Origin of the sequence: Nonomuraea sp. NPDC052116, assembly GCF_040680035.1 — a bacterium.
Lineage (GTDB): Bacteria > Actinomycetota > Actinomycetes > Streptosporangiales > Streptosporangiaceae > Nonomuraea > Nonomuraea angiospora_A.
Genome location: NZ_JBFAWA010000017.1, coordinates 166,713 through 257,603 on the forward strand (window position 1 = coordinate 166,713; position 90,891 = coordinate 257,603).

79 protein-coding genes and 1 tRNA gene (1 of these 80 cut by a window edge) are annotated in these 90,891 nt (G+C 70.4%); 45 read left to right on the forward strand and 35 right to left on the reverse strand.

What is annotated here, in order from left to right; genetic code table 11:
• The 10 genes from dnaA to AB0L65_RS30710 form a co-directional block, all read left to right on the forward strand.
• Positions 1–1,362 carry the 3' portion of a chromosomal replication initiator protein DnaA gene (gene dnaA / locus AB0L65_RS30665; RefSeq protein ID WP_364252001.1) on the forward strand. 216 nt of this gene lie to the left of the window's left edge, so only the last 1,362 of its 1,578 coding nucleotides appear in the window; the start codon falls outside the window, past its left edge; the stop codon is at positions 1,360–1,362.
• A gap of 524 nt (positions 1,363–1,886) precedes the next feature.
• The gene (gene dnaN / locus AB0L65_RS30670) at positions 1,887–3,026 is read left to right on the forward strand and encodes a DNA polymerase III subunit beta (protein ID WP_355192871.1); all 1,140 of its coding nucleotides are present in this window, start codon (positions 1,887–1,889) and stop codon (positions 3,024–3,026) included.
• A gap of 46 nt (positions 3,027–3,072) precedes the next feature.
• Positions 3,073–4,020 carry a phosphogluconate dehydrogenase (NAD(+)-dependent, decarboxylating) gene (gnd, locus tag AB0L65_RS30675; protein ID WP_364252004.1) on the forward strand — a complete coding sequence of 316 codons (948 nt, stop codon included), beginning with the start codon at positions 3,073–3,075 and terminating at the stop codon, positions 4,018–4,020.
• A 35-nt stretch (positions 4,021–4,055) separates the two neighbouring features.
• The gene (recF, locus tag AB0L65_RS30680) at positions 4,056–5,300 is read left to right on the forward strand and encodes a DNA replication/repair protein RecF (protein WP_364252007.1); all 1,245 of its coding nucleotides are present in this window, start codon (positions 4,056–4,058) and stop codon (positions 5,298–5,300) included.
• A complete protein-coding gene (locus tag AB0L65_RS30685) occupies positions 5,290–5,790 on the forward strand; it encodes a DciA family protein (RefSeq protein WP_350724236.1) in 501 nt (166 codons plus the stop codon). Before recF ends, AB0L65_RS30685 begins: the two co-directional genes overlap by 11 nt.
• Positions 5,791–6,143: 353 nt before the next feature.
• The gene (gyrB, locus tag AB0L65_RS30690) at positions 6,144–8,087 is read left to right on the forward strand and encodes a DNA topoisomerase (ATP-hydrolyzing) subunit B (RefSeq protein WP_364252011.1); all 1,944 of its coding nucleotides are present in this window, start codon (positions 6,144–6,146) and stop codon (positions 8,085–8,087) included.
• A 21-nt stretch (positions 8,088–8,108) separates the two neighbouring features.
• Positions 8,109–10,607 (forward strand): DNA gyrase subunit A, encoded by a 2,499-nt coding sequence (gyrA, locus tag AB0L65_RS30695; protein ID WP_364252014.1) that lies wholly within the window; start codon positions 8,109–8,111, stop codon positions 10,605–10,607.
• Between the two features lie 3 nt (positions 10,608–10,610).
• A complete protein-coding gene (locus AB0L65_RS30700; RefSeq protein WP_364252017.1) occupies positions 10,611–11,372 on the forward strand; it encodes a DUF3566 domain-containing protein in 762 nt (253 codons plus the stop codon).
• Positions 11,373–11,499: 127 nt separating this feature from the next.
• Positions 11,500–11,573, forward strand: a tRNA-Ile gene (locus AB0L65_RS30705).
• 281 nt (positions 11,574–11,854) lie between these two features.
• Positions 11,855–14,926, forward strand: a complete 3,072-nt coding sequence (locus AB0L65_RS30710) for a hypothetical protein (RefSeq protein ID WP_364252020.1) — start codon at positions 11,855–11,857, stop codon at positions 14,924–14,926.
• Between the two features lie 370 nt (positions 14,927–15,296).
• Here AB0L65_RS30710 and AB0L65_RS30715 read toward each other — a convergent pair whose 3' ends face one another.
• Complete coding sequence (locus AB0L65_RS30715; protein WP_364252023.1) at positions 15,297–16,592, reverse strand: NB-ARC domain-containing protein; 1,296 nt, start codon at positions 16,590–16,592, stop codon at positions 15,297–15,299.
• A 183-nt stretch (positions 16,593–16,775) separates the two neighbouring features.
• On the opposite strand from AB0L65_RS30715, the gene AB0L65_RS30720 reads away from it, so the two are divergent.
• From AB0L65_RS30720 to AB0L65_RS30730, 3 genes are read left to right on the forward strand one after another with little or no spacing between them, the layout of a single operon-like run.
• Entirely contained in the window at positions 16,776–20,300 is a 3,525-nt protein-coding gene (locus AB0L65_RS30720) for a WD40 repeat domain-containing protein (RefSeq protein ID WP_364252026.1), read from the forward strand.
• Between the two features lie 29 nt (positions 20,301–20,329).
• A complete protein-coding gene (locus AB0L65_RS30725; RefSeq protein WP_364252029.1) occupies positions 20,330–20,983 on the forward strand; it encodes a hypothetical protein in 654 nt (217 codons plus the stop codon).
• A complete protein-coding gene (locus AB0L65_RS30730) occupies positions 20,980–23,445 on the forward strand; it encodes an NACHT domain-containing protein (RefSeq protein ID WP_364252032.1) in 2,466 nt (821 codons plus the stop codon). Before AB0L65_RS30725 ends, AB0L65_RS30730 begins: the two co-directional genes overlap by 4 nt.
• Before the next feature lie 76 nt (positions 23,446–23,521).
• Here the strand turns inward: AB0L65_RS30730 and AB0L65_RS30735 are convergent, their stop codons facing one another.
• Together AB0L65_RS30735 and dnaE are read right to left on the reverse strand one after the other, a co-directional pair.
• A complete protein-coding gene (locus tag AB0L65_RS30735; protein ID WP_364252035.1) occupies positions 23,522–23,863 on the reverse strand; it encodes a DUF6300 family protein in 342 nt (113 codons plus the stop codon).
• On the reverse strand, positions 23,860–27,414 hold the full coding sequence (dnaE, locus tag AB0L65_RS30740; RefSeq protein ID WP_364252038.1) for a DNA polymerase III subunit alpha: 3,555 nt from the start codon (positions 27,412–27,414) through the stop codon (positions 23,860–23,862). Before dnaE ends, AB0L65_RS30735 begins: the two co-directional genes overlap by 4 nt.
• Positions 27,415–27,809: 395 nt before the next feature.
• On the opposite strand from dnaE, the gene AB0L65_RS30745 reads away from it, so the two are divergent.
• Both AB0L65_RS30745 and AB0L65_RS30750 read left to right on the forward strand, forming a co-directional pair.
• A complete protein-coding gene (locus AB0L65_RS30745; RefSeq protein ID WP_364252041.1) occupies positions 27,810–28,688 on the forward strand; it encodes a potassium channel family protein in 879 nt (292 codons plus the stop codon).
• A 368-nt stretch (positions 28,689–29,056) separates the two neighbouring features.
• A complete protein-coding gene (locus AB0L65_RS30750) occupies positions 29,057–29,767 on the forward strand; it encodes a hypothetical protein (protein WP_364252044.1) in 711 nt (236 codons plus the stop codon).
• 100 nt (positions 29,768–29,867) lie between these two features.
• Here AB0L65_RS30750 and AB0L65_RS30755 read toward each other — a convergent pair whose 3' ends face one another.
• From AB0L65_RS30755 to AB0L65_RS30770, 4 genes are all read right to left on the reverse strand, one after another.
• Entirely contained in the window at positions 29,868–31,112 is a 1,245-nt protein-coding gene (locus tag AB0L65_RS30755) for a hypothetical protein (protein WP_364252047.1), read from the reverse strand.
• A gap of 13 nt (positions 31,113–31,125) precedes the next feature.
• Positions 31,126–31,281 (reverse strand): hypothetical protein, encoded by a 156-nt coding sequence (locus AB0L65_RS30760; protein WP_364252050.1) that lies wholly within the window; start codon positions 31,279–31,281, stop codon positions 31,126–31,128.
• A gap of 155 nt (positions 31,282–31,436) precedes the next feature.
• Positions 31,437–32,036: a Na+/H+ antiporter NhaA gene (locus AB0L65_RS30765; protein WP_364252053.1), complete on the reverse strand. Its 600-nt coding sequence runs from the start codon at positions 32,034–32,036 to the stop codon at positions 31,437–31,439.
• A 93-nt stretch (positions 32,037–32,129) separates the two neighbouring features.
• Entirely contained in the window at positions 32,130–33,227 is a 1,098-nt protein-coding gene (locus tag AB0L65_RS30770) for a LacI family DNA-binding transcriptional regulator (protein ID WP_364252056.1), read from the reverse strand.
• On the opposite strand from AB0L65_RS30770, the gene AB0L65_RS30775 reads away from it, so the two are divergent.
• The gene (locus AB0L65_RS30775) at positions 33,196–34,425 is read left to right on the forward strand and encodes an MFS transporter (protein ID WP_364252059.1); all 1,230 of its coding nucleotides are present in this window, start codon (positions 33,196–33,198) and stop codon (positions 34,423–34,425) included. The two genes, AB0L65_RS30770 and AB0L65_RS30775, sit on opposite strands and share 32 nt — an antisense overlap.
• Entirely contained in the window at positions 34,422–35,024 is a 603-nt protein-coding gene (locus tag AB0L65_RS30780) for a TetR/AcrR family transcriptional regulator (RefSeq protein WP_364252062.1), read from the forward strand. Before AB0L65_RS30775 ends, AB0L65_RS30780 begins: the two co-directional genes overlap by 4 nt.
• Before the next feature lie 21 nt (positions 35,025–35,045).
• On the opposite strand, the gene AB0L65_RS30785 is transcribed toward AB0L65_RS30780, so the two are convergent.
• The 4 genes from AB0L65_RS30785 to AB0L65_RS30800 all read right to left on the reverse strand — a co-directional run bounded on the left by AB0L65_RS30785 (position 35,046) and on the right by AB0L65_RS30800 (position 38,735).
• A complete protein-coding gene (locus AB0L65_RS30785; RefSeq protein ID WP_364252065.1) occupies positions 35,046–35,981 on the reverse strand; it encodes a methyltransferase in 936 nt (311 codons plus the stop codon).
• Positions 35,982–36,067: 86 nt separating this feature from the next.
• A complete protein-coding gene (locus AB0L65_RS30790) occupies positions 36,068–36,847 on the reverse strand; it encodes an ABC transporter permease (RefSeq protein ID WP_364252068.1) in 780 nt (259 codons plus the stop codon).
• Positions 36,844–37,554, reverse strand: coding sequence for an ABC transporter permease subunit (locus tag AB0L65_RS30795; protein WP_364252071.1), 711 nt, complete (start codon positions 37,552–37,554; stop codon positions 36,844–36,846). The genes AB0L65_RS30790 and AB0L65_RS30795 overlap by 4 nt, the downstream gene beginning before the upstream one ends.
• A gap of 62 nt (positions 37,555–37,616) precedes the next feature.
• The gene (locus AB0L65_RS30800; RefSeq protein WP_364252073.1) at positions 37,617–38,735 is read right to left on the reverse strand and encodes an ABC transporter substrate-binding protein; all 1,119 of its coding nucleotides are present in this window, start codon (positions 38,733–38,735) and stop codon (positions 37,617–37,619) included.
• A 275-nt stretch (positions 38,736–39,010) separates the two neighbouring features.
• On the opposite strand from AB0L65_RS30800, the gene AB0L65_RS30805 reads away from it, so the two are divergent.
• The 6 genes from AB0L65_RS30805 to AB0L65_RS30830 all read left to right on the forward strand — a co-directional run bounded on the left by AB0L65_RS30805 (position 39,011) and on the right by AB0L65_RS30830 (position 45,126).
• A complete protein-coding gene (locus tag AB0L65_RS30805) occupies positions 39,011–41,761 on the forward strand; it encodes a nitrate- and nitrite sensing domain-containing protein (RefSeq protein WP_364252076.1) in 2,751 nt (916 codons plus the stop codon).
• Complete coding sequence (locus AB0L65_RS30810) at positions 41,758–42,183, forward strand: roadblock/LC7 domain-containing protein (RefSeq protein ID WP_364252079.1); 426 nt, start codon at positions 41,758–41,760, stop codon at positions 42,181–42,183. The genes AB0L65_RS30805 and AB0L65_RS30810 overlap by 4 nt, the downstream gene beginning before the upstream one ends.
• An 84-nt stretch (positions 42,184–42,267) precedes the next feature.
• A complete protein-coding gene (locus AB0L65_RS30815; protein ID WP_364252082.1) occupies positions 42,268–43,287 on the forward strand; it encodes a helix-turn-helix domain-containing protein in 1,020 nt (339 codons plus the stop codon).
• Positions 43,288–43,503: 216 nt separating this feature from the next.
• On the forward strand, positions 43,504–44,049 hold the full coding sequence (locus AB0L65_RS30820; protein WP_350724287.1) for a sigma-70 family RNA polymerase sigma factor: 546 nt from the start codon (positions 43,504–43,506) through the stop codon (positions 44,047–44,049).
• Positions 44,042–44,308 carry a hypothetical protein gene (locus tag AB0L65_RS30825; protein WP_350724289.1) on the forward strand — a complete coding sequence of 89 codons (267 nt, stop codon included), beginning with the start codon at positions 44,042–44,044 and terminating at the stop codon, positions 44,306–44,308. The genes AB0L65_RS30820 and AB0L65_RS30825 overlap by 8 nt, the downstream gene beginning before the upstream one ends.
• Before the next feature lie 65 nt (positions 44,309–44,373).
• Entirely contained in the window at positions 44,374–45,126 is a 753-nt protein-coding gene (locus AB0L65_RS30830) for a hypothetical protein (RefSeq protein ID WP_364252085.1), read from the forward strand.
• A gap of 62 nt (positions 45,127–45,188) precedes the next feature.
• On the opposite strand, the gene AB0L65_RS30835 is transcribed toward AB0L65_RS30830, so the two are convergent.
• Positions 45,189–46,349, reverse strand: coding sequence for a pyridoxal phosphate-dependent aminotransferase (locus tag AB0L65_RS30835; protein ID WP_364252088.1), 1,161 nt, complete (start codon positions 46,347–46,349; stop codon positions 45,189–45,191).
• 46 nt (positions 46,350–46,395) lie between these two features.
• Between AB0L65_RS30835 and AB0L65_RS30840 the strand changes: the two genes are divergently transcribed.
• A complete protein-coding gene (locus AB0L65_RS30840) occupies positions 46,396–46,941 on the forward strand; it encodes an XRE family transcriptional regulator (protein WP_364252091.1) in 546 nt (181 codons plus the stop codon).
• 57 nt (positions 46,942–46,998) lie between these two features.
• Here AB0L65_RS30840 and AB0L65_RS30845 read toward each other — a convergent pair whose 3' ends face one another.
• The 3 genes from AB0L65_RS30845 to AB0L65_RS30855 form a co-directional block, all read right to left on the reverse strand.
• Positions 46,999–50,550: a WD40 repeat domain-containing serine/threonine protein kinase gene (locus AB0L65_RS30845; RefSeq protein WP_364252094.1), complete on the reverse strand. Its 3,552-nt coding sequence runs from the start codon at positions 50,548–50,550 to the stop codon at positions 46,999–47,001.
• A 73-nt stretch (positions 50,551–50,623) separates the two neighbouring features.
• On the reverse strand, positions 50,624–51,118 hold the full coding sequence (locus AB0L65_RS30850; protein ID WP_364252097.1) for a hypothetical protein: 495 nt from the start codon (positions 51,116–51,118) through the stop codon (positions 50,624–50,626).
• Between the two features lie 61 nt (positions 51,119–51,179).
• A complete protein-coding gene (locus AB0L65_RS30855; protein ID WP_364252100.1) occupies positions 51,180–51,680 on the reverse strand; it encodes an Rrf2 family transcriptional regulator in 501 nt (166 codons plus the stop codon).
• A gap of 82 nt (positions 51,681–51,762) precedes the next feature.
• On the opposite strand from AB0L65_RS30855, the gene AB0L65_RS30860 reads away from it, so the two are divergent.
• Positions 51,763–52,506, forward strand: a complete 744-nt coding sequence (locus AB0L65_RS30860) for an NAD(P)H-binding protein (RefSeq protein WP_364252103.1) — start codon at positions 51,763–51,765, stop codon at positions 52,504–52,506.
• A gap of 6 nt (positions 52,507–52,512) precedes the next feature.
• On the opposite strand, the gene AB0L65_RS30865 is transcribed toward AB0L65_RS30860, so the two are convergent.
• Entirely contained in the window at positions 52,513–52,887 is a 375-nt protein-coding gene (locus tag AB0L65_RS30865; RefSeq protein ID WP_364252106.1) for a nuclear transport factor 2 family protein, read from the reverse strand.
• 99 nt (positions 52,888–52,986) lie between these two features.
• Between AB0L65_RS30865 and AB0L65_RS30870 the strand changes: the two genes are divergently transcribed.
• Complete coding sequence (locus AB0L65_RS30870; RefSeq protein WP_364252109.1) at positions 52,987–53,967, forward strand: YafY family protein; 981 nt, start codon at positions 52,987–52,989, stop codon at positions 53,965–53,967.
• Here AB0L65_RS30870 and AB0L65_RS30875 read toward each other — a convergent pair.
• Genes AB0L65_RS30875 through AB0L65_RS30885 form a run of 3 tightly spaced genes read right to left on the reverse strand, consistent with a single transcriptional unit; the run spans position 53,952 to position 56,526 of the window.
• A complete protein-coding gene (locus AB0L65_RS30875) occupies positions 53,952–54,704 on the reverse strand; it encodes an FAD:protein FMN transferase (protein WP_364252112.1) in 753 nt (250 codons plus the stop codon). The two genes, AB0L65_RS30870 and AB0L65_RS30875, sit on opposite strands and share 16 nt — an antisense overlap.
• A complete protein-coding gene (locus AB0L65_RS30880; RefSeq protein WP_364252115.1) occupies positions 54,701–55,159 on the reverse strand; it encodes an FMN-binding protein in 459 nt (152 codons plus the stop codon). The genes AB0L65_RS30875 and AB0L65_RS30880 overlap by 4 nt, the downstream gene beginning before the upstream one ends.
• Positions 55,160–55,173: 14 nt before the next feature.
• On the reverse strand, positions 55,174–56,526 hold the full coding sequence (locus AB0L65_RS30885; RefSeq protein WP_364252118.1) for a ferredoxin reductase family protein: 1,353 nt from the start codon (positions 56,524–56,526) through the stop codon (positions 55,174–55,176).
• 124 nt (positions 56,527–56,650) lie between these two features.
• Here AB0L65_RS30885 and AB0L65_RS30890 point away from each other — a divergent pair, with 124 nt between their 5' ends.
• On the forward strand, positions 56,651–57,376 hold the full coding sequence (locus AB0L65_RS30890) for a response regulator transcription factor (RefSeq protein WP_364252121.1): 726 nt from the start codon (positions 56,651–56,653) through the stop codon (positions 57,374–57,376).
• Positions 57,373–58,797 (forward strand): HAMP domain-containing sensor histidine kinase, encoded by a 1,425-nt coding sequence (locus AB0L65_RS30895; RefSeq protein WP_364252124.1) that lies wholly within the window; start codon positions 57,373–57,375, stop codon positions 58,795–58,797. Before AB0L65_RS30890 ends, AB0L65_RS30895 begins: the two co-directional genes overlap by 4 nt.
• Before the next feature lie 115 nt (positions 58,798–58,912).
• On the opposite strand, the gene AB0L65_RS30900 is transcribed toward AB0L65_RS30895, so the two are convergent.
• The 4 genes from AB0L65_RS30900 to AB0L65_RS30915 are packed head-to-tail and all read right to left on the reverse strand — an operon-like array spanning position 58,913 to position 61,036.
• Positions 58,913–59,431 carry a MerR family transcriptional regulator gene (locus AB0L65_RS30900; RefSeq protein WP_364252127.1) on the reverse strand — a complete coding sequence of 173 codons (519 nt, stop codon included), beginning with the start codon at positions 59,429–59,431 and terminating at the stop codon, positions 58,913–58,915.
• 10 nt (positions 59,432–59,441) lie between these two features.
• On the reverse strand, positions 59,442–60,302 hold the full coding sequence (locus tag AB0L65_RS30905; RefSeq protein ID WP_364252130.1) for an SDR family NAD(P)-dependent oxidoreductase: 861 nt from the start codon (positions 60,300–60,302) through the stop codon (positions 59,442–59,444).
• Positions 60,303–60,345: 43 nt separating this feature from the next.
• Positions 60,346–60,633 carry a hypothetical protein gene (locus tag AB0L65_RS30910; protein WP_364252133.1) on the reverse strand — a complete coding sequence of 96 codons (288 nt, stop codon included), beginning with the start codon at positions 60,631–60,633 and terminating at the stop codon, positions 60,346–60,348.
• Positions 60,634–60,658: 25 nt separating this feature from the next.
• Positions 60,659–61,036 carry a MerR family transcriptional regulator gene (locus AB0L65_RS30915; RefSeq protein ID WP_350742754.1) on the reverse strand — a complete coding sequence of 126 codons (378 nt, stop codon included), beginning with the start codon at positions 61,034–61,036 and terminating at the stop codon, positions 60,659–60,661.
• 50 nt (positions 61,037–61,086) lie between these two features.
• Between AB0L65_RS30915 and AB0L65_RS30920 the strand changes: the two genes are divergently transcribed.
• The 7 genes from AB0L65_RS30920 (at position 61,087) to AB0L65_RS30950 (ending at position 67,139) form a co-directional block, all read left to right on the forward strand.
• Positions 61,087–61,971: an NAD(P)-binding domain-containing protein gene (locus AB0L65_RS30920; protein ID WP_364252136.1), complete on the forward strand. Its 885-nt coding sequence runs from the start codon at positions 61,087–61,089 to the stop codon at positions 61,969–61,971.
• Positions 61,968–62,399, forward strand: coding sequence for a PPOX class F420-dependent oxidoreductase (locus AB0L65_RS30925; protein ID WP_364252139.1), 432 nt, complete (start codon positions 61,968–61,970; stop codon positions 62,397–62,399). The genes AB0L65_RS30920 and AB0L65_RS30925 overlap by 4 nt, the downstream gene beginning before the upstream one ends.
• 105 nt (positions 62,400–62,504) lie before the next feature.
• A complete protein-coding gene (locus tag AB0L65_RS30930) occupies positions 62,505–63,926 on the forward strand; it encodes an MFS transporter (protein ID WP_364252142.1) in 1,422 nt (473 codons plus the stop codon).
• A gap of 4 nt (positions 63,927–63,930) precedes the next feature.
• The gene (locus AB0L65_RS30935) at positions 63,931–64,407 is read left to right on the forward strand and encodes a GNAT family N-acetyltransferase (RefSeq protein WP_364252145.1); all 477 of its coding nucleotides are present in this window, start codon (positions 63,931–63,933) and stop codon (positions 64,405–64,407) included.
• Between the two features lie 65 nt (positions 64,408–64,472).
• Entirely contained in the window at positions 64,473–65,855 is a 1,383-nt protein-coding gene (locus AB0L65_RS30940) for an SUKH-4 family immunity protein (protein WP_364252148.1), read from the forward strand.
• A 42-nt stretch (positions 65,856–65,897) separates the two neighbouring features.
• Entirely contained in the window at positions 65,898–66,623 is a 726-nt protein-coding gene (locus tag AB0L65_RS30945) for a hypothetical protein (RefSeq protein WP_364252151.1), read from the forward strand.
• A 3-nt stretch (positions 66,624–66,626) separates the two neighbouring features.
• Positions 66,627–67,139 carry an ATP-binding protein gene (locus tag AB0L65_RS30950; protein WP_364252154.1) on the forward strand — a complete coding sequence of 171 codons (513 nt, stop codon included), beginning with the start codon at positions 66,627–66,629 and terminating at the stop codon, positions 67,137–67,139.
• A 167-nt stretch (positions 67,140–67,306) separates the two neighbouring features.
• Here the strand turns inward: AB0L65_RS30950 and AB0L65_RS30955 are convergent, their stop codons facing one another.
• The 6 genes from AB0L65_RS30955 to AB0L65_RS30980 form a co-directional block, all read right to left on the reverse strand.
• Complete coding sequence (locus tag AB0L65_RS30955; protein WP_364252157.1) at positions 67,307–68,521, reverse strand: MFS transporter; 1,215 nt, start codon at positions 68,519–68,521, stop codon at positions 67,307–67,309.
• Positions 68,522–68,531: 10 nt separating this feature from the next.
• Positions 68,532–69,923, reverse strand: a complete 1,392-nt coding sequence (locus tag AB0L65_RS30960; RefSeq protein ID WP_364252160.1) for an AlkA N-terminal domain-containing protein — start codon at positions 69,921–69,923, stop codon at positions 68,532–68,534.
• A 60-nt stretch (positions 69,924–69,983) separates the two neighbouring features.
• A complete protein-coding gene (locus AB0L65_RS30965; RefSeq protein WP_364252163.1) occupies positions 69,984–71,558 on the reverse strand; it encodes a polyketide antibiotic transporter in 1,575 nt (524 codons plus the stop codon).
• Positions 71,555–72,445: an ABC transporter ATP-binding protein gene (locus AB0L65_RS30970; protein ID WP_364252166.1), complete on the reverse strand. Its 891-nt coding sequence runs from the start codon at positions 72,443–72,445 to the stop codon at positions 71,555–71,557. Before AB0L65_RS30970 ends, AB0L65_RS30965 begins: the two co-directional genes overlap by 4 nt.
• 74 nt (positions 72,446–72,519) lie before the next feature.
• A complete protein-coding gene (locus AB0L65_RS30975; protein WP_364252169.1) occupies positions 72,520–72,975 on the reverse strand; it encodes a transcriptional regulator in 456 nt (151 codons plus the stop codon).
• 79 nt (positions 72,976–73,054) lie between these two features.
• A complete protein-coding gene (locus AB0L65_RS30980; protein WP_364252172.1) occupies positions 73,055–73,678 on the reverse strand; it encodes an FMN-binding negative transcriptional regulator in 624 nt (207 codons plus the stop codon).
• A gap of 56 nt (positions 73,679–73,734) precedes the next feature.
• On the opposite strand from AB0L65_RS30980, the gene AB0L65_RS30985 reads away from it, so the two are divergent.
• Positions 73,735–75,042: an aminotransferase class I/II-fold pyridoxal phosphate-dependent enzyme gene (locus tag AB0L65_RS30985; protein WP_364252175.1), complete on the forward strand. Its 1,308-nt coding sequence runs from the start codon at positions 73,735–73,737 to the stop codon at positions 75,040–75,042.
• A gap of 88 nt (positions 75,043–75,130) precedes the next feature.
• Here AB0L65_RS30985 and AB0L65_RS30990 read toward each other — a convergent pair whose 3' ends face one another.
• The gene (locus AB0L65_RS30990) at positions 75,131–75,523 is read right to left on the reverse strand and encodes a hypothetical protein (RefSeq protein WP_364252178.1); all 393 of its coding nucleotides are present in this window, start codon (positions 75,521–75,523) and stop codon (positions 75,131–75,133) included.
• A 316-nt stretch (positions 75,524–75,839) separates the two neighbouring features.
• Between AB0L65_RS30990 and AB0L65_RS30995 the strand changes: the two genes are divergently transcribed.
• The 9 genes from AB0L65_RS30995 (at position 75,840) to AB0L65_RS31035 (ending at position 86,564) form a co-directional block, all read left to right on the forward strand.
• Entirely contained in the window at positions 75,840–76,748 is a 909-nt protein-coding gene (locus AB0L65_RS30995; RefSeq protein WP_364252181.1) for a M23 family metallopeptidase, read from the forward strand.
• Between the two features lie 240 nt (positions 76,749–76,988).
• Positions 76,989–79,676, forward strand: a complete 2,688-nt coding sequence (gene lanL / locus AB0L65_RS31000; RefSeq protein WP_364252184.1) for a class IV lanthionine synthetase LanL — start codon at positions 76,989–76,991, stop codon at positions 79,674–79,676.
• Entirely contained in the window at positions 79,673–81,454 is a 1,782-nt protein-coding gene (locus AB0L65_RS31005) for a prolyl oligopeptidase family serine peptidase (RefSeq protein WP_364252187.1), read from the forward strand. The genes lanL and AB0L65_RS31005 overlap by 4 nt, the downstream gene beginning before the upstream one ends.
• A gap of 90 nt (positions 81,455–81,544) precedes the next feature.
• On the forward strand, positions 81,545–81,664 hold the full coding sequence (locus AB0L65_RS31010) for an ALQxL family class IV lanthipeptide (RefSeq protein ID WP_350742721.1): 120 nt from the start codon (positions 81,545–81,547) through the stop codon (positions 81,662–81,664).
• Between the two features lie 33 nt (positions 81,665–81,697).
• The gene (locus AB0L65_RS31015) at positions 81,698–81,817 is read left to right on the forward strand and encodes an ALQxL family class IV lanthipeptide (protein ID WP_350742719.1); all 120 of its coding nucleotides are present in this window, start codon (positions 81,698–81,700) and stop codon (positions 81,815–81,817) included.
• Entirely contained in the window at positions 81,817–81,951 is a 135-nt protein-coding gene (locus AB0L65_RS31020; RefSeq protein ID WP_363978582.1) for an ALQxL family class IV lanthipeptide, read from the forward strand. Before AB0L65_RS31015 ends, AB0L65_RS31020 begins: the two co-directional genes overlap by 1 nt.
• A gap of 64 nt (positions 81,952–82,015) precedes the next feature.
• A complete protein-coding gene (locus AB0L65_RS31025) occupies positions 82,016–83,776 on the forward strand; it encodes an ABC transporter ATP-binding protein (RefSeq protein WP_364252190.1) in 1,761 nt (586 codons plus the stop codon).
• A complete protein-coding gene (locus AB0L65_RS31030) occupies positions 83,758–85,521 on the forward strand; it encodes an ABC transporter ATP-binding protein (protein WP_364252193.1) in 1,764 nt (587 codons plus the stop codon). The genes AB0L65_RS31025 and AB0L65_RS31030 overlap by 19 nt, the downstream gene beginning before the upstream one ends.
• Positions 85,518–86,564 carry a radical SAM protein gene (locus AB0L65_RS31035; protein WP_364252196.1) on the forward strand — a complete coding sequence of 349 codons (1,047 nt, stop codon included), beginning with the start codon at positions 85,518–85,520 and terminating at the stop codon, positions 86,562–86,564. Before AB0L65_RS31030 ends, AB0L65_RS31035 begins: the two co-directional genes overlap by 4 nt.
• Positions 86,565–86,570: 6 nt before the next feature.
• On the opposite strand, the gene AB0L65_RS31040 is transcribed toward AB0L65_RS31035, so the two are convergent.
• From AB0L65_RS31040 to AB0L65_RS31060, 5 genes are all read right to left on the reverse strand, one after another.
• A complete protein-coding gene (locus AB0L65_RS31040; protein ID WP_364252200.1) occupies positions 86,571–87,170 on the reverse strand; it encodes an ATP/GTP-binding protein in 600 nt (199 codons plus the stop codon).
• Positions 87,151–87,552, reverse strand: a complete 402-nt coding sequence (locus AB0L65_RS31045; protein ID WP_355212771.1) for a DUF742 domain-containing protein — start codon at positions 87,550–87,552, stop codon at positions 87,151–87,153. Before AB0L65_RS31045 ends, AB0L65_RS31040 begins: the two co-directional genes overlap by 20 nt.
• Complete coding sequence (locus AB0L65_RS31050; RefSeq protein ID WP_350742758.1) at positions 87,549–87,980, reverse strand: roadblock/LC7 domain-containing protein; 432 nt, start codon at positions 87,978–87,980, stop codon at positions 87,549–87,551. The genes AB0L65_RS31045 and AB0L65_RS31050 overlap by 4 nt, the downstream gene beginning before the upstream one ends.
• Positions 87,980–90,373, reverse strand: a complete 2,394-nt coding sequence (locus AB0L65_RS31055) for a nitrate- and nitrite sensing domain-containing protein (RefSeq protein WP_364252204.1) — start codon at positions 90,371–90,373, stop codon at positions 87,980–87,982. Before AB0L65_RS31055 ends, AB0L65_RS31050 begins: the two co-directional genes overlap by 1 nt.
• Before the next feature lie 143 nt (positions 90,374–90,516).
• On the reverse strand, positions 90,517–90,891 hold a 375-nt coding region (locus tag AB0L65_RS31060; RefSeq protein WP_364252207.1), incomplete at its 5' end, for an arabinofuranosidase catalytic domain-containing protein.

The window sequence follows — 90,891 nt, forward strand, 5'->3', positions numbered from 1 at the left end:
GGCCGGACCATGCGACTGGCCGTGATGATCGACACCACGGCGCCGGAGCCGCCGACGATCGACTCTCATCAACAGCCTGTGACTCACAGTTATCCCCAGAATGTGGAGAGCCAGCCGCTCTACGCACAGCCCGCGCCATCGCAGCACCAGCAGGCTTTGGAGCCTCCACAGTTCTATTCTCCACAGCCTGAGCCGCCCCAGATATCCACCGAATATCCACAGCCGGGCTTCTCTTTTGAACAGGCGAAGCCGTACACACCGCCTGTGGAAAAGGAGCCTGAGCCGGCGCCGAACCGGTGGGAAGCGAAGAGCAACAAGCCCAGCGAACCGGCCAGACTTAATCAGAAGTACACATTCGAGACATTCGTCATTGGGGCCAGCAACCGGTTCGCCCACGCGGCGGCCGTGGCGGTCGCCGAATCCCCCGCGAAGGCGTACAACCCGCTCTTCATCTACGGCGACTCGGGGCTGGGGAAGACGCACCTGCTGCACGCGATCGGGCACTATGCACAGAGCCTGTACGACGGCGCGCGGGTCAGATACGTGAGCTCCGAGGAGTTCACCAACGACTTCATCAACAGCATCCGCGACCACAAGGCCGACGGCTTCCGCGGCCGCTATCGCGCGATCGACATCCTGCTTGTGGACGACATCCAGTTCCTGGAGGGCAAGGAGCAGACCCAGGAGGAGTTCTTCCACACCTTCAACACCCTCCACAACGCCAACAAGCAGATCGTCATCTCCAGCGACCGCGCGCCGAAGCAGCTGACCACGCTGGAGGACCGGCTGCGCAACCGGTTCGAGTGGGGCCTGATCACGGACGTCCAGCCGCCGGAGCTGGAGACCCGGATCGCGATCCTCAGGAAGAAGGCCATCCAGGAGGGCCTGGCCGCGCCGCCCGAGGTGCTGGAGTACATCGCCAGCCGCATCTCCACCAACATCCGCGAACTCGAGGGCGCCCTGATCAGGGTCACCGCGTTCGCCAGCCTCAACAGGCAGGGTGTGGACCTGCAGCTCGCCGAGGTGGTGCTCAAGGATCTGATCACCTCGGAGTCCGACACCGAGATCACCATCGCGGCGATCATGACCGAGACCGCCAACTACTTCGGCATCAGCATCGACGACCTGTGCGGCACCTCACGCAGCCGGGCGCTCGTCAACGCCCGACAGATCGCCATGTATCTGGCCCGCGAGCTGACCGAGCTGTCGCTGCCCAAAATCGGCCAGCAGTTCGGCCGCGACCACACCACGGTCATGCACGCCGAGCGGAAGATCCGCTCGCTCATCGCCGAGCGCCGGTCGATGTACAACCAGGTCAACGAGCTGACTTTGCGTATCAAGCGGACATCCCGCGGGGCCTGAACATCATGCACAGCCTGTGGAAAACACTGTGGATCTGCGGAAACGCCGAAACCCACCGGCTCTTCGCCACACAATGCCCGGAAAAATCCCCCACAGGGCCTGGGGACAAGGTTGGGGACACCCTGGGGAGAACCTGGGGACTACTCGTGGATAACGTGTGGACGGCCTGTGAACAGGCGATCTGGGACTCCAGCCGCGTCCCTTTTACCCCGTGGACAACTTGTGGAAACCTCGTGGATAACCCGTGGATGAAGGCACCAAGATCTGGGGACAGCCTGTGTGCACAGACTCGTCATCCCCAGGCGCGCGAGTTCTCCCCAGGCGTCACCCACACCCCCGGTGGATGAAAACAGGGCTGCTGACCAGCCAGAACGATGGTTGTCCACAGTTTCCACAGCCCCTAGTGTGATGACCTCTTATCTCTCTAACAAAGAAACTCAAGACCCATAGAGGGGTTCTCCCGGAGCTCAGGTGCGGGAGAGTGAACACTTGAATCAACGACGAACCCAGGAGGCCGATCCATCGTGATGTTCCGAATCGAGCGAGACGTTCTCGCTGAGGCGGTGGCATGGACGGCACGCAGCCTCCCGGCGCGCCCGTCGGTGCCCGTGCTCGCAGGCATGCGTCTGGAGGTCACCGAGGGCCAGCAGCTGAAGCTGTCCGGCTTCGACTACGAGGTCTCCGCCGAGGTGACGCTCGAACTCCAGACCGGTGAGGCCGGCGTCGTGCTGGTCTCGGGCAAGCTGCTCGCCGAGATCACCCGCGCACTTCCTGCACAGCCTGTGGACTTCGTGGTGGACGGCGCCAAGGCGGTCGTCACCTGCGGCAGCGCTCGATTCACACTGCTGACCATGCCTGTGGAGGACTATCCGTCCCTCCCGGCCATGCCGCCGGCCGCCGGCCGGGTGGGCAGCGACGTGTTCGCCTCCGCCGTCGGCCAGGTCGCCGTCGCCGCCGGCCGGGACGACACCCTGCCGATGCTCACCGGCGTGCGGATGGAGATCGAGGGCGACACCGTGACCCTCGCCGCGACCGACCGCTACCGGCTCGCCGTACGCGAGCTGAAGTGGCAGCCGGGCCAGCCCGACTTCGCCGCCATCGCCATGATCCCCGGCAAGACCCTCGCCGACACGGCCAAGGCGCTCGGCACGACCGGCGCGGAGGTGGAGATCGCGCTCAGCTCCGCCGGCGGCACCGGCGAAGGCATGATCGGCTTCTCCAGCGCCGGACGGCGGACCACCACGCGGCTGCTCGACCCCGAGTTCCCCAAGTACCGGTCGCTGCTGCCCACGGAGTTCTCCGCCCGCGCGGACTTGTCCACAGGGCCGTTCGTGGAGGCGGTCAAGCGCGTTGCCCTGGTCGCCGAGCGCAACACCCCGGTGCGGCTGGCGTTCAAGAGCGGCGAGGTCGTGCTCGAGGCGGGCAGCGGCGACGAGGCGCAGGCCGTCGAGGCCCTGCCTGTGGATTACGAGGGCGAGGAGATGAACATCGCCTTCAACCACCAGTTCCTGCTCGAGGGACTGGGGGCCATCGACTCGGATGTTGCGCGACTTCAGATGACCACGTCGACGAAGCCCGCTATCCTCACCGGTGGCAAGCCTGTGGATGACGGAGCCGCTACGGACTACCGTTACCTGATCATGCCCATCCGCCTGTCAGGCTGATCCTGTCATCGGGGATGATGGAAGTCTGACAAGGGGGTAGGACAACATGCAGATCGGCATGGTCGGACTGGGCAAAATGGGCGGCAACATGGCCGAACGCCTGCGCCGCGGAGGTCACGACGTCGTCGGCTACGACCGCGATCCCGCGATCAGCGACGTGGGCAGCCTCAAGGAGCTGGTCGAGCGCCTGCAGAAGCCGCGGGCGATCTGGGTCATGGTGCCCGCAGGCAAGCCCACCCAGGCGACGGTCGACGATCTCGGCGAGCTGCTCGACCCCGGTGACATCGTCGTCGACGGCGGAAACTCCCACTATGTGGACGACCAGAAACACGCCGCCGAGCTGGCCGAGAAGGGCATCGGCTTCGTCGACTGCGGCGTGAGCGGCGGCGTCTGGGGCCTCAAGAACGGCTACGCGCTCATGTGCGGCGGCGACCAGGCCAACGTCGACCGGCTCATGCCGATCTTCGAGACGCTCAAGCCCGAGGGCGAGGACGGCTTCGTGCACGCGGGCGAGGTCGGCGCCGGGCACTTCGCGAAGATGGTCCACAACGGCATCGAGTACGGCATGATGCAGGCGTTCGCGGAGGGCTGGGAGCTGCTCGAGGCCTCCGACGTCGTCAAGGACGTCAAGGGCTCGTTCAAGAGCTGGCGCACCGGCACCGTGATCCGCTCCTGGCTGCTCGACCTGATGGTCCGGGCGCTGGACGACGACGAGCACCTCGAGCAGCTCCGAGGTTATGCACAGGACTCCGGGGAGGGCCGGTGGACGGTGCAGGCGGCTGTGGACCACGCGGTTCCGCTGCCGGTCATCACCGCCTCGCTGTACGCCAGGTTCGCCTCGCGGCAGGACGACTCGCCCGCGATGAAGGTGGTCGCGGCGCTGCGCAACCAGTTCGGCGGCCATGCGACCACCTCCGCGGAGGGCAGCACCGAAAAGGGGGCCGACTCCCCCGGCGCCGACGTGATCCCGCCGCGCGAGACCGAGCGTCGGTGACCACAGGCATCCCCGAGGCGCACTAACCTCGTGGGGTGCATGTCGCCCACCTCTCGCTGACCGACTTCAGGTCGTACGCGTCCGTGGAGCTCGGCCTGGAGCCGGGCGTCACGGCGTTCGTGGGGCCCAACGGCCAGGGCAAGACCAACCTGGTCGAGGCCCTCGGCTACGTCGCGACGCACTCGAGTCACCGGGTGTCGAGCGACGCGCCGCTGGTGCGCAAGGGCGCCACGCGGGCGATCGTGCGCTGCGCCGTCCACAGGGACGACCGCCGGGCGCTGGTCGAGCTGGAGCTCAACCCGGGGCGGGCCAACCGCGCCAGGCTCAACCGCTCCCCCGTGTCCAGGGCCCGCGACGTCGTCGGCCTGCTGCGTACGGTGCTGTTCGCCCCCGAGGACCTCTCGCTGTCCAAGGGCGACCCGGCCGAGCGGCGCCGATTCCTCGACGACCTCCTGGTGGCCAGGACGCCCAGGTTCGCCGGCGTCCGGGCCGACTACGACCGGGTGCTCAAGCAGCGCGGCGCGCTCCTGCGTACGGCCGCGCAGGCCCGCAGGGGCAGCAGGAGCGCCAGACGGGCCGAGAGCGACAGCGGGTTCACCGCGGCCGGCGCGGGCGACGTGCTGAGCACCCTGGAGGTGTGGGACGCCCACCTCGCCAGGCACGGCGCGGAGCTCCTCCGGGCCCGGCTGGAGCTCGTCGAGGCGCTGCGCCCGCTGGTGGCCGGCGCCTACTCCGCGCTCGCTCCCGGGAGCGACCCCGCGACGCTGGCCTACCGCAGCACGTTGTCCACAGGTGGGGATACGGATGAGGGTGTCTCGGAGGACGAAGCCGCCGGTGAGCGGGGATCTTTCGATACACAGACGTTATCCACAGACTTGGGGAAAACCCTTGAAGAACGGCTGCGGGAGCGGCTATTGGAGGTCCGCTCAGCGGAGCTCGAGCGCGGCGTCACGCTCGTCGGACCTCACCGCGACGACCTGATCCTCGGCCTGGGTGACCTGCCCGCCCGGGGCTACGCCAGCCATGGCGAGTCCTGGTCGTTCGCGCTGGCGCTGCGGCTGGCGGCGTACGACCTGCTGCGGGCCGACGGCGGCGATCCCGTGCTGATCCTCGACGACGTGTTCGCCGAGCTCGACAGCCAGCGCAGGCGGCGGCTGGCCGAGATCGTCGCGCCGGCCGAGCAGGTGCTCATCACCGCCGCCGTGCCGGACGACGTGCCCGCGGAGCTGGTGGGAGGCCGGTTCGACGTCGCAGAAGGGAGCGTGACCCGTGTCCGCTGACGACAACCCCGCGGCCAGGGGAGCCGCGATGGCCAGGGAGAAGCTCGCCCAGGCCAAGGCCGACGCGGCCAAGCGCGGCCAGCTCCCCCGGCGCGAACCCAGGCGCAAGGCGGCGGGGCCACGTAGGGAGGGCGGCGATCCACAGCTTTTCGGACGTGCCATTGCCGACCTCCTGGCCGACCGCGGCTGGGAGCGTTCGGCGGCGGTCGGCGGGGTGTTCGGGCGCTGGATCGACATCGTGGGTCCTGACCTGGCCGCCCACACCAAGCCCGAGTCTTTCGAGGACGGCGAGGTGCTGATCGCGGCCGACTCCACGGCCTGGGCGACGCAGGTGCGGCTGCTCGCGCGCACCCTCGTCCGCCGGCTCAACGAGGAGCTCGGCGACGGCACCGTCACAAAGGTCAAGGTCAGAGGCCCGCAGAACGGCCCCCGGCCGTCCGGAGGGCTGCGGGTGACCGGAAGCCGGGGCCCTGGCGACACCTACGGATAGCCTCGATCAGCGGTTTTCCGCAGCAGGCACTTTTGCTGCTCCGGTTGGGCCCCAGGGGCGATCAGAAAGCCACAGACGCGATAAGCCCCCTTTCCGAAGGGGGGATGCTTACCAGGGGGCAAAACGAGCTAGGAGCCATCACAGGCGCGTTCCTTGCCACCTTCGGCCGCCGGACCCGGTAGACTGAAGACGGATTCCGGACACGTCCGCTTGCGTGTCACCCCGGCGGTAAGCCGACTTCCCTTGGGTGACCGCGCATCGGGGCACTCACGACGGTGACGGGCACGGTAGGGGCAGCTTTCGCAGGTCGATGGCCTCCCCCGCCGCGTGTCCGCGGCAGGAGGATTTCGCAGTTGTCCTACGACGCTAGCTCTATCACCGTACTCGAGGGGCTTGAGGCGGTTCGCAAGCGCCCGGGTATGTATATCGGCTCCACCGGTGAGCGCGGCCTGCACCACCTCGTCTACGAGATTGTGGACAACGCGGTGGACGAGGCCCTAGCCGGTTACTGCTCCCGGATCGACATCACGCTCTTGGCCGACAACGGCGTACGCGTGGTCGACAACGGCCGTGGCATCCCCACTGGCATCATGCCGAAGGAGAACCGTTCGGCGGTCGAGGTCGTGCTGACCACGCTCCACGCGGGCGGCAAGTTCGACAGCCAGTCCTACGCGGTCTCCGGCGGCCTCCACGGCGTCGGCTCGGCCGTCGTCAACGCGCTGTCCACCGCCATGGACGTCGAGATCAAGCAGAACGGCCACTTCTGGCGCCAGCGCTACGAGATGTCCAAGCCCCTCGCGCCGCTGGCCAAGGGCGAGGGCACCGACGAGACCGGCACCACGATCACGTTCTGGCCCGACCCCGAGATCTTCGAGACCACCGCCTGGAACTATGAGACGTTCTCGCGCCGCTTCCAGGAGACGGCCTTCCTCAACAAGGGCCTGACGATCACGCTCACCGACGAGCGCCCCGATCACATCAACGGCGAGGTCCACACCGTCACCTACTGCTACGAGGGCGGTCTGACCGACTTCGTCCAGCACCTCAACACCAAGAAGGAGGCGGCGCACGCGTCGATCATCTCCTTCGAGGAGGAGGGCGACGGCATCGCGGTCGAGATCGCCATGCAGTGGAACAACTCCTACTCCGAGTCGGTCTACACCTTCGCCAACATGATCAACACCGCGGAGGGCGGCACCCACGAGGAGGGCTTCCGCGCGGCGCTGACGACGATCGTCAACCGCTACGCCCGCGAGCAGAAGTTCCTCAAGGAGGGCAAGGACGACAACCTCTCCGGCGAGGACGTCCGCGAGGGCCTGACCGCGATCATCTCGGTCAAGCTGGCCGAGCCGCAGTTCGAGGGCCAGACCAAGGCCAAGCTGGGCAACACCGAGGCCAAGTCGTTCGTGCAGAAGGCCTGCAACGACCACCTGCGCGACTGGTTCGAGCGCAACCCCGGCGAGGCCAAGGACATCATCAACAAGTCGCTGCAGGCCTCGCGCGCCCGCATGGCCGCCCGCCAGGCCCGCGACCTGACCAGGCGCAAGTCGCTGCTCGAATCGGGCAGCGGCCTGCCGGGCAAGCTGGCCGACTGCCAGTGGAACGACCCGGAGAAGTGCGAGCTGTTCATCGTCGAGGGCGACTCGGCCGGCGGCTCGGCCAAGGGCGGCCGCGACTCGCGCTTCCAGGCGATCCTGCCCATCCGCGGCAAGATCCTCAACGTCGAGAAGGCGCGGATCGACAAGGTCCTCAAGAACAACGAGGTCCAGGCGCTGATCACCGCTCTGGGCACCGGTGTGCACGACGAGTTCGACATCGCCAAGCTGCGCTACCACAAGGTCATCCTCATGGCCGACGCCGACGTCGACGGCCAGCACATCAACACGCTGCTGCTGACGCTGCTGTTCCGGTTCATGAGGCCGCTGATCGAGGCCGGCCACGTCTACCTGTCGTGCCCGCCGCTCTACAAGATCAAGTGGGACCGCAAGGGCGAGGACGCCTCCTACGCGTACTCCGACACCGAGCGCGACGCGGTCATCGCCGAAGGGATCGCCAACGGCAAGGCCGACCCGCGGCCGCGGGACAACGTACAGCGCTTCAAGGGTCTCGGCGAGATGAACGCGGGCCAGCTCTGGGAGACCACGATGAACCCGGAGACCCGGCTGCTGCGCCTGGTCACGCTCGACGACGCGGCGCAGGCCGACGACCTGTTCAGCGTGCTCATGGGCGAGGACGTGGAAGCCCGGCGCGACTTCATCATCCGTAACGCGCGCGACGTCCGCTTCCTCGACGTTTAGTTAGAAAAGGGATCATCACCTGTGACGGACGTGAACACCACTCCCCCGGCTGAGCGCATCGAGCCTGTGGACATCCAGTCCGAGATGCAGCGCAGTTACATGGACTACGCGATGTCGGTCATCGTGTCCAGGGCGCTGCCGGACGTCCGCGACGGTCTCAAGCCGGTGCACCGGCGAGTGCTCTACGCGATGTACGACGGTGGCTACCGTCCCGACCGCGGCTACTTCAAGTGCGCCCGCGTCGTCGGTGACGTGATGGGCACCTACCACCCCCACGGCGACACCTCGATCTACGACGCGCTGGTACGACTGGCGCAGCCGTGGTCGCTGCGTTACCCGCTGGTCGACGGGCAGGGCAACTTCGGCTCGCCGGGCAACGACCCGGCGGCGGCGATGCGTTACACCGAGTGCAAGCTCGCGCCCGTCGCCATGGAGATGCTGCGCGACATCGACAAGGACACCGTCGACTTCCGCCCCAACTACGACGGCAAGTCGCAGGAGCCCGACGTCCTGCCGGCGCGCTTCCCGCAGCTGCTGGTCAACGGCTCGGGCGGCATCGCCGTCGGCATGGCCACCAACATCCCGCCGCACAACCTGCGCGAGGTCGCCTCGGCGGTCAAGTGGGCCCTGGAGAACCCCGAGGCCGGCGACGAGGAGCTGCTCGAAGCCTCGATCAGGCTGGTCAAGGGGCCCGACTTCCCCACCAAGGCGCTGATCGTCGGGCGGCGGGGCATCGAGGACGCCTACCGCACCGGGCGCGGCTCGATCACCATGCGGGCCGTGGTCGAGGTCGAGGAGGACAAGGGGCGGCAGGCGCTCGTCGTCACTGAGCTGCCGTACCAGGTCAACCCCGACAACCTCGCCCTCAAGATCGCCGAGCTGGTGCGCGAGGGCAAGCTGACCGGCATCGCCGACGTACGCGACGAGAGCTCCTCGCGGGTGGGGCAGCGCCTGGTGATCGTGCTCAAGCGCGACGCGGTCGCCAAGGTCGTGCTCAACAACCTGTACAAGCACACCCAGCTCCAGGACACCTTCGGCGCCAACATGCTGGCCCTGGTCGACGGGGTGCCGCGCACGCTGCGGCTCGACCAGTTCATCCGGCACTACGTCGCGCACCAGATCGAGGTCATCGTCCGCCGGACGCGCTACCTCCTGCGCAAGGCCGAGGAGCGCGCCCACATCCTGCGCGGCCTCCTGAAGGCCCTTGAGCGGCTCGACGACGTCATCGCCCTCATCCGGGCCTCGGAGTCCGCCTCGCACGCCCAGCAGGGCCTCATGGCGCTGCTGGAGATCGATGAGGTGCAGGCTCAGGCCATCCTCGACATGCAGCTGCGCAAGCTGGCCGCCCTGGAGCGGCAGGCCATCCAGGACGAGTACGACTCCCTGATGACGCAGATCGCCGAGTACAACGCGATCCTGGCCAGCGAGGCCCGCCAGCGGGAGATCATCAACGAGGAGCTCGCCGAGATCGTCGGCCGCTACGGCGACGAGCGGCAGACCGAGATCATCGCCTACGACGGCGACATGTCGATCGAGGACCTCATCGCCGAGGACGAGATCGTCGTCACGATCACCCGGGGCGGCTACGCCAAGCGCACGCGTACGGACCTCTACCGGGCGCAGAAGCGCGGCGGCAAGGGCGTGCGCGGCGCCCAGCTGCGCCAGGACGACATCGTCGACCACTTCTTCGTCACCACGACGCATCACTGGTTGCTGTTCTTCACGAACAAGGGCCGGGTGTACCGGGTCAAGGCGTACGAGCTGCCCGACGCCGGACGTGACGCGCGTGGCATGCATCTCGCGAACCTTTTGGCGATGCAGCCCGACGAAACAGTTATGGAGGTTCTCGACCTACGCGACTACGACGTCGCCCCCTACCTCGTGCTCGCCACCCGCAGCGGGCTGGTCAAGAAGACCCGCCTGTCCGAGTACGACTCCCCCAGGTCCGGTGGCCTCATCGCGATCAACCTACGGGATGACGACGAGGTCATCGGAGCCCGCCTGGTCTCCGAGCAGGATGACCTGCTGCTGGTCTCCAAGGGAGCCCAGTCGATCAGGTTCACCGCTTCCGACGAGGCGCTGCGGCCCATGGGCCGCGCGACCAGCGGTGTGATCGGCATGAGGTTCCTCGACGGTGACGAACTTCTCGCCATGAATCGACTCGCCGACGGTCAAGATGTGCTTATCGCCACGGAGGGTGGGTACGCAAAACGGACGCCAGTGGAGCAGTATCCAGTTCAAGGACGTGGCGGTAGGGGCGTGCTTACTGCGAAAATCGTGTCTTCCCGTGGCAAGCTGGTCGGTGCCGTCATGGTCAACCCAGAGGACGAGGTCTTCGCGATCACGTTCGCCGGCGGGGTGATCCGGACGAGTGCCGGTGAGATCAAGCAGTCCGGCCGCCAGACCATGGGAGTGCGATTGATGAATCTCGCCGAAGGAGACAGCGTGGTGGCCCTCGCCCGGAACGCGGAGTCGATGGAGACTTCGGTGGAAACTGAGGAAGACGGGGGAGGAGAGTAGTTCATGAGCGCCCAGGGTGGCTCCGCCAGGACAAAGGCGGCTTCGGGTAACGGACAACAGCCGAAGAAGCCCAACGAAACCGAGATCTTCGGCGCGATCGACGACGGCAAGGACACGTCGCCCGCGCAGGGCAAGCCAGGTCCGCCCAAGGAGGAGTCGCGGTCAACGGCCCCCGCGCCGTCACCCATGCCCACGCCGTCCGCTCCTGGCCCTGGCCCCGGTGGTCCTGGTCCTGGCCCCGGTCCGGGTTCCGGTCCTGGTTCCGGCCCGCAGCCTCCGGAGGGCAACGACACGGTCCGCGTCCGTCCGTCGCTCGCCACCGAGGCCCCGCCCGCTCTCGAGCTGCCCAACAAGAAGAAGTCGTCGAACTCCTCGGGGTCCCGGCTCCCCCGCAAGGCCCACCTGGTCCTGCGCCGTGTCGAGCCGTGGTCCGCCATGAAGTTCAGCTTCGTGGTGTCCCTGGTCTGCTTCGTGGTGCTGTTCGTGGCGGTGGCCGTCCTGTACGGCGTGCTGTCGGCCCTGGGCGTGTTCGACTCGCTGGTCGACCTGGTCAACCAGCTCGGCCAGGGGGAGCAGGGGCAGAGCTCCATCCCCATCAACATCGCCTCCTGGTTCGAGCCGGTGCGCATTCTCGGCTACACGGCACTGATCGGCGCCGTGAACGTCGTACTGATCACCGCGCTGTCCACGTTGGGGGCGGTCATCTACAACATCGCCTCTGACCTGGTCGGAGGCGTCGAGGTGACCTTCAGCGAGGCCGAGTAGTCGTGGCGCTCGCGCCGGACCCGTGGGCGGGGACGGCGCGAGCAGCACGCCGGAGGCGGTAAGCTTTTCCTCATCCGAACAACCAGTTCGCCTCCGTCCTGCGGATGCGATAACGTTCGGTGTGCGCGGGGCTATAGCTCAGACGGTTAGAGCGCTTCCCTGATAAGGAAGAGGTCCCAGGTTCAAGTCCTGGTAGCCCCACCCAGCTCAAAGGCCAGATCCCGAGATTGCGGATCTGGCCTTTTGGTCGTTTGCCACCAAGATCGTCAGGTGTCAGTCCACATCGACAGCAGGCAGACCTTCGAACGGTGCCGGCCGAGATCGAGTTGGACGTCGAGATGCAGCTTGCCCCGTACTATGCACCCGGACTTGACCAGCCCGTGTGTCGCGTACGGCTTCACGCACGTAGTCGAGTACGCCTTGAGGTGATCGTGTAGAGCTGATCGTGCCCAGGCGGCGGTGTACCCGCACAGAATGGGCCCATGGCGAAACTCTCCTACGCCGACGCGGCCAAGCTGGTCGGGGGCGAGAGCCCGGTGCTGGAGGCGCTGAACAAGGCCACCGGCGGGCTCCTGCTCACCGCAACGGCGGGCGGAAGCGAGCTCGCGGTCAGCTTGTTCGACGCAAAGGGCGAACTGGCCAGGCTGAGCACCGACCTGGTCACCGGCCTGGCCGACAGATTGCGCGGCTTGCGCAGGTACGAAAGGACCGACCGGCTGGCCGCCGCGCAGAGGGTGCTCGTCCTGACCGCCTACTTCGACGCGGTACGGCAGACCGAACTGCCCTTCGACTCCGCCCAGCTGCGTCTGAGCAGGCCGGTCGAAATGACCGTTGCCACAGGCAATGCGTGGAAAGGCGGCCGTCTCGGCACGCTGGCAGGGATCTTGCTGGATACCGACATCCCCAGCCACTCCCCACGCGATCGCCAGGACACGATGGCCCGTTCGCTGGATCTGTACTACCGCTCGCTCGGCGATGACCTGATCGCCTACCTTGCCGAGCAGCCAATGTGGGCGGCCGCGCCGGAGGCCGCCCGCAAGCGCTTCGCCCAAGTGCTGCGCGAGGAGGTGCCGCACGCGGCGCTGCGCCGGTACAACGAGCTGTTCACTCGCCTGGCCACGGAATTCCCCGAGGTGGCCTACTGGGCCGCGCGGCTTGACCACGAGGCGACCAGGAGCGAGGTGCGCGAGCTCGGTATGGGGCTGGCGGACCTGGGCCGCATGCTCGAGGGCATCGCCACGGGCCGGGCGCCCGACGAGCGCAGGCAGGCGCTGACCCGCCGCTACCGCAGGCAGTTGGAGCGGCCGATCGTGGCCACCGGCGACGTACCGGAAGGGCTCGTCATCCCGTCATTGGAGGCCGGCTACGTCAACCCGCGCTACCGGGTGGCTCCGGTGATCCGCGCCGACCGGCTCGATGAGGAGCCCTGGTGGCATGACCACGAGGTCAGGGACGACCTGCAGGATTACCTCATCGGCCACCTGACGTCCCTGCACGCGGTGGAGGGGCCGCTGATCGTGCTGGGGCAGCCGGGTTCGGGCAAGTCTCTGCTCACCAAGATCCTTTCCGCACGGTTACCGGCCACGGATTTCATGGCCGTGCGCGTCGTGCTGCGGGAGGCGCCGGCCGACACCGACCTGCAGAGTCAGATCGAGCACGCGATCCGCGACGCGACGGGCGAGCAGTTGTCGTGGCCCTCCCTGGTGCGCGCGGCCGGCGACGCGCTCCCCGTCATCATCTTCGACGGATTCGACGAGTTGCTCCAGGCGACGAACATCGGCCAGAGCGACTATCTGGAGCAGGTCGTACGCTTCCAGGAACGGGAGGCCGACCAGGGCAGACCGGTCGCGGTCATCGTCACGAGCCGCACGGCGGTGGCCGACCGGGCGCGGATCCCGCCCGGCGGAGCTGTGGCCGTACGCCTGGAACCCTTCGACGAGCAGCAGGTGAGCTGCTGGCTGGAGGTATGGAACGCCGCCAATGCCGCCTTTTACGACCGCCGCGGCTTGTCGCCGTTGCCGACGGCAGCGGTGCTGCGCCAGCCGGATCTGGCTTCGCAGCCGTTGCTCCTGCTCATGCTCGCGCTCTACGACGCGGGTGACGACGTGCTGCGGATGGAGGGCTCTGAGCTGGGTTCGGCGGAGCTGTACGAGCGCATCCTGGTGCGGTTCGCCGAACGCGAGATCGGCAAGTCCGCGCCAGGCCTGCGAGGGGACGCGCTGCGCTCTGCCGTGGAGCAGGAACTGCTACGCCTGTCGGTGGCAGCGTTCGCGATGTTCAACCGGGGCCGTCAGTGGGCGACCGAGGAAGAGCTGTCCCGTGACCTCACCGCCCTGCTCGGCATCCCTCCTGCGGCTCCGGCCACAAGTTTCGCGGTCCCTTCGACGCAGGGCCAGACGGTCGTCGGCCGGTTCTTCTTCGTCCACCAGGCTCAGGCCATCCGCGCCGGCTCGACACTGACCACCAGCGAGTTCCTGCACGCCACGTTCGGCGAGTTCCTGGTGGCCCGCCTGATCGCCAGAGAATTGGCTGCTCTGTCCGCGGTCAACGAGGTGACTGCGGCACGCGGCCGGGCGTCCGCGGACGACGCGTTCCTGCGCTCGCTCTTGTCCTTCGCCCCGCTGACCAGCCGCGGCCAGGTCATGGACTTCCTCGCGGCGCTCACCCACCACGACGATGGGCTGCGCCGCCTGCTGCTCAGGTTCTTCACCGCCTGCCTCGAACCCGGCAGGGAGCAGGCAAGCGGCGGCTACGAGCCCGCGCCCCTGTCCGGCCCCGCCCGATACGCCGCATACTCCGCGAACCTGCTCCTTCTGGTGACGCTGGCCACGCCGAGCGTCACCGGGGGCGAGCTCTTCCCCGCCGAACGCCATCCGGTGACGGCATGGCGCAGGTGCGCGATGTTGTGGCGTTCGCAGTTCACGGGAGAGCAGTGGCGGGAGCTGGTCACACGGGTGCGAGTGGAGCGGATCTGGCATGAGGACGACCGGGACGTCGTCGTCGGTCTCGGCGCCTGGGACCCGCCGGCGCTGGACATCTACTGGACGCACCACATGGAGCCGGGCCATCCGGCGCGCGGATGGCCCGGCTTGCGGATCATGAACACAAGGGACCTGCGCCGGGAGAGCTACTTCGTCTGCGATTCCGGGCAGGACGTCGTCTGGCACGCCATCGAGCCCTTCCAGACAGCGCCTACCACGGGCGAGAGCAAAGTCCCGCCTTGGGAGGGAGTCACTCAGTTCGGAGCCGTGGATGGCGGGCACGCCATGTCTCCCATCCACGCCATGATGAGACTCTGGCTGGTGTCGGGCCAGGCGGTCACGTCCGAGCAGCTGCTGGAGGCCTATGAGACGTGCCTGTTCGCCATCAACGCAAGACGTTCTGGCGAAACCGATCTCCTGAGTGAGTATCTGGCGGCCGTGCTGCGGCAGCTTGCCGCCGACCGAGATCGTCTCCCCGCCGTGCGGCGGGCTCGGCTGCACGATCTCATCAGCCCCGAGCTGCGGTCGCACCCGGCCGTGGACCACTGGACCCGCGAGGCCTTCGGTACGTAGCGCACGCCGACCGGCGGTCGCTTGCAGGCGGAGCGGCCAGCGACCGAGGCGGATCATGACCGTGTCGTTCGCGCTGAGCCTGACCACCTACGAGGTCGTGCGACGCTGGGGACCCACCGGATTCGCCCTCGGCCTTGGCCGCCGAAGGACGTCCGCGGTCGTCGGGTCCGCTCAGCAGGCGGCACGGCCGCCCGAGCTAGCGCATGTTCGGGGTTCGGATCAGTGTGGATGACGCGGGGCTTGGCGACGGTGAGCAGCAGCAGGTCGAGTTGTTCGAGCGAGTCGGGCATGCGGGGGCGATCTTGGGCTCGCCGCGCTCGTTCCCCGCTTCCGGCTCGGCGCGGCCCGCGTACTGGCCGGGTGCTGCCGGCTACGTCAGTAAGGCGGTGTGGCAGCGGACCCGGAGGGGCGCACTTACCCCGTCCGGCGGCCACAGCGCGGAGGCGTGCGCGTGGATCAGGTCGTGGAGCCGGTACAGGCCCGGGGCCGGCTCCTGCAGGAGGTGGGCGTTCAGGAGGTGGTCCAGGAGCCGGATCGCCTGGGTGGTGGTCGTGTTCAGCAGGGCAGCGGCGGTGTCGAGGTCGAAGGCCGGGTGGAGGGCCGAGCCCAGGAGCCGGTAGGCCTCTTGCTGGTCGGCGGGCAGGCGTTCGTAGGAGCGGTCGAAGGCGGCGGTGACGCTTTGGTGGCCGGCTGTCAGTTCGGTGAGGCCGTCGGCGGCCAGGCGGTCGAGCAGGTGGTGGGCGTTCCAGGCGGGGCGGGCCTGGAGGCAGGCGGCGGCGATGCGGATGGCCAGGGGGAGGAGGCCGCAGCGGCGTACGATCTCGGCCAGGACGTCCCGAGGCGTGTCCCCGTCGCATCCGGCTGTGCGGGTGAACAGCGTGATCGCCTCTGCCAGAGGCAGGGTGTCCAGGGACAGGATGCGGGCGTTGCCCGGGCAGGTCAGGCGGTGGCGGCTGGTGACGATCACCTGGCAGCCGGGGGTGGCGGGCAGGAGCGGGAGTAGCTGGCGCTCGTCGGCGGCGTCGTCCAGGACGATCAGGAGCCTGCGGCCGGTCAGGACGCTGCGGTACAGCGCGGCGCAGTCATCCAGGTGCCAAGGGATGTGTTCCGCCGGGACACCCATGGTGCGGAGTATGCGGGCGAGGGCGGCGCCCGGTTCAACCGGTGCCGTCGCCTGGGCGTGGCCGTGCAGGTCCACGAAGAGCTGCCCGTCGGGGAAGCGAGGGGCGAGGCGGTGGGCGGCGTGTACGGCCAGCACCGTCTTGCCCGTCCCGGCCATGCCGTTGACGAAGACGACGCCCTCGTCCGGCTCGGGCATGGTGGTGATGTGGTCCTCCACGATCGCGAGTTCGCGTTCCCGGACGCCCGGCGCGGCGACGTCGGCGGGCAGCTGCCGGGGGATGGTCCACGGCCTCGGGTCAGCCGGGGCCGTGGTGGGGCGGTCGGTGGGGTGGCCACGGGCGACCGCGTTCAGGGTCGCCCGTTCCGCACCGTCCAGCTCCAGCGCCTTTGCCAGCTGCAGAACCGAGGTGGTCCGCGGCTGCAACAGCCCGTCGTTCTCCAGCCGACGCACCGTCCTGACATTCAGGCCCGCCCGTTCGGCGAGTTGCTCCTGCGTCAGCAGCGCCCGCCGGCGCCACATGCGCAGCAGCGCCCCCAATGACATCCCGGCACCCCCGTCTTCTTCATCGGTCCCGCCCCCGCGAACAGCCACGACCATCGAAACCGCGTCCCGGCTGTTCAGGCCACTGGTCGGACGGCATTGGACGGAATCGGACGGAGCGGATGAATCCGGCTATCCGCGCAAACGTGATTGAGGGCGTGCGGGCGATTGGCGAGAATTAGCGCCATGGGCGAGCGAGGCGGGGGCGGCCGATCCCACGATGTGTGCCCTTACCAAGGTCTGGTGCCGTTCGAGGGCGCGAAGGCCGAGCTGTTCTTCGGGCGTACGCGGGCGACCCGCAGCCTCCTGGATCGCCTGGGGAGGCGGCTGGCGCGGCACGGATCCATCCTGCTGGTCTCGGGCGCCTCGGGGGTGGGCAAGTCGTCGCTGCTGCGGGCGGGGCTGATGCCGGCGCTGGCGGAGGGGATGCTGCCGCTGGCCGGGTCGCAGGACTGGCCGCGCCTGTTGGTGACGCCGAGCGCGAAGCCGTTCGGCGCGCTCGCCGGGGTGTGGGTGGGGGAGTTCGGCGGGCTGGTCGAGACCGTGGCGGAGCGATTACGGGAGGATCCGGGGGAGGTCGTCGCGGGAGCCGGGCGGTTCGTGCTGGTGGTCGACCAGTTCGAGGAGCTGTTCACCCTGGTGGGCGACGAGCGGGAGCGACAGGCGTTCGTACGGGCCCTGCACGCCCTGGCCGAGAGCGCGGACGGCGGCGGGGTGATCGTCGGGGTACGCGCCGACTACTGGGACCGGTGCGCCGCCTACCCGCAGTTCGCCGAGGCGATCCAGGACGGTCAGGTCATCGTCGAGCCGATGACGGAGCCGGACCTGCGGCTGGCCATCACCGGCCCGGCGGCCGCGGCGGGCCTGGAGCTCGAACAGGGGCTGGTGGAGATCATCCTGGCGGAGCTGCGCGCCGGCGACCGGTACGAGGCCGGCGCCCTGCCCCTGCTCTCCCAGGCCCTGCGCAACACCTGGGAGCGGCGCGAGAAGGACACCCTGACAGTCCGGGGATACGAGGACTCCGGCCGGGTACGCGACTCCGTACGACGTACGGCCGACGAGGCCCTCGACGGGCTGCGGCCGGACGATCGCAAGGCTGCGCTCAGGTTCTTCCGGCGGATGACGACGATCACCGCGGGCGGCCGGGTGGCGCGGCGCCGGGCGACGCTGGCCGAGCTGCACGCCGCCGCGTCGGCGCGTTCGGCGGAGGACCTGGAGCGGACGGCGGCGCTGCTGTCCGCGTTCGCCGACCGGCGCCTGCTCACCCTGCACGAGGACAGCGTCGAGATCGCCCACGACGCGCTCCTGACGGCCTGGCCCACCCTGCGGCAGTGGCTCGAACCGGACCTCGCCGCGCAGACGGTGTACGACGGGCTCCTGGAGGCCGCCGCCCAGTGGGCGGAGAACCACCGCGACCCGGCTTTTCTCTACCGGGGGCCCCGGCTGCTGGCGGTCCAGGACAGCCGGCCCCGCTGGGAGCGCGACCCCGACAGCTTCCCCCCGCCCGGCGCCACCGTGGAGAGCTTCGTCACGGCCTCCACGCGGGAGGCGCGGCGGGTGACCCGGCGCCGCCGGCTCGTCATGTCGGGTCTGGCAGCGCTGTCGGTCCTCGCCCTCGCCGCGGCCGGCACCGCCGTCAACGCGGCTGCCGACGCGAACTGGCAACGCGGTCTGGCCAGCTCCCGCCAGTTGGCGGCGCAGAGCGAGGTCACCGGCGACACCGCTCTGGCCTCGATGCTCGCCGTGGCGGCGTGGCGGATCGCGCACACCAACGAGGCCAGGAACCGGGTGCTGACCGCGGCGACCCGTACCGGCAGGGGGACGCTCACCGGGCACCAGCGGGGCGTCACCGCGGTGGCGTTCAGTCCCGACGGCGCGACCATCGCGACGGGGGGCGACGACGGGACGGCGCGGTTGTGGGACACGGCGACGCGGCGGCAGCTCGGCGCCGCGATCACCCGGGCGAAGTACGACTGTTCGAGCGTGCGGCTGGCTGTCAGTCCCGACGGCCGGACGCTGGCCACGGCGTGCCTCGACAGCGTCCGGTTCTACGACGTGGTCACCCGTCGCGAGCTGGGCGCCGAGGTGAAGGCCGAGGGGGTCGTGGCGGCGCTCGCGTTCAACCCGGATGGGAGAACGCTGGCGACCGGCGACCGCAGAGGCGTGGTCCAGCAGTGGGACGTGGCCACGCGCCTCCCGCACGGGGCTCCCATGGGCCGTCCGGACGAGGGGCACGCCATCCACGGGGTGACGTACAGCAGGGACGGGAAGATCCTGGTCACCGCCGGGGAGGACAAGACCGCGCGGCTCTGGGACACCGCCACGTCCCGCCAGCTCGGCGCCCCCTTCACGGGGCACACCCAGGCCGTCGGGGACGTGGCGCTCAGCCCGGACGGGTCGACCCTGGCAACCGTGAGCTGGGACCGGACCGGCCGGGTGTGGGACGTGGCCACGCGCAAGCCGAAGGGGATGCTCAAGGACCGCACGGCCGGTTACTACTCGGTCGCCTTCAGCCCGGACGGCACGCGGATCGCGACCGGCGGGGACAGCGGCCGCACCGTGGTGTGGGACACGGCCAGCCGGCAGCAGCTGTTCGCGCTCTGGGACAACTACGCCAGTGTCGACGACATTGCGTTCAGCCCGGACGGGAGCGTGCTGGCCGCCGCCAGCAATGACGGCGTGGTCCGGCTGGCCGACCCGCAGGTCCTCCAGCAGAAGGGGACCCGCGTGCCGGCGCTGGGGGCCGTCGCGCTGAGCCCGGACGGGCGGATTCTGGCCACCGGCGTCCCCGACGAGAAGAGCCCCGACCTCCAGCTGTGGGACGCGGCCACCCAGCGTCCTCTCGGCCCGCCGCTGCATCCCGAGGGCGCCCGCCGTGTGGCGGCGTACCGGGTGCAGTTCACTCCCGACGGGCGGACACTCCTGTCGGAGGGCTCGGACGGGATACGGCTCTGGGACGTCGCGAGCCGCCGCGAGGTCGCGCACGAGAAGTCGCTCGCGTGGGCCAGGATCAGCTCCGACGGCAGGTTCGTCGCCGCACAGCGGGACAAGTCCATCGTGTTCTGGGACATCGCGAGTCGCAGGGAGACCGGAGCGCGCATCACCATACGCGACGGCACCGACGTCATCACGGCGATGACGATCAGCCCCGACGCCACGATCGTGGCGACCGCGGGCTTCGACAACCGGATCCGGTTCTTCGACGTCGCCACCGGCCGGGAGCTGCCCGGCCCGACGTTCACGGCTCACGGCGGATTCGTCAACGACCTGGCCTTCAGCCCCGACGGGCAGCGGCTGGCCGTCACGGCCTACGACAACAGCGTGCGCCTGTGGGACGTGCCGCACCGCCGTGCGGTCGGCATCGGCCTGATCGCCGAGGAGGGCATGACAACCTCGCTCGCCTTCAGCCCCGACGGGAATGTCCTCGCCACCGGCCTCACCAACGGTGAGGTGCAACTCTGGGACCTGCTGACCTACCGGCGGCTCGGCCCCGCGATGAAAGGCCACACCAAGGGCGTGACCGACCTCGTCTACAGCAACGACGGGACGACGGTCGCCACGGCCTCGGGAGACAGGACCGCGCGGCTGTGGAACGTCCGCACACCCCCCGACCTGGTGGCCGCGGCGTGTGCCAACGCGGGCCGCTCCCTCACCCGAGAGGAGTGGGAGAATCTCGTGCCCCAGGAGGAGTACCGCCAGACGTGCACGTGACCCTGGACCCGACCACGGAGAGAACAAGGATGTTCCTGCGAGGCTTACGGCGGCGGACAGGCAGGCCCGTCCCGGAACTGGTCGCGTTGTTCCGTTCGATCGTCGAGGGCGGCCGCGACTTCCACCCGATCGCGTCCGACTTCCTGGAGCACTTCATGGACGGCGCGGGCGCGTCGAGGACGATGTCACTGCGGTGGTTGCGCTCGTTCAAGGTGATCAAGAAGGCCGAGCGCAAGAACCAGCGCCGGTTCGAACGGCAGCTCGCCCGCACGGCGCGGCAGCTGCGGGAGGGGGAGTCGAGCTGGTTGCACGACTACTGGGACGTGCGGATCAACGCCTTCATCGGTACGGAGCTGTTCTACGTCAGCAGGATGAGCCTGCTGCGCTCGCAGGGGTCGTTCGTGCTGACCAGGGACGGACCGGAGGTACGCGTGTCCGGCACGGTTCGCCACCGCTGGTTCGACCCCTACGACTGGGACCGCGGCCGCTGGGTGTACATCCCCCGGCACGGGTTCGTGCCCATCGCGGTCGGCCGTGACCTGGTGGAGGCCGACGAGGCCCGCAACTTCCTGATGGAGTCGCGCCATGTGCAGACGCTGGAGGGCCGGTGCCTGGAGGGCCGGTGGCCGCGGCGCGGCAGGGACGAGTTCGGCTGGGCGCTGGTGCGGGCGGGAGGGGAATGATCGAGGAGCGTCCCCGTCCGCCCGATCCCGCCGAGGCGGGCAGCACGGCCGACTTCGTACGGTCGCTGGCCCGGCTCAAGCAGTGGGCGGGCGAGCCGTCCCTGAGCAAGCTGCGTTCGCTCGGCGGCCAGACGACGGCCACGGACGGCGCCACGGTCGACGCGTTGCCGAAGAGCACGGTCTCGCACGTCCTGCGGCAGGAGGACCGGCTGCCGCGGTGGGATTTCGTCCGGGCCTTCGTCACCGCCTGCTTCCACTACTGCGACTACCCGGCCGAGCTGATCCCCGGCGAGCTCGAACGCTGGCGGGCGGCCAGGACGGCCCTGGCGAAACCGTCCGCCCCCGTCCCCGAGCCGCCGGCGACGCCGGCCGTCTCCACGCCCGATCCCGCCGTCGAGCTGCTGACCCGCCGCGTGGTCCGCGAGGAGGACCGGGCGCGCAAGGGGCTGCTCGGCGGCTACAACCTCGCGGCGCTCTCCTTCAGCCTGTACGGCGACACCGGCGAGACCGAGTGCGACCTGCACACGATCGGCCGGTTCTTCGGCGACCTGGGCCTGCGGCGCCTGCTGGTCGTGGGCGAGTCGGGGGCCGGCAAGACGGTGCTGGCGATCGAGCTGGTGCTGCAACTGCTGGAGCCCGTGCTCGCCGCCGGCGGCCGGCTCGACCAGGGGCAACTGGTGCCGGTACGGCTGAGCGCGGCCCGCTGGACCCTCGGCAGGCCGTTCGAGGACTGGCTGGCCGAGCAACTGGCGCAGGACTTCGGGCTCGCGGCCAGGGACGCGCAACGGCTGGTACGCGATCGCCGGGTGCTGCCGGTGGTGGACGGGCTGGACGAGCTGGACCCCGAGCCGGCGTCGGGCCCGCCGCGCCGGGCGATCGGGCTGCTGGCCGAGCTCAACCGCTACAGCGACCTGTCCGGCCGGCGACCGGGCGCGGTCGTCGTGACCTGCCGCGCCGACCGTCACGCCGAACTGCGCGAGGCCGGGGCCGGGCTCGACAACGCCGCCAGGATCCACCTGCACAACCTGACCGGCCGGCAGATCGGCGCGTACCTGCGCACCCGCTGGCCGGACGGGCACCCCTGCGGCGAGCACCGCGAGGCCATCCACGGGGCGCTGTCCGGGCCGGCGGGCAAGGCCGTGCACGCCGCTCTCGCCACGCCCTGGCGGCTGGTGCTGACCGTGACCGCCGTGGAGTCCGGCGCCGATCCCGCCGGGCTGCTCCGCGTGGATCCGGGGCTCGACACCGGTGAAGGGGTGGCGCGGATCGTCAGGAGGCTGCTGGAGGCGTACGTGCCGGCGGCGACCGTGCTGGCGCCCCGTACCGCCCACGGGGCTCCGTACCAGGCGGAACAGGTGCGGTCGTGGCTCGTGCACCTGGCCGCCCACCTGCGCTGGCAGGCCGCCCGGGGCGCCGAGGTGGACCGGCCGCCGCCTGGCCTGACGGCGATCGACATCGTTCCGCACCTGCTGTGGCCGATCGGCGGCCGGCGGCGGGTCTGGGCGCTGCACTGCCTGGTCTGCGCGCTCTTCGCGGTCATCGCGATGCTGGCGTACTGGACGGGGTCGGCGGCTGACGACGCTGGAGCCGGCCCTGAGCAGTTGCTCACCCTGACGCTGATGGCGGGCTGGGTGGCGATCGCCACCGGCCTGTCGTTGTCGCCCTGGCCGGCCGCCGCCGGTGGGCGCAGCGAGGTCCCCCGCCGGCGGCGCGTGATCGGCGGCCTGCTGGGCGCCCTGGCGGGCACGCCCGTCGGGGTGCTCGGCGGCCTGGCCGGACTCGTGCTGACCGGGGGGAAGGTCTTCGGGTCCGGCTTCGCCGTCACCGCGGGCGGCACCGGAGGGCTGGTGCTGGGCGCGGTCATCGGGCTGACCGCGGCAGGGCAGCGGGGCGCCGAGCGGATGACCGTCCTCGAGGTGCTCCACGCCGAGCCCATCACGCTGCTGGGCTTCGGGGTGTGCGGCGCGATCATCGGGCTGGTGCCGCTGCGGCTGGCCCACGCCGGCCCGCTGCCGCTGGCCGTGGGGCTCGCCGGGACCTTCGCCCTCGCCTTCACGCTGGGGGTCGTCTTCAAGATCGCTACCGGGGGCTGGAGCAGGGATGCCGAGCTGGCCCACCCGCGGGAGGCACTGCACCGCAACCCGACGATCGGGCTGGCCTTCGGCCTCACCGGCGGCGTCGGCGCCTTCCTCGTGTTCGTCATGAACACCGGCGTCGTGGAGGCGCTGGTGTGCGCGCTCGTCGGCGGCGTGACCTTCGGGCTGTCCTTCGGGGCGATCGCCTGGGCCCGTACGATGATCGGGCTGGTCGTCGCGGCCATGCGCGGCCTGCTGCCGCTGCGGTTGTGGGCCTTTCTCGACTGGGCCTGCGAGGCCCGGCTGTTGCGGGTCAGCGGCGCCACGTACCAGTTCCGGCACCGGGAGCTCCAGGACTTCCTGACCCCCTCCGACGGCGACCGGTGAGCTCAGGGCCGCTCGGCCGGGGGGATGAACGTGAAACGTGCCGAACAGCGCTGCGTGCGGCTCGCCTGGGCGGGCGTCAAAGCTCGCTGCGCCGCCACTGCTCGATCTCGTCCTCCAGCGCCTGCTCATTCAGCATCGGGACGAACACGTTGGTCGCCCATGCAGTGAACAACCGCACGAAATCGGGGTCCTCGTCGTTCGCCTCGCCGTTGACGTGGAACCACGAGATCAGTGGGGCGGCGTGCGGATCCTGCGCGTCGCAGCCTGAGCACAGCACCACCCCGGTGTAGCCCTCCACCCGCGTGCCGGCGGCGTTGTACCAGCCGTTCGGCACGCGTGCGTACAGCAACCCCTCGCGGCCGCAGCGGGGGCACTCCGGCGCGTCGTCGGAGCTGATGACCTCGATCCGCCGGCTCAAAGCGACAGTGCTTCCGGACCGAGCAGCGCCTTGATATCGGCGGCGAAGCTCGGTTCGGCGTTGACCGGCCACTCCGGTAGCGACATCACCATGACCTTGCCCGCCGGCCGCCGCAGGTTGATGTGCAGCGGTACGCGGCCCTGGTGCATCTTGAGCACCTGGCGCAGTTCGTCCAGCAGGGTCGGAGTGATGCGTTCTTCCCGCAGGAGAAGCGTGATCGGGGCGCCGGACTCGCTGTTGACACCGGACACGTCGATGAGGGTCATCTCCTGGGCGAAGACCGAGATGGCGCCGTCCCGGTTGTTGATCTGGCCCTTCACCGACACCACGATGTCCGGCCGCAGCTCCGGCCCGTACAGCTCGTAGTTGCGGGGGAAGAACAGGCATTCGACGGCGGCGTCCATGTCCTCGACCGTGAGGATGGCCCACGTGTTGCCTGCCTTGTTGACCCGCCGGTCCACCTTGGTGACCAGGCCGGACACCTGGACGTCGCCGCGGTCGTCGCGGCCGCTGTCCAGCAGGTCGGCGATCGTGGTGTCCCGGCTCCTGGCCAGGAGGCGTTCGGTGCCGGCCAGCGGATGGTCGGAGACGTACAGGCCGAGCATCTCCCGCTCGAAGTCGAGCTTGGTCTTCTTGTCCCACTCGCCTTCGGGGACGGCGATCGTGAACGCCGCGTCGTCGCCGGTGTCGTCCATCCCGCCGAACAGCGAGTCCTGGCCGTGCGCCTCGTTCTTCTTGATGTCGATGACGGACTCGACGGCCTGCTCGTGGATCATGAGCAGGCCCTTGCGCGGATGTTCGAGGGAGTCGTACGCGCCCGCCTTGATCAGCGATTCGATGACGCGCTTGTTGCAGGCGGTGAGCGGCACCTTGCCGAGGAAGTCGTTGAAGTCGGTGAAGCGGCCCTTCTCCTTGCGGGCCTTCACGATCCCTTCGACGACGTTCTCCCCGACGTTGCGGACCGCGCCCATCCCGAACCGGACCTGCGTGTCCCCGACCGCGACGAAGTCGAGCTGGGAGTCGTTGACGTCGGGCGGGAGCACCTGGATGCCCATCTTGCGGCACTCGGCCAGGTAGACGGCCGCCTTGTCCTTGTCATCGCCCACCGACGTGAGCAGGGCGGCCATGTACTCGGCGGGGTAGTTGGCCTTCAGGTACGCGGTCCAGTAGGCGACCAGACCGTAGCCGGCGGTGTGGGACTTGTTGAACGCGTACCCGGAGAAGGGCAGCATGACGTCCCACAGCGCCTGGATCGCCTCGTCGCTGTAGCCGTTGCCGCGCATGCCGGCCTGGAAGTTGGCGAACTCGGCGTCCAGGATCTCCTTCTTCTTCTTGCCCATGGCGCGGCGCAGCAGGTCGGCGCCGCCGAGGGTGTAGCCGGCCAGCTCGCGGGCGACGGCCATGATCTGCTCCTGGTAGACGAGCAGATGGAAGGTGGGGCCGAGGATCGGTTCGAGCGCTTCCTTGAGCTCCGGGTGGATCGGCTCGATGTCCTGGCGGGCGTTCTTGCGGTGGGCGTAGTTGGTGTGCGCGTTGGCCGCCATCGGGCCCGGCCGGTACAGGGCGAGCACGGCGGCGATGTCCTCGAACCGGGTCGGTTCCATCAGCTTCAGCAGCGACCGCATGGGGCCGCCGTCGAGCTGGAACACGCCGAGCGTGTCGCCGCGGGCCAGGAGCTGGTAGGTCTTGGCGTTGTCGAGCGGCATCGTCAGGGTGTCGAGCTCGACGCCCCGGTTCTGCTTGATGATCTTGATGGCGTGGTCGATGATGCCCAGGTTCCGCAGTCCCAGGAAGTCCATCTTGACCAGGCCCATGTCCTCACAGGACGGGTAGTCGAATCCTGTGATGACCACGCCGTCCTTGTCCCGCATGTGCATGGGGATCAGGTCCAGCAGCGGGGTCGAGGACAGGATGACCGCGGCGGCGTGCACGCCGGTGCCGCGGATCAGCCCTTCGATGCCGCGGCCGGTGTCGATGACCTTCTTGACGTCGGGGTCGTTCTCGTACAGGGCGCGCAGCTCGGTGCCCTCGTTGTAGCGGGGGTGGCTCTCGTTGAACATGTCCGCGAGGGGGACGCCCTTGCCCATGACGTCCGGCGGCATCGCCTTGGTGATCTTGTCACCCATCGCGAACGGATAGCCGAGAATCCGGCTCGAGTCCTTGACGGCGGCCTTGGCCTTGATCGTGCCGAACGTGTTGACCTGCGCGGTGAACTCACTGCCGTACTTCTGGGTGACGTAGGCCACCATGCGATCGCGCTGGCGGTCGTCGAAGTCGAGGTCGACGTCCGGCGGGTTGATCCGCTCAGGGTTGAGGAACCGCTCGAACAGCAGGCCGTGCTCCAGCGGGTCGAGCTCGGTGATGCGGGTGGCGTACGCCACGATCGAGCCGGTCGCCGATCCACGGCCGGGCCCGACCGGGATGCCGTTGTCACGGGCATATTTGCAAATGTCGGCCACGACGAGGAAGTACGAGGAGAACCCCATCGGACCGATGACCTTCATCTCGGTCTCGTACCGATCCATCACCTCGGCCGGAATCGGGGCGCCGTACCGCATCTCCAGGCCGCGCTCGCATTCCTTGCGCAGCCACGACTCCTGGGTCTCCCCCTCGGGCACGTCCGGATAGTCGGGCATCCGGTCCACCTGGGCGAACACGTCGCCGTAGTCGCCGATCATCTCGGCCACGAGCAGCGTGTTGTCACATGCCTCGGGCAGCTCCGGGAACAGGGCGTACATCTCGTCGGCGGGCTTGAGGTAGTAGCCGGATCCGTTGAACCGGAACCGGTTCGGGTCGTCCTTGTTCTTGCCCACGCCGACGCAGAGGAGGCTGTCGTGGGCGTCGGCCTGGTCCTCGGTCACGTAGTGGGAGTCGTTGGTGGCCAGCAGCGGAATGTTGAGCTGCTTGGCCAACCTGAGCAGGTCCTCGCGGACCTCCCGCTCGATGCTGATGCCGTGGTCCATGAGCTCCAGGAAGTAGTTCTCCTTACCGAAGATCTCCTGGTACTCGCCGGCGACCTTGACGGCTTCGTCGTACTGGCCCAGCCGGATCCGGGTCTGCACCGCGCCGGACGGGCAGCCGGTCGTGGCGATGATCCCGGTCGCATACTGCGAGATCAGGTCCTGATCCATGCGCGGCTTGGAGTAGTAGCCCTCGAACGACGCCAGGGACGACAGCCGGAACAGGTTGCGTAGCCCGTTCGCGTCCTTGGCCCACATGGTCATATGGGTGAACCGGCCACCGCCGGAGACGTCCTTGCCACCTTCGCCGTCCGCCACGCCGGTCTCGGCCCGCTGCCCCCAGAACACCGGCTTCTTCACGAACCGGCTGTGCGGGGCCACATACGCTTCGATCCCGATGATCGGTTTGACCGGTGTGCCCGACGCGACCTTCTGGAACTCGTACGCGCCGAACATGTTGCCGTGGTCGCTCATGGCGATCGCCGGCATGTCCAATCGTTCGGCTTCTTTGAACAGCGGCTTCAGCTTGGCCGCCCCGTCCAGCATGCTGTACTCGGTGTGGACGTGCAGATGCACGAACGACTTGCTCACCCGTTCCCCCAACTTCGCATCGGCCCGGATCCTCGCATGAGCCTATTCCGTCTCGCGAGGCTCATGGGGCATCGCGCCCGGAGGGCGGGAAGGTTGTTGCGAGGCTGTTGTTGACGCTGCGTGAAGGACATACCACACCGACCGTGAGCTGGGGAAACGCCTGCGTCTGCCGCCACGCGGGAGAAGACGCTCTCCGTCCATACCCGCCGTTCGGCAGAGTCGAACATATGAGCGACCTGCGCAGCCCGACCACCTCCGATACGGCGAGTCTGCGTTCACCGACGGTGCTCGCGACCTAGGCTCCAAGCGCGGCCCGGCTCGGGCGGCAGATCCCCCGGCCTTGGCTACACGGATTGTCCAGCCGATCCACAGGACAGTCGCTGCGGGAGAGACGAATGGAGTGGTTGGTCTCGCTGCTCGGGGCCGCGCTCATCATGGCCGCCCTACGAGACCTGTTCCACACGCTCTGGCACCCCACCCGCCACGGAGGGCTGAGCCGGCTCGTCATGGCGGCGTTGTGGAAACTGACCCGGCATCTCCGGGCGCGCAGGCGTGTCGTGGGGCTCGTCGGTCCGCTCGCCATGGCGACGGTGGTCGGCATGTGGGCCGTCACCATCATCCTGGGCTGGGCCATCGTCTACTGGCCCCACATGCCGGAGGCGTTCGCCTTCGCACCCGGTTCCGGGCTGTCGCAGGAGCCGGCACTCCTCGACTCCGTCTACCTGTCGCTCGTCATGGTCGCCACCCTCGGGCTCGGGGACATCGTGCCTGTCGCGGGCTGGCTCCGCGTGGTCTCGCCTCTGGAAGCCCTCGTCGGCTTCGTCCTCCTGACGGCCACCGTCTCCTGGGTGCTGGAGATCTATCCGACGCTGACGCGCCGGCGGGTGCTCGCGATCCGGTTGGCGCTGCTGCACCGCTCGGACCCGTCCATGCGGCAGCTCGACTGCGCTGCGGGTGCGTCATTGCTGGGCAGCCTGGCCACCGAGGTGGTGCGTGTCCGTATCGACTTCACCCAGTACGCGGAGGCCTACTACTTCCATGACGGTGAGGACCACTCGTCCCTGGCGGCCACGATCGGCTATGCCACTCGCCTCGCCCAGCGCGGGCAGGCAGCCCGACGGGCAGATGTGCGCCTGACGGCCGACCTGCTCGCCGGCGCGTTGGAAGACCTCGCCACCATCCTTGACCAGCGTTTCCTCCACACGAATGGGACACCCGCGGAGGTATTCGCCGCGTACGCGGCCGACCACGGTCGCGCCCTCACCGGGGCCTGAGCGCTGCTCATCCCATCGGTACGGCGACCCGCTCGGCAACGCCTCCAGCACGGGTGTGCCGGACCCGGGGCGGTGCGGCGGGCGAATTCCGCATAAATGCAAGGGTGCCGTCACGATCCGACATGGCGCCGTGTGTCGCATCAGCCGCCTCTGTCCGCCGGGCCATAGTGGTCGAGCCGGCTGCCTCTTCAGGCGAGCGGGTCTGCACCACCGGTGCGCCGAGCCACGCGTGGCCCTGAAAGGTCCGCACGCCACAGGCACGACAGGGCGCGTGCGCGTCCACGAACGAGAAAGCTTCCACCACACGCATGACCAAGAGGGACCGAATCCGAGCAGCGGGCAGAAAGCCTCGGAGGCTGGCGCTCAGCGTGCCACAGATCGTGGGAAGCGCGATGGCCGCGGTCACGGCGGCGGTCGCGGCGTCGTACCTGGGCGTCGCCGGCACGGTGATCGGCGCCGCCGTGATGAGCTTCGCCAGCACGGTGGCCACCGACGTTTACACGCACTATCTCAAGCGCACCGGCGACAAGGTCAGGCAGCATGCCGTGAGCGCGTGGCACGAGCGGACAGCCGAGGCGGGTGATGGCGCGGCGCGGCGGTCCGCGCGGGCCGGGGCACTTCTGAAGGCGTTGCCGTGGGCCAAGCTGGGTGTGGCGGCCGCGCTGGTGTTCTGCGTCAGCATGGGCGGCATCCTGACCTACCAGATGATCGTTGATCAGACGGTGGCCGACCAGGTGACCGGCAAGTCCCGGAAACGGGCCGAACCCCGCAAACCACCATCCAAGAAGAGCAGGCACGCCGGGTCCCCGGCCCCGGCGCCGTATCGGGAGTCAGTCACCTCGACGCCGACAGGCGCGTCTTCGTTCTCCACTCCTTCCACGTCACCGACCACCCGCACCCCCACGCCGGCACCCACCCTGACGCCGAAGCCGACGCAGAGCGTGCCGGAGCCGTCCGAGCCTTCCACTTCCGAAGGGACTCCCGACGTGACCAAGCAGCCCCCGGCGCCGGGTCAGGGTGGGCCCGCCGGCTCGCCCTCCGCCACGCCGCCGGGCACCGTGCACATAAAGCTCTTCTGAACGTGACGGGAGACCGGCTGCCGGACGAGCGACCAGAGGCACGTCCAGCGCCAGGCATCGGTGTGCGATCAGCGGAAGCAGGGTGGTCGTACTGTTCCTGTCAGCCGAGCCAGCTCGCGACCTGCGACTCGACCGCGGGGTACCAGCCGAGTTGGAGATGGTTGGCACCGGCGATCAGCGCGGTGCCGGCCACCGTACCGATGCCTACCTTGGACAGCGCACTGCTGACGAACACCACGCCGTCGCTGGGTCCACGGTTCTCGTTGTAGATGCCCACGACGCTGGGCGACCCGCCGGCCAGCAGGTACGTCGCCACCGACGCCGGCACGCCCGCCTGCTGGATTCGCGAGATCAGCGAGCCCGCGTTGATCGCGGCCTGGATGCCGGGCCCGGAGGTGTAGAAGCCCTGCCCGCCGTAGTACGTGGTGTACCAGTCCTGCTGCGTCTGGTCGATGCCGTAGGTGCCGTCGAAGCGCGCCAGCATCTGCCGCTGCCCGGGATAGCAGTCGAACCCGCCGGCGGGCACGAACGAGAACTCCGGATGGCTGGCGTAGATGCCGTAGCAGGTCATGTACGTGTGCGGCGCGGGGGAGTTGACGCTGCCGCCGCACTCCGGCCAGATCGAGAAGTCGTGCGCCCAGCCGTGCGCGAACGGATAGTCGTAGCCGGCGTTCGGGCCGCCGAGCGTGATCAGCTTGCGCACGTCGCCGACGTACGAACGGCCCCAGCTCGGCTTGACCGACGACACGTACATCCGCGCCGACATCTCACCCTTGCTCCAGCCCACCAGATCCACAGCGGACACACCGAGCTTGGCCTTGATGATCGCGATCGCGTCGCCGACCTCCTGGGCCTGCATCAGGTTGTCGCCTTCCTTGTGCGCGAACCCGATGGCGAAGACCCGGTATCCGGCGTTCGACAGGTGCTGCATCAGGCCGGTACTCGGGCAGCTTATGGCGCCGCAGCCGAAGCCGCCGGACTCGCCGGGATTGGCCCACGCCCGGTCCGGATTGTCGTTGGCGCCGTGGACCAGCAGCACCGGAGTGGTCTTGGGGTTGGTGTTCCAACCGGGTGCGTGGTACAGCAGGAACCGGCCGGAGAACGGCCGCTTGACGCCGCCGAAGAAGCTCAGCCGCTGGCCGTCCTGATCTCCGCGGCCGTCCGGCGGGTAGCTCTCTTGGGTGAACCCGGATGTGGTGTCCAGATACCGCTCCACCGCGGACCAACCGTTCGCGACGTTGGCGTACGTGGCTTCCAGCGTCAGGTACGAGGGGGTCGCGGCATGGGCCGCGGTCGGTACCAGCAGCGCGGTCAGCATCACCGCGACCGTCCATAAGCAACGCATTTGGGCCTCCTGTCTACGGGATTTCGGCGACCGCGGCGGCAACGCGCGCGGCGAGCAGGATCGTGGGATGGCGGATGTCGTCGACGGTGCGCGCCGGCATCCGGGAGCCGGGGCATGGCGGCGAGGCCGTGGAGGCCGGCAGGGCGGGCATGACGGTCGTGTCGGGCATGAGTGCTCCCTGAGTCGGTCGGCAACCCCGAGACCGCCCGCCATCGTCACTTGCGCGCCGCGGCCGTTCCAGTGCCGCCCGCCACACCTTTGCCGCACCGGACGTGTGCGTGCGGCACATCCGCGGAGGGCAGCCAGGGTGTCGCGGGCGAAGAGCTAGGGCCGCTGGTAGAGATCGGGGATCCCGTCATGGTCGGAGTCGGCGGTCTCGGACCGGTGGATGCGCCGGTAGACGCGGGCACGCAGCCGGAGGATCACCGTGGCCAGCAGGGCCGCGGCCAGAGAACCGGCCAGGACCGCGATCTTGACCCGCGCGTCGGCCGTCGGGATCGCCCACCCCCTGGCCGCCGTTCCGCCGGCGACCGCCAGATACACCAGTGCGGGCGCCACCACGCCGCCGACGGCCGCGGCCACCGGCACCACGGCCAGGCGCAGGTCACGCAGATCGCCGGCGACGAACTCCCGTTTCAGCTCCAGACCGGCCACGAAGAAGAAGATGGCCAGCAGCCCGTCCGCGGCCCAGGTGGCCAGGTCGAGGTTCAGGTGCAGCGCTGCGGGGCCGGCCTCGATGGCGCGCAGGTCCTGGTAGGTCTGCGCCCACGGCGAGTTGGCCCAGATCAGCGCGGTGAGCGCGGCGGCGAGCAGCAGCGCCCCGCCGATGGTTTCCTTGCGCAGGATGTCGGCGATGCGGCGCGCTTCGGGCCAGGTGCTCCGGTTGAACAGGCGGGGAACGCGCGTAGCGCTGGTGCCGGGCATGGAACTCCGCTCCTTCAGCAGCGGTCGGGTCGCTCACTTGCCGACCAGACTTCCCGGCACACCTATCAATAAAGTATCAGGACCCGTAAAGAGCTACATAACGGACTCTCGTCCGGCTGTGATGGTCCACGGGATCTCTTGGTCGTTCGGGTGGCCGGGGTCGAGTGCCAGGTGCGCGCAGCGGCGGCCTTGATCTCGCAGCGGGTTGGTGACGGACGTGATGCCGAGCCGGCGACCGGCTGGTGAGGCATCCCAGCCGAGGTAGGCGGCCTCCGGGTGAGTCTCCTGGAGGGCCTGGTGGGCTCCCAGGACGAGTTCGTCGCTCATGGCGATGATGAGCGCGGTGGGGGTGAGCTGGGGGGCGAGTTCTCGGGCTGCGGTGAGGCCGTCCTGTTGGGTGTTGCGGGCCACGACGGCGATCGGCGTGCTCGTCCAGTCGAGCCCGGCCTGTTCGACGGCGGTGCGGTAGCCACGCAGGCGGGCGTCGGTGACGGGGAAGGGCGCGCGTGGCGGCAGATCGGCGCCGGTCGTCACCATGTGCTCGCGGTTACGATCGAGCGGGAACGAGATCACGACGGGAGTACGGCTTTCGCGGAGTCCCTGGGAGGCGACCGCGAGCGCGGCCCGGTAGTCGTCCTGGGTGACGCACGCGATCCCCTGGCGCGGTGGGCCGCCCTGGATGACAGCGGGACGGGGGTCGTCGGCTACTGCCGCCAGCACCGGGTCGTCCTCTGCGGTGGTCCACAGCACGAAGCCGTCGACCGCCGCGGACAGCACGCGATCGGCATCGGCGGCATCGCCCCGCGTGGGGATGAACGTGAGGCCCCGGCCTTCCTCGACGCAGACCTCCGCGACCCCGGCCAGGAACTGCGCTGCTTGGGGATCGTCGAAGGCGTACGCCAGATGCTCGCTGAAGACCACCCCGATCTGATGCGTTCGACCGGATTTCAGCGCGCGGCCCACGGCGTCGGGGTGATAGCCCAGCTCGTCGGCGGCGCGGTGCACGCGTTCGCGGGTGGCGGTCGCGACCCGGGCAGGCCGGGTGAAGGCGTAGGAGGCGGTCATGGGTGACACCCCGGCACGAGCCGCCACATCTTTCAGTGTCACGCGTCTGCGGTCGGTTGGCACGGCACCATTGTAGTTGTGTAGCGTTACACATATGTCCACAGTGATCGCTCGCCCCGCGGGCATGTTTCGCGCGGCGCCGTTCCTCGGCTTCGCAGGGTTCGGCGCCTTCTGGGGTGTGTGGGGCGCCAGTCTGCCCCTGCTGCGAGCCCAAGCCGGTGTGAGCGATGCGGAGTTCGGCGTCGTACTGCTCTTCATCGGCGCCGGAGCTCTGCCCGCGATGTTGCTGGCCGGGCGGCTGGTTGACGCGCTCGGTCTGCGCGTCACCGGAGTGCTGCTCGCACTGCTGGGCGTCATGGGGGTCGTGCTCTCCGCCGCCGCGGTGAACTATGCCGCGTTGTGCGCCGGCATCCTGTTGATGGGAGCCAGTTCGGGAGCGGCCGATGTGGCGCTCAACACGCTGGCGGCGACGGTCGAGAAGCGAACCGGACGTCCTGTCGTGACCCGTTCGCACGCGGCGTTCTCCGCCATGGTCGCGGTTTCGAGCCTGGCCACCGGTGCGCTCACCGCGATCGCGGACAGCCTGCTGGTGAACTTCGCCGCGGGCGCGGTGGTGGTCGTGGCGCTCGGCCTGGCCGTCGTCACCACGACGCGACCGGCCCATGCCGATGACGACGCCGCCGCACCCGAGGGTGCCGCCACGGGTCCTGGTCGCATGTCGGGGTGGATCGCGCTGGTCACGGTCGGGGCGATCGGCGCGTTCGCGTTCGCGGCGGAGAACGCCTACCAGTCCTGGAGCGCCGTCCTGCTGACCGACGCGTTCACCGCCTCGCCGGCACTGGCCGCCGTCGCGCCGGCGGCGTTCGCCACGACGGCGGCACTGACCCGTTTCGCCACCGGCACGGTCACGTTGCGCCGCCCGATCGCCACGCTGGTCGTGGCAAGCGCGATCGCCACGGCCGGTGGCGTGCTGACGGCGTTCGCACCCACGCTGCCGCTCGCCCTGGGAGGCGTCATCGCCGCCGCCGTCGGCACTTCGGCGCTCTTTCCCACCCTGCTGTCCTACGGGCTTCGACCCGTTCCCGACGGGTCACGAGGACGCGCCACGTCCGCCATCTCCACGGTTGCCTATCTCGGCTACCTCGCCGGCCCGGCGTACTTCGGGCTGCTCGCCGATGTCACCGGGGTGCAGAGGACGTTCCTCGGTATCGCCGCACTCACCGCCGTGGTGCTGGCGGCGATCCCGGCGCTGCCGGCGCTCAAGCGAGCAGGAGGATGGCCGGCGCCGGGCCGAAGGCGCCGCCGAGCTGGTAGCACAGGGTGAGCAGGCTCACGGCGGTGGCCCGGTGCTCGTCCGGTACGACGGCGCCGGCGCGGGTCGCGTACCAGGCCATCGCCGCCGAGGCGGGGGTGTCCAAGCGCACGATCTACCGGCACTTCACCGACAAGGAGCAGCTCTTCCTGACCGTCGCGCTGGAGGGCGCCGACGAGGTCACCGCCGCGATCGCGCAGATCATGGACCGGCATCTGCACAAGATCGTGGATCTGGAGCGGGACCTCATCGACTTCTCCCTCGACAGGGTCGCCGCGGTCACCGCCTTCCCCGACCACTTCGCCCTGGTACGGGCCATCGAGGCGGAGGCGGCCCACATCCCGCCGCAGATCCTCCAGGCGTGGATCGCGGCGGGACCGCAGACCGGGCACCTGTGCCTCGCGCCGTACCTGCGCCAGATCGCCGAGCGCGGCCTGCTGCGGCTCGACGACGCCGACCTCGCCGCCGCCCACCTCACCCTGCTGACCATCACCGACGTGAACCAGCAGACGTTCTACGGCGCCGTCCCCCTTCCCCAGGAAGAGGTCGACCGGCTCGTCACCGCGGGCGTGCGGGCCTTCCTCCGTAGCTACGCTCCCACCTCCGCGTAGCACAAACCCTGAGGCGCCGGGTCAGATGGGCTTGGCCTCGAGGAGGCTCGCTCCCGCGCCCAGCTCCACAACCTCTCCCAGCTCCAGATCGGCCGAGGCGAAGAGCTTCGCGTACTCCTGTCGGCTCCGTTCCGAGCCGCCGTTGAAGATGGCCAGCATCCGCAGGTCCAGGTCCTTGCCCAGATGCGGCTCCGCGCCGTCGGGCAGCACCACTTCCAGGATCAGCACGCGCCCGCCGGGTTTCATGGCGTGCCGGACATTTCGCAGAATGCGCACGGCGTCGTCGTCGCCCCAATTGTGCAGGACGCTGGCAAGCAGGTAGACGTCCCCTCCCGAGGGCACCGAGTCGAAGAAGTTCCCGGCCACCACCTCGCACCGATCAGCCAGGTTCTCGGCGGCCAGCACGTCCCCGGCATGGGCCACCACGTGGTCGAGATCGAGGAGGATGCCCCGCATGCCGGGATTGGCGCGCAAGACCGTGGCCAGGATCGAGCCGCTGCCACCGGCGACGTCGACCATGGTGCCGACGCCGGTGAAGTCATAACGCGTGACCAGGCCCCGCGTGAAGGCGTCGGCCCTGGCGGTCATGTAGTCGTCGAAGATGTGGCTGATGTCGGGATGGCGGGCCAGGTGCTCGTAGAGCTCTCCGTACCTGGTGACGAACGCGGAGCTGCCCGCGCGTACCGTGTCCGGCAGTCTGCCCATGGCGTACCAGAAGCTCTCCTCGCCCAGCATGCGCATGGAGGAGCGGATCGAGCCGGGGAGGTCCGAGCGGAGCGCCGAGCCCTCCTCGGTGAGGGCGTACCGGTCGGCGCCGGACGGACGGACGACTCCGATGCCCGCCAGCTCGCGCAGGACCCGGCGGAGCGAGGGAGCGTGCGCGCCGCACCGTGCGGCGAGCTCTTCGGTGTCGAGCGGCCCATGCGCGAGCTGATCGGCCACGCCGAGCTCCGCCATGGTCAAGAGTGCAGCGAATCGGGAGATACCGGAAACCGCTTCCCAGAGGAGCTTGTCGGATGACGGCATGTGTCCTTTTCCAGAAGTCATGGCGTACGGTTCGCCTGCCTGTGCCAGATCAGCAGCCGGCGCTCCGCGAGCACGAACAGCGCGTTGACGATGTAACCGAGAATGCCCAGCAGGGCGATCGTCGCCCAGACACCGGGTGTGTCGAAGCTCCGCTGCGCCACCAGCAGTTGGTAGCCGATGCCGTTCGTGCTGCCGAACACCTCGGAGATCACCATGAGGATCAGCGCGAGGGACAGGCTCAGTCGCAGGCCCGCGAAGATCTTGGGCGAGGCGGCGGGGATGACGATCCGGCATAGCCGCTGCGGTCTCGACAGCCCGAAGACCGTGGCGGTCTCGGTGTAGGTGCGGTCGACGTTCCTGGCTCCGTCGATCGAATTGAGCAGTACGGGCCAGATCACGCCGGAGACGATCGCGGCGAGCTGCATGGCCAGGCCGGCCTGGAACAGCGCCAGGAACAGCGGCAGCAGCAGGGGCGGCGGAACGGCACGACCGAACTCGATCAGCGCGTCCACGTAGTCGGCCGCGACCCGCGAGCGTCCCAGTGCCACGCCGGCCAGCACTCCGATGAACGCGGCCAGCAACCAGCCGGAGAACATGCGCCCCATGCTGGGCAGGATGTTGTCCACGGCGTCGTCGGTGAGGAACAGGCGCGCGGCCGGGCCTGAGAACCACAGCTCGTGCATGCGGGCGACGATGCCCGTGGGCGGTGGGAAGTCGGTGTCTCCGAGCCGTCGCGTGACGAGCTCCCAGGCGGCGATGACAGGGAGGATCACCAGGACCCCGGCAAGTGATCTCACGTCTGCGCCGCACCCGTCCGCGCCAGGTGCCAGCCGAACAGACGGCGCTCGGCCGCCCGCAGCGAGGCGTTGGCCAGCAGGCCGAACATGCCGGCCCACAGCGTGGCCGCCATGACGAGGTCGGTCCTGTTTCCGCTGGCCGCCTGGATGACGAAGACGCCCAGGCCCCCGGTTCCCCCGGCGAACAGCTCGGCGCTGACGGCGATGATCAGCGCGACCCCGGAGGCGATCCGGACACCGGTCGCGACGAAAGGCGCGGCGCTGGGCAGGCTCACTCTGCCGAGCACGGCCAGCGGCCCGAATCCGAAGCTACGCAGCGAATCCTTCGCCAGCGGGTCGACGTCGTGCATGCCGTACAACGTGTTGAACAGGATCGGCCAGACGGACGCGTACACGATGACGCCGACCTTCATCAGGCCGTCCACCGGGATCAGCAGGATCGCCAGCGGGATGACCGCGACCGAGGGAATGGGCCGCAGAAACTCCAGTACGGGCCGGGCGGCGCGCTCCAACGGGGCCAGCGCGCCGAGCAGGACGCCTGCCGGGACCGCCACCGCCACCGCCACCAGCAGGCCGAGTGCCCAGTTCGTGAGCGTCGTGAGCGCTCCCAACAGGAAGTCTCCGTCGACCGCCAGCCGCACGGCCTCCATCAGGATGGCGGAGGGCGCGGGGAAGATCACGCCGTCGCCCAGCCCGAACCGGATCACCAGCTCTCCCGCGACGAGGAACCCCGCAACGCCTGCGACGCTGCGGAATGACCGCGAATGACTCATCCGTCCGACGGCGTCGCGATGACCGACTTCACGTCGATCGGACTCTCGAGGTACTTGTACTCAAGCATGAGGTCGGCGACTTTTTGCAGCCTGTTGGCGCTCAGCGCGCTCGGGAAGGTGCCCAGGGTGATGACCGAAGCGGTCTTCGCATCGATCTTCGTGTACTTGGGCAGGATCGCCTCGATCTCCTTACGGTCGTTCGACGCGAGTTCTTGCGCCTTGGCGATGGCTCGCTGAAAGGCGGCCAGCGTCTTCGGGTTCTTTTTGACCCAGTCGTCGGAGGCCATCCAGCCTGCGATCGGCAGGTCCTCGGTCTGCCCCGTCATGGTGTCGGCGATCTTGCGGAAGCCCAGCTTGCTCTGGTTGGCGGTGATGAACGGCTCGGTGATCCAGGCGGCGTCGGCCTGTCCGGCCTGGAGCGCGTTGCCCATGTCGGGGAAGGGCTTCTCGGCGAATTTGACGTCGTTCTCGGTGAGACCGGCCACCTTCAGCTGGGTCGTGACGGCCAGCGTGGCGATGTTCCGGAAGTTGTTGACCAGGACGGTCTTGCCCTTGAGATCCGCGACGGTCTTGATCGGCGAATCCTTCGGGACCATGATGTTGTAGGCGTTCGGACCGGCCTGGTACATGTCCGCGACCAGCTTGAACTTCTCACCCTTGCTCACCGCCAGGAAGGTCGAGACGTAGTTGGTCTGGGTGATGTCCAGCTGACCGTTCTTGATCTGCGGAAGGGCCGCGGCGCCGCCGACGATGGCGACCGGCTCGACCGTCAGGCCCTCTTGTTTGAAAAAGCCCTTGTTGATGGCGATGTAGAGGGAGACGGGGTCGGGAATCGGCATGGCGCCGACCCTGATGGTGGCCTTCTCCAGGCCGTTGCCGCCCGAGCCGGCCGACTGGCCGTTTCCGCCGCAGCCGGTGAATAACAGGGTGGCGGTAACGCCGAGCACGAGAGTGCGACGGCGCACTTTGCAGGTCATTTGAGGTTCTCCTAACACAGGAAGCCTCCGGTGATCGGCACCGGGGCACCGAGCGTGAAGATTACCGAAGGCGAGATCGATGCTGAAGCGCGACGGATGACGTTTCTCTTGGATTTCTCTGCAAATGAATTGCGTCACCAGCGCTAACAGTGGGTGTGGCGCCGAATGATCCGATGCTCCTGGGATCGAACTGCCGAGTTACTGTGTGTGATGTTTGCAGAGACGTGCAAATGTTGATTTATCTAGTACCTTGATTGGCGTTGGCCAGCTAATGGGGTTTGTGGTCGAATTGCGCCGGAGCTTGCCCGTGCTCGGTCAGTGGCGCCGGAGCTTGCCCGCGTTCAGTCAGCGACGTGGCTGAAGTCTCCCGAGGCAGGCCGTCCGGGGGACGCTTGCCATCGGTAAGGACAAAGATGACCCAAGTTGGTCGTGCCGGCGTTCCCGTTCTGCAGGAACGGTTCGTGGCCGACGAGAAGTCACCGGAGCAGGCGTCGGTGGAGCAGGTTCCCGCTCACGGGAACCCGATGGCGTTGCGGAACTGGCGGGTGCGAACCCGCCTCATCACGCTTATCGCCATTCCGACCCTGGTGGCCGTGGTCCTGGGCGCGCTGCGGGTCGGCATATCGATCAGCAGCGCGGAGCAGAATCAGCGCATCAGCAATGTGGGCTCCTTGGTGGCGCAGCTCGGCGAGCTGTCCCGCGAAATGGCACTCGAGCGAGACCTTTCCGCGTACTATGTCGCCTCCGACAGGGAATCGGCGCAGCTGGAGCGGCTCACGGCCCAGCGGCGGATCGTCGATTCCAGCGTGCAGCGTACGAACGCGACGGCCACGGAGGTCGACGACTCGCTGTCCGATCTCGGTCGCAGGAAGCTGGCCGTCGTCCGCACCAGGCTGACCCAGCTCTCCTCGCTGCGCGCCACCGTGTCCGGGCCGAACGCGCAACTGCCGCCGCTCCCGACGATGGAGAAGTACTCCGAGGCCATCGCGGAGATGCTGCAACTGTATGACGAGGTGGCGCAGGGCTCGACGGACGAGCAGCTGATCTCCACCAGCGCCGCGATGCGAGCCGTCGCCCGATCGGAGGAGGAGGCCGCCAAGCTGCGCGGCCTGCTGACGATCGCGCTTGTCAAAGGCTCGTTCGAAGAGCCCGAGCGCAAGGCTTTCCTCGACGCCCGCTCCAACCGCGAGAGCGAACGCGCCTCGTTCCGCGCCGTGGCCACGCTGGCGCAGCGGCAGTTCCACGACAACACGGTCGCCAGCGTGGAGGTCGGCCGGGGCGAGTTCTACATCAACAGGGCCGTGTTCCTCGCCAACGCCGGCCTGCCCCTGCGGCGGCTCGACACCTCGACGTCCAATGACGTCACCCTGTGGTTCAACGCCATCAGCGACACCGTCGACCGGCTGCACACCGTTCAGCGGGCGTTGCTGGAGCAGGTCGGCACCCGAAGCGCCGACATTCAGTCCAGCGACCGGTCCGCGGCCACGCTCAACATCATCATCCTCGCCGTGCTGCTGCTCCTGGTCCTCGCCATCACCGCGGTCATGGCCCGCTCGCTCGTCCGGCCGCTCAGGCGGTTGCGCAGGGACGCGCTCATGATCGCCAGCCAGCGGCTCCCCGAGCTCGTGCGGCAGCTGCGCAACAGCGAGGTCGACACGAAGGCGATACACGTGCCGCCGATCGCCATCTCCTCCAAGGACGAGATCGGCGAAGTGGCGCGGGCGTTCGACGAGGTCCACCGTGAGGCGGTCCGGCTGGCGGGCGAGGAGGCCCGCCTGCGCGCCAATGTCAACGCGATGTTCGTGAACCTGTCGCGGCGCAGCCAGACGCTGGTGGAGCGGCAGATCACCCTCATCGACGGTCTGGAGCAGGGGGAGCAGGACGAGCAGCGGCTCGGCAACCTGTTCAGGCTGGACCACCTGGCCACCCGTATGCGGCGTAACAGCGAGAACCTGCTGGTTCTCGCCGGCCAGGAGACGCCACGCCGCTGGAGCAAGCCCGTCAAGCTGGTCGACGTCGCGCGCGCCTCCCTGTCGGAGGTCGAGAACTACGAGCGGGTCATCCTCCAGGTGCCCGACGGCGTCGCCGTGGCCGGCCAGGCCGTCAACGACGTCATCCACCTGCTCGCCGAGCTGGTGGAGAACGCGTTGTCGTTCTCGCCGCAGGAGACCCAGGTGACGGTGTCGGGCAGCAGGATCGACGGGGGCGGCATGATGCTGTCGATCACCGACTCCGGCATCGGCATGACCCCGGACGAGCTCACCCTGGCCAACGAGCGCCTCATCGACGCTCCCACCGTGGACGTGTCGGTGTCGCGGCGCATGGGCCTGTTCGTGGTCGCGCGTCTGGCCCACCGCCATGGCGTCCGGGTGCAGTTGCGCCCGCACGAATCCGGAGGGCTCACCGCGATGATCCTCATGCCCGAGGGGATGCTCGCCGCGCAGGCGCCCAGCTATCCCGGCGGCTCCGCCGAGGCTGTCCCCACCCCGCCGCAGTGGGGCTCGTTCCAGATGGGTCCGGCCCATCCTTCGTACCCGTCCCACCCGTCCGGCGCCTGGCTCACGCCGTCCGAGAGGCCGGGGGGATCCGGCGGCCGGCCGTCCGCCGACACCGGCTCGTACGCCGTCGCCGACCCATGGGCGCCGCCGAGGAGGCCGCACGACCTGCCGAGCCAGGACACGATCTTCCCCAGGCGTCCCAACCTGGGGCTGCGCGGCGGCATGGACGACGCGCCGCAGCGGCCGTCCGGCTATGACTTCCCCGACACGGCGTCGGCGTCCACCGGTCCCATCCCGGCCGCCAAAGCGGCCTCGGACGAGTATCTGCCGATCTACGCCTCGATCGAGTCGGCGTGGTTCGAGCAGGGAGTCAGCTGGGGCGCGGCCGACGCCGGATGGAACGCCGCCAAAGCCGCCGCCGTGGAGCCGGTGCGCGACGGCGAGACCTCGACCGGGCTGCCCAAGCGGGTGCCCAAGGCCAACCTGGTGCCCGGCTCGGCCACCACGGCCTCCACGCCCAAAGATGTCCCGCCGATGCCGTCCGTCTCGGCGGACCGGGTACGCAGCCGCCTGTCCAGCTTCCAGCAGGGGTACCGGTCCGCTCGCGACGACATCAGCATGGGCAGGGCCGCCCCTGACCCGAAGCACAGAGGACAGGGCGCATGAACGACGTGAGCTACATGGCGTACGAGGTCGACTGGCTGATCAGCGAATTCGTCGGCATCGTTCCAGGAGTCGTCCACGTCGTTCTCTTCTCCGCCGACGGCCTGCCGTTGGCGACGTCCTCGGGCTTCCCCGTCGACCGGGCCGGCCGGCTGGCCGCGATCACCTCTGGGCTGGCCGGCCTGTCGGTGGCCGCGTCCTGCGCCCTCGACGGCGGCGGGGTCGTTCTGAGCATGGTGGAGATGCAGAACGGCATGATGCTGACCACCATGTCGATCGGCGAAAGCGCTTGCCTGGCCGTGCTCTCCGAGCCCGACTGCGACGCGGCGCTGGTCGCCTACCACATGACGCTCATGGGGGACCGTGCGGGTCAGGTGCTGACTCCCGCCGTACGCGAACATCTGCGCGCCAGCCAGATCAGGTGATGCGGACGAGCGAGCAGGACGCGGGCGACCACCTCATCGGCCCCCGGCCGACCGCCGAAACAAGCCTGTATCCGCCACCGTGACATGGGTAGCATCGCTGCTTCCTATTGGCCGAAGCTCGAGAGGAAGAGTTACCAAATGCGCACGCGCCTGGTCATTGAGCGGCTTGATCGGGTACCCGTGACCGTGACGATGGTCCCCGGATTGTCCATGCTCGCGCTGATCTGCGATGCGCTCGCGGGCCGGGACAGGGGCGCCCCCGAACGATGGCGGCAACTGGTGCGCTCTGCCGCGGTGACACCCGACGGAATGGTGGTGGATTCGCTCGCGGCACCCGGCTACACCATCATTCCCGATGTCGCGTTCCCCGGAGACTTCAGCCGAGATCTGGACGTTCCCACGCAGCTCGAAATGATTCGCGATCTGCCGCCCGACGCGTTACAAACAGAGCTGGACTCCATAACCGACGGGCGGCCGCCGCCCCACTGGCAGCCCGCGATGAAGCACCCTCGCCGTTGGCTGCACGGGTTCGCCAACCTGCTGGGGCAGGCGTGGTCGGTCATGCATCCGGAATGGCAGCAGACCCGCGCGCTGTTCGATCGCGAAGTCGAGCGGATCGCCGTGGCCGGCGTCCGAAGAGCACTCGATGTCGTGCTCGATGACCTGCACGCCGACTGCACCTTCGGTGAGGGCGTGCTGAGCGTCCCCGACTACGGCCCCGACGAGTTCTCCATCGACTCGAGAGGCCTGGCGCTGATCCCCATGCTCGCCGGGCCGAACGCGCTCATCGTCCGCTTCGACGGCCCGGACGCCGCCTGGATCGGCTACCCCCCGCCGTACCTGACGGTGTCCCGGCCGAAGGACACCGAGGAGCAGCTCCAGTTCCTCTTCGGCGACGCACGGGCGACCATCCTGGCCAGCGTCGACCAGCCGATGTCGATGGGCGTTCTGGCCAGGCGCATCAAATGCCACCCCAGCGTGATCACCTACCACTGCAAGCGCCTCGAATCGGCGGGGCTGGTCACCCGGCGGCGCGACGGCAGGGAGATCTACGTCCACCTGACCAGGCGCGGCACGGCCCTTCTCGATCTCTTCTCCTCCTGACCTCGGCCCATCGCCTGCGCGGCTTCCAAGCCCCGCGTGGCCACCGCGGCACGAAGCGCGTAGTGGGTGAATCCTCTGGCGGGTCCGGCGCCTCTCATATGCGTTCCGTCATCGACGAAGGAGAGGTTGTCGTGATCGTTGCTGTGGGAGTCGCGGTCGCCGTCGTACTCATCTGCACCTGTAGCGTGGTCGTGCTGCGGCGAAGGAGGCGTACGCGTGGCTGAGACGACGACCTGGCCGGACGAGGCGGTGATCGCGGCAGCCCGCGACGGCGACGCCGAGTCGATCGCCGCGCTGGTGTCGGGCGCGCACCCGCACGTGCGGCGCTTCGCCCGCCACCTGTGCGCCACGCCGGAGGATGCCGAGGACGCGGCGCAGGAGGCGTTGATCGTCCTCTATCGCAAGATCGGTACGCTGCGCGCCACCGGCGCCCTGGTGTCGTGGATGTTCCGGATCATCCGCAACGAATGCGTACGCCGGGCCAGGTTGGCACTGCGGCCACCGCCTCCCCTCCACGGCGCCGCCATGCGGTCCGCGGAGGAGGAGGTGTTCGAGCGGCTGGAGGCGGCGCGGGTGGCGGCGGCCATCGCGGCGCTGCCGGCCGACCAGCGGCAGGTGCTGATCATGCGGGACGTCCAGGGCCTCAGCGGCCGGATGACCGCCGACGCGCTGGGCCTGAGCGTGGCGGCGATGAAGTCGCGCCTGCACCGCGCCCGCGCGGCCGTGCAGGACCGGCTGGGAGAGGGGGTGTGCGATGACTGACGGACACGAGTTCGCCAGCGCGTCGCTGCCTCGGCATCTGGCGCGTGGCGTGGTGGGGTTCGGGGCGCTGATCGGCTCGGTCGCGCTGATCCCGGTGATCGGGCCGGTCAGCCTGGTGCTGGCGCCGGTGGCGCTCCTGGCCTTCCGCGGGTGCCCGACGTGCTGGCTGATCGGCCTGGCGCAGACCGTCTCGATGGGACGGCTGCGGCGGTCGTGTACGGACGGCGTGTGCGAGCTGCACGTCGCCAAGAGGACATAGCCGGCCTCTCCGGGAGATCGGGGGAATCGCCCCGAGGCGTCGGCAATGATCGATAACGTTCCGGGATGAGTGATGCGTTTCCTCGGCACGTGCTCTGCGTGCTCGGCACCGGGCTGGACCTGTCGGAGATAGAACGGACTGCGGCCGGCTTCGGCGGGTTCGTCCTCGACCGCGAATACTCGGAGGCCGAACCCGACCCCCGGATGCCGGAGGCGTTCGAGGCCAGCATGGCGGCGGCCTCGTTCGACGAGGCGGACTGGGCCGCAGTGGAGTCCCACGACACCGTCGGGTACCTGCTGTCCGCGCCGATGATGCGGGAGCTGGCGTTCGACACCTCCCGGCGGCTGCTGGCGGTGACGGCCGCGCTGCTGCGGTCCGGAGCCACGGCGGTGAAGAACGAGAGCAGCGGGATCGCGCACGGCCGGGACCGCTGGCTCGCGCTGGCCGATCGCGCGGCCGAGGCCACGGCCGAGGCCCTGGCCGACGCGCTGGTCAGCGCCTGGGTGCAGCGGCCGCTCCACGACGGTCAGGTGCTCTACAGCTGCGGCATGCACCTGCTCGGCGCACCCGATGTGGAGATCGAGGTCGGTGCGGAGCTTCCGACGGAGGACAGGCTGGCCGAGCTCGTCGCGCACCTGGACACGCTCGCCATCTACCTGCTCACCGATCCGCGCGCGGAGGAGATCGAGGACGGCGCGGGGTTCCGGATGGCCGAGGACGCTCCGCGGTGGTTGCTGCGCACCGGCGCGTGCGACCGTTATGACGAGGACGATCTGTTCTTCAACCCGTACGGATACGTCCGGCTGACTCACGCCTAGCCGGCTGCGGTCCTCGACGTACCAGCCTGAACGGCGGCGCATATGTCCGAACTGTCCATGGTTCAGCCGATGGCCAGGCGGAAGCGGTCGCCGAGGTCGGCGAGGCGTTCGACGGGTTCGTTGGCGAACACGAGCCGCAGGTAGTGCCCACCGCTGGGACCCCAGCCGTCCATGGGGGTGGCGGCGACCTTCGCCCGGTCGAACAGGCGCCGGGACAGCTCGGCGGGGGTCAGCTCCAGGGGCCTGGTGTCGATGAGGAGTGACCACCCGCCGTGCGGCCGGACGATCGGGTACGCGGCGAGCCGGCGCAGGACCGTCTCGCAGCGCCGTTGCCACTCGGCGGTGGCGGCGGCGACGTCGGCATCGGCGTAGGGCGCGTCCAGCGCGGCGGCCACGGCGTCCTGTGCCAGGCCGACCTGGCAGACGACGTTGGTCAGGCCCACCAGGCGGATGTCGGCGACGATGTCGGCGGGGCCGGTCACCCAGCCGACGCGCCAGCCGATGAGCCGCAGCTCCTTGGAGGCCGAACCGACGGTGATGGTGCGCCGTGCCAGGCCCTCGTGGGCCGCCGGGTGGCTGGGAGGGCGGCCGTCGAAGCGGATGCGTTCCATGGCCGCGTCGTAGATCAACCAGGCGTCGTGGCGTTCGCAGGCGTCGGCGAGGGCGGACCAGTGGCGCTCGTCCAGGACGAGGCCGGTCGGCATCGCCGGCCCCATCATCAGGACCGCCGCCGTGTCGGGTCCGACGGCGTCGGCGAGCCGTTCGGGGTCGACGGTCCAGCCGTCCGCGGTGGGCTGCGCGGGGACGAAGCGGGGGATGCCGCCCGCGAGCCGGACCCGGTTGACCAGGCCGGCGTAGATGGGGTCGCACAGCACGACCTCCTGCCCGGGCTCCACGGTGGCCAGCAGCGTGTTGAGGATGCCGTTGAGCCCGCCGGCCACGCTGACGCATTCGGTGTCGGCGTCGTAGACGTGCCCGGAGATGCGCCCGACGTGCGCCGCGGCGGCCGCGCGAAGCGAGCGGCGCCCCTGGAACGGCAGATAGCTGTTGGCCGCGTCGTCGTCGACGGCGGCATGCGTGGCGGCGATGGCGACGGCGGGCGGCCGCAGGTCGGTGTCGAGGTTCTCCAGCCGCAGGAACTCCGGGTCGCCCACGGCGTCGGCCGCGTCGCCGACGGCGTCCACGCCGATGCCCGGGATGTCGCGCAGCCGCGTCACCGTCATGCCGCCTCCTTTATATTGGTACGTTCATACCACTATGCTGATACGCATGGAGCTCGCGCAAGTGGTGGGGACGAACGTGCACCGGCTGCGTACGGCGGCCGGGATATCGCTGGCCGACCTGGCGTCCGCCGGTGGCATCAGCAAGACCACGCTGCACGGCATCGAGCAGGGCCAGGGCAACCCGACCCTGAGCACCCTGTGGGCCCTGGCCACCGCGCTGAAGGCGTCCCTCGGCGAGCTGTTGGAAGCGCCCGCCACGACGGTCGAGGTGGTACGCGCCGACGACAGGCGGCCGCGGGTCGAGGGCGACGCGGTCGGCGCGCGGCTCCTGCACCGCATCAGGGTGCGCGGCACCGTCGAGGTCTACGACATCGCCATCGCCGAGAGCGCCCAGCACTCCGACGCCCACCTGCCCGGCGTCGAGGAGTGCCTCGTGCTCACCCACGGACGCGTCACCACCGGACCCGCCGATTCCCCCACCGACCTGGCCGAAGGCGATTCCATCCGGTTCGACGCCGCTCACCCGCACCTGTACCGAGGCCACACCCCGGACAATCGTGCTGTGCTTCTCATGGTCCACCCGGAGGGCTGACCCGTCATGACCGTCCCCGATGTGTCCGAACTGCGCACGAGCGGCTGTTCGAGGACATCAGGGGCAGATCTTCCGGTAGGGCAGGCCGGGCAGATACTCCTGCCACTCCGCACGCGTCAGCGAGCGCCCGGCCCGGGCGCAGACGGCTGCGGCCGTGCGCTCCGGATCGACGGAGACCGCGCGCAGCACACCCGCCTCGTCGATGGTACGGAGCACCGCGCCACCGGCTCCGAACCCGGCCGCCATCAGCGGCTCGTCCGCCCCTGCGATCGACGACCCGAGCTTGCGAGGCGTGATGGGGTCCCAGAGCTGGACCTCCCTCTCAGTGAGGGACGCGGTCACGCCGCCCGTACGGGAGAAGACCAGCTGGATGATCCCGGTGGCGTCGCCCGGATACGGACGCAACGTCGGACCACGCCGCTTACCCGTGCGCAGATCCCAGAAGGCGAGCCTGCCCGACTGGCTGTAGGCGGCGAGGCTAGCCCCATCAGGACTGAAGGCGATGCTCCTCAAACCGCTGCTCAGCCCTCCTGGACCGAAGGCGGGGCCGACCGGCTGCCCGGTGGAGAGATCGATCAGGTGGTTGGCCGAGTCGCTCATCGGAGCGATGATCGTGCCGCCCGGCCGGAACACGATGCCCATCAGGTAGTTCGTGTCGATGGGCCGCAACCACTTGTGATGCGGCACGTCCCAGACGAAAAGCCGGTTTCGGGATGCGCCGCCGGTATCGGTGGCGGCGATCGCGACAAGCGTCCCGTGCTCGTTCACGGCCACGGCTTCCGCCATCCACTCACCCGGCAACTGGGCCCTGGTCACGCGCGACGGCTGCGCGGTGTCCCACATCTCCAGCGGCTTCCCCATGCCGCTGAAGGCCGCCAGCAGCCGCCCGTCTCCGCTGAACGCGAAGGCCAGGGTGCCGTCCCCGATCCTTATCTTCAGGGGCGATCCCAGTGGGCGGAGCTTCTCCGCGTCCCAGAGCACGAGCTGCTTCGCCTCGTACTGGTGCGTGGCGAGGAATCGTCCATCAGTGCTGAACACGGCGGACTCAGGGGCGTGGCCGGGCAGCCGCGTGAGGTGGAGGACATCGGAGATGTCCAGGCCCACCACGGTCTCGTCGGTCAGGTAACGCAGGGTCGTGCCGTCGAAGCCCACGCTCTCGGGTGCGCTCCGGTAGGAGAGCACGGTGTTCCCGTCCGAGACCCGGACAAGCTCAAGGCTGTTGTTCTTCCTGACCACGAGGTAGCGGCCGTCCGGGCTGAACCACATTCTGGTGTCGCCGTAGCCGTTCCCCCCGAGCGTCGGCTGGCCGGCGAGGTCGCGTCCCGTGTGTGCGTCGACGAGGGAGACCCCTGAATCGGTGGCGCAGGCGATGGTCCGTCCGTCCGGGCTGATGGCCGCCGTCCACACCTCCTTGGCCTTGGCGCAGCCGCCCGAGCGGGGCCATGGTGCCACCGGTTTCCCGCTCGGCAGCCTCAGCAGGCTGAACCGGCGCATGACACCCCCGTTCACGACCAGGTCGTTGGCCAGGGTGACGGAGGGTTCGAGCATGCCGTCCCCCGCCTCGATGTCCGCGCCGGTCCGCGTGTCCCAGAGGCCGCCGGCCTGGGATCCCAGCACGTTGACGTACCGGTCGCCGGTCTGGAACGTGACCCCGTTGAAGTTTTCCGGCTCCTCGATCCTCCGTCTGGCTCCGGTCTGCCTGCCGGTGCTCGTATCCCAGATGCGGATCTCATGGCCCGCCGCCACGGCCAGCATCCGGCCGCTGGGGCTGAGGCTGGCGCCCAGGAACTTCTCCCCGCCGATCTTCAGGTCGTCCCAGCCGCCGGTCTTCTTCCCGGTCCGCAGGTCGTAGATTCGCACCCCCTGCGGGGACACGCTGACGAACGTGCGCCCGTCCCTGGTGATCTGCCGTACGGTCTCCGCGCCCGAGTCCGGGTCGGAGAACGCCGCGCGCTCGCGCTGCGCCCAGGCGTTCTGCAGCGTCGCCCGCGTCGCGGTGACCGGGGCCAGCCGCCAGGCGGCGACGCTGAGCAGCATCGCCCGTACCGGGTCCGTCGTGCGCATCGCGTCGGCCTGTGCCGCCACCTTGCCCGCGACCGCCTCGTCCCGCTGTGCGGCGACGATCCTGCTCTGCTCCGAGATGACGAGGCTTTGCCGTACGGCGACGCCGCCGCCGATCAGGGCGAGGACGAGCAGGGCGGACAGGGTGACGGTGAGGAGGCGGCGGCGCCGGATCCGGTGGCGGGTGGCGGCGTTGCAGGCGTCGAGGAAGTCGCGTTCGAGCTTGCTGAGCGTGAGATGACGGCGTCCGGTGGCGGCCCAGCGCAGGGCCGTCTCCAGGCGGCTGCCCTGGAAGACGTCGCCTTCACGGCGCCCGTGGGTGTTCCAGTGACGTGCGGTGGCGCGGATCAGGTCGTGCGTGGGCAGGCCCTCGCGCTCGTCGCCGACCCAGGACCGCAGCCGTGGCCAGGCCTGTAACAGGGCGGGCCGGGCCAGCGCGACGTCGTCGCCTCGAACGGCGATCACGTAGGAGAAGACCTCCAGGATCCGTTCGAGCGCGGCCCGCTCGTCCGGTGTCCTCGCCTCGAACAGCTCCTCATGCGACGCGGCGCGTACGGTCACCTCACCGGCGTCCGTGACGGCCACCATGCGCAGGAACAGGTCGGGCACCAGGTCGCGTTCGCCGGGGCTGAGGAACCCGTAGGCGTCCTCCGCAAGCGTGCCGAGGGCGGGATCGGCCGCGGCACCCCGGCTGAGCAGCCCGGCCTCGGCGCTGCCGACGGTGAGCAGGTCGGCCTGGCCGCCCTGGAACCCGCTGATCAGGCCGAGCAACAGCTCGCGCGCGGTAGGCCGGGCGAGTGGATCCTTGGCCAGGGCCGCCGAGACCAGCGGCCGCAACGAACGCGGCAACGCGGAGAGGTCGGGTTCGGCGGACAGGACGCGGTGCATGACCGCGCCCAGGCTCTCGGCCCGGAAGGGGTCGTCGCCGTTGGCGGCGTAGAGCACGATCGCACCCCAGGAGAACACGTCGGCGGGAGCACCGGCACGCTGGCCGGTGAACACCTCCGGCGCCATGTAGGTCGGGGTGCCGGCCACCAGACCGGTGGCGGTCAGCGACATCTCCAGGGTCCGCGCCACCCCGAAGTCGATGACGCGCGGACCGTCGGGACCCAGCAGCACGTTGTCCGGTTTGAGGTCGCGGTGCACGACGCCGGCGTCATGGATCGCGGTCAGCGCCGTGGCCACCGCGGTGGCCAAACGGTGCAACTCGTCGCCGCTGAAGCGGCGCCCGTCGGCGACGGCCTGACGCAGGCTCGGCCCTTCGACGTAGTCGCTGACGATGTACGGCTTGGGCGCGTCCAGATCGACCGCCAGCACGCGTGCCGTGCAGAACGAGGCCACCCGCCGGGCCGCCGTGGCCTCCTTGCCGAAGCGCGACCGCAGATCCGGATCGCCGGCGGCGTCACCGTGCAGCACCTTGATGGCCACCCGGTCGCCCTGCGCGTCGTACGCCTCGTAGACCACCCCCTGGCCCCCGGCGCCCAGCCGCCCGGCCAGCCAGAAGTCCCCCAGCCGAAGAGGATCCCCAGGCAGCAGGGCCGACGCCATCTGATCACCCCGTCATCTCGGATCTTCTACGTCCTTAGATGCGGCCCCTGCGGCGGAAGTTGTCCTTCGTCGATCACCCGGCGGCGCCATGGTCGGGGAAGAGCCCCTGAAGGAGCGTGTAGCCCGGCATGCGTTCGGCCGGACGCACACCCACCGTGAACATCTCCGGCTCGTCGAACACCGGCTCTCCGTTCGGGCGGCGTGCGTACGGGACGCGCCCGTAGTCCACGCCGTCGTTCTGGTCGAAGCTCATCCAGGTGATCGCCTCCTGCTCCCCTTCGAGCAGCGGGAGGTTGGAGACGGCCCGGCTGAGGACCTTGTCCGGCGTGATCACCCATACCTGGGGGACCGCGAAGATCCATCGCGTCGCGGCGATCTCCTGGGCCCTGGTGGCGGCTCGATTCTCGAAGTCCGTGGCCGACTGCTGGTCGCGAAGGTAGTCGTAGTCGCTGAGCACGAGTTGGCGTTCACCCTGGAGCGCCACGATGGCCGGGCAGTCGCGGGCGAGGATGCTCTTCTCCAGCCGGCCGATCACGTCGAAGAGCAACGTGGCCGTCTCGTCGTTCATCACGTCCTCCGAACTTCGCAGTCCTCCACAGATCCTGCCATGACGCAATGGGATGGATCTCTCAGCGGAGGGCGTCATCTCCAGGGGGACGGGTCTGCCCGGTGAGCAGCGATCGAGTGCGGGCCGGCGCCGACGGAGGCAGGTCGGCGAGGACATCGGCGAGCGAGACCCCGGCCAGGCTGCCGCGCCACACCCGATGCGCCTCGGCCATCTTCACGGCGAGGATGCAGGCCTGCCGGCACTCCTCGGCCGGAAGCGCGCCGCGGCCCTGCCTGCGGATCTCGCGGCATTCGTACGGAGCGGAGGCTCCGTCCACCGCCTCCACGATCTGCAGCAACGTGATCTCCGCGGGCTCGCGCGCGAGCCGGAACCCGCCGCGCGGCCCTGTCGTCGCAGACAGCACGCCCGCCTTGACGAGCGACTGGAGCTGCTTGGCGAGGTAGGGCGCGGGCAGGTCGTAGTAGTCCGCCAGCTGGGCGGCCGATGCGGTGGTCCCCGGTTCGAGCTGCGCCAGCGAGGTGGCGCAGTGCAACAGCCATTCGGTGCTTACGGGCAGCTTCACGATCGGCAGGATATCGTGGATATTGCGGACCCGTTTAGTCCGAGATATGGTCCTGGTTGATCGTGGACAAGGAGTGATCTTCATGCGGATCGCCGTCGCCGGCGCGACCGGCAACATCGGTTCCCTGACCGTGGCCGCCCTCGAACGGGACGGGCACGACGTCGTACGCATCAGCCGTTCGCTCGGCCTGGACCTGCTCACCGGTGACGGGCTCGATGACGCCCTCTCCGGGGTCGAGGCCGTCATCGACGTCACCAACGGGCCGGAGGGGGATCGGGCCGAGACGGTGGCCTACTTCGCGGCGGCCACCCGTAACCTGCTCGCCGCCGAGGAACGGGCCGGCGTACGCCACCATGTGCTGCTGTCGATCGCCGGGGTGGGCCGGATCGACGGCAATGCGCACTACGCAGGCAAGCGGGAGCAGGAACGCCTGGTGGTCGCGGGCCCGGTGCCGTGGACGGTCGTACCGGCCACGCAGTTCCATGACTTCGCGGAGATGGTGGCCGGCTGGACCGAGCAGGACGGCGTGGCCACGGTCGCGCCGCTGCTCATGCAGCCGATCGCGCCCGCGGACGTGGCCGCCATCCTGGCCGAGATCGCGGTGGGCGAGCCGCAGGGACGCTACGTGGACGTCGCGGGGCCCGAGCCGCAGGACCTCGTCGACATGGCCCGGCGTACGCATCGGGCGCGCGGCCGGGAGGTGAAGCTCGTGCCGACCTGGTCGGGCTTGTTCAGCCCGGAGATGGCCGGCAACGTGCTGCTGCCGGGCGAGGACGCCCGCATCGCGCCGACGACGTTCGACGACTGGCTCCAGGAGCAGAAGTGACCCGGGTCAGTGCTGGACGGCGCCTCGGGCCTTGTGCATCGGGAGCATGTCGAAGATGCTGATCACGCGCGTGATCCTGCCGTTCTCGACGGTGAAGTAGTCGATGCCGCGGAAGTCCTTCAGCAGCGGGGTGTCGGTGGTGTACACGGTCGCCGCGTTCGTGTCGTTGCCCAGGACGTCGATGACGGTGGCGCTGATCAGCGAGGTCGCGAACGGTTCGAGGAACCCGCGGTAGCCCTCCACCCCCTCGAACGTGCCGGTCGGGGCCTCGCACACGACGTCGTCGGCGAGGAGGCTCAGGGCCTTGTCGATGTCCTTGCTGGTCCACGCGCGGACGAAGTCGTCGGCGATCTGCTGGGCGAGCCCGTTCGTTCCGGTCACAGCACAGTTCCTTTCAGAGACGCCGCCCCCGGTGGGCGGCCCGTCTACCTGCATCTTCACGGGGATATATGTCAGGTAGCGTCATATACCTTTGAAGACGTGAGATCCGAGCGCCTGCTGTCGATCATGCTGCTGCTGCAGACCCACGGGCAGCTGCCGGCCGGTGACCTGGCCGAGCGCCTGGAGGTGTCGGTCCGCACCGTCATGCGCGACGTCGAGGCGCTGTCGTCGGCCGGCGTGCCCGTCTACACCGTGCGCGGCCCCCACGGCGGCATCGCGCTGCTGCCCGGCTACCGCACCAACGTCACCGGCATGACCGCCGACGAGGCCCGCGCGCTGTTCGTGCTGATGTCCGGCCACGCTCACACCGAGCTGGGCCTGGGGCAGGCCCTCGGCTCCGCGCTGCGCAAGCTGATGGCCGCCCTGCCCGCCCCGCACCGGCCCGACGCCGACCTGGCCAGCCGCCGCATCCTCATCGACCCGGTGCGCTGGCGCGGCGGACCGGCGCGCTCGGCGACCGGCTCCGCCGTCGACCTGGCCGTGCTCCAGCAGGCCGTCTTCAACGACCGGCGGCTGCGCCTGCGCTACCGGCACGGCCGCGACAACCGTGTCCGCTCCTACACCCTCGATCCGTACGGCCTGGTCAACAAGGCCGGCGTCTGGTACCTGGTCGCCGACCACCGTGGCGAGCCCGCACTCTTCCGAGCCGACCGGGCCCTGTCAGCCGGCATCCTCGACGAGCCCGTACGACGCCGCGACGGCCTCGAACTGGCCGACGTCTGGGACGGCCTGCGCCGCCACATCGACGAGATCCCCGCCCCGCTGCCCGTCACGGTCAGCGTCCACCGGGACATCCTGGCCAGATTCCTGCGCATCCACGAAGCCGACCTGGCCGGCCCTCCTCCCGCGACCGACCAGCGAGCAGCGCGGGTGCACGTCGAACTGCACTTCCGCTCCCTGGCCGCGGCAGAGGTGCTCCTGGCCTTCGGCACCGACGCCGAAGTCCTCGCCCCGGCCGAGCTCCGCCGGACCCTGGCCCGCAAGGCGGCCGAAGCCGCCGCCCGCTACAACTGTGCATAACGGTGGAAACCGCTGGTACGCCAGACCGCTCCCGACGAGGTCACCGCGAACGCCTCCAGCTCGTCCTGCTCCTCCACCCACTCCCGCGCCGCTGAGCCCATCGCGAACGCGGCGGTGGCGTAGGCGTCCACGGTGGTCAGGTCGTACCCGACGAGGGTGAGCGAGGCCAGCGCGGTGGCGGGAGCGCCGGTGTGCGGGTCCACGATGTGGTGCCCGCGTTCGGCGGTGCCGGAGGTGGCGACCGCCAGGCCAGTCCCCGAGACGACGGCGGCCAGCGTCCCGGGCCGCAGCGGGTCGGCGATGCCCACCCGCCACGGCCGGCCAGGCTCCGGTGATGAGCCGAGGCGGACGTCCCCGCCGCCGTTGACGCTGTGCCGCCGCGCGCCCGCCGCCGCCAGCAGCGCCGAGGCGTGCTCGATGGCCCAGCCCTTGACCAGCGCGGACGGGTCGAGCCGGCCGCCGGGCATGAGCGTGAAATAGCCGCCGGTGTCGCGCTCGACCTGGGCGCAGCGGGCCAGCACGCGGACGATCTCGGGCGGGCAGCTCTCCGGGACGATCTCGCCCCGGCCGAGGCGGCTGATCGGGCTGCCGGGCCGGTACGTGGAGAAGAGGGCGTCCACGTGGTGCAGCCAGGCCACCGCCTCCTCGATCGCCGACGTGATCCGCTCGGATGCCTCGTGCCGGACGTCGAAGGAGAACACCGTCCCCATGACGTGCTCGACGTGCCGGATCGTCACAGCCCCGCCCGGTCGATCGCGCTCTGCAGGGAGCGGGTGTAGCCCTCGCTGGTGTAGGTGGCGCCGGACACCGTGTCGATCTGCGCGCTCTGCGCCGACAGCGCCTCCTGGGTGAGGATCGGCAGCGCGGCGTCGTTGATCTCGATGTCACGGCGGTTGCCGTCGGGCGCCTGCAGCACCTGGACGTCGGCGATCTTCCCGCCGGACACGGTGATCGCGACCTGCACCGGGCCCCAGCGGGTGTCGGCCGGATCGCCGGTCACGGTGGTCCCCTGAGCCGGCGTGGTGCCCTGAGCCGGCGTGCTGCCCTGAGCCGGCGTGGTGCCGGACTGCTTCTGGGCCAGGGCGGCGGGTGGCTGGGCCGCCTGCGACACGTCGTGCGGCTTGAAGGACAGCAGCAGCACCAGGCCCACGGCGGTGGCCAGCACGGCGAGCAGTGCTCTACGGATGGGCATTTATCGTCGTACTCCTAGAACTCGAAGGATTCGTGATGGATGTGCCGCCGGGGCACTCCTGCGGCCCGCAACGCCCGGATCGCGGCCCGGGTCATCTCGGCGGGGCCGCACACGTACACGTCGTGGTCGCGCAGGCCGGGCACGACCTGGGCGAGCACCGCCGCGTCGAACGGGCCACCGGGGCCGCGGGGGCCGGTCGAATAGTGCAGGTTCGCGCCCCGGGCGACGGCGATGTCCTCGAGCTCCTGCCTGAACACCAGGTCGGCCTCCCTGCGTGCCCGGTAGAGCAGGGTCAGCTCGCCGGGAAGTGACTCGAACAGCGCGCGCAACGGGGTGATGCCGACGCCGCCCGCGATTAGCAGCACCTGCCGGCGGGAGCGCAACCGGCCGGTGAAGGCCCCGTACGGTCCCTCGGCGAAGATCCGCGTCCCGGGGCGCAGCCCGGCCAGCGTCGCGCTGTGGTCTCCGAGCGCCTTGACCGTGATCCGCAGCCCGCCGGCACCGGGCGGGGCCGACAGCGAGTACGGGTTCGCCGACCACCACAGCCCCTTGGCCAGGAAGCGCCAGCGGAAGAACTGGCCGGGCTCGGCGCGCAGCCGTTCCAGTCGCCGGCCGGTGACCTGGATGGAGATCACGCCGGGGGCTTCGGCGGTCACCGCGGCCACCCGCAGCCGATGCCGCAGGAACAGCCGGACGGGTGCCAGGAGCCGGTACCAGGCGACGAGCGCGGCCACGCCGAGATAGAGGACGTACCAGGCGACCTGGGCGGCCCGGTCGCCGGCGAACTCCGCGCCGGTGGCGAGCTGGTGGCCGAAGGCCAGGTAGGCGGCGACGTAGGTGTAGAAGTGCAGCAGGTACCAGGTCTCGTAACCGATCCGGCGGCGGGCGGCACGGGCCGAGATCGCGCCGATGCCGAGCAGCAGCAGGCAGGCCGCGGTGGCCTCCCACATCTCGGGGAAGGTCACGACCATGGTGACGGCCTCGTCCGTCACGTGCTGCCCGTCGGTGATCGCGTACCCCCAGATGACCGACAGCACGTGCGCGGTCATCAGGCCGACGACGTAACGCCCGCCCATGGCGTGCCAGCGGGTCAGCCGGTCGGTGCCGACGCCGTGCTCCAGCGCGGGCACCCGCGCCATCAGCGCGATCAGCACCGCCATCGCGTAACCGGCCAGCAGGCCGGTGATTCGCCCGGCGTTCGTGAGCCAGCCGGCCGCGCCCACCACCGCGGACGTGTCCCGCCACCACAGCGCGACGACCGCGACCGCGCCCAGGCCGATCAGGACGAGCACCGGGCCGGGGCGGGCCACGAACCCGGTGGACCTGACCTGCGGGGCGGTTCGGGATGGTACGTGCGTGATGGTCACACCGTTCTCCTGCTTCTCCGGGAACGGGACCCACCGTGCCAAGCGAAACTCTGCGTTCCTTCTGAACGGCCCGGGACGGAGGTGGTCTCATAGGATTTTCAGAAGATTTCGGTATGAAATGGACATGGAGGTGACCGAGCCGGTGTTGCTGCGTCCTGACGGTGCGCCGATCCGCGTGCTGGTCGTGGACGACGAACCGGACATCGTCGAGGTGCTGGAGACGGTGCTGCTCCAGGAGGGGTGGCGGGTCCGCGCGGCCGGCGACGGCATGACCGCGGTGCGGGCGGCGGAGGAGTTCGTGCCGGACGCGGTGGTCCTGGACGTGATGCTGCCCGATCTGGACGGCCTGGAGATCATGCGCCGGATCCGCGAGCGACTGCCGGAGGTGTGCGTGCTGTTCCTCACCGCCAGGGACGCGGTGGAGGACCGCGTGGCCGGGATCACCGCCGGCGGCGACGACTACGTGACCAAGCCGTTCAGCCTGGACGAGGTGCTGGCCCGGCTGAACGGCCTGCTGCGCCGCGCGGGGATGGCCCGGGCCGGGAACGGCACGCGGCTCGTCGTGGCCGATCTCGTCATGGACGTCGAGGCCAGGGAGGTGACCAGGGCGGGAACGTTGATCGACCTGACGCCGACCGAGTTCGACCTGCTGCGGCTGCTCATGCTCAACCCGCGCCGGGTGCTGAGCAAGGCCCAGATCCTCGACCACGTCTGGTCCTACGACTTCGGCGGGCAGGCCCATGTGGTCGAGCTGTACGTCAGCTACCTGCGCAAGAAGATCGACGCGGGCCGCGAGCCGCTCCTCCACACCGTCCGCGGCGTCGGCTACGTGCTCAAGCCGCCCGCATGAGCCGCCTCCTGCCGCGCACGCTGCGGGGCCGGCTCGTCGCGGGGGTCCTGGCGCTGCTGGCGCTGGCCTGCGCGGCCGTCGGCGTCGCGACGTCGTTCGCGATGGACCGCTTCCTGATGGGACGGGTGGACCAGCAGCTCGCCACGATCGGCGGCAGGTACGCGGCGAGCCTGGAGCACGGCGACGACCGGAGCGGGGGCGACACGCGCAGCCAGGCCCCGGGCACCTTGGGAGTGCGCCTCGCCGGCGGCGTGATCACTCAGGCGGCGGTGGTGACCCCGTACGACGACGATCGGGCGCGGCTCGCCGGCGGTGACCAGGCCGTCCTGGCCGCGTTGCCGGCCGACGGCGTGCCCAGGACCGTGTCCCTGTCGAGCCTGCGCGAGTACCGGGTCGTCGCCGTACCGGGCCGCGACGGCGACGTGCTCATCACCGGTCTGCCGTTGCACGAGGCCGAGGAGACCTTGAGGCGCATGCAGGTGTTCGAGGTCTTCATGTTCGGCGCCGCGCTGGCCGTCACCGGCGTCGCCGGCGCGGTGTGGGTCAGGCTCGCGCTGCGCCCCCTGGAACGCGTGGCCGCCACCGCCCGGCAGGTCACCCGGCTGCCGCTGGCCAGCGGCGAGGTGGCGCTGACCGAACGGGTGCCCGACACCGATCCGCGTACCGAGGCCGGGCAGGTGGGGGCCGCGTTCAACAGCATGCTGGGGCACGTGGAGGCGGCGCTGGCCCGCCGGTACGCCGTCGAGCAGCGGCTGCGCGCGTTCGCCGCCGACGCCAGCCACGAGCTGCGCACCCCGCTCGCCGCCATCCGCGGCCACACCGAGCTGGCCCTTCGCGGCGCCGAGCCGATGCCCGAGGGGGTACGGCACGCGCTCGACCGCATCGACGCCGAGTCCGGCCGGATGAGCGAACTGGTCGCCGACCTGCTGCTGCTCGCCCGGCTGGACGCGGGCCGGCCGCTGGCGCGGGACGAGGTGGATCTCACCAAGCTGGCCATCGAGTCCGTCGGTGACGCCAGGGTCGCCGCGCCCGCCCACCGCTGGCGGCTCGAACTGCCCGAGGAGCCGGTCACCGTCCAGGGCGACCCGTCGCGGCTGCGCCAGGTGATCACGAACCTGCTGACCAACGCCGGTACGCACACCCCCGAAGGCACGGCGGTCACCCTGACGGTACGACGGGCGCCGGGTGCGGCGGAGCTGACGGTCGCGGACGGCGGGCCCGGCATCCCGGCGGACATGCAGGAGGAGATCTTCGAGCGCTTCTCCCGCGTGGACAAGGGGCGATCGCGCGCTTCCGGCGGCACGGGGCTCGGCCTGGCGATCGTCAAGGCGGTGGTCGCCGCGCACGGCGGCACGATCGGCGTCGAAAGCCGCCCCGGCCGCACCGCCTTCCACCTCCGCCTGCCCGACCCCGGGCAATAGCGGGTGTCATGCGGAAAATGAGAGGCACGCGAGCGGAGTGATGGCCTACCGTGCCGCGAGGATGAAGCCTCCCGCCGGCTATGTCGAGTTCGTCATCGCCGAGGGCACCTCGCGCCTATGCCCGTAGTGCCCGTCGCGTCGTCCGGTCGACGGCAGGGGTCTGGACGTCCGGCCCGGTCTCGCCGCCGTACGTGGTGATCTTGTACTCGACGGCCGTCAGGGAAAGGGTCAGCTCACGGATCCGGCGGCGGATCGTGTCACGATGCTCGATGAGCATGTCGAGCCGCTCGGGCACCGTGTGCTCACCGGCATCGACGAGCGAGACGTAGTCCTGCAGGTCACGCATCGCCATCCCGGACAACCGCATCCGGGTCAGGAACACCAGCCGCCGCACCGCGCCGGCATCGTAGACGCGATGACCGTGGCCGTCCCGGCCCACCACGACCAGCCCGGCCCGCTCGTAATAGCGCAACGTGTGCGGCGAGATCCCGAGCAGATCGGCGACGTCGGCGATCGCCATCGGCTCGGACACCTCGGCCAGATCGGAGAGGCGGAGGATCGCCTCGACCGACATCGCGCCGTCGTCGTCGCCGAGCGTTGCCAGCGCCCTGGTCATCAGATCGTCGGTGGCCATGACCACCAGCCTAAATCGGCCGGACCGATGCCGGGACATCCGGGAAGTCGGCGCTGCGGGCGGTCTCGGCCCACCGCTCGACCTCCTCCAGGCCACGCCGGTACGCACCCGAGATCCGCTCGACCGCCTCACGCCCGAGCGGCAGCCGCAGCGGCACCTGCTCACCATGCGCGAGGGACACGATGATCTCGGCCGCCCGCACCGGATCGCCCTCCTGACGGCCGTCGGCGCCGGCCATGTCCGAACGGACGGCGGCCAGCAGCTCACGGTAGGTCTGCGACGCCTCCACGAACTCCAGCGTCTCACCCGCATGGAAATCGGTCCGGAACCGGCTCGGCTCCACGATCACCACCCGGATCCCGAACGGCGCGACCTCCCCGGCCAGCGCCTCGGACCACCCTTCCAGCGCGAACTTCGACGCGGAGTACGCCGACACCCCCGGGAACGACATCCGCCCGCCCTGGCTGCTCATCTGCACGATCGTCCCGGTGCCCCGCGCGCGCATCGCGGGCAACGCCGCCCGCACCAGCGCGGCCGGCCCGAACAGGTGCAGATCCATCAGCTCACGCAACTGCGCGTCACCGACCTCCTCGACCGCGCCGACCACGGCCCGGCCCGCGTTGTTGACCAGCACGTCGAGCTGCCCGAAACGGACAAGGGCGGCACGCACGAGCTCCCCGGCCGCGCCGGCGTCCCGGACGTCGAACTCCGCGATCAGGCAGCTGTCGGGGTAGGCGTCCGCCAGGTCGGCCACGCTCTCGGGCCGGCGCACCGCCGCCACCACGCGGTCGCCCGCCGCGAGCGCCGCCTCCGCCAACGCGCGTCCGAAACCGCGGGACGCGCCGGTGATGATCCAGGTCTTTGTCGTCATGCCGGCGACGCTACGGCTTCGAGCGCGCTCGAACGCAAACCGGCTAATTGGGGCCGCGCGCCCGGAAAGCCATGACGTAGAAAACCGTTGAGGCGACGAGGAAGCAGACGGTGGGAACCATCAGGATGAGTCTCAACAGCGGATCGACGTCCAGAACTAGGGGAAGCAGCATTGTCGTCAGCGAGGCGGACATGAAGATCTGCGCCCAGGAGAACGGCTTCCAATAAGCCCATTTACCTGCCGGAACCCAGCGCGGGAGCCCTCGGTTGATCAGTGTGAAGACGCCGAACAAGAACGGAAAAGCACACGACGTGAGAGCGATCAGCGCCATGTAGTGCGTGACTGTCTCTAAGGACTCAAGCATGTGACCCGCTCTCCACAACGCGCCGCTCCGTGGCGTCGATGTAGTCGCGGAGGGACTGGCGGGAGCGGGCGAGCGTGTCGATGTGCTCGTCCAGGCCGTGCAGGCGGGCCCGCAAGGTGTCCAGGAGCTCGGGGCAGGGCTCCAGGTCGGGGGCCGCGCCGGTGGCGCAGGGGAGCAGGTACGCGATCTCCTGGGTCGACAGCCCGGCTTCGAGCAGCCTGCGGATCTGGGTGACGGTCAGGACGGCGTCGTCGCCGTACTCGCGGTAGCCGTTGGTGCCGCGCTCGGGTTCGAGCAGGCCCTGGGCCTCGTAGTAACGCAGCTGATGCGTGTGGACTCCGGTCTGCCGGCTCAACTCCCCGATCAGCACGCTCGTTCCCCCTTGACCTTCATATCGGTATGAACGTTGAGGATTCTGCCATGAGCACCAACAACGCCAACCACACTCCCGTGACGGTCATCGGCCTGGGGCTGATGGGCCAGGCGCTGGCCGGAGCGTTCCTGCGCGCGGGGCATCCCACGACCGTGTGGAACCGTACGGCGGCCAAGGCCGACCAGCTGGTGGCCCAGGGCGCGACGCTCGCCGGCTCGGTCGGTGAGGCCGTCGCGGCCGGCCCGCTCGTGGTCGTCTGCGTCACGGACTACGACGCCGTGCACGGGCTGCTCGACCCGCTGGGCGCGGTTCTCGACGGCCGGGTCCTGGTCAACCTGGGCTCGGGTACGTCGCAGGGCGCCCGTGAGACCGCCGAGTGGGCGGCGCGGCAGGGCGGCGCCTACCTCGACGGCGCGATCATGGCCGTCCCCGCGGAGATCGGGGCGGACGCCGTCATCACCTACAGCGGGCCCCGGTCGGCCTTCGAGCAGTACGAACCCGCCCTGAGGAGCCTCGGTTCGGGAGCGACGTACCTCGGCGACGACCACACCCTGTCGGCGCTGCACGAGATGGCCGTGCTGAGCCTGATGTGGAACATCCTGAACGGATTCCTCCAGGGTGCCGCCCTGCTCGGCGCGGCGGGGGTGCGAGCCGGAGCGTTCGCCCCGCTCGCCGGCAAGGGGATCGAGATCGTGAACGGCTGGCTGGCGGACTACGCGGAGCAGGTCGACACCGGCACGTACCCGGCTCTGGACTCCACCATCGACACCCACCTGGCCGCGATGGACCACCTCATCCACGAAAGCGAGTCCCTCGGTGTCAGCGCCGAGCTTCCGAGGTTCATCAAGGCCCTGACCGACCGGGCCGTGGCCGACGGGCGCGGCGGCGACGGCTACGCGGCGATGGTCGAGCAGTTCCGCAAGCCGTCATGACCGGCACCCCGTTCGACCCGCGCACGCTGCTCGCGGAAAGCCGGCTGGGCGTCCTCGCGACGATCAAGTCGGACGGCCGCCCGCAACTCTCCCCCGTCATGCCCTTCTACGACAGGGAGGCCGAGGTCGTCCACGTCTCGATGACCGAAGGGCGGGCCAAGACGGCGAACCTGCGCCGGGACCCGCGGGCCGCGCTGGAGGTCACCAGCCCAGACGGCTGGTCATGGGCCACCGCCGAGGGCACGGTGACGCTCACGGGGCCGGGCGCCGATCCCCACGGTCCCGAGGTCGAGGCGCTGGTGGACTACTACCGCCGCGCCGCGGGGGAGCATCCGGACTGGGAGGAGTACCGGTCGGTGATGGTGTCCGACCGCAGGGTGCTCATGACGATGCGGGTCGAGCACGTGTACGGAGAAAGAGTCCGCTGACCGGCGGGCGTTTCGCCTTTTCCATGACCTCCCACGTAATCGCCACGGTACAGGTGCCGGCGGCATTGTCTATCTCGCAAGCGGCCACCACACCAGGAGAGCGACATGACCGCCGTCAAGGCACCCGAGTCCGCCGTCCCCCGGACGGCGGACCCCGGCCAGGGGACTTTGCTGGTCCTCCTGTCCGGCCTCTTCATCACCACCCTCGACTTCTTCATCGTCAACGTGGCGATCCCCGCCATCCAGCGGGACCTGCACGCCACGCCTTCGCAGATCCAGTTCGTGGTGGCGGGGTTCGGCGTCGCGCTGGCCGCCGGGCTGATCACCGCCGGCCGGCTGGGGGACCTGTACGGGCGGCGCCGGATGTTCGCGGTCGGCCTGGCCGGCTTCACGGTGGCGTCGGCGCTCTGCGGGGCGGCGCCCACGGCCGGGATCCTGATCGGCGCCAGGGTCGGCCAGGGCCTTGGCGCGGCGCTGCTGATGCCGCAGGTCCTGGCCATCATCAACACCACCTTCACCGGCGAGCACCGGGCCAAGGCGTTCAACGCCTACGGCGTCACGATGGGCTTCGGCGGCGTGTTCGGGCAGCTCATCGGCGGCGTGCTGATCAACGCGGACCTGGCCGGGCTGGGCTGGCGCACCATCTTCCTGATCAACGTGCCGGTGGGCGCGCTCGCCATCGCCCTGGTCCCGCGCCTGGTGCCCGAATCCCGCCTGCCGGGCGGCCCGAAGCTGGACCTGGCCGGTACGGCGCTCGTCTCGCTCGGCCTGGTCGCCATCGTCTACCCCCTCGTTCAGGGCCGCGAGCAGGGCTGGCCCGCGTGGACCTGGCTGTGCCTGGCGGCGGCGGTCGCCCTGCTGGCCTCGTTCGCGCTGCACCAGCGGCGGGTCGCCGCCCCGCTGGTGGACCCCGGGCTGTTCCGGCACCGCTCGTTCTCCGCGGGCACCGTGGTCAGCCTGCTGCACTCGATGACGATGGGCTCGTTCTTCCTGATCCTGGCGCTCTACCTCCAGCAGGGCCGCGAACTGGACGCCCTGGGATCGGGGCTCATCTTCCTTCCGCTGGGCCTCGGCTACTTCGCGTCCTCGACGCGGGCCGTCCGGCTCGCGGCCAGGCTCGGCCGCCAGGTCGTCGCGCTCGGGGCGCTGACCATGGCCCTCGGGTACGGCCTCCTCGCCCTGACCGCCACCGCCCTGGGCGAGCACGGTCCCATCGCCTGGATCATCCCCGGGCTCGTGGTCGCCGGCGCCGGAATGGGGCTGGTCATGGCCCCGTTGCCCGCACTCGTCCTGAACGGCGTGGACCCCAGGCACGCGGCCGCCGCCTCCGGCGTGCTGAGCACCGCGCAGCAGGCGGGTGGCGCGATCGGCGTGGCCGTGGTCGGCGTGGTCTTCTACGGCGCCCTGGGCGGCTACCCGCATGCCTTCGCCATGGGCCTGCTCCTCCTCATCGCGCTGGACGTGGCGGTCGCCGCCCTGGTCCAGGCCCTGCCCCGGCCGCGTGCCCGCACCGAAGGGGCAGAATGAGCCGGTGACCAGTCCCATCGAGGCACCCGCGCTCGTCCTGATCCCGTTGCGCCCGGAGCACGCCGACGAGATGGCCGTCGTGCTGTCGGACCCGGAGCTGCACACGTTCACCGGCGGCGCCCCGCTCACCGTGCCGGAGCTGCGCGCCCGCTACGAGCGGCTGGTCGCCGGGCCGCCCGGCTGGCGCAACTGGGTGATCCGGTCGCGGGAGGAAGAGCGGCTGGTCGGGTACGTGCAGGCCACGATCGACGGCCGGACCGCCGAGATCGCCTGGGTGATCGGCACACCCTGGCAGGGCCGCGGCCTGGCCACCGCGTCCGCCAGGGCCCTGGTCGACCAGCTCGTACGGGAGGGGATCGACACGATCGTCGCGCACATCCACCCCGACCACGCCGCCTCGGCCGCCGTCGCCACGGCGGCCGGCCTGCGTCCCACCGACCGGTGGCACGAGGGGGAGGTCCGCTGGGAACGTACCGTCTGATCCGTAAAGATCCCCTACCCTTGGGGGAACTTGATCTCAAAGGTCTGACGTCGGGGTGTTGAATCGTGGTCACGCACGAAGAGATGGTCGAGGCTTTCGGTGACGAGGGCCTGCTGCTGATGGACGTCGAGCAGTGCCGCGAGAAGGGGCTCTCGGAGGAGGACGTCCGGATCCTGTCCGAGGTCGGGCTGCCGGTGCGCGCGGACCAGGCGTTCACCACCTTCATCGCCGACGAACCGCGGGTGGGATCCCTCGTCGTGTTCAGGACGCCGGGCGGGGACCTCAACGTCCTCACGCTCGGCGGCACGTCGGGAGACACGGGCATGCGCTACTTCCTCGACATCCGCAGCGGCGTCGTCGGCCTGCTCTCGATGGACGAGACGCCGCAGGCGGAGAAGATCAACAGTTCTCTCGCGACCTTCGTCGAGTTCCTCTACCGGCTCAGGCTGCGCCAGCAGGCGTTGAACGGCGAGTCCCCCGAGGCCGGCAAGGACTACACGGAGAAGCTGTGGCTCTCCCTCAAGGAGCTGGACCCGGACGCCTTCGGCGAGGCCGAGGCCTGGTGGTCGATGGTGATGGACACCCTGATGAGCCGGAACCTCATCTCCGAGACCCGCGCGTTCCTCGAACAGCGCCGCGCCGAGGTCGCCGACACCGTGTCCAAGCCGATCGAGTTCGAGGAGGCCGTCTCGCCGCGCGGCACGCAGCGCGAGGGCTTCGACCGGGCGCTCAGCCGGTTGGAGCACGAGGGCTGGCAGATCGTCGACGCCGAGCGCTTCGCGTCCGACACCGCGACCAGCGGCCTGCTGAGCCCGTGCGCCGACCACTTCACCCCGGACGGGACGCTGGCCGACGACGTGCCGCTCGCGTGGCGGGGCGGGCTGCCCTCCAACATCCAGGCGGCGTTCGCCCGTGAGGGGCTCGTGGTCTCCGTTCCCGGGCAGGCGGGTCAGGAAGACGACTACGACGCGCTGCTGGAGATGGACGCCGACGAGCTGGCCGAGCACAGCGACGCCCTGATGGACTCGCTCATCGCCTCGGTCCACGGCCTGAACAAGCCGGAGGAAGGGGTCGTGACCTGCCTGGCCGCCGACCGGTCGTCCGACCTGTGCCGGATCTCGGCGGCCTTCGACCGGCTGACCGCGCACGGCTACCTCGCCGAGCCCGACCTCTGGCCGACCGCCTCCGGCGCCTGGCAGCAGGTCCACGAGGCGGCCGCCGCCGCCGGGCAGCCGCCCAGGGCCGTCTTCTGGACGACGCAGTCGCACACGACGAGCTTCGACGCGTACGGCGATCTGGTGGACGAGCTCGTCCTGCAGTGGACCGGCGATCGGGACCTGATCGCGCAGGCGCTGGCCGGCACCGGGCTCGAGGTGGAGGTTCCCGAGCACGAGAGCACCGCGTTCCTCCTGCGCCCGGCCTCGGAGGGGCGTTTCGAAGTTTCTTGATGTGAGCCGTCGCCCGCTGCGGGGCTCTGTACCGTGCTGCCGGTGAAGATCCAGAAGATGGGAACCCGGCCGTGGCCGGCCGCCGGCGCGGCGATGATCACGGTGCTCGCGGGGGTGGCCGGCCCGGCCCGGGCGGGGGAGAACTACGGGGAGTACTCCCGGTTCGCCGACCGCAGCGCCGGACAGTACTGGTCCGACGGGCAGGCGGCCGGGCAGTGGACCTGGAAGCCCCTGTCGTCCACGACCTCGGAGATCAGCTGGGGCGATCCGAAGAAGTGGCCGCCGGACTCCGCGGAGAAGTTCGTACGCGACGGCGACTGGCTGACGCTGGACGGGTGGCGGGGGAACGGCACGTACTACACCGTCAGGGTGACCAAGGAGCAGATCGGCGACGCCAAGTGCAGCGACCTGCGTACGTTCGCCACGTCGGGTCCGCAGCACTACGTGAAGTGGGACATTCCCTCGCAGGGCTACTGCCTCAAGGCGTGGGGGACCATCACCGAGAAGTCGTCGGGGAAGGTCATCGACTTCGGCCACACCCAGATCTGGTCGCCGCCCGCGCCCTGCTCGAACCAGTACCTGAGCGGGAAGACCTGCATCAAGCAGTGGGAATCCTGGTGGGACAACAAGGACGCCCCGGGCAAGCCGATCACCAGGAAGCTGGACCGCGACCAGCACATCGCCCGCGGCCTTGGCATGGCGTTCAAGATCCAGCAGTATTTCCCGAAGGACTGGAAGTCGGAGGCACGCTCCTACTGGACCTGGTGATCCATGATCGTATGGCTGAACGGGACGTTCGGCGCGGGTAAGACGAGCACCGCGAGGGAGCTCGTCCCGCTCGTTCCGGGTGCCCGCTACTTCGATCCCGAGCAGGTCGGCTTCATGCTGCGGACCGTCTCCGACCTCCCGCGCGTCGGTGACTTCCAGCATTGGACGCCGTGGCGGGGCCTCGTCGTGGAGACCGCGGCGCGGCTGCTCGACTACGTGGGCGGGGCGCTCGTGATGCCGCAGACCGTCCTGGTCGAGGAGTACTGGCGGGAGATCAGCGCCGGCCTGCGGGAGGCCGGCATCCCCGTGCACCACTTCGTGCTCCACACCGACCAGGAGACCCTGACCCGCCGGATCGAGGCCGCGGACGACGTGTCGGCCCGGAAATGGCGGCTGGAGCACCTGCCGGCGTACGCGGACGCCTTGCCCTGGCTCAGCCGCGAAAGCCAGGTCGTCGACACGACCGAGCAGCCGCCCGCCGAGGTGGCCAGGACGATCGCGAACCGGCTCGGCTGAGGGTGTTCATCCACAGGTGTGTGCCCAGGCCGGTGGACAGCCGGGCGGAGGCGGTCGCGGGCTGTGGTATGGCGACGCCAAGCCCTGATTCTCCAGCATTCCGGCCCTGCCGGGGCGTTTGGCGCAGGTGCTTCCGCCGCCCCTGGTGAGGGCCCGTACGGGCCTGGTTATCCACAGGAGGAGCCGGTTATCCACAACTGGCGGCCCTCGCGGACGAACAGCAGGGCGAAGGCGGGAAGGGCCGCCAGAACGCTCATCAGGATCACTGCCCCCGCCAGGTTGCCCGCCACCAGCAGCGGGGTGACCACGGCGGCCCCGACGGGCGGGGTCGCCTGCATCATCGTGCGGAAGACGCCGAAGACCCGGCCGCGCTGGGACGGCGGGATGCGCTCCATGCGCAGCGATTGCGCCCAGACGGTCATGGGGGCGCTGAACATGCCGATGACCAGGAAGCCCGCGGCCACCGGGAGCCAGTCGGGCGACCCCAGCGCCGCCAGGAACCCTGCCGCCGCCACCAGCTCCACCACCGCGATCGCGACCAGCCTGTCGATCCGCGGCCGCCAGGCCCCGGCCACGAACCCGCCCAGGAGCTCACCGGCCGACAGGGCGGCCATGAGGAGCGAGAGTGCGGCGCCGTCGCCCGGAAGCTGCTCCTTGGCCAGCCACGGGGCGACCACCATGGTCATCGCGCCTTCGGCGATGTTGAAGGCCATGAAGGCGAGCGTGGTGCCGATGAGGACCCTGTCCCGGAAGACCGTCACGCGTTCGGCCTGGGGCGCCGGCTTCGCGTGCGGGCGCAGGGGGCGGCGGATCAGGGCCACGGCCACGGCGAAGCAGGCGTAGGTGGCGGCGTCCAGGGCCAGGAGGTTTGCCGGGCCGAGGGTGCTCAGGAGCGGGGCGGCCAGGGTGAAGCCGATGATGCCGGACAGGGAGTAGCTCACGGATTCGAGCGCGTTGGCGGCGTCGCGTTCGCGCGGGGCGACCAGGTCGGGGATGGCGGCCGGGACCGCCGCCATGGGGACCATCTTCAGCAGGCCGTAGAGGGCGGCGACGAGGAAGGGGAGCCAGGCCGGCACGGTCGCGACGGCCGCCGCGAAGGGGATGGATCCGACGGCGACACCGCGCAGCACGCTGTCGGTGATCAGCGCCGCCCGCTTGTCGAACCGATCGAGCAACGGCCCCGCGACCAGGCCGCCGACCACGACGGGAGCGGTGTAACAGACGGCCAGGAAGCCCAGCTTCGCCGTTCCGCCGGGCTGGGCCAGGACCAGCCAGGACAGGGCCACGAACGTCATGCTGTCGCCCACCACCGAGACGGACGCGCCGAGCCAGAGGCTGCGGAAGTCACGCCTGTTCTTGAGGAGGGACAAATAGGTCGACACGAAAGGTTCCTCAGGGGGTGTGGGCGCGTGGCGCGCTCAGGTGCTGCATCGCGTACGAGCGCCAGGGCCGCCAGCGGTGCGCGTCCCCGGCCGTCAGCCCGAGGCGGTGCAGTCCCTCCTGCACGGCCGGGTCGGAGGGGAGGAAGACGTCGGGGTCGCCGAAGGCTCGCATGCGGATCCGTGCCACGGCCTCCACGTCCATGCCCGGCAGGGCCAGGAGCTCGCGTTCGACCTGGTCGCGATCGGCTTCTGGGCCGAGGTGGAGGGTCCCGGCGGTCAACGCGCGGGCCAGGGCGGTGACCGGGGCCGGCGCGTCGGAGCTCGCCAGGGCCTCCATGCGGGGGAAGGCATGAGTGACGCCGGCCGCTGGATGGGGGAGTCGGGTGCCGTAGGTGCGGACCAGGCGGGCGAGCCGGGATCGGCCGGTGGGGGTCTCCTCGTTCAGGATCGCGCGGATCGCCATCTCGGCCGCGTCCACCTGGCCGGGCACGCGCCTGCCGGGAGTCCGCGCCACCACGGCGGCGAGGCGCGGGTCGCGGGTCAGATGGTCGGAGATGTCGCGAGGGTCGGCGTCCAGGTCCAGGAGGTGGCGGCAGCGCCGTACCGCCGCCGCCAGATCCTTCATGTCCTCCAGGTGGAGCTCGCAGGAGACGTACGTGCGCGCGGGCCGGAGCGTGACGAGGCCGAGGCCGTGCGGAAGGGTCAGCGAGCGGCGGTAGCAGTGGACGGTGACGTCCTCCAGGCCGGGGATCGCGCGGGTGGCGAGGTAGGAGAACAGGGCCGACAGGTCCAGGGGCGGGCGGTAGGTGAGGCGTAGCCGTACCGCGCCGGGTGGGCGGCGGGCGGAGGGAGTGCCCCGCAGGGCGGTGGGTGTCGTGCCGTAGACCCTGCGGACGGTGTCGTTGAACTGGCGGATCGAGGAGAAGCCGGCGGCGAACGCTATCTCGCTCGCGGGCAGGTCCGTGGTCTCCAGGAGCGTTCTGGCGGTGGCCGCGCGCTGTGCCCGGGCCAGGGCCTGCGGGCCCGCGCCCAGGTCGGCGGTGAGCTGGCGGTGCAGCTGGCGCTCGCTGTAGCCGAGCCGGGACGCCAGGCCGGCGACGCCTTCGCGGTCCACGAGCCCGTCGGCGATGAGCCGCATGGCGCGGCCCACCACGTCCGCCCGGACGTTCCACTCGGGGGAGCCGGGGGCGGTGTCCGGGCGGCAGCGCTTGCAGGCGCGGAAGCCCGCCTCCAGGGCGGCCGCGGAGGAGGGGTAGAAACGGACGTTCTCGCGCTTGGGCAGGGCGGCCGGACAGCTCGGGCGGCAGAAGATGCCGGTGGTCACGACGGCGACGAAGAACCGGCCGTCGAATCGGCCGTCGCGGCTTCTGAGCACGGAATACGCGTCTTCGTCGGTGAGCACGCGGACCACTCTTCCGGTTCCGCCGCCGCGCCCACTAGTGGAAATCGGACATCAAGCAGCTCAGCCCAGGTCGCGGTCGCGGAGGCGGATCAGGGCGGTGGCGACGAGCAGCGCGGTCAGCGCGAGGATCACCGTCGCCGGAGCCGCGGTGAACGGCTCGCCCGACACCGTGTTGGGCGTGTAGTGGAACGGCTCCACGCGGCTCCAGCCCCACAACCCGATCAGCGGTCCGACCAGGTCGCCCACCACAATGACCGCGCCCCAGACCGTCCACGAGAGCGCCACCGACACCCGCGGCAGCACCCCCACGGCGAAGGCGGCGAACGCTCCGACGAGCCAGGCGGCCGGTACGTGTTCGAGTGCCGCAGCCAGGACCCGGCCCACCGCCGGATCCCCCATGACCAGCGAATAGATCAGCCCCGTGACGAACCCGCCGAGGGCCAGCAGCGCCAGCGTGCCGAGCGCGGCCACGGCCAGGTGCGCCGCCGCCCAGCGCAGCCGGCTCACCGCGGTGGACAGCAGGGCCTCGGCGTGGCCGGAGGACTCCTCGTGGTGCAGCCGGAGCGTGGCGAGCACCGGGTAGAGCGCGACCGTGTACGCCAGCAGGAGCACGATGATCCACAGGTACGCGTCCACCGGATCCCCCGACGGACCCCCGTACCGGTGCAGGAAGGCGTCGAGGACCCATCCGGGCTGCTCCGCGAGGCGGGGCGCGACGCCGCTGAGACCGGAGAAGAGCGCGGCGGCGGCCATCACGCCCGCGGCCCACTTGGCCAGCAGGCCGCGCTGGAGGCGCCAGGCCAGGCTGAACGGCCCCTTCAGGTACGGTCCCGTGGCCGGCCCAGGACGTACGGGCAGCAGGCCCGCGTCCAGGTCGCGACGGGCGGACAGCGCGTACGCGAGCGCCAGCAGGACCCCCGTCGCCACCAGCGACACGATCAGCGGCCACCACCGGTCGGCCGAGTAGGCCCGCACCAGGTGGCTCCAGCCGAGCGGCGAACTCCACGTCAGCCAGGTCGCGCCCGAGGCGTCGCCGAGGTAGCGCAGCACGTAGGAGACGCCGAGCGCGAGCAGTCCGAGCGTGGTGGCGGTGCGCGCGGTCTGCACGAGCTGGGAGGCCACCGCGCCGATCGCGGCGAAGACCCACCCCGCCGCCGTGATCGCGGCCCCGTACGCGAGCGACCCGGCCACCTCCATGCCGATCGCGACGAGGACGCCCGCGGTGAGCGCCCCGGCGACCAGCGCGGCTACGGCCGCGGTGACGAGGGCCGCAGTGAGCGGCGCGGCCCTGCCGATCACGCCGGACAACATCAGCTCCTGCCGTCCGGACTCCTCCTCCGCCCTGGTGTGCCTGATCACGATGGTCAGGGCCATCCAGGCGGTGAGCAGGAAGAGCAGGCCGCCGCTGCGCCAGGCCGCCATCGCGCCGACCGAGGGTTCGGCGACGGGGCCGCCGAGGCCGAGGAAGATCGGGTTTTCGGAGATCACCCGCGCGTACACGCGCAGCGCCTCCTGAGTGGTGAAGTAGCGGTCGATGTAGGAGACCAGGCCCGCGCCGAGCATGACGACGACGAGGATCCAGACGGCCGAGCGGAGGCGTTCGCGTCGGGCGGCCAGCCCGAGGAGCACGGTCATCGCGCGGCCCCCTGGTAGTGGCGTAGGAACAGGTCCTCCAGGCTCGGCGGACTGCAGGTCAGGCCGCGTACGCCGATCGCGGACAGCCGGGCGAGCAGCCCGTCGAGCGCGTCGGAGTCGGCCTGGCACGTGAGGCGGCCGTTCTCGACCAGCACGTCGTGCACGCCGGGCAGGTCGCTCAACGGGCCGGGGGAGCCCGCCAGGTCGGCGGTGATCGAGGTGCGGGTGAGGTGGCGCAGGCCGGAAAGGGTGCCCGACTCCACGGCGCGGCCCGCGCGGATGATCGTGACCCGGTCGCACAGGGCCTCGACCTCGGACAGGAGGTGGCTGGACAGCAGGACCGTGCGCCCCGCCCGCTGCTCCTCGATCACGCTGGTACGGAAGGCGGCCTCCATCAGCGGGTCGAGCCCCGCGGTCGGCTCGTCGAGGATCAGCAGCTCGGCCCGGGAGGAGAAGGCGGCGACCAGCGCCACCTTCTGGCGGTTCCCCTTGGAGTAGGTGCGGGTCCTCTTGCGCGGGTCCAGCTCGAACCTGTCCATCAGCTCGGCGCGGCGCCGCTGGTCGAGCCCGCCCCTCGCCCGGCCGAGCAGGTCGATCACCTCGCCTCCGGTGAGCGCGGGCCACAGGGTCACGTCGCCCGGTATGTACGCCAGGCGCCGGTGCAGTTCGGTGGCCTGCCGCCACGGGTCGCCGCCGAGCAGCCTGACCGTGCCGGAGGTGGCCCTGATGAGGCCGAGGAGGATGCGGATGGTCGTGGACTTTCCCGCGCCGTTCGGGCCGAGGAAGCCGTGCACCTCGCCGGCGCGTACGGACAGGTCGAGCCCGTCGAGCGCGCGGGTCGCGCCGTACGACTTCGTCAGTGCGGTGACCGAGATCAAGTCGTCCATGGGGATTTCCTTGTGAGAAGGCATGGCGGGACGGCGGCGTGGCCGCAGAGAGCCCGCCGCGTCCGCTCTGGGTTTCAGTCGGAGGCCTGGTCGAGCACCTTGGCGAGGCCGGCGATGGCGGTCCTGGCCGACTCGATGCGCCTGGTCTGCGCCTCGTCGGTCCAGCCGAGCCGCAGGCCCTCCGCGGCCAGCTCGTCGAACGCGATGAACGCGGCGAGCTTCTGCCGGATGACCTTGGACCAGGCGTCGTCCTCGATCTGGTAGTAGACGTTCCGCTCCCCTGGCTTGCGGAACCTGCGGATGAGCTTGATGGACGTCAGGAGGTGCATGTTCGTCGTCAGCGACGCGCGGCTCGCGCCGATGGCGTCGGCGATGTCGCTCGCGGTCTGCGCCGGCGGGTCGCACGCCATGAGCCAGCCCAGGACGCGGCCGGTGATCGGGGCGAGTCCCCATTCCTCGGAGACGAACGCGGCCACCCGCTCGACCCATTCGAGCACCTGCTCGCGGTCAGGGCCGTCCTGCGTACTCATGCGGTCATCCTAACGTTCAGCCTTCTAGCCAGTAATTTCAGACTAGACTGAAACAACTGGCAATGGCAAGCCGATGTGCTCACCGCGCGTGGGTCATCCGCCTGAGCTGCTGTGTTCGCGCGCCGGCGTCGCCCGGCAGGTCCCGCTCGGCGAGCCCGTCCGCGATCCGCTCGCGGAACTCGACCGGCCGGTGGTCGTCGTACTTGAACTTGGCCCGCACCTCCACCACCTCCAGCCGCAGCCCCCGGATCGCCGAGAGCATCTTCCGGTACGGCCCCGCGTCCGCGGCCACCTCGCCGTGCCCGCCGCCGGGCTCGTGGTGGGCCAGCTGGCGGCGCAGGATCTCGGCCTTGCCCTCCTTGTCGTCCACGATCCGGGCCTGGCAGGTGAGCTGGACCGAGGCGTAATAGCTGGTCGGCACGCCGGTCTCCGGGGTGTCGGAGCGCCAGCCCGACGGGATGTAGGCGTAGTCGTCATGCACGGTCACCACCACGGCCGGGTTGGCCTCCAGCGCGGGCCAGATCGGGTTCGGCCTGGCCAGATGGAGCACGACCGCGCTCCCGTCGAACAGGAAATGCGTCGGCGCCACGACCGGCGGGCCGCCGTCCACGCCGTTCGCGGCGAGCTGCCCGAAGTCGCGCGTACGCAGCCAGGCCCGCCATTCGTCGCCGTCGTGAGCTGCGTCCCAAGGATGAATGAGCACCCCATACCTCTTTGTATTAGTACATAATGGATTTTGTGCCAGAAAAGTACCTGATTGTGGGTGGGACTGCCAGCGAGCTCGCGGCCGGGGTCGAGGCCGCCGTGTCGGAGGGGCGGCTGTCACCAGGCGCGATGCTCCCGCCGGTGCGCGAGCTGGCCTCCCGGGCAGGGGTCAGCCCCAACACGGCGGCGGCCGCGTACCGGCTGCTGCGCGAGCGCGGCGTCATCGAGACCGCCGGGCGGCGCGGCACGCGGGTCAGGCCGCGCCCGGCCAGCACGTTCCGGGAGGAGATCCGCATCGAGGTGCCTCCTGGCGCGCGCGACCTGTCCACGGGCAACCCCGACCCGGCCCTGCTGCCGCCCCTGGGGGACGCCCTCGCCGCCGCGGCCCGCGCGCACGAGGAGCGGCCCGCCATGTACGGGACGGGCGACGACGAGGAGCTGATCGCCCTGGCCGGCGAGCGGCTGCGCGCGGACGGCGTACCGGCCGGCCCGCTGGCGATCACCTCGGGCACCCTCGACGCGGTCGAACGGGTGCTGGCCGCCCAGTTGCGCCCCGGCGACGCGGTGGCCCTGGAGGATCCGAGCTGGACGGCCCTGCTCGACCTGGTCGGCGTCATGGGGCTGCGTCCCGTGCCGATGCGGGTGGACGACGAAGGCCCCCTGCCCGACGAACTCGGCCGGGCCCTGCGGGCCGGGGTCCGAGCCGTCGTGATCACGGCCCGCGCCCAGAACCCGTTCGGCGCCGCCGTCTCCGCCGAACGGGCCGGGGCCCTGCGCGAGGTGCTGGCGGCGTACCCGGGGGTGCTGCTCGTCGAGGACGACCACGGGTCCGGCTTCGTGGACCTTCCCCTGCACCCGCTGGCGGGGGTCACGCAGCGCTGGATTCTCACGCGTTCGACGGCCAAGGCCTTCGGCCCCGATCTACGCGTTGCCCTGACCACCGGCGACCCGGTCACGCTCGGCCGGCTGCGCGGCCGCCAGCGCCTGGCCGCGGGCTGGGTCAGTCACCTGCTGCAACGCGCCGTCGCGCACCTCTGGCGTACGGACGCGGTGGACACGGCGGCGGTGGCGGCCTCGTACGCGCGGCGCAGGGACGGCCTGGTGACGGCGCTGGCCGGGCGCGGCATCCCGGCGCACGGGCGCACCGGGCTCAACGTGTGGGTCCCCGTCCCGGACGAGGCCACCGCGATCACCCGCCTGCTCGCCCGCGGCTGGGCCGTCGCGCCCGGCGCCCGCAACCGCATCGCCACGCCGCCCGCCATCCGCCTCACCGTCTCGACCCTGGCTGCCGACGAGGTGGACCGGCTCGCGGACGACGTCACCGCCGCCCTGCGCCCGTCCTCGAGCGGCCGGTACGGCTAGGCCCGGGACGGATACCGGGCTTCCGCGAGGTCCTCGGCGAGGTCGTCCAGCGTGAGGTCGGCGTTCAACGTGGTGACGACCGCCTGCGTCAGGGGCCGGCCTCCCGCCACAGGCAGGCGGTCACGACGGGCAGGCCGTCCTCGTCGTGGAACGCGGGCTCCTCCACGCAGCGGCGGAAGACATCAGGCACCGAGTCGAGCACACCCGGCCACGGCCCGTCGTTCCCGTAGGGGCTCATCGCCGCCTCGTGGTCGAAACCGCGCACGTACGCGCCGCCCGCCACGAACACGATGGAGTATTCGTCTCCGGAACCGTTCCGCATGGACGCCATCTCCTCTCCCGGGGCCCAACCGGCGTCGAAGGAGTGGCGGCGGCTCTCCCAGTCCGGGCTCAGGATGGCCTCCAGCACGGCCATGGATCGGCAGAAGTCACGGAGCACGGGGATCTCGGGGAGAAGCCGGGCGACGTCATGAGCATTCATGTGCCCCATCCAACCGGCAAAGAGGCCCTTAAATAAGAGGTGGCCGAATCTATAATTTTGGGCGTACATAAACTAGGCTCACCATCGGATTGGCCGAAGTGGGCTGCGGTTTTGATAAGTACTTGACGGCAAGTTGAAGAGCCGCAAAATTTCATCTCCGTAGAGATTGATGAAGAGAACTTTCAGGGCTATCTTCATGATCGACCGCCCTCCCCCACGGGCGGTGAGGTGTCGAAATGCTGCCATATCGCAAATCGACACCATCGGAACCGGGTGCCCAACCGTATCCCCCCAGCACCTGTTCAGAGAGGTGAGCATGCCCACAATCGGCAGGCCGACCTGGCCGAAGGCCCTCAAACCCGCGATCACCGTCCTGTTGGTCACCGTCGCGGCAGCGCTGATTCCCCAGGCCGCCTCAGCGCAGGACGCCAGCGTCCTGGCTGTGTCTCACAAGAGCCCGTTCAACTGCGGAAAGACCTTCTACGCCAACAACTGGACCGGGACCCCCGCCCACAACCCGTCCGGTTCTATCGACTGGCAGGACTACGGCGGCGACGACATCAACGGCGAGACCGTGCGTGCCACCGCCGCGGGCACCGCGACCTTCAGCGACGCGGGAAGCACCAGCTACGGCAAGTGGATAGAGATCCGGCACAGCGACGGCACCAGGACCCGCTACGCCCACCTGGCGACCATGGTGAGGTCGGCCGGCAGCACGTTGACCGTCAGCCAGGGCACCGTGATCGGGACCGTCGGCTCGACGGGCGGCTCGAACGCGCCGCACCTGCACTACGAACAGCGGACCTCCACCGGTGCGATGGACACCAGCCCGACCGTGGACGGCGTGACCGTGTCCCTGGGCCAGAAGAAGGCCATCACGAGCACCAACGGCTGCGGCGGCAGCAACCCCTACACCCCCGAGGAGGTCTGCGGCAGCGGCTACTCGGTCATCGACTCGGCCGCTCTCACGGGTGGCCGCACGTACCTGCTCTACAACTCGGGTAACGGCTACAACTGCGTCGTGACGCTGAAGTCGACGAACCTCGGCTCGGCGTCGGCGGTGTCGGCCTTCCTGGAGCCGCAGAACGAAAGCAGGACGACCGACTCGGGCAGCTACGACTACTACGCGGGTCCCGTCAGGCGCGACGCGGCCGGGCAGTGCGTCAAGTGGGGCGGCTCGGTCGGCAGCAGCTCCTACACCAGTGGCTTCGAACACTGCGATTAAGAGCGTGACGTCAATGGCCACTCCCCGGTCGCGGGGGGTGGCCATTGCGCTGTTCGGGGCGGCGCGACGTTCCGGCAGGTGAGCGGCCCCGGCCAAACGGGAAAGGAGATTCACGCAAGACGACGCCCAACCGGTTCCAACTCCTGTCCAAGATGGCTACAAGTCCCCACGCCTATACCTGATGTCGATCAGCCGATGGCCCCGGGCCCGCGCTGATCATCCAGTGGATAGGGGAGCAACGTGGGGGAAGACCAGACCGGCGTGGATCGGCACGTCCTGGAGGACGTCGCCAAAGCGGCCTTGGCAAGAGCCGGCCGGGCCGCGAAGGAAGAGGACGCCTGGGAGATCCGCACCCGCAGGCCGTGGACGTACGTGACTCCGGCAGGCGCGGCGAACCGGTCGCAGGGTTGGAAGCTGCACGTCTCGGCGACGCCGCTGTCGGCGCCGGTGGTGCTGGCGCGTGCGGTGGAGGTGCTGGCGCGGCACCGCTGCTCGTTCAAGTTCGCCGCGACGCTGGCCGAGCTGTCCGGCCTGGTGGCCAGGGAGCAGGACCGCGGGTCGGTGGGCAAGTTCATCACCGTCTACCCGCCCGACGACCGGGCGGCGACCGTGGTCGCCGAGGAGCTGCACGCCGCCACCCTGGGCCTGCCCGGGCCGCCCATCCTGTCCGACCGCGCGTACAAGCCGGGCAGCCTGGTCCACTACCGCTACGGGGTGTTCTCCGCGCCCTCCGTGCTGGACAACGACGGCTCCTACGCCTCGCAGCTGACCGCCCCCGACGGCACCCAGGTGACCGACAAGCGCAACGCCTGGTACTCGCCGCCCCCGTGGGCGCCGTGCCCGTTCGAGTCGGGCAAGGCTCCGGTACGGGTGGCCGCGCCGCAGGCGGTGCTGCTGGCCGACCGGTTCGTGGTGCGCCAGGCCGTACGGCACAACGCCAAGGGCGGGGTCTTCCTGGCCGAGGACCGCGACACCGGCGGGAACGTGATCGTCAAGCAGGCCCGGCCGCACGTCGGCGCCAGGATGAACGGACATGACGAGCGCGACGCGCTGCGCCACGAATGGCGGATGCTCGACCTGTTCGGGCCGCTCGGCGTCACGGCGCGCAAGGTGACGCTGTTCGACAAGGACGACAACCTGTTCCTGGTCCAGGAGCGCATCGAGGGGACCGTGCTCACCGTCTGGGCCGGCGAGCGTGGAGCCGAAGGCCCGGACCCGCGCCGGCGGGAGACGGTGCTGGGCCTCGTGGGGCGCCTGACCGAGCTGGTGGCGACGGTCCACGAGCGCGGCTACATCGTGCGCGACCTGACCCCGAACAACATCATCGTCACCGAGGACGGCGACTGCCGGCTGATCGACCTGGAGACCGCGGCGAGGCCCGGCACCCTGGTCGGGCGCACCCACACCCCCGGCTACGCGCCGCCGGAGCAGGAGAACTCCCCCGCCCTCGGCCCCTGCCCCGGCGTCGAAGTGGACCTGTACGCCCTGGGCGCGACGGTGTTCTACCTGGTCACCTCCTGCCAGCCGATGCTGGTCAAGGATCAGGACGAGCACGTCAGACCGTGGGACTCCCGGGTGCGCACGCTGGTCGACGTGGCCGTCGCCGGCGATCCCGTGGCCACCGAGCTGGCTCCGATGATCCTGGGGTTGATGGCGGAGGATCCCGCCCGGCGATGGGACCTGGCCAGGGTCCGTACGTTCCTGGACGGCCTGACCACCGCCCCGGACGCGGGGAACGGTTACCGGCTCGCCACGGCCGACCAGGACCGGCTGCTGCACGACGGGCTGGCGTACACCCTGCGCACCATGGGCGGGGACGCGCGGCTGTGGCCCAGCACCGGGTACGGCGCCACCGCCGACCCCTGCGGCGTGCAGTACGGCGCGGCCGGCGTGCTCCAGCTGATGGCCTCCGTGCTGAGGACCTCCCCCCAGGAATCCCTCGCGACCGCCCTGCGCGACGGCGCGAACTGGATGATCCACCGCCTTGCGAGCGAGCGCCGCCCCTCTCCGGGGCTGTACTTCGGCCGGGCCGGCATGGCCTGGGCCCTGTACGAGGCGGGCACGGCACTCGACGACCACGACATCCGCTCGGCCGGCGTGGACCTCGCCCTCGACCTGCCCGTCAGCTGGCCGAACCCGGACATCTGCCACGGCCTGGCCGGCACCGGGACGGCGCTGCTGCACCTGTGGAACGCCACCGGCGACCCCAGATTCCGCGACCGGGCGGGCGACTGCGCCGACGAGCTGCTCAAGGTCGCGCAGCGCACCCCCGACACGGTCCTGTGGCCCATCCCCAAGGGCTTCGACTCCGCGCTGGCGGGCGTCGTGCACTACGGCTTCGCCCACGGCGTCGCCGGGGTCGGCGCGTACCTGCTGGCCGCCGGCGTCGCGCTCGGGCGCGAGGACTGCCTGGAGACCGCCGTCGCCGCGGGCCGTACCCTGCTGGACGCGGTCGACTACCACGGTGAGGCGGCCTGGTGGGGGGAGGGCCCGCACGGCGGGGCGAAGATGCCCCACTGGTGCAACGGATCCTCGGGGATCGGAACGTTCCTGGTCCGCCTGCACACGGTCACCGGCGACTGGGACGCGCTGGAGGTGGCCAGGGCCGCCGCCAGGGCGGTGCACGGCCACCGGCTGCGCTCCGGCACCGCGGCCTGCCACGGCCTGGCCGGAGACGGGCAGTTCCTGCTGGACCTGGCGGAGCTGGCCGACGATCCGATCTACCAAGAGCAGGCCGAGGAACTGGCCGCCGTGCTGTGGACGCGCGCCACCGTGCGCGACGGGCTGCTCGTGGTACCCGACGAGAACGCCCTTGAGGTGACGTTCGGCTGGAACACCGGGCTGGCCGGGGTGCTCGCCTTCCTGTGGCGGCTGCGCCACGGCGGTCCCCGCCCGTGGATGGTCTCCGACGAGGTGGCCGCGCGATGAGCACCGTCACCACCCTGCCCACGGAACTCAGGCGGATCAGCTTCCGGTTCTCCGGCAACGGGCGTCATGCCACCTGCCTGGCCGCGTACGGCCGTGACAAGCTCATGCCGGAGCTGTGGGACCTCACCGGTCCCGCGCCGCGGCCCCGCCTGTTACCCACCCGCGAAGGCGAGACCTCCTGGACGCTCCCGCTCCCGACCGGGGACGGCGACGTGCTGCTGTGCCGCCACGGCAAGGGGTCGGCGCGGCTGCTGCTCGCCGTCCCCGGCCCGGACGGCGCGCCGGCCGAGGAGTACGAGCTGCTCACCCCGCGCAGCGGAGGGCTCAGGCTCGTCGCCGGGGTCGCGCCGGGCACCGCCGCCCTGCTGTTCGAGAGCGGCGCGGACGGACGCACCACGGTGTGGCGCGTGTCAGGGCGCGCCGAGGCTCCCGAGCAGGTCGCCAGGCTGACCGGTGCGGTCGGCGGGGGAGTCTGGCTCGACGAGGACGGCCGGCGGCTCGCGCTGGCCCGCCCCGAGCCGGGCACCGGCGGCACGCTCGTCCTCGACCTCGCCACCGGCCTGCTGACGTCGCTCGACGGGCTGGCGGACGGCGAGCACCTGCTGATGGCCGCGCCGCGCACCGGTGTGCTGCTCACCGCGGCACAACGCGATGGAGCGTTCCTGCTCGGCGTCCGGCACCGCGACGACCCGGCGCCGACGGCGTTCCCCGAGCGGCTGAACCGCGTCGAGGGCACCGTCGCACCGCTGACCCTGGACCCCGACGGGCGGCACCTGGCCCTGTCGGTCGTTCGCCGCAGCCGCTCCGACCTGCTGCTGCACGACCTCGTGGCGGACACCGCCGTCGAGGCCGAGCTGCCGGCCGGGACGTTGCAGCCGCTGGCGCGTTGGACCGCCGGCGGGCTGCACCTGCTGCACAGCACGCCGGACCGCCCGCTCGGCGTGGTCACCCTGACCGACCCGCTCCGGCCCCGGGCGCGGGCCGCCGCCGAGGAGCAGGCGGGCGGCTGGGCACCGGCCCGTACCGTGGACCACCAGGGCCCGGCCGGGCCGATCGAGGCCATCGTGTACGGCGACCCAGCGACGAGCGAGCAGGTCGTCCTGGCGTTGCACGGCGGCCCGGAAGCCGCCTGGCCCTTCGGGTTCGATCCGCTGTTCCAGCGGATGGCCGCGGCGGGCATGGCGGTGGTCGCGCCCAACCAGCGGGGGAGCACCGGCTACGGCGCCGCGCACCGCGACGCCATCCACGGCGCGTGGGGCGGCCCCGACCTCGCGGACATCCTGCGGCTCGGGCGCACGCTGGCCGACGCGCGTGGCCCGGGCCGGCAACGGCCCATGCTGTACGGCATCAGCTACGGCGCCTACCTGGCCCTGCTGGCCGCCGCCGCGGAGCCGGACCTGTGGACCAGGGCCGCGGTCATCGCGCCGTTTCTGTCCGGGCGGGAGCTGTACCAGGACGGGGCGCAGCGCGTACGCACGCTGCTCGATCGGCTCGGCGGCTGCGCGGAGGCGGACGACGAGCTCGGCCCGCGCGACCTGGCCCGGCTGGCGGACCGGATGCGCCTGCCGATCATGATCATCCACGGCCTCCAGGACTCAATCATCCCGGTCGCTCACTCCCGGCGGCTGCACGGCCGGCTGCTGGCGGCCGGTCACCCGGTGCCGCCGGTCTACCTGGAGATCCCCGTGGCCGACCACGACCCGCTGGCCTCCGGCGACGGACATCTGGTCACCGGCCTGCTCATCGACTTCCTGAGCGGCAGGCCCGTCACCGCCTAGCGGGTGCTCACAGACTCCGGCCCGTCGACGCGGGCCGGCACCCCACGCCGTCTCGAAACGAGCGGCAACTACCCAAGAAAGGAGAACGCGATGGAAATCGACATCAAGGCGCTGGACATGCTCCCGGCCGCCGAGGAGGCCGCGCTGTGGCCCTGCCTCATCACCTGCGAGGTCAAGACCTGCAAGGACAGCTGCTGGGTCACCATCTGACGAAAAATCCCCATTACTGAAGGAGAGAACACCATGGAAATCGACATCAAGGCTCTCGACATGCTGCCGGCCGCCGAGGAGACCTCGCTGTGGCCCTGCGTCATCACGTGCTTCATCTCGTGCAAGAACGACAGCTGCTGGATCACCGTCTGATGGAAATCGACATCAAGGCCCTGGACATGCTCCCGGCCGCAGAAGAGTCCTGGCTGTACCCCTGCACGCTGAGCTGCTTCGGCGTGACGTGCGAGGGCGATGAGACCTGTTTCATCACCCTCAGCCTGTCCTAGTGAAATCCCCGGGTCACCGCCGCCGGCGGTGGCCCGCCGGGTCCGTCGAGAGAGGAGCGGAAGGATGTCGGATCCCGTGGCAGGCACCGCCGGGGAGCGGGTGACGCACGAGCACGGCGACCGCCTGCTCGCCTCTCTCGCACGGCGCGCCTGGCGGCCGCTGGCGGTGGTCACCGCCGCGACCGCCGCCGCCTCGGCCGCGACACTGGCCATGCCCGCCCTGCTGGCCGCCGCGGTGGACAGGGTGCTCGCGGGCGAGGACGTGTTCGCCGCGGCGGCGCGGCTGGCCCTGGTCCTGGCCGTCATGACCCTCGCCGACCTGGTGTGCCATGTCGCGGGCGCCGCGGCCAACGCCTCGGCGACCTCCGCGCTGCGCCTGCGGTTCACCGGCCACATCCTGCGCCTCGGCGTCGGGGAGGCCCGCCGGTTCCCGACCGGGGAGCTGGCCAACCGGCTCGTGAGCAACACCGCCGGGGCCGGGCAGGTCCCGCTGGCCCTGCTGGACACCGCCGCCGGGCTCGTCACCGCGGCGGGCGGCATCATCGCGCTCTTCCTCATCGACTGGCGCACCGGGCTCGCCTTCGTGGCCGGTCTGCCCGTCGCGCTCGTGATCATCCTCCTGTTCGTCTCCCGGATGTCCGGGTTGTACGACCGCTACCAGGAGACGCAGGGCCGGCTGGCGGCGCGGCTCACCGACACCCTGGCGGGCATCCGTACCGTGCGGGCCTCCGGCACCGCCGACCGCGAGATCGCCCGCGTCCTCACCCCGCTGCCCGAACTGTCCGAGACCGGGCACGCCCTGTGGCGGGCCCAGGCCCGCGGCGGGTGGCGGATCGGCCTGGTGCTGCCGCTCATGGAGGTGGCGGTCCTCGCCGTGGCGGGCCTCGGCGTCGTGGCCGGCCGCCTCGAACCCGGGCAGCTGCTGGCCGTGGCCGGGTACGCCACGCTGGGCCTGTCGTTCATCGAACATGTGGACGCGGTGATGAGCGTGGCGCAGGCCCGCTCGTCGGCGCGGCGGGTCTCGCAGGTGCTCGCTCTGCCCACCCAGGCCCCCGGTACGCGCCCGGCCCCAGACGGCCCCGGCACGTTGTCGTTCCGCGGCGTCACCGTCACGCGGGACGGCGCCCGGCTGCTCGACGGGCTCGACCTGGAGCTTCCCGCAGGGTCCCTGACCGCTGTCGTCGGGCCGTCCGGCGCGGGAAAGACGACGCTGGCCATGGTGGCGGGCAGGCTGATGGACCCCGACCGCGGACAGGTGCTGCTCGACGGCCGGCCCCTGGCCGAGCTCGCCCCCGACGCGCTGCGCGACGTCGTCGCCTACGCCTTCGAACGCCCCGCGCTCCTCGGCGGTGACCTCGCCTCGGCCATCGCCTACGGGCGGCCCGGGACCAGCCTTGCCGCCGTGCAGGAGGCCGCCGCCTCCGCCCGCGTCGACGACGTCATCCGCCGGCTCCCCCAGGGGTACGACACCCCGGCCGCGGGCGCGCCGCTGTCCGGCGGCGAGCTCCAGCGCCTCGGCCTGGCCCGCGCGCTCGTACGGCGTGCCCGGCTGACCGTGCTCGACGACGCCACCTCCAGCCTCGACACCGCGACCGAGGCTCAGGTGACCCGCACCCTCGTGGACGGGATGCGTGGACGCACCCGCCTGGTCGTCGCGCACCGGGCGACGACCGCCGCCCACGCCGACCTGGTCGTCTGGCTCGAGAACGGCCGGATCAGCGCTCAGGGCACACACCGCGAGCTCTGGAACGACCCGTCCTACCGCGCTCTGTTCGCCGCCGAGGAAAACAGTGGAAAGGAGGAGGCGTGTCCGGTGCTTCGCTGACCCCGCTCCTGGGGCCGCGCACGCTCAGCGCGCCGCGCCTGCTGCTGGCCCTGCTCCGGCCGCGCAAGCGCCCGCTGGCCGTGGCCCTGGCCCTGTCCGCCGTCGAATCGGCTCCCACGCTGCTGTCCGGGCTGCTCATCGCCGCCGCGATCGACCGCGGGTTCCTGGCGGGGCGGCCGGGGACCGGACTCGCCCTGCTCGGGCTGCTGGCCGCCGTCATGTCGCTCAAGGCGGTGGCCACCCGGTTGACGCTCCCCGTCCTGGCCAAGGTCGTCGAGCCGCTGCGCGACGACCTCGTACGGGCCGTCGTCACCGCCACGGTGGCCCGCGCGGCCGGCGGCGCCGAACCACCCGACCCCGCCTCCGTCAACCGGCTCACCGCGCAGGTGGAAACGGTGCGGAACCTGGTGTCCGCCCTGCTGCGCAGCACCCGCCAGCTCGGCATGTCGTTGATCGCCGCGCTGGTGGGGCTGCTGGCCCTCTCTCCGCCGGCGGCCGCCATCGCCGTGGGACCGGTGGTGCTGGCCCTGGCCCTGTTCGCCTGGCTGCTGCGTACGCTGGCGAGCCGGCAACGCGCGCTGATCCTGGCCGACGAGCGGCTCACGGCCGAGGCCACCCCGATCCTGTCCGGACTGCGGGACGTCGCCGCCTGCGGAGCCCACGACCAGGCCCGCGCGACGGTGGACGCCGCGGTCTCCGCGCAGGTGGCGGCCACCATGTCCATGGCCTGGGCGGGCACCGGCCGGCGGCTGGTCGTCACGCTCGGCGTCCACGTCCCGCTGCTCGTCCTGCTGATCGCCGCCCGTCCCCTGGTCGAGGGCGGCCACCTGAGCGCGGGAGAGGTCATCGGCGCGGTGACCTACCTGGCCACGGGGCTCGACCCGGCGTTGCGCATGCTCATCAGCACGGTCGGCGGGTGGGGAGTGGCCCTCGCCGTCACGCTGCGCAGGATCGCCGAGTCCGTCACCGTGCCGGTGACCTCCCCGCGGACCGGGACCGGGCCCGGACCATTCGGGCACCGGCTCGACGCCGAACGGCTGACCTTCGGCTACGCGCCCGAGGCGACACCGGTCGTACGCGACCTCGACCTCGCGATCCCCGAAGGGGAGCACCTGGCCGTGGTCGGTCCGAGCGGCGCGGGCAAGTCCACCCTGTCGATGCTGCTGACCGGGCTCCTGCCACCGACCGGCGGCCGGATCCTGGTCGGCGGACTCCCGCTCGACGAGACTCCGGAACACCGCCTGCGCACGATGATCGCCCTCGTGCCCCAGGAGGCGTACGTCTTCGCCGGAACCGTCCGCGAGAACCTGGCCTACCTCGGCGCGGACACCGACGCGCGGCTGCGGGCGGCGGCCGCCGCCGTGGGCGCCCTGCCGCTGGTCGAACGGCTCGGCGGGCTCGACGCCGTCATCGAGGAGCCCTCCTCGCTCTCCGCCGGGGAGAAGCAGCTCATCGCCCTGGCCCGCGTGCACGCCTCACCCGCGCGGACCGTCGTGCTGGACGAGGCCACCTGCCACCTCGACCCGGCCGCCGAGCAGCGCGCCGAGGAGGCGTTCGCCGGACGCGACGGCACGCTCGTCGTCATCGCGCATCGCATCAGCTCCGCCATGAGAGCGCGGCGCGTCCTGCTGATGGACGGCGGCACCACGACCGCCGGAACGCATCAGGAACTGCTCACCCGATCCCCCCTGTACGCCGACCTGGTCGGCCACTGGCGCACGAACGAGAAAAGGACCATGCCATGAGCACCCCGAACGGGCCCAGCGACATCGTCTGGGACGTCACCTACGCCTGCCCGCTCCGATGCGTGCACTGCTACTCCGAGTCCGGCAGGCGGCCGGCCCGGCAGCTGAACCACGACGAGATGCTCAAGGTCGCCGACGCGATCGTCTCCTTCGGCCCGCGGGCGGTGGAGTTCGCCGGCGGCGAGCCGCTGCTGGTCAGAGGCATCACCGAGGTCGCCGGGCGGATCCGCGAAGCGGGGGTGGGCGTCAACGTCTACACCGGCGGATGGACGCTCGACCGCCGCTCGGCCGAGGAGGTGACCCGGGTCTTCTCCCGGATCACCGTGAGCGTCGACGGGGCCGACGCCGAGGTGCACGATCGGATCCGCGGGCGGGCCGGTTCGTTCGAGCGGGCGATGAACGCGCTGACCCTGCTGAACGACCTCTCGGAGGAGCGGGTGGCCAACGGCCTCGACCCGGTCGAGTTCGGGGTCGACTACGCGGTCCTGCGCTCCAACCTCCACCAGCTGGAGGAGTTCTGCCGCACGGTCGCCCCTCGCTTCCCGTACCTGCGCTTCCTCACCTTCGCCGCCGCGGTGCCGTCCGGGCTCGCGAGCCGGCAGGGGTTCGCCGACCACGAGCTGCTGAGCTTCGACCAGTTGGGCGCGCTGGTGAGCGGCGAGCACGTCGAACGCCTGCGCTCCCTCGCACCCCGCCAGGTGCAGGTGGCGACGTCGGACAACATGGTCCTGATGATGCATCCGAACGCCCTGCGCCGCTACGGATTCCCGCTGCTGCAGGTGGAGCCGGACGGCGAGGTGCGCGCGATGCCGATCTACGAGGGCACCGTCGGCAGCCTCCTCACCGAGGACGCCGGCACGCTGTGGCAGCGCGCGGTGGAAAGGTGGAGCGACCCCGTGGTGGTGGAGGCCCTGTCGGCGGTTCGGTCGATGGAGGACTGGGCCGCGGCGGCCCGGCGCATCGACTACCACTTCGGCACCGACGAGGTCCGCCGCCGCATCGACCGCCGCCCGGCGCTGGTCCCGGCACCGGCCGGGAGGTGACAGGCGTCAGGCCACGGGGTGGGGTGCGGTGCGGGGCCGGGCGGCCAGCAGGTGGTCGATGAGCGCGAGCAGCACGTCGCGGGCCGCCGTCCGGTCGCGGGCGTCGCAGAGCACCAGCGGCACCTGCGGGTCGAGGTCGAGCGCCTTGCGGATCTCCTCGGGCGTCCGGTCCTTGACGCCGTGGAAGCAGTTGACGCCGACGACGAAGGGGATGCCGCGGCTCTCGAAGAAGTCGATCGACGCGAAGCTCACGTCCAGCCGCCGGGTGTCGACCAGGACGACCGCGCCCATCGCCCCGTGGACCAGGTCGTTCCACATGAACCAGAAGCGTTCCTGCCCGGGGGTGCCGAACAGGTAGAGCACCAGGTCGCGGTTGATGGTGATGCGCCCGAAGTCCAGCGCGACGGTGGTGGTGGACTTGCCGCTCACGCCGTCCAGATCGTCGACGCCGACGCTGGCGTGGGTGAGGTACTCCTCGGTACGCAGTGGGGCGACCTCGCTCACCGCGCCGACCATGGTCGTCTTCCCGACGCCGAACCCACCGGCGATCAGGATCTTCACCGCCAGGGGAGCGTCGTCCCCTTGGTCAGAGCTTGCGTAAGCCATCCCTCACCGCCTCAAGAATTGTCACATCGGGAAGTCCGCCGCCCGCCTGGGCGAAGGCCAGCGGTGGCCGGGCCCGCATCTGACCGTTCTCGATCAGGTCGCCAATGAGGATCTTGGTCACTGACACCGGGAGGTTCAGCGCCGAGGCGACTTCGGCCACCGCCAGCGGCCGCTCGCACAAGGCGAAGATGGTGCGGTGCTCCGGCTGCATGCGCCTCAGCCCGCGTCCGGTCTGCGAGGAGACGCCGGAGAGCGAGGTCACCAGCGTGATCAGCGTGAGGTCGTCCCGTTCTGGGGCGGTCCGTCCGCCAGTGATCGTGTAGGGGCGGACAAGGGGTTCGTCGGCGTCATCGTCGTCGAACCCCTCAGTCCAGTGCTTCATCCGCGTCTCCCCGCGTCATCGGCCTGCGGGGTACGCGCGTCGGTGCCCAGCTTCTGGCCGACCTGCTGGACGAGGGTGTGCATCGCGACGCTCATCAGCTCGGCGTCCACCTCCTGGGAGGCGACCACGGCCAGATGGGTGCCGCGGCCGGCGGTCGTGATGAACAGCCACAGCTCGGCCATCTCGATGATGACCTGCTGCACCGGTCCGCCGCTGAAGAGCTGCCCCACACCGCGCGCCAGGCTCTGCTGGCCGGTGGCGATCGCGGCGAGGCGTTCGGCGTCCGAGCGCTCGATGGTCCGGGACCGGCTGATCACCAGGCCGTCGTCGGACAGCACGATGGCGTGCCGGGTGCCCGCGACCTGATCGACCAGACCGTCCAGGAGCCAGTCCAGGTCTGCGTTGGTGGCGGTGGTTCGCTGCGTCATCATCGATCTTCCGTCGTGGGTGAGCCGGGCTCGGGGGATCCGTCCGGCCGGGGCTGGAAGGCGTCATCACCGGTCCGGCGCCTGCGGGACTGCCTCTGGAACGCGCCGATTGTCGCACTGGATCGGCCGGGCTGCTCGCGTGGGGCCCAGGCCTCCTGCTCGGTCGGTTCATCCTCGTTCGCCGGGACTTTGAGCTCGGTGACCAGGCTGGCCTGGCGCACCCGCTGGGGCAGCGGCCGGCGGGCGGACGGCGGGAGGGCGTCGTCCGGGATTCCGGTGGGCGCCGTCACGTACGCCATCGCGCGTCCCCTGGAGCGGGTCGGCAACTGCCCGTCCGCCGGTTCCTCCTGCGGGCGAGGCTCCGGACGGGTCGCCTCCGGCGCCGGGGCCGGGGCGGCTTCCTCGGGCACCGCACGGGGACGGTCCACCACCAGCGCTTCCGGGAGCAGCACGATGACCCGGGTGCCGCCGAAGGCCGACGACCGCAGCTCCACCTGGAGGCCCAGGCTCGCGGCGAGCCGGGCGACCACGTACAGGCCGAGCCGGACGTCGTCGGCGTGGGTCATCACGTCGAGCTGCGGCGGCGACTTCATCAGGGCGTTGGCGGCGGCGTACTGCTCGGCCTCCATGCCCAGGCCGCGGTCCTCGATCTCCACGGCGACGCCCCGGCTGACCGGTGCGGCCCGCACCTCGACGGGGGTCATCGGCTTGGAGAAGGTGGTGGCGTTCTCCATGAGCTCCGCCAGGACGTGGACGAGCGGTCCCACCGCGCGCTCGCTCACCCAGGACTCGCCCTCGACGTCGATCGAGATCCGCCGGTAGTCCTGGACCTCGCCCTGCGCGGCGCGCAGCACGTCGAGCAGGTGCACCGGCTTGCGCCAGCGGCGCTGCGGCTGCCCGCCGCCGAGGATCACCAGGTTCTCCTCGTAGCGGCGCAGGCGGGCGGTGAGGTGGTCCAGGTCGAACAGGCCCTCCAGCACCTCGGGGTCCTCGTGCTTGCGTTCCAGCTCGTCGAGCTTCTTCAGCTGCAGGCCGATGAGGATCTGGGTACGGCGGGCGATGCGCTGGAGCATGCGCTGGAAGCCGCGGTGCTGTTCGGCCTGCCGCACGGCGGTGAAGACCGCGCTGCGGCTGGCCAGGTTGAGGGCCTGCCCCAGCTCGCCGAGCTCGTCGGGGGTGGGCTTGAGCATGTGGACTTCCGCGTCCACGTCGACGTCCTCGCCGCGTTCCAGGCGGGCGACCACCTTGGGCAGCCGCTCCTGGAGCTCCTGGGCGTCCTCGCGCAGGTGCAGGATGCGCCTGCGAAGAATGGAGGTGAGACGCCAGCTGGTGAAGATCACCAGACCCAGGGCGAGCAGGCCCACGCTGGTGACGCTCATGAAGATGACGAAGAGCATGCCGGCGTGGTCGTAGCCGATCTTGCTGACGTCGGCGAGCCGGAGCCGCAGGAGCTGCGTCACCTGCTCGGTGACCGTGTCCACCGAGGAACGCCACTCGGTGCTGTCCCCGCGCAGGGTCACCTGGTTGCCGCCCGAGGGGGTCAGCCGCTCCTCCAGCGCGGTCATGGCCACCCACGCCTTGCCGGTCATCAGCGTCTCGTACCGCTTCTCGTCGCCGATGAGGCTGGGGATCACCTGGGAGCGCATGAGGTGCTTCCTGGTGCCGGCGGCGTCGGTGACGAGGCCGTACTCGTCCCTCGTCAGGTGCCCCGACTTCCAGCCGCGGGCCAGGACGGCGTCCTCGCGGCCGATCAGGTTGACGACCCAGAACAGGTCGACCAGGGTCTGCGCGCTGCTGTTCACCTCGCCCTCGTCGGTGTGGCTGAGGACGGTCAGCACGCGCAGGTCCGACTCGATGACCCCGCTGTAGTAGTCGAACGCCTTCTGCGGGCTGGCCCAACCGGCGTCCACCGCCCGGCGCTGCTCGTCGAGGAGGTTGAGGCTGCGGTCGGTACGGGAGATGGCGTCGGCGAGCCCCTCCGGCCCCTTGGCGGTGTCCAGGGCCGTCAGGGGACGGAAGGCGCTCATGGCCTGGTCGGTCACCGCGCGCTGCTTGGCGAGCTTGGCCGTCGCGGCGCCACCGGGGTCGGCCTGTGTCTCCGCGGTGAGCAGCCGTTCCTTGTCGAGGCTGAAGAACAGGTCGGACGCGGGTGCGCCGACCGTCTTGGTGGCCAGATCCATCTGGGCCTTCTCGGCCCGCCACTGGGAGGAGAGCTGGAACATGCCCGAGGCCAGCAGCGGGGTGAAGGTCAGACTCGGCACGAACACGATGATGAGCAGCACCGTACGCAGGGGCAGCCGGCGGGCACCGGCCAGCCGTCGCGGCTGGGACGACGCGCTCCCGTCGCCCACGGTCTCCGTCCGCCGTCGCCCGGCCCTGCCCCATCCAGCCACGTGGAGGACACTCTCCTCACCAATCGGTGACAATCACCCAACTAGGCGATTGGTGCCTGATAGTAGCCATACGGCAGTTGAGTCGAAAGCCCCGCTTTCCCGGGCTTTGCCGCCCCCGGCGTGGGCCGGGGGCGGCGGCGGGTTCACCTGTAGCCGGCGGCGACGATGTTGGCCTGCACCGCGTTCTCGGTGGCGTCCGTCGGATAGCCGGAGGTCATCACGCCTTCGTAGAAGGTGCCGGCGGAGCCGTTGCTGTTGTCTCCGCCGATACCGAGGATGATGGCCCCTTCCTTCTTCATCGGGTTGTAGCCCGCGACGTTGGGGCGTGCCCCGTTGTAGTAGGTGGACAGGTTGCCCGACTGGGCGTTGCCGGCCCGGATCGACCAGTGGTTCGGCTCGCCTTTCACGATGGCGGTCAGGTACCGGTGGGTGACGGTCGGGTCGTTGGCGTTGTAGCCCGGGTTCACCCCGGAGAACAGGCCGTTCTCCAGGTCGGCCATGACCCAGGGGCCGTTGCC

Coding starts and splice junctions, on each gene's coding strand:
- gnd (WP_364252004.1), top strand. CDS start 3,073: ATGCAGATCGGCATGGTCGGACTGGGCAAAATGGGCGGCAACATGGCC.
- AB0L65_RS30700 (WP_364252017.1), top strand. CDS start 10,611: ATGAGCGCCCAGGGTGGCTCCGCCAGGACAAAGGCGGCTTCGGGTAAC.
- AB0L65_RS30710 (WP_364252020.1), top strand. CDS start 11,855: ATGGCGAAACTCTCCTACGCCGACGCGGCCAAGCTGGTCGGGGGCGAG.
- AB0L65_RS30715 (WP_364252023.1), bottom strand. CDS start 16,592: ATGTCATTGGGGGCGCTGCTGCGCATGTGGCGCCGGCGGGCGCTGCTG.
- AB0L65_RS30720 (WP_364252026.1), top strand. CDS start 16,776: ATGGGCGAGCGAGGCGGGGGCGGCCGATCCCACGATGTGTGCCCTTAC.
- AB0L65_RS30725 (WP_364252029.1), top strand. CDS start 20,330: ATGTTCCTGCGAGGCTTACGGCGGCGGACAGGCAGGCCCGTCCCGGAA.
- AB0L65_RS30730 (WP_364252032.1), top strand. CDS start 20,980: ATGATCGAGGAGCGTCCCCGTCCGCCCGATCCCGCCGAGGCGGGCAGC.
- AB0L65_RS30745 (WP_364252041.1), top strand. CDS start 27,810: ATGGAGTGGTTGGTCTCGCTGCTCGGGGCCGCGCTCATCATGGCCGCC.
- AB0L65_RS30755 (WP_364252047.1), bottom strand. CDS start 31,112: ATGCGTTGCTTATGGACGGTCGCGGTGATGCTGACCGCGCTGCTGGTA.
- AB0L65_RS30760 (WP_364252050.1), bottom strand. CDS start 31,281: ATGCCCGACACGACCGTCATGCCCGCCCTGCCGGCCTCCACGGCCTCG.
- AB0L65_RS30765 (WP_364252053.1), bottom strand. CDS start 32,036: ATGCCCGGCACCAGCGCTACGCGCGTTCCCCGCCTGTTCAACCGGAGC.
- AB0L65_RS30775 (WP_364252059.1), top strand. CDS start 33,196: ATGTCCACAGTGATCGCTCGCCCCGCGGGCATGTTTCGCGCGGCGCCG.
- AB0L65_RS30770 (WP_364252056.1), bottom strand. CDS start 33,227: ATGCCCGCGGGGCGAGCGATCACTGTGGACATATGTGTAACGCTACAC.
- AB0L65_RS30785 (WP_364252065.1), bottom strand. CDS start 35,981: ATGGCGGAGCTCGGCGTGGCCGATCAGCTCGCGCATGGGCCGCTCGAC.
- AB0L65_RS30805 (WP_364252076.1), top strand. CDS start 39,011: ATGACCCAAGTTGGTCGTGCCGGCGTTCCCGTTCTGCAGGAACGGTTC.
- AB0L65_RS30810 (WP_364252079.1), top strand. CDS start 41,758: ATGAACGACGTGAGCTACATGGCGTACGAGGTCGACTGGCTGATCAGC.
- AB0L65_RS30815 (WP_364252082.1), top strand. CDS start 42,268: ATGGGTAGCATCGCTGCTTCCTATTGGCCGAAGCTCGAGAGGAAGAGT.
- AB0L65_RS30825 (WP_350724289.1), top strand. CDS start 44,042: ATGACTGACGGACACGAGTTCGCCAGCGCGTCGCTGCCTCGGCATCTG.
- AB0L65_RS30830 (WP_364252085.1), top strand. CDS start 44,374: ATGAGTGATGCGTTTCCTCGGCACGTGCTCTGCGTGCTCGGCACCGGG.
- AB0L65_RS30835 (WP_364252088.1), bottom strand. CDS start 46,349: ATGACGGTGACGCGGCTGCGCGACATCCCGGGCATCGGCGTGGACGCC.
- AB0L65_RS30840 (WP_364252091.1), top strand. CDS start 46,396: ATGGAGCTCGCGCAAGTGGTGGGGACGAACGTGCACCGGCTGCGTACG.
- AB0L65_RS30845 (WP_364252094.1), bottom strand. CDS start 50,550: ATGGCGTCGGCCCTGCTGCCTGGGGATCCTCTTCGGCTGGGGGACTTC.
- AB0L65_RS30850 (WP_364252097.1), bottom strand. CDS start 51,118: ATGAACGACGAGACGGCCACGTTGCTCTTCGACGTGATCGGCCGGCTG.
- AB0L65_RS30860 (WP_364252103.1), top strand. CDS start 51,763: ATGCGGATCGCCGTCGCCGGCGCGACCGGCAACATCGGTTCCCTGACC.
- AB0L65_RS30880 (WP_364252115.1), bottom strand. CDS start 55,159: ATGCCCATCCGTAGAGCACTGCTCGCCGTGCTGGCCACCGCCGTGGGC.
- AB0L65_RS30890 (WP_364252121.1), top strand. CDS start 56,651: ATGGAGGTGACCGAGCCGGTGTTGCTGCGTCCTGACGGTGCGCCGATC.
- AB0L65_RS30895 (WP_364252124.1), top strand. CDS start 57,373: ATGAGCCGCCTCCTGCCGCGCACGCTGCGGGGCCGGCTCGTCGCGGGG.
- AB0L65_RS30900 (WP_364252127.1), bottom strand. CDS start 59,431: ATGGCCACCGACGATCTGATGACCAGGGCGCTGGCAACGCTCGGCGAC.
- AB0L65_RS30905 (WP_364252130.1), bottom strand. CDS start 60,302: ATGACGACAAAGACCTGGATCATCACCGGCGCGTCCCGCGGTTTCGGA.
- AB0L65_RS30910 (WP_364252133.1), bottom strand. CDS start 60,633: ATGGCGCTGATCGCTCTCACGTCGTGTGCTTTTCCGTTCTTGTTCGGC.
- AB0L65_RS30920 (WP_364252136.1), top strand. CDS start 61,087: ATGAGCACCAACAACGCCAACCACACTCCCGTGACGGTCATCGGCCTG.
- AB0L65_RS30925 (WP_364252139.1), top strand. CDS start 61,968: ATGACCGGCACCCCGTTCGACCCGCGCACGCTGCTCGCGGAAAGCCGG.
- AB0L65_RS30930 (WP_364252142.1), top strand. CDS start 62,505: ATGACCGCCGTCAAGGCACCCGAGTCCGCCGTCCCCCGGACGGCGGAC.
- AB0L65_RS30950 (WP_364252154.1), top strand. CDS start 66,627: ATGATCGTATGGCTGAACGGGACGTTCGGCGCGGGTAAGACGAGCACC.
- AB0L65_RS30965 (WP_364252163.1), bottom strand. CDS start 71,558: ATGACCGTGCTCCTCGGGCTGGCCGCCCGACGCGAACGCCTCCGCTCG.
- AB0L65_RS30970 (WP_364252166.1), bottom strand. CDS start 72,445: ATGGACGACTTGATCTCGGTCACCGCACTGACGAAGTCGTACGGCGCG.
- AB0L65_RS30975 (WP_364252169.1), bottom strand. CDS start 72,975: ATGAGTACGCAGGACGGCCCTGACCGCGAGCAGGTGCTCGAATGGGTC.
- AB0L65_RS30990 (WP_364252178.1), bottom strand. CDS start 75,523: ATGAATGCTCATGACGTCGCCCGGCTTCTCCCCGAGATCCCCGTGCTC.
- AB0L65_RS30995 (WP_364252181.1), top strand. CDS start 75,840: ATGCCCACAATCGGCAGGCCGACCTGGCCGAAGGCCCTCAAACCCGCG.
- AB0L65_RS31005 (WP_364252187.1), top strand. CDS start 79,673: ATGAGCACCGTCACCACCCTGCCCACGGAACTCAGGCGGATCAGCTTC.
- AB0L65_RS31010 (WP_350742721.1), top strand. CDS start 81,545: ATGGAAATCGACATCAAGGCGCTGGACATGCTCCCGGCCGCCGAGGAG.
- AB0L65_RS31015 (WP_350742719.1), top strand. CDS start 81,698: ATGGAAATCGACATCAAGGCTCTCGACATGCTGCCGGCCGCCGAGGAG.
- AB0L65_RS31020 (WP_363978582.1), top strand. CDS start 81,817: ATGGAAATCGACATCAAGGCCCTGGACATGCTCCCGGCCGCAGAAGAG.
- AB0L65_RS31025 (WP_364252190.1), top strand. CDS start 82,016: ATGTCGGATCCCGTGGCAGGCACCGCCGGGGAGCGGGTGACGCACGAG.
- AB0L65_RS31035 (WP_364252196.1), top strand. CDS start 85,518: ATGAGCACCCCGAACGGGCCCAGCGACATCGTCTGGGACGTCACCTAC.
- AB0L65_RS31040 (WP_364252200.1), bottom strand. CDS start 87,170: ATGGCTTACGCAAGCTCTGACCAAGGGGACGACGCTCCCCTGGCGGTG.
- AB0L65_RS31045 (WP_355212771.1), bottom strand. CDS start 87,552: ATGAAGCACTGGACTGAGGGGTTCGACGACGATGACGCCGACGAACCC.
- AB0L65_RS31050 (WP_350742758.1), bottom strand. CDS start 87,980: ATGACGCAGCGAACCACCGCCACCAACGCAGACCTGGACTGGCTCCTG.